71 protein-coding genes (2 of these 71 cut by a window edge) are annotated in these 115343 nt (G+C 37.3%); 45 read left to right on the top strand and 26 right to left on the bottom strand.

The genetic code is table 11. The features are described from left to right. The 4 genes from QM491_RS13985 to QM491_RS14000 form a co-directional block, all read left to right on the top strand. A protein-coding gene (locus tag QM491_RS13985) for a SusC/RagA family TonB-linked outer membrane protein (protein ID WP_283328105.1) crosses the window boundary here: on the top strand, positions 1-1587 show its end. The gene continues 1944 nt to the left of window position 1, outside the view; 1587 of the gene's 3531 nt are visible here — the last part of the coding sequence; the start codon falls outside the window, past its left edge; the stop codon is at positions 1585-1587. Between the two features lie 31 nt (positions 1588-1618). Next, positions 1619-3244 carry a RagB/SusD family nutrient uptake outer membrane protein gene (locus QM491_RS13990; protein ID WP_283328106.1) on the top strand — a complete coding sequence of 542 codons (1626 nt, stop codon included), beginning with the start codon at positions 1619-1621 and terminating at the stop codon, positions 3242-3244. A 112-nt stretch (positions 3245-3356) separates the two neighbouring features. Further along, on the top strand, positions 3357-5279 hold the full coding sequence (locus QM491_RS13995) for a heparinase II/III domain-containing protein (RefSeq protein ID WP_283328107.1): 1923 nt from the start codon (positions 3357-3359) through the stop codon (positions 5277-5279). A gap of 108 nt (positions 5280-5387) precedes the next feature. Next, the gene (locus QM491_RS14000; protein WP_283328108.1) at positions 5388-6557 is read left to right on the top strand and encodes a glycoside hydrolase family 88 protein; all 1170 of its coding nucleotides are present in this window, start codon (positions 5388-5390) and stop codon (positions 6555-6557) included. Positions 6558-7315: 758 nt separating this feature from the next. Here the strand turns inward: QM491_RS14000 and QM491_RS14005 are convergent. Together QM491_RS14005 and QM491_RS14010 are read right to left on the bottom strand one after the other, a co-directional pair. Further along, on the bottom strand, positions 7316-7732 hold the full coding sequence (locus QM491_RS14005) for an OsmC family protein (RefSeq protein ID WP_283328109.1): 417 nt from the start codon (positions 7730-7732) through the stop codon (positions 7316-7318). Between the two features lie 178 nt (positions 7733-7910). Next, complete coding sequence (locus tag QM491_RS14010; protein ID WP_283328110.1) at positions 7911-8309, bottom strand: T9SS type A sorting domain-containing protein; 399 nt, start codon at positions 8307-8309, stop codon at positions 7911-7913. Between the two features lie 281 nt (positions 8310-8590). Between QM491_RS14010 and QM491_RS14015 the strand changes: the two genes are divergently transcribed. Next, positions 8591-9439: a bifunctional transcriptional activator/DNA repair enzyme AdaA gene (locus QM491_RS14015; RefSeq protein ID WP_283328111.1), complete on the top strand. Its 849-nt coding sequence runs from the start codon at positions 8591-8593 to the stop codon at positions 9437-9439. 117 nt (positions 9440-9556) lie between these two features. Here the strand turns inward: QM491_RS14015 and QM491_RS14020 are convergent, their stop codons facing one another. Then, positions 9557-10468, bottom strand: coding sequence for a sugar phosphate isomerase/epimerase family protein (locus tag QM491_RS14020; RefSeq protein WP_283328112.1), 912 nt, complete (start codon positions 10466-10468; stop codon positions 9557-9559). A gap of 161 nt (positions 10469-10629) precedes the next feature. Then, positions 10630-12345, bottom strand: a complete 1716-nt coding sequence (locus QM491_RS14025; RefSeq protein ID WP_283328113.1) for a GMC oxidoreductase — start codon at positions 12343-12345, stop codon at positions 10630-10632. A 230-nt stretch (positions 12346-12575) separates the two neighbouring features. Here QM491_RS14025 and QM491_RS14030 point away from each other — a divergent pair, with 230 nt between their 5' ends. From QM491_RS14030 to QM491_RS14075, 10 genes are all read left to right on the top strand, one after another. Beyond that, positions 12576-13475 (top strand): helix-turn-helix domain-containing protein, encoded by a 900-nt coding sequence (locus QM491_RS14030; RefSeq protein ID WP_283328114.1) that lies wholly within the window; start codon positions 12576-12578, stop codon positions 13473-13475. A gap of 333 nt (positions 13476-13808) precedes the next feature. Beyond that, a complete protein-coding gene (locus QM491_RS14035) occupies positions 13809-19253 on the top strand; it encodes a PKD-like domain-containing protein (RefSeq protein ID WP_283328115.1) in 5445 nt (1814 codons plus the stop codon). 51 nt (positions 19254-19304) lie between these two features. Further along, the gene (locus tag QM491_RS14040; RefSeq protein WP_283328116.1) at positions 19305-21032 is read left to right on the top strand and encodes a hypothetical protein; all 1728 of its coding nucleotides are present in this window, start codon (positions 19305-19307) and stop codon (positions 21030-21032) included. Positions 21033-21051: 19 nt separating this feature from the next. Continuing rightward, positions 21052-29112 carry a hypothetical protein gene (locus tag QM491_RS14045; protein ID WP_283328117.1) on the top strand — a complete coding sequence of 2687 codons (8061 nt, stop codon included), beginning with the start codon at positions 21052-21054 and terminating at the stop codon, positions 29110-29112. Positions 29113-29185: 73 nt separating this feature from the next. Next, complete coding sequence (locus QM491_RS14050; RefSeq protein ID WP_283328118.1) at positions 29186-31369, top strand: fibronectin type III domain-containing protein; 2184 nt, start codon at positions 29186-29188, stop codon at positions 31367-31369. 130 nt (positions 31370-31499) lie between these two features. Next, positions 31500-32555 carry an OmpA family protein gene (locus QM491_RS14055; protein WP_283328119.1) on the top strand — a complete coding sequence of 352 codons (1056 nt, stop codon included), beginning with the start codon at positions 31500-31502 and terminating at the stop codon, positions 32553-32555. A 27-nt stretch (positions 32556-32582) separates the two neighbouring features. Beyond that, positions 32583-35624 carry a ligand-binding sensor domain-containing protein gene (locus QM491_RS14060; RefSeq protein ID WP_283328120.1) on the top strand — a complete coding sequence of 1014 codons (3042 nt, stop codon included), beginning with the start codon at positions 32583-32585 and terminating at the stop codon, positions 35622-35624. Between the two features lie 247 nt (positions 35625-35871). Next, entirely contained in the window at positions 35872-36594 is a 723-nt protein-coding gene (locus QM491_RS14065; protein ID WP_283328121.1) for a LytR/AlgR family response regulator transcription factor, read from the top strand. A gap of 550 nt (positions 36595-37144) precedes the next feature. Beyond that, positions 37145-37702: an RNA polymerase sigma factor gene (locus QM491_RS14070; protein WP_283328122.1), complete on the top strand. Its 558-nt coding sequence runs from the start codon at positions 37145-37147 to the stop codon at positions 37700-37702. Between the two features lie 3 nt (positions 37703-37705). Beyond that, a complete protein-coding gene (locus QM491_RS14075) occupies positions 37706-39103 on the top strand; it encodes a hypothetical protein (RefSeq protein ID WP_283328123.1) in 1398 nt (465 codons plus the stop codon). A gap of 275 nt (positions 39104-39378) precedes the next feature. On the opposite strand, the gene QM491_RS14080 is transcribed toward QM491_RS14075, so the two are convergent. Continuing rightward, on the bottom strand, positions 39379-40653 hold the full coding sequence (locus QM491_RS14080; RefSeq protein ID WP_283328124.1) for a DUF5690 family protein: 1275 nt from the start codon (positions 40651-40653) through the stop codon (positions 39379-39381). A gap of 766 nt (positions 40654-41419) precedes the next feature. On the opposite strand from QM491_RS14080, the gene QM491_RS14085 reads away from it, so the two are divergent. After that, positions 41420-44137: an exo-rhamnogalacturonan lyase family protein gene (locus tag QM491_RS14085; RefSeq protein WP_283328125.1), complete on the top strand. Its 2718-nt coding sequence runs from the start codon at positions 41420-41422 to the stop codon at positions 44135-44137. A gap of 230 nt (positions 44138-44367) precedes the next feature. Here QM491_RS14085 and QM491_RS14090 read toward each other — a convergent pair whose 3' ends face one another. Further along, positions 44368-46002: a carboxylesterase/lipase family protein gene (locus QM491_RS14090; protein ID WP_283328126.1), complete on the bottom strand. Its 1635-nt coding sequence runs from the start codon at positions 46000-46002 to the stop codon at positions 44368-44370. A 226-nt stretch (positions 46003-46228) separates the two neighbouring features. Here QM491_RS14090 and QM491_RS14095 point away from each other — a divergent pair, with 226 nt between their 5' ends. Further along, the gene (locus QM491_RS14095) at positions 46229-47071 is read left to right on the top strand and encodes an aldo/keto reductase (protein WP_283328127.1); all 843 of its coding nucleotides are present in this window, start codon (positions 46229-46231) and stop codon (positions 47069-47071) included. A 236-nt stretch (positions 47072-47307) separates the two neighbouring features. Next, complete coding sequence (locus QM491_RS14100) at positions 47308-48039, top strand: 3-keto-disaccharide hydrolase (protein WP_283328128.1); 732 nt, start codon at positions 47308-47310, stop codon at positions 48037-48039. Between the two features lie 494 nt (positions 48040-48533). Here the strand turns inward: QM491_RS14100 and QM491_RS14105 are convergent, their stop codons facing one another. Beyond that, complete coding sequence (locus tag QM491_RS14105) at positions 48534-49439, bottom strand: NAD(P)/FAD-dependent oxidoreductase (protein WP_283328129.1); 906 nt, start codon at positions 49437-49439, stop codon at positions 48534-48536. Positions 49440-49724: 285 nt separating this feature from the next. On the opposite strand from QM491_RS14105, the gene QM491_RS14110 reads away from it, so the two are divergent. After that, positions 49725-50213, top strand: a complete 489-nt coding sequence (locus tag QM491_RS14110) for a Fur family transcriptional regulator (protein ID WP_283328130.1) — start codon at positions 49725-49727, stop codon at positions 50211-50213. A gap of 19 nt (positions 50214-50232) precedes the next feature. Here the strand turns inward: QM491_RS14110 and QM491_RS14115 are convergent, their stop codons facing one another. The 6 genes from QM491_RS14115 to QM491_RS14140 form a co-directional block, all read right to left on the bottom strand. Then, positions 50233-53577, bottom strand: a complete 3345-nt coding sequence (locus QM491_RS14115; protein WP_283328131.1) for a VCBS repeat-containing protein — start codon at positions 53575-53577, stop codon at positions 50233-50235. Between the two features lie 324 nt (positions 53578-53901). Continuing rightward, positions 53902-55539 carry a RagB/SusD family nutrient uptake outer membrane protein gene (locus QM491_RS14120; protein WP_283328132.1) on the bottom strand — a complete coding sequence of 546 codons (1638 nt, stop codon included), beginning with the start codon at positions 55537-55539 and terminating at the stop codon, positions 53902-53904. Between the two features lie 11 nt (positions 55540-55550). Beyond that, positions 55551-58904: a TonB-dependent receptor gene (locus QM491_RS14125; protein WP_283328133.1), complete on the bottom strand. Its 3354-nt coding sequence runs from the start codon at positions 58902-58904 to the stop codon at positions 55551-55553. Between the two features lie 224 nt (positions 58905-59128). Next, positions 59129-60265: a FecR family protein gene (locus tag QM491_RS14130; RefSeq protein ID WP_283328134.1), complete on the bottom strand. Its 1137-nt coding sequence runs from the start codon at positions 60263-60265 to the stop codon at positions 59129-59131. Positions 60266-60525: 260 nt separating this feature from the next. Next, positions 60526-61113, bottom strand: a complete 588-nt coding sequence (locus QM491_RS14135) for an RNA polymerase sigma factor (RefSeq protein WP_283328135.1) — start codon at positions 61111-61113, stop codon at positions 60526-60528. Between the two features lie 262 nt (positions 61114-61375). Then, positions 61376-61834, bottom strand: coding sequence for a YHS domain-containing (seleno)protein (locus QM491_RS14140; protein WP_283328136.1), 459 nt, complete (start codon positions 61832-61834; stop codon positions 61376-61378). A gap of 211 nt (positions 61835-62045) precedes the next feature. Here QM491_RS14140 and QM491_RS14145 point away from each other — a divergent pair, with 211 nt between their 5' ends. The 6 genes from QM491_RS14145 to QM491_RS14170 all read left to right on the top strand — a co-directional run bounded on the left by QM491_RS14145 (position 62046) and on the right by QM491_RS14170 (position 70083). Next, positions 62046-62609, top strand: a complete 564-nt coding sequence (locus tag QM491_RS14145) for a Crp/Fnr family transcriptional regulator (RefSeq protein ID WP_283328137.1) — start codon at positions 62046-62048, stop codon at positions 62607-62609. 137 nt (positions 62610-62746) lie between these two features. After that, a complete protein-coding gene (locus tag QM491_RS14150) occupies positions 62747-63148 on the top strand; it encodes a hypothetical protein (RefSeq protein ID WP_283328138.1) in 402 nt (133 codons plus the stop codon). A 13-nt stretch (positions 63149-63161) separates the two neighbouring features. Beyond that, positions 63162-64196, top strand: a complete 1035-nt coding sequence (locus QM491_RS14155; RefSeq protein ID WP_283328139.1) for an efflux RND transporter periplasmic adaptor subunit — start codon at positions 63162-63164, stop codon at positions 64194-64196. A gap of 7 nt (positions 64197-64203) precedes the next feature. Then, a complete protein-coding gene (locus QM491_RS14160; RefSeq protein WP_283328140.1) occupies positions 64204-67290 on the top strand; it encodes an efflux RND transporter permease subunit in 3087 nt (1028 codons plus the stop codon). Positions 67291-67297: 7 nt separating this feature from the next. After that, entirely contained in the window at positions 67298-68638 is a 1341-nt protein-coding gene (locus tag QM491_RS14165; protein WP_283328141.1) for a TolC family protein, read from the top strand. Between the two features lie 671 nt (positions 68639-69309). Further along, the gene (locus QM491_RS14170) at positions 69310-70083 is read left to right on the top strand and encodes a hypothetical protein (RefSeq protein WP_283328142.1); all 774 of its coding nucleotides are present in this window, start codon (positions 69310-69312) and stop codon (positions 70081-70083) included. Between the two features lie 371 nt (positions 70084-70454). On the opposite strand, the gene QM491_RS14175 is transcribed toward QM491_RS14170, so the two are convergent. The 7 genes from QM491_RS14175 to QM491_RS14205 form a co-directional block, all read right to left on the bottom strand. After that, on the bottom strand, positions 70455-71378 hold the full coding sequence (locus tag QM491_RS14175; protein WP_283328143.1) for a LysR family transcriptional regulator: 924 nt from the start codon (positions 71376-71378) through the stop codon (positions 70455-70457). A gap of 78 nt (positions 71379-71456) precedes the next feature. After that, on the bottom strand, positions 71457-72095 hold the full coding sequence (locus QM491_RS14180) for a hypothetical protein (RefSeq protein WP_283328144.1): 639 nt from the start codon (positions 72093-72095) through the stop codon (positions 71457-71459). 142 nt (positions 72096-72237) lie between these two features. Next, positions 72238-73011 carry a c-type cytochrome domain-containing protein gene (locus QM491_RS14185; protein ID WP_283328145.1) on the bottom strand — a complete coding sequence of 258 codons (774 nt, stop codon included), beginning with the start codon at positions 73009-73011 and terminating at the stop codon, positions 72238-72240. A 2-nt stretch (positions 73012-73013) separates the two neighbouring features. After that, a complete protein-coding gene (locus QM491_RS14190; RefSeq protein ID WP_283328146.1) occupies positions 73014-73562 on the bottom strand; it encodes a YceI family protein in 549 nt (182 codons plus the stop codon). Then, positions 73559-74473 carry a DUF5777 family beta-barrel protein gene (locus tag QM491_RS14195; protein WP_283328147.1) on the bottom strand — a complete coding sequence of 305 codons (915 nt, stop codon included), beginning with the start codon at positions 74471-74473 and terminating at the stop codon, positions 73559-73561. The genes QM491_RS14190 and QM491_RS14195 overlap by 4 nt, the downstream gene beginning before the upstream one ends. A gap of 237 nt (positions 74474-74710) precedes the next feature. Then, entirely contained in the window at positions 74711-75163 is a 453-nt protein-coding gene (locus tag QM491_RS14200; RefSeq protein WP_283328148.1) for a Rieske 2Fe-2S domain-containing protein, read from the bottom strand. 435 nt (positions 75164-75598) lie between these two features. Continuing rightward, a complete protein-coding gene (locus tag QM491_RS14205) occupies positions 75599-76714 on the bottom strand; it encodes a Fic family protein (protein ID WP_283328149.1) in 1116 nt (371 codons plus the stop codon). A gap of 274 nt (positions 76715-76988) precedes the next feature. On the opposite strand from QM491_RS14205, the gene QM491_RS14210 reads away from it, so the two are divergent. The 8 genes from QM491_RS14210 to QM491_RS14245 all read left to right on the top strand — a co-directional run bounded on the left by QM491_RS14210 (position 76989) and on the right by QM491_RS14245 (position 90003). After that, a complete protein-coding gene (locus QM491_RS14210; protein WP_283328150.1) occupies positions 76989-79466 on the top strand; it encodes a TonB-dependent receptor in 2478 nt (825 codons plus the stop codon). A gap of 55 nt (positions 79467-79521) precedes the next feature. Beyond that, positions 79522-80967: an ABC transporter permease gene (locus QM491_RS14215; RefSeq protein ID WP_283328151.1), complete on the top strand. Its 1446-nt coding sequence runs from the start codon at positions 79522-79524 to the stop codon at positions 80965-80967. A 27-nt stretch (positions 80968-80994) separates the two neighbouring features. Further along, positions 80995-82335 (top strand): DUF3526 domain-containing protein, encoded by a 1341-nt coding sequence (locus QM491_RS14220; RefSeq protein ID WP_283328152.1) that lies wholly within the window; start codon positions 80995-80997, stop codon positions 82333-82335. 18 nt (positions 82336-82353) lie between these two features. Beyond that, on the top strand, positions 82354-83049 hold the full coding sequence (locus tag QM491_RS14225) for an ABC transporter ATP-binding protein (RefSeq protein WP_283328153.1): 696 nt from the start codon (positions 82354-82356) through the stop codon (positions 83047-83049). Between the two features lie 108 nt (positions 83050-83157). Continuing rightward, on the top strand, positions 83158-83805 hold the full coding sequence (locus QM491_RS14230; protein WP_283328154.1) for a M15 family metallopeptidase: 648 nt from the start codon (positions 83158-83160) through the stop codon (positions 83803-83805). A 267-nt stretch (positions 83806-84072) separates the two neighbouring features. Continuing rightward, positions 84073-85467 (top strand): TolC family protein, encoded by a 1395-nt coding sequence (locus QM491_RS14235; RefSeq protein ID WP_283328155.1) that lies wholly within the window; start codon positions 84073-84075, stop codon positions 85465-85467. Positions 85468-85527: 60 nt separating this feature from the next. After that, positions 85528-86661 carry an efflux RND transporter periplasmic adaptor subunit gene (locus QM491_RS14240; protein ID WP_283328156.1) on the top strand — a complete coding sequence of 378 codons (1134 nt, stop codon included), beginning with the start codon at positions 85528-85530 and terminating at the stop codon, positions 86659-86661. Between the two features lie 204 nt (positions 86662-86865). Then, a complete protein-coding gene (locus QM491_RS14245) occupies positions 86866-90003 on the top strand; it encodes an efflux RND transporter permease subunit (RefSeq protein WP_283328157.1) in 3138 nt (1045 codons plus the stop codon). A 267-nt stretch (positions 90004-90270) separates the two neighbouring features. Here QM491_RS14245 and QM491_RS14250 read toward each other — a convergent pair whose 3' ends face one another. Further along, complete coding sequence (locus tag QM491_RS14250) at positions 90271-91422, bottom strand: LacI family DNA-binding transcriptional regulator (protein ID WP_283328158.1); 1152 nt, start codon at positions 91420-91422, stop codon at positions 90271-90273. A 399-nt stretch (positions 91423-91821) separates the two neighbouring features. Between QM491_RS14250 and uxuA the strand changes: the two genes are divergently transcribed. The 9 genes from uxuA (at position 91822) to QM491_RS14295 (ending at position 106194) form a co-directional block, all read left to right on the top strand. Continuing rightward, the gene (uxuA, locus tag QM491_RS14255) at positions 91822-93012 is read left to right on the top strand and encodes a mannonate dehydratase (protein ID WP_283328159.1); all 1191 of its coding nucleotides are present in this window, start codon (positions 91822-91824) and stop codon (positions 93010-93012) included. A gap of 50 nt (positions 93013-93062) precedes the next feature. Continuing rightward, entirely contained in the window at positions 93063-95177 is a 2115-nt protein-coding gene (locus QM491_RS14260; RefSeq protein ID WP_283328160.1) for an alpha-glucuronidase family glycosyl hydrolase, read from the top strand. Between the two features lie 168 nt (positions 95178-95345). Then, positions 95346-96098 carry an SDR family NAD(P)-dependent oxidoreductase gene (locus tag QM491_RS14265; protein ID WP_283328161.1) on the top strand — a complete coding sequence of 251 codons (753 nt, stop codon included), beginning with the start codon at positions 95346-95348 and terminating at the stop codon, positions 96096-96098. Between the two features lie 83 nt (positions 96099-96181). Beyond that, on the top strand, positions 96182-97225 hold the full coding sequence (locus tag QM491_RS14270) for a glycoside hydrolase family 43 protein (protein ID WP_283328162.1): 1044 nt from the start codon (positions 96182-96184) through the stop codon (positions 97223-97225). Positions 97226-97964: 739 nt separating this feature from the next. Further along, on the top strand, positions 97965-100382 hold the full coding sequence (locus QM491_RS14275; protein ID WP_283328163.1) for a TonB-dependent receptor: 2418 nt from the start codon (positions 97965-97967) through the stop codon (positions 100380-100382). A gap of 69 nt (positions 100383-100451) precedes the next feature. Beyond that, positions 100452-101282 (top strand): endonuclease/exonuclease/phosphatase family protein, encoded by an 831-nt coding sequence (locus tag QM491_RS14280; RefSeq protein ID WP_283328164.1) that lies wholly within the window; start codon positions 100452-100454, stop codon positions 101280-101282. Positions 101283-102725: 1443 nt separating this feature from the next. Further along, complete coding sequence (locus tag QM491_RS14285) at positions 102726-104186, top strand: replication initiation protein (RefSeq protein WP_283328165.1); 1461 nt, start codon at positions 102726-102728, stop codon at positions 104184-104186. A gap of 50 nt (positions 104187-104236) precedes the next feature. Next, the gene (locus QM491_RS14290) at positions 104237-105214 is read left to right on the top strand and encodes a ParA family protein (protein ID WP_283328166.1); all 978 of its coding nucleotides are present in this window, start codon (positions 104237-104239) and stop codon (positions 105212-105214) included. An 8-nt stretch (positions 105215-105222) separates the two neighbouring features. Next, positions 105223-106194, top strand: coding sequence for a ParB N-terminal domain-containing protein (locus QM491_RS14295; protein WP_283328167.1), 972 nt, complete (start codon positions 105223-105225; stop codon positions 106192-106194). Between the two features lie 207 nt (positions 106195-106401). Here the strand turns inward: QM491_RS14295 and QM491_RS14300 are convergent, their stop codons facing one another. Further along, a complete protein-coding gene (locus tag QM491_RS14300) occupies positions 106402-108030 on the bottom strand; it encodes a carboxylesterase/lipase family protein (RefSeq protein ID WP_374761260.1) in 1629 nt (542 codons plus the stop codon). A 103-nt stretch (positions 108031-108133) separates the two neighbouring features. Between QM491_RS14300 and QM491_RS14305 the strand changes: the two genes are divergently transcribed. Then, a complete protein-coding gene (locus QM491_RS14305; RefSeq protein ID WP_283328168.1) occupies positions 108134-108865 on the top strand; it encodes an NUDIX hydrolase in 732 nt (243 codons plus the stop codon). Between the two features lie 628 nt (positions 108866-109493). On the opposite strand, the gene QM491_RS14310 is transcribed toward QM491_RS14305, so the two are convergent. The 4 genes from QM491_RS14310 to QM491_RS14325 form a co-directional block, all read right to left on the bottom strand. Beyond that, the gene (locus QM491_RS14310; RefSeq protein WP_283328169.1) at positions 109494-109862 is read right to left on the bottom strand and encodes a hypothetical protein; all 369 of its coding nucleotides are present in this window, start codon (positions 109860-109862) and stop codon (positions 109494-109496) included. 92 nt (positions 109863-109954) lie between these two features. After that, complete coding sequence (locus tag QM491_RS14315; RefSeq protein ID WP_283328170.1) at positions 109955-111328, bottom strand: HAMP domain-containing sensor histidine kinase; 1374 nt, start codon at positions 111326-111328, stop codon at positions 109955-109957. Positions 111329-111330: 2 nt separating this feature from the next. Continuing rightward, entirely contained in the window at positions 111331-112020 is a 690-nt protein-coding gene (locus QM491_RS14320; protein WP_283328171.1) for a response regulator, read from the bottom strand. Between the two features lie 279 nt (positions 112021-112299). After that, complete coding sequence (locus QM491_RS14325) at positions 112300-112920, bottom strand: recombinase family protein (protein WP_283328172.1); 621 nt, start codon at positions 112918-112920, stop codon at positions 112300-112302. Between the two features lie 335 nt (positions 112921-113255). Between QM491_RS14325 and QM491_RS14330 the strand changes: the two genes are divergently transcribed. Then, positions 113256-114506, top strand: a complete 1251-nt coding sequence (locus QM491_RS14330) for an efflux RND transporter periplasmic adaptor subunit (RefSeq protein ID WP_283328173.1) — start codon at positions 113256-113258, stop codon at positions 114504-114506. After that, positions 114503-115343 carry the 5' portion of a TolC family protein gene (locus tag QM491_RS14335; protein ID WP_283328174.1) on the top strand. The gene runs 599 nt beyond the window's last position, so the window shows 841 of its 1440 coding nt (coding positions 1-841); the start codon lies at positions 114503-114505; its stop codon lies beyond the right edge, outside the window. The genes QM491_RS14330 and QM491_RS14335 overlap by 4 nt, the downstream gene beginning before the upstream one ends.

The raw sequence follows: 115343 nt of genomic DNA on the forward strand, positions 1-115343 counted from the left end.
GTAACCAACGAATTTACCAATAATACCAACATTCAATTATTGGCAGATTATGATTTTAGTATCAAGAAAAACAAAATACATGTAATGGGTGGATACCAATGGGAAGATAGCCGTTTTACCTCTACCAGTACAACCTCATTGAGCCTAGTAAGTAATGACCAACCTACACTCAACCTTGGCGATGACAAAACCAAGAGCAACAGCGAAACCATCAACACCTATGCTTTTCAATCTTATTTTGGTCGCTTGAATTATAATTATGATGATAGAATCTTGTTTGAAGCAACTTTCCGTGCTGACGAAAGTTCGAGATTAGCGCCAGGTAAACGCATTAAGTTTTTCCCTTCTACCTCTGTCGGATGGAATCTACACCATGAAAAATGGTTTAGTAATAACATCGGTCTATTCTCTGAATTTAAGGTAAGAGGCTCGTGGGGACAATTAGGAAATGCTTTGGGCATAGGCTTTTATGACTACCTCAATTTGCTAACAAGAGGCTCAAGCTTGGTAATGGGTAGTCCAGAATCCCGTACTTCGTATTTCTATCAAAGCGTAGTACCTTCTTCAGATTTATCATGGGAAACCATCGAAACAAGCAACGGAGGTTTGGATATAGGTTTATTGAAAAACAAACTTCAAATCAGTGGCGATTACTACGTAAAATATAATCGCAATATGCTGACACCTTTGCAGTTACCAAGTACATTCGGCGTAGGAACACCTAAAATCAACAACGGTGAATTGAAGTCGTGGGGATGGGAGCTTGAAGTAAAATTTAGAGATAAAATCGGAGAACATTTTAGCTACAACGTTGGATTTAACCTTTCGGACAACCAAAACAAACTCATGAGCTATGCAGGTCGTAGAGTATTAGGTGCTGGAACAGTTTCATTATTAGAAGGTTATCCTTTAAATACTATTTGGGGATACAAAACCGAAGGGTATTTCCAAACAGACGATGAAGTAAAAACCCATGCCTTCCAAGATAGTCGTACGGGAGCAGGTGATGTCAAATATATAGACCAAAATGGTGACGGAAAAATCACAATTGGAAAAGGTACACCAGAAGACCCAGGCGATTTGGTCATGTTGGGTACAGACCAACCAAGATATGTATTTGGGCTAAATTTCGGATTCCAGTACAAAGCATTTGACTTTACAGCCTTTATTCAAGGCGTTGGTGAGCGCTCTTTTATGCCAAATAGCGAAGCAATTGAGCCACTTGCACAAGCATGGAAACAACCATTGGCTGTACACCGTGACTATTGGACACCCGAAAACCCCAATGCTACTTTCCCTAGACCTTATCTACAAGGTGGGTTTAGATACTTGCCTTCCGATAAATGGATTATGAATGGGCAATATGCTCGTTTGAAAAATATTCAAATTGGTTATACTGTTCCTCCAAATGTATTAAAGAAAATTGGCATCACACGTGCTAGAATATTTGTATCGGGACAAGATGTATATTCATTGACAAGGTTAGGCGTGTTTAATAATTATTTCAACCCAGAACAACGGAACGGTTCACAAAACGATTATCCATTTTTTGGTACCATCACAGGAGGCTTGAACTTATCATTCTAAAACCCCAAAATTCTATATAACATTCTGGATTATGAAAAAGACTTTATTCAAACATATATCTTTGGCACTATTGCTCACGATGGGCTTAGGCTCTTGCGATGTAGACCGCATTCCTGAAACACAACTTAGTGACCCTGCATTCTGGAAAACAGAAAGAGATTTGCAAGGAGCGGCCAATTTTTTATATACTTATTTGCCAGGATTGCCCAATACTGATGATAACTGGTCTGACGATACTTATGCTCGTGCTCCCAATGGAATTAGTGATGGTACACGTATAGCTCCTGCTACTGATGGAACATATAATAATTCGTATCAGCTCATTCGGGCAGCCAATAATATCATCGAAAAAGCGCCTTTGGCACTTAACACAGGTGTAGCACCTGCTACCGTAGATCGTTATATTGCTGAAGCACGATTCTTTAGAGCTTGGGGATATTACACATTATTTCAACGTTATGGGGGTGTTCCGTTGATTTTATCAGTCTTGAAAGAAAATTCTCCTGAGCTATTCGCCCCTGCCAGTACCCGTGAAGAAGTTATTCAAAGTATCTATAAAGATTTGGATTTTGCTGTCGAAAAGTTACCAACGCCAACTCAATTAGGAACTGCAAATTATGGTAGAATCTCTAAAACTGCTGCTTTGGCACTCAAATCTCGTGCAGCATTATTTGAGGGAACACGTTCCAAATTTCATGGCTATGGAGATTACAAAGCACATTTATCGATTTCATTGGCTGCTTCTAAGGCTATTATTGATAGCAAAGAACATGACTTGTTTGCGAGCTACTACAACCTTTTTCAATTGGCAGGTGAGGGTCGTCAAAACCGTGAAAATATCTTGGTAAAACAATATGGTATAAGCACTTCCGAAATTGTCCTCACACATGCTGCGGCTCGAAATTTGGAAAATGGAGCTGCTAGCCCAACACGCAACCTTGTGGATTCTTATTTGATGACAGATGGATTACCTATTGAAAAATCACCTTTGTACAAAAAGCCAACTGTTTCGACAGAGGTATTTAATAATAGAGATGAACGTCTGAGCTCAACTATCATGAAATCAGGTGATTCGTATATTGGGACAAATCCTATTTTCTCGGTGTCTGTTTTGGCGTTTCAATTAACAGGATTTTTATCTAAAAAGTATTTTAATACCGACGATTGGACTTTGCAACGCTCTAATATCGACGGAGTTGTGATTCGTTATGCGGAAGTTTTATTAAATTATGCAGAAGCAAGTTATGAACTCAACGAGTCTATTTCTGATGCTGATTTAGAATTGACTATCAACAAGTTGAGAACAAGAGGCAAAATAGCAAAATTGACTAATGCGTTTGCAAGTGCCAACGGACTTTCGATTCGAAACGAAATCCGTCGCGAGCGCCATGTCGAGCTAGCTGTGGAAGGTTTCCGTTATTGGGATTTGATTCGTTGGAAAACAGCTGAGGTCGAACTAGTAAAACCAATTATTGGCAACTTTTTCTTCAAAAGTGAATTTGGTACTGCTACTTCCGTAAAACTCACTGCTGATAATTATATCTTAGTACAAGAAGCTACATTCCGTCGTTTCGATCCAGCAAAAGATTATTTGTGGCCTATTCCAATTAATGAATTAGCGCTAAATCCTAATCTCAAGCAGAATCCAAATTGGTAGGATAATAGCTTACAGTCATCGGCTATGAGTTTTCAGCCCTTTTGATTACCTCTATTCACAATATCAGAAGCTGAAGGCTCGTGGCTGAAAGCTATTAAACTTTAATGAAAATATGATGTCCATACCTCGAATACTTATTTTTTTATTGTGTTTTGTGGTTAGTACCAAAGCACAAATTACGCCTCGAAATATTTTTGGAAAAGAATATTCATTAGAGGCAGTACAACAAAGCTTGATTCCTCTAAATCAGTGGCATCCGTATCCTCAAAACCCTTCCGAATGGAAAGCTCAAGTGCCTGATTCGGTCTTACAAAAAGTTATTAAAGACGGTGAAAAAGCTCTTAACTATAAATTTGAGCCTATTTCAGCAACGATTTCACTCGATTATGTGCGCTCTGGCGACCGTAATCGTCATGGCAATATTTCGTATGGAAAGAGAAATAATCTCTTCCAATTATTAGTAGCCGAAAGTGTGGAAGACAAAGGACGTTTTATGGAAGCTATCCTCAACGGAATTTGGTCAATTTGTGAAGAAAGTTATTGGGGTGTCCCTGCTCATATTGGCAATACTGGACTTCCCGATGTGACAAACCCTGTGGTTGATTTGTTTTCTGCCGAAACAGCGTCTGTTCTTGCTATTGCAGATTATTGGGTTGGCAAAAAATTAGATAAAATTAATCCATTGATTCGTAAAAGGATTTATCATGAAACCAATGTGCGTATTTTCAATCCTATGCTCAATAATCCAGAAAGATTTGGCTGGATGAGCAAAACCAAGCCTGTCAACAACTGGAATCCCTGGATTATGTCCAATTGGATTATGAGTAATTTGCTTCTAGAAAAAGACGAAAGTCGTCGTGCCAAAATGCTGTATGGTGCCATGACTGGACTGGATTCATATCTCAATAGCTTGGGAGAAGACGGAGGTTGCGACGAAGGTCCTAGTTACTGGTTTGCTGCTGGTGGAAGTGTTTTTGACTGCTTAGAGCTTTTGCAAAATGTTACCAATAATCGAGTAAATATTTACCAAAATGAGCTTATAAAAAAAATGGCTAACTATGTGTACAAAACGCATATCAGTGGTGAATATTTCGTCAATTTTGCCGATGCTGACCCAACACTCCGACCAGATGGTTTGATGTTATATCGTTTTGGAAAAGCTATTCAAGAGCCTCAACTTCAGCATTTTGGAGAATGGGCTTTTGCCAAATATCCGCAGGTCAAAACCGAAGGGTATCAACGAATGCGTAGAGTGCAAAATCTTTTGACAGTTAGCTCAATTAAAGCCAACGAGACGGCATATCAGCCAGTAAATGAGGCTTGGATTAGCGATATTCAGGTAATGACAGCAAGAGATAATACGGGCTTGTTTTTGGCTACACATGGTGGGCACAACGACGAAAGTCACAATCATAATGATGTAGGCGATTTTATCATTTATTACAAAGGTAAGCCAATGGTAATTGATGCTGGTCGTGGTAATTACACCGCCAGAACTTTCTCAAAACAACGATATGAACTTTGGTTTACACAGTCACAGCATCATAATTTACCTATGATTAATGGTATTGGTCAAAAAGAAGGGCGAAGTTTTGAAGCGCACGAAGTAGCATTTCAAAGTAATGAAAAAGAAATAGGTTTGACCATGAACATTGCTGGGGCTTATCCGCAGGAAGCAGGTATTCAAACTTGGAAAAGAAGTGTAAAACTTTTAAAACAGAAACATCAAATTGAAGTAAATGATGACTTTTTGTTGACCCAAAGTCCCCAATCTTTACAGCAAGTATTGATGACAATTTGTGAGGTAGATGCAAGCCAAATAGGGAAAATCACTTTAACCAACGAAAATAGCCAATTAGTATTAACTTATGATGCCAATCTCTTTAGTGTTTCAACAGATATGCCGTCTACCGAGGGAATGGAATATGATAGTTTTAAAACTAAATGGGGCAAAAAACTTGTAACAAGAATATTACTAACACACAAAAAACCAAGCAATAAAGGAAAATATCAGTTGAAATTTGAGGGAAAGTAAAGGCTGGGTGTGAGTGTAGAATTGTAAAAACTAGTTGTGTTTAGCCCATACTTTCGGTTAATAACTAATCCACTCATTATCAAATAGCTCAATAAATCTTTGTAAACTATGAAATTTGTAAAAACACTTCTTCTTCTTGCTTGCACACATTTGGCGATGAGTCAAATCAATGTTAAGAATGAATTCGATTATGCAGCCAAACAATATGAAGGCATGCTAGTATCTCATCCAGATTTGACGAAGTTTCCTCAATCTACGAATCCCGACGGCTCGCCTCGTGACATGAAATCTGATTGGTGGTGCAGTGGCTTCTTTGGTGGCTCACTCTGGTATCTATATGAATACACACATGACCCCAAGTGGAAAGCTGCCGCAGAAAAATGGACGATGGCCGTAGCCAAAGAACAGTACAATACAGGGACTCACGATCTGGGTTTTATGTTGTATTGTCCATTTGGAAATGGGTATCGCCTTACTAAAAATGAAGAGTATAAAAACATCATGTTAACGGGTGCTAAATCTCTTTCTACCCGATTTGACCCTAAAGTTGGCTTAATCAAATCTTGGAATAAGTTTCAAGGAAAATACGAATATCCTGTTATCATCGACAATATGATGAACTTGGAATTTCTATTTTGGGCATCTAAAGTTTCGGGCGATAAATCCTTTTATAATATTAGTACAATACATGCAGACAATACTTTGAAAAACCATTTCAGAGCTGACAATAGTAGCTATCACGTTATTTGTTATGGTCCTAATGGCGAAGTACAAGCAAAAAAAACACATCAAGGAGCAGCAGATGAATCGGCTTGGGCACGTGGACAAGCATGGGGGTTGTATGGATACACTGTGATGTATCGTGAAACAAAAGACCCGAAATACTTAGAGCACGCACACAAAATTGCAGCATATATTCTTCATAATCCAAATTTACCAGCCGACAAAATTCCGTATTGGGATTATAGCAAGCCAGGAGAAGAACGCGACGCTTCAGCAGGTGCAATAGCCTCTTCTGCTTTGTTTGAATTGGCAAAATATTCGAAGGGGAAACAAAAAGAAGAATATTTGAGCAACGCTATCAAAATGTTAGAAACCCTTTCTTCACCTGCATTTAAGGCAAAAATTGGAGACAATAATCACTTCATTTTGATGCATAGCACTGGTCACAAACCCGGTAATTCCGAAGTAGACGTACCATTAGTTTATGCAGACTATTACTATTTAGAAGCACTTTTGAGATATAATCAATTAAAGGCTTCGGGAAAGAAAAAATAGTTTTGGAGTAAAAGAGCCATCCCCAATGTAGTGATTTAGTGGTTGGGTGATTTTTTTACTCTATATTTTATTTTAAGTTAGTAGGTAAAATAAAATTTAAGATTGGGCTTTGGGCTTTCAGGTAATGGCTTTCGGCGGTGGGCTTTGGAAAAAAGCATGGCTGTGGTTATTAAAAAACATTTTAACACTCTTTGCCTTGTGCCTGTTGCCTAGTGCCTAAACACATAACCTAAATCTTATTCTGCACGATTACTTAAGTTAGCGAGTAAAATAAGCTTGAATAAACGAAAAATTTCTTGTTTACCTTTGTAAAAGCGCCGTAGGTGCGACAGAAAACTAAAACCCTGAAGTCTGTCGCACCTACGGCGCTCTTTTAATAGGTCAGGAAATAGATTCACTACTACCAAACTGTCGCTCCTACGGAGCTGATGAAAAGATTGGGTTCTGTAAAAAATCCTAATAGTCAGGCTTATCAATTTTATATAATTGATAAAGTTAATTTTACCCGCTTTAAGCTATAGGCTTTATGCGGTAGGCAAAAAGTTAAATAGTATTTCTCATGAAGTAATAGAAACTTTTTTGCCTAATGCCTACGGCTTACAGCCTAAAGCATATTAAGGCAATTTTATTTTGCGTCTAAATATGTAAAATAAATTCGAGATGACTCGTATTATTTGTAGTATCAAAAAAAGTAATAGCCTAATAAATAGGCTATTAAAATCAACAATAATACTTAATGGTTAGATAATATATTCAGTTTATAGCAATGTCGCTTGAAGCGTAATAGTTGCGTTGAATAATTTAGAAATTGGACAATTTTCTTTTGCATGTTTTACCAATTCTTCAAATTTAGCTTGATCCAAACCTTCAGCTTTTACGCTAGTAGTAAGATTGATCGTAGTAATTGTACCATTTTCTAAAACTACTTCAGAAGTTGTATCAATAATATCTGCGGTAAAACCTGCACCTTGAAGATTAAATGCCAATTGCATCGAGAAACATCCTGCATGAGCAGCACCTACCAATTCTTCAGGGTTAGTTCCAATACCATCTTCAAAACGTGTGTTGAATGAATATTGAGTTGCGTTTAATACACCACTAGGAGAAGTAAGAGTTCCTTTACCTGCTTTGCCCGAGCCAATCCACTGAGCGTTAGCGCTTCTTTTAATTAACATGATCTTTAAGGTTTATTTGTTTTATATCGTTTTGATATGACAAAGTTGCATGAATTATTTTCCTGAAAGAATGTATAAAAATCACTAATGAATGGACAAAAATACCATGCTTGGTTTTTCAACAAAAAGTCCTGCCACCAAAGGTAGCAGGACTTTTGAAGAAAAGTTTATAGATTGTTTATTCTACTGTCATCAAACGATATTCGGTTGTTGACGTTTGGTTTTCAAGAGAGACTGTTTTTGAAATAGTGTCTTTACCATCTGTTACTTCGATGGTGTACTGACCATCTTTTGCTTCGCTAAAGTCAAAACGACCGTGGTAATTGCTTTTATATTTGGCGATATGCTCACGGTTTACGATACGACCTTCTTTGTCTTTTACCAAAATCGTAACGGCTTTTCCTTCCAATTTATCCACTGTTACATGAAGATCCAAAGTACCTGCGCCACGATATGTACCGATGGCAAAAGATTTTTTATTGTTGTTAGTAGTGTTATCGTCACCGCCTGTTGGGTTTGCCAAAATACTACTTGCTGAGATAGCTACTAATGCGAAAATGTTGAATAAAGTTTTCATGATTTTAAGAAGTTTAAAGAGTTAATATTTTAAATATTGTTGTTATTTCGTCTTGTTTGATGATTCAAAGTTAGGCTGAGTTTTTAGGTTTCTTTCCTGAAAAACTATAATCGGGTGAATCAATAGATAAACGGTTGATATAAAAAACGGGGCAAAAGTGGCTTCTGGCGAGCGGTTGAGGGTCGTGATGAATGGTAGTCGAAAAAGCGCAATTTTCGGGTTGGAATAAGGATAAAGGATGTTCTATCTTTGTTGTGTTACTTTATTATACTTCATTTTGTATGACAACGCAAGAACCAACCGCTTATATCCGTATAGCTCAGGCTATCGACTATATCCAACAGCACTACCAACAACAACCTAGCTTAGAAGAGATTGCCGAGCAGGTACACTTGAGCCCATTTCATTTTCAGCGCTTGTTTACAGAATGGGCGGGTGTAAGTCCCAAAAAGTTTCTACAATATATTAGCTTGGGGCACGCCAAATCGGTTTTGCAACAAAATGCGTCTTTGATGGATGCTGTCGAAGCGGCTGGACTATCAGGAAGCGGGCGTTTGCATGATTTGTTTATCAATATAGAAGGTATGACCCCAGGAGAATATAAAAATGGGGGTCAAAATTTAGCGATTCAATATAATATAGAGAATACCCCTTTTGGAGACGTATTTGTGGCGTCAACGCCACAGGGAATTTGTCAAATGACATTTATCGATACCGAACCTAATTCTTTAGAAAGACTAAAAAAGAATTTCCCCAATGCGAGTATTATAGAAGAGAAAAACACAATTCAGGAAAATGCACTAAGGATTTTTACAGAAGATTGGTCAAATATTTCTCAAGTAAAATTACATTTAAAAGGTACTGACTTTCAATTGAAGGTTTGGGAATCCCTTTTGCATATTCCAATGGGGCAACTTTGTACGTATGGGACAATTGCCCAACAAATACAACAGCCGAGTGCCGCTAGAGCCGTTGGGACTGCCATAGGAAGCAATCCGATTGCGTACCTTATTCCATGTCATCGCGTAATACAACAGTCGGGCAAACTAGGAGGATATATGTGGGGCGAAACTCGCAAATCGGCCATAATAGGCTGGGAAGCCTCAAAGCGAGAATTGGGTCACCTCTAATTTAGTTAATGAAGATTTTTCAGCGGTAGAGACGCAATACTTTACTTCTAAAAATGAGTCATCTTGAGTAATATCAAAAAAACTGATGCTAACATTTGGGATGACTCATGCTATCCATTAATCATTCAGCTTCTTTCTTATGGTTTTACTAAAATGAGGAATCGCTATTTCTGGTTCTTGGATTTCAGGATGCCAGCGCTTTTCCCATTCAAAACTGTAATACCCCTGATAATTTCCTTTTTTCAAAAGTTGTAATACCTCTTGTACGGGAGCCGTACCTTCTCCGAACAATACATATTTTTCTTTCCCATTTTGAGTAATGGCATCTTTCAAATGTACGTGCTTGATATATGGTGCTAATTGGGGATATACTTCCGAAGGACTTTCTTTGGTGACTGACCACATATTATAAAAATCCCAAATCAAACCTACTTGTGGATGATTTGCTGTTTGGATTACGTGTAAAATATCAGCAACATATACGAGCTGTCCATGGGTTTCGAGCAATACCTTTACGGAAGTATTCTTGGCATAGTCTCCCAAAGTGACCAAGTTTTCAATCATGGCTTGAAGTGTTTGCTCTCGACTTTGCTCTTTCGGAAAATCATTCGGAAATACTCGAATATAAGGACAGTTTAAAGCTGCCGCCAAGTCGATAAATCTCTTTGCTTCGTCCAAATTGCTTTTTCGTTTTTGTGTATCCACCCAATGTAAATTGGTAGATGAGCCCAAGTCAACAATAGAGATTCCTGCTTTTTTACAAAGATTGAGTGTATTTTGAATATTGCTAGGACTATTGAACAATGGAGAAACTGTTAAATCCATATCCTTTTGAATTCCTCGCAACTCTATGCCTTGATACCCATTTTGTACAGCAATTTCTAGCGTTTTTTCAAAAGACCAATCAGGACAACCTAAGGTCGAAAATGCTAGTTTGGGCACATATTTTTTTTGTGCTACGACTTGCTGAGCCCCTACAATAGTTAAGAGCCCTGCGCTTGTATATTTAATAAAATGACGTCTTTTCATGTATCAAGAAGTAAGTAATGTGCTTGAGGCTATAAGCCGTAGGCATTAAGCAAATATTGCTAAAGAATCACAGTTATATTTTTGCTGAATGCCCATAGCCAAAAGCTGAATGCTAAATTCTATTTTATCCACAAGCTCAGAGCTTACGGTATATTGCCAACTCACAATTTCAAGGCTTTTAACTGTTTTACTGCATAATCTGCGGCTCGTGCCGTAAGTGCCATATAAGTCAAAGATGGGTTTTGTGTAGCTGTAGAAGTCATACAAGCACCATCGGTAACAAATACATTTTTGCAATGATGCAATTGGTTCCAAGCATTGAGCATGGAGGTTTTGGCATCTTTCCCCATACGAATTCCCCCCATTTCATGATTTTCGTTGCCCGGTAGGCGTTGCGTATCGATGAGTTTGATATTGGTAAAACCTGCTTTACGATACATTTCTCCTAATTGCTCATGAAAATCCTTTAACATTTTGTCATCATTATCATCAAAAGGAACAGATGCTCTTAATTGAGGAATTCCATATTTATCCTTTAACGTCGCATCAAGTCTGACGGTACTTTCATGTTTAGGAATGGTTTCGCCCATCATGTGCGAGCCAATCGACCAAGGTCCTAGTTGCTGTTGATTGAGATGCGATTTAAGTGATTCGCCTAGTTCGTTAGGAAAATCCTGCATGGGCGAGCGTGACGCAGTAAAACCAGCCGCATAACCACGAAGAAAATCGGTTTCTTGTTTATAAACATTTCGAAAACGAGGAATATAGCTAATATTTGGACAGCGCCCATCGGTAGTGGAGTCTAGCATACCATCATACTCTGCCGAAATACGTCCGCGACTTGTATGAAAAGCTATATATCGTCCTAAGATATCATTGTCATTACCCAAACCATTTGGAAAGCGGTGTGAGGTAGAATTCAGCAGAATCATATTACTGTTGAGCGTAGAGGCATTCACAAAAATGATTTTGGCATAAAACTCAATCATTTCTTTGGTATTGACATCTACCACTCTTACACCTGTAGCCTTGCCTTTTTGCTCATCATATATAATAGAATGCACTACCGAATGTGGTCTAAGAGTCATTTTACCTGTTTTCTCAGCCCAAGGTAAAGTAGAAGAGTTACTACTAAAATAGCCTCCATAAGGACAGCCTCGTTCGCATATCACACGGTTTTGACATTTGGCTCTACCTTGTTGAAGATGAATAGGTTTTGGCTCAGTAATATGTGCAGCTCGCCCAATAATCACATGGCGATTGGTGTAATTTTGTGACACAACTTGTTTAAAATGTTTCTCGACACAAGACATTTCGTGAGGTGGCAAAAATTCTCCATCGGGCAGATAATCCAGTCCATCTTTATTACCTGTAATACCTGCAAATTTTTCGACATAACTATACCAAGGCGCTAAGTCTTTATAACGAATTGGCCAATCTACAGCAAAACCATCACGAGCGGGGCCTTCAAAGTCAAAATCGCTCCAGCGCTGGGTTTGGCGTGCCCAGAGTAATGAACGTCCGCCAACTTGGTAGCCCCGTATCCAAGAATAAGGTTTGTCTTGAATATAAGGTTGCTCGTCGTCACGAACTAAAAAATGAAGCGTGCTTTCGCTAAAAATATAGTGATTACTGGCAATCTGGTAATCTTTTTTGATGTCTTGCGGAACAGTACCAAGGTGTTCAAACTCCCAAGGGTTTTTGAGTGTAGTAGGATAATCGACTACGTGTTTGACATCACGCCCACGTTCAAGCACAAGCGTTTTTAAGCCTTTTTGGGTTAGTTCTTTGGCTGCCCAACCACCACTTATACCCGAACCAATAACGATGGCATCGAAAGTTCGTTCTTTTATGGAATCAATATTAAAATAGCTCATAAATCAAAGTGTTGCGTTTTTGAGTATAAATTATTGGTCAATGATTTTCTAAATACCAAAAGCCAAAACTTCCTGATTTTTACCGCTCTGTATGTCCTTTGTTGTAGGGTTTCAAAATTAGAGGTCTGTTTTATCTCAAGCTAATTTGGAGACTATGAACTGCATTTCGTAATTTGGCGTTAGAATTTTATCTCAAACCATCCTCAACACTCGATTCGAATTTTTACTATATGAATGCTGAATTTGTCATTACCCGCCCCGATAGTACCGAAAGATTGTTTAGTATTGGAGAGAGTAATCAAGCTCTTTTTTCGACACTTACAAGATTACCCTATTTTACGGTAGTTTGTCTTCAGGAAGGTTCTGTTGAGTTGAAGGCAGACTTGTCTATTTATCACGTATCAGCACCTGCGGTACTCTTCTTTAGTCCTTTTCAGCCTTTTTTGATGAAGAAAAATGAGGAAAGTAGTCCTATGAAAGTATTACATTTTCATCCTGATTTTTTTTGTATTCTCAAACACCAAAAAGAAGTTTCCTGTAATGGTGTTTTATTTAATAACCTTTTTGCTCCACCGTTTGTAGAGCTTACCAATGAGCAAAGTGTAGTATTGGAAAGCGTATTTAAACAAATGAAAGACGAATCAAGCCACGAAGAATTGGCACAAAATGATTTGCTTTTATCGTATTTGAAAATATTCTTGATTCATACTACTCGTTATAAAGCCCAAAATCAAACTCAGGTAGAAGACCAAATAGCTCAGAATAGTAATCCCGACCATTCGATTTTGCAAAAATACAAAACGATGATAGAGGAGTTTTTTGTCAAAGAACACTCTCCAAGTATTTATGCCGACAAGTTGAATGTGAGCTTGAAGACATTGGGAAAACTAACCAAAAAGTATTTTGACCGAACACCATCGGATTTGATTCAGGAGCGTTTGATGATGGAGGCCAAACGTGAATTGTATTTGACGGATAAATCTGTGAAAGAAATAGCCTATTCTTTGGGTTTTGATGATGAGTTTTATTTTTCGAGACTTTTTAAAAAGAATACAGATACCTCGCCGATTAATTATCGTAAATCGGTAGGGGAAGATCAAGCCAAGATAAAACAGATAGAATATCGTTAATCTTGTATAAAAGTGAATAGTTAGATTTAGTCATCATCGGAAGTCATATACTTGGAATAGTTAGCAGAAAGTATGTGACTTTTTGATTTATCATACCTATGTTTATCTCTTCGGGTTACCAATCAAAATAAGTTTTGATTAACGCTTTTGCCAAATTGCTTCATGCAATAAATCTCCCCACCTGTTCAACAAAACTACCCATTCATGCAGAAAGTGTCATTTTATAGATAATAAGTATATTTTATTTACAACTGTAACCAACAAATGAGGAGTTACTATCTCTGCTCTTGCTGTTATGGTTGACCTAAGTAGAACAACTTCTTACAAATAAATATGATTAAACTTCGACAGTTTCAATGTATTGGTGTATTCATTATGGCAATGTTCTGGAACTTACTTATGAGCATTTCATCATTTGCTCAAGTTCCTTGTACACCAGCTTCCATCACAACCGAACCAGTTTTGGCTAACGTTTGTCAAGGGGACATAGTAACCTTTGATATTATGGCTACTGGGAGTATTACTGGATACCAATGGTACCGTAATGGTTCTATGATTAGTGGTGCAACTTCAGATTCTTATACTATTACGGCTCAAACTGCTAATAATGGCGATAAGTTTAAAGTAATCGTCAAAAGCTCTTGTGGCGACGATACTAGTGAAGAAGTAACGCTAACAGTTACCAGTTTACCAGCTATATCTATCAATCCAGTTGGTGCTACCAAATGTGTTGGCGAAACCTATACCTTTAATGTAACTGCTAGCAATGCAGGAGGGTATCAGTGGACATTGGACGATGCAGATATTAGTGGCGCTACCAACTCTACGCACACTATCCCAAGTATTTGTGATATATGTGATGCAGGAAACTACAAAGTAGACGTATTTGGTACTGGCGTTTGCGCAAGTCAGCATGTGACCAGCTCAGGTGCAGATTTGATTGTAAAGATTCCCGTTGACATTACAGGGAATCCTAATAGCCAAACCGTCTGCGAAGGTACTCCAGTAACATTCAGTGCAACAGCTACTGGCAATATTACGGGTTATCAATGGTATAAAAACGGAGCAATTCTAACAGGAGCAACATCATCGACTTATAGCATCACAGCTCAGACCTCGATGAATGGTGATAAATATACCGTAGTAGTAAAAGGTATTTGTGGAGATGAAACCAGTACCGAAGCTACTTTGAATGTAGATGCCAAACCAAGTATTTCTGTTAACCCAGTTGGTGCTACCAAATGCGTTGGCGACACCTATACTTTTAGCGTTACTGCTAGTAATGCAGGTGGATACCAGTGGATATTGAATGATGCAGATATTAGTGGTGCTAACAATGCATCACATACTATTCCAAGTATATGTAATATATGTGATGCAGGAACCTATAAAGTAGAAGTTTTTGGTACAGGAGCCTGCGCTTCCGAAAGTGTAACGAGTTCTCCTACTAGTCTAGTTGTAAAACTTCCCATAGATATTACAAGTGACCCTTCAAGCCAAACTGTATGTGAAGGTAGTTCTGTTACTTTTAGTGTAACAGCTACTGGCGATGTTACGGGTTATCAATGGTATAAAAATGGAGCAATTTTAACAGGAGCAACATCATCGACTTATGGCATCACGGCTCAAACTTCAATGAATGGCGATAAATATACCGTAGTCGTAAAAGGTATTTGTGGAGATGAAACCAGTACCGAAGCTACCTTGAATGTTAGCGCCAAACCAAGTATTTCTGTTAACCCAGTTGGTGCAACCAAATGTGTTGGTGACTCATATACCTTTAATGTTACTGCTAGTAATGCAGGAGGGTACCAGTGGATACGCAATAATGTACCGATTAGTGGGGCAACAAACGCTTCTTATTCGATAGCAAGTCTATGTCTTTCATGCGGAGATGCTGGTAATTACAAAGTAAACGTATATGGAACAGGAGCATGTGCAAGCAACACCATTACGAGTAGCGAAGTTAATCTTGACCTAAAAAGCCCTATATCTTTAGCAGGGACACTTTCATACCCAGAAGTTTGTGAAGGCTCAACTGTTTATTTAGCACTTTCAGCCTCAGGAAGTATTACTGGATTTGAATGGTACAAAAATGGGGTACTTATAGATGGACAAACCTCCGTAATGTTCAATTTTACTGCACAGCTTGCAGATAATGGCAGTAAATATTCAGGAAAAGTAATAGGGTATTGTAACAGTGTCACTACTAATGAGGTAACTCTTTCTATTAAGCCATTACCAGCCATTACCACACAGATTGTAGGCGCTACAAAATGTGAAGGCGAGAGCTATACCTTTAGTGTGAGTGCTACTAATGCAGGTTCGTATCAATGGATAAAAAATGATGTCAATATTAGTGGTGCAACAGGCTCTTCCTATACAATTTCAAATCTTTGTAAATCTTGTAATGAGGGAACATATAAGGTTAAAGTATTTGGTTCAGGTGCATGTGGCGGTCGAGCTGCAAGAAGCATTTTAAGTGACCCTGCTAATTTGGTGGTAAATATACCTGTATCAATTTCATCACAACCAACCGAACAAAATGTATGTAGCGGCAGCACAGCTACTTTTAGAGTAAAGGCAATTGGAGATATTACAGGATTCCAATGGTACAAAAATGGAATCGCTATTACTGGCGCTACTGATAGCACGTATAGTGTGGTAGGGGGTGCCAATGGCGATAAATTTAAGGTCGAAGTAAAAGGCCTTTGTGGAAATGTTATTAGTAATGAAGTTCTCATAAATGTAACCCCTACACCTATTATTACTCAACAGCCATTGACAGCTACCAAGTGCGTAGGTGAGTCAGTAACTTTCAGTGTTACTGCTAGCAACGCTGGAGCTTATCAGTGGCAATTTAAAGGCGTAAATATTGTTGGTGCAACAAACGCAAGCTATACCAAAAATATTGATTGTGCCGACTGCGACGCAGGGGCATATCGTGTTATTGTTTTTGGTCAAGGTGTTTGTACTTCAAGTTCTGTTAATGGTGATGAAGCTTTACTTACTGTTAATAGACCAATGGTGATTACTCAACAGCCACAAGAGGCGAGCGTGTGTGTTAGTACGAATGCGACGTTTTCTGTGAATGCGACAGGTACAATCACTGGATATCAGTGGTATAAAAATGGCGTAAAAATTGATGGTGCTACAGCTAGTACTTATACATTTTCAACACTTTCATTCAATGATGGTGAAAAATATAAAGTCGAGATTACGGGTCCATGTGGTGCATTGATGAGCAATGAAGTAAACCTACAAGTAAAAACCATCGTTGCTCCAACTATTTCTACTAATAAACCTAGTGGTTTATGTGTTGGCGAACAATTTATCTTGTCTGCTACTGGCTGTGATGGGGGTATTGTACACTGGTTTGCCAATAATATTGAAGTAGCTCAAGGTCAAACACATACCTCTTCGAGTACTGCCACTTTTAATGCTCAATGCGAAAACTTAAGTTGTAAATCAGACTTGAGCAACGGTATTACTCATGTCCAATACGGACAAATTAATGTGGCTGCTATAGCAGGAAGAGTAACTTGCTTTGGCGACAAAGATGGTGCTGTTGAAATAAATCCGTCGGGAGGAGCAGGAGCGCCCTTTTCTATTGTATGGACTAACTACAATAATAATAACTTCAGCAGAATTGTTGATTTACCCGCAGGACTTTATAACTATACCATTACAGACCGTATTGGTTGTAAGGTTCAAGGTGCTGTACCTGTAGACAGACCCAGCGAACCAACGGGCACAGCAAGTGCTAGCGATGTGGTCTGTTTCGGGCAAAAAAATGGTAAAATTACTTTGTCTGGAACAAGTGACTATGGTGGTTTTCAATATGTTCTTAATCAGGCTACACCAGTGGCATTTGGAGGTGGAGCTACTACAGTTGAAAATTTAGATAAAGGGTCTTACACAGTAAAAGTAATTGACGCTAAAGGATGTACAGTGTTGCCCAATACCACTTTGCAAATTCAAGAGCCAACACAGCTAAAAGTTACCTTGCAAAAGACCGTTAGACCAAAATCTTTTAGCTCAAATGATGGTGCAATCTCTGTTAAGATTTCGGGAGGCACACAGCCTTATGGAGTTGAATGGTCACTTTTGCCAAGTACTATTTTGAACTCTAACATCCAAACTACTATAGCCGAAGATGGTATTAATTCTCAATTGAGTGCCCTTGGTACAGGAGAATATCAAGTGAAAGCTACAGATAAAAATCTTTGTAATGCCATACTTACACAAAAGATTGTAGCTCCCGATAAAATATCTATTACTTCAAAAATAGATTCTATTACCTGTTTCGGAAAAGCCGATGCAAAAATTACTTTGACTGTTACAGGTGGTGTTCAATTACCAACTACACCTTTTTATCAGGTAAACTGGCAACGTGTGGTAAATGGACAAGCACAAACGATTTCAAGTAATACCTTAGACTTATCTAAACTAGATAAAGGAACTTATCAAGTAACAGTATTAGATAGCAACGGAATTTCTGAAAAACAAACCTTCATATTGGGTGAACCAACACAATTAGTAACGTCTGTACGTCGGACCATTGCCAACTATTGTGCATCGACTCCACTTGGGGAAGTACAGATTTTAGCTACTGGTGGTCGCAGTCCTTACAGTTATACTTGGGACAAAACAAGCCAAACAACAGCCAGTATCAATAAACTTGCTTCAGGCGTATATGTAGCCACTGTAACAGATAAATCGGGCTGTGTAACAACAGTTCAAGCAACGGTTCAAGATAGTATCAGTCGCTACAAAATGACTACTTCTTACCAGCCGTCAACCTGCTTTGGACGTTGCGATGCCCTGCTTAAATCAACGGTAGAAGGCGGTATTGCCCCTTACCAATACACATGGTCAGGTATCAACTCGACAATTGCTAATCCTCTCAATGTTTGTGCAGGAGGAACCACCCAATTGATGATTACTGATGCAAAAGGATGCCAAATCAAAAGTGATAATATTACTATGACTAGTCCAGACCCTCGTGTTATTGGCTTAGCTGTTCAGGTTGAGGTTTGTCCTTCAAAATCATTTGACCTTAGTGCGTCGTCTGTACCTTGGGGTAAAACCTATTTATGGACTTATCCAGATGGAAAAACTCAATCTACAGCATCAATCAAAGCAGATAGCCTTGGTACATATACCATACAAGTTTTGGATGAAAACAGTTGTGGGGGCGTTCAGCAGATCAAAGTTATTCCAATCAAGAATATCAATATTCTTTTTGCCATGCCTAGCTCAGCACCAGTAGACAAGGCAGTTGTAGCCATTGATTTGACTAACCCAACACCAACAACCATTGCTTGGGAATATCCAACTAGTGCAAAGCTTGTTTCTCAAGATGCCTACAGTATCAAACTGACATTCCCTCAGGTAGGCAAATTCAAGGTAAAAGAATTAGCTACGATTAATAACTGTGTGTACACACTTACCAAAGAGATTCAAATTATTGAGAAAGCTAATGATGGAAGCTTCCCTGCTCCAACAGCAACACAACCTGAAATGGATTTTACCATTATGGGAAATCCAACCTCAGGCAACAAAGTTACCTTGAGTATTGAAAATGTAGAAAAGAGAGCTTTCGATGTTAGTGTGCAATCTGCAACGAAGGGTATTTTGTATCAGAAATCTTACAGCGAAAACGATTCGAAATCTCTGGTAGTTGAAATTCCAGAAAACGAAACAGAGCAGGTGTATTTTATCACTCTGACAAGTGGCGATAAGAAAATCACTAAAAAGGTATTGATTTATCGCTAGGACTTCCCAACACAGATTTTATATATCTCTCCATGTAAAGATTTTAATGATATGTCACACTTTTACTATATAACACATTTACAGAGGATTGGCTACATAGTCGTGTTCTTTTGTGCCATACTAAGCCTTCCGATAAGGGCCCAAAATGTTGATATTGAAAACATTGCCAAAGCCAAACCTCTAGTAGTTTCGGGGGGGCTTACTGCCAGTGGAATATTCAGCGCAGGCTTACCTAACAATGATTCTCCGTTTAATTATTTCCTTTCGGGAACTCTAAACTTCAATATTTTAGGTACTGTCAATGTACCCGTAATATTGAATTACTCCAACAGAAATATTAGTCTCTCTCAAGGCTATTCTTTCAATCAATTGAGCTTTAACCCAACTTACAAATGGATAACAGCTCATATTGGCACCAACTATATGACTTTCTCGCCTTACACGCTCAATGGGCATCAGTTTGTAGGCGGTGGCTTGGAGCTTACACCTACCAACTGGAAAATTCAATTGATGGGTGGGCGACTACTCAGAGGGCAGTTCACAGATACCACTACCACAGGGCCAACTTTCGAGCGTATGGGGTATGGTTATAAAGTTGAATATAATCCTGGAAAGTTCACCATCGGAACTACCATGTTCAAGGCTTATGATGTGGCTAATTCGATTCCTGAGGATAAACGCTATTATCAAAACAGTGTGATTAATCCCAAAGATAATTTGGTGATGGGCTTAAACTTCAGCACAACGCTTTTTCATAAACTCCAAATTGTAATGGATTATGCCAATAGTGTTGTGACTAAAGATCAAGGCGGCGAATACGCATCTTATTCTATCAAATCACTGGCAGGCATTTTTCATAAAAACAATGCAACTACTGAGTCGTATCACGCTTTCAAATCAAATCTAAATTATAATATCGCCCAAACTAGCACTATTTTGGGATTAGGATATGAGCGTATAGACCCCAATTATACAACCCTAGGAGGATATTATTTTGTCAATGACCTAGAAAATTATACATTGATGGTCACCCAAAACCTACTTCAAAATAAACTCAATATAAGTGGTAATGTAGGTCTTCAACGTGACGATTTGCAGAATACAAAAGCTAGTAAGCAAAGTAGATTTATTGGCGCTATGAATGCAAATTTTCGCTTAGAAAATGGTTTGTCGATGGGACTTAATTTTTCTAACTTCCAATCTTATCGCTTTGTCAATACCATCTACAATAACATTACCAGAGTACCAGGACAGCCGCTCGACTCGCTTCGGTTTTCATTGATTTCGCAAACGATTGGTTATAACCTAATCAAACAGCTCAAAAAAACCGAAACCAAGGAAACAACCTTGACCTTCAATGCTAGTTATCTCAACTCAAGAAACAAACGAGACAACACCGTAGATTCTACTAGTCAAAGTCACGTAGTCACCAGTACAGCCAGTTATAACATAAATTTTACTAAGCAAAAAGCGGCTATCAACTTAGGTGTCAACTATTTCGGCAACGAGTTTTATAATAGTTCGCTTAGAGGATTTGGACCAACGGTGGCCATACGGAAAACTTTCATCGAAAAAATCAATACCAATTTGAGCTTTTCGGCACTAACCACCCAAAGTAAGACCAACGAGCAAAGTAATTCTTTTAGCGTCATGAATATTATGCTCATGGCTAATTGGTCACCAGCCAAAGGACATAATCTCAATTTGAGTTCGAGTGTAGTCAAAAACCAATCCTCTACATTCCTCAACGGTAACATCGGGTATTCTTATTCTTTTTAACTAACTAATACTGAAAGACATGGCTAAACTAGGCCTACATACATATCAATTCTCGGTACGTTTCAAACAGTTAATCGTACTGATTTTGTTGCTTGTTGCGGGACAGTTACAAGGTGTAGCTCAACAATATTTTCCAGTGGTTGCCAGATTTACTCAGCTCCCACCTTATCCCGTATATCTCTCTGATTTTAGCAACCCTGCACAAACAAACCTGTCTATTCAGGTTCAAATGAACGATAAGAGTATTGCTTCTCGTGCTTTTCGTATTCGAGTTTACATCGAAGGGCAAGGCTTTTTGATTCAAAGTACCGATTTTGTACAAGGTGAACCTTCCATTACACTTGTCGAAGGGCAGGTATATAACATTCCCTCGCCTCAGGTAGCCAATTATTTTAAGCAATACAACCTCAAAATAACACCCGAGCAATACCGCAAGCCGTTCAACGAGGGGGCTTTTCGTTTTGGTGTCGAGATTATTGACTTTCAAACCAATCGTCCTATTTCGGGTATTCAGTGGAGCACACCCGTTTGGTTGGTTGTCAACGAACCTCCTGTTTGGGTAATGCCACAAAATCAGATTAGCATAACGCCAACCAACCCTCAAAATATCAATTTTCAGTGGGCACCACGCCACAACAATGTAAACGACGTAGAATATGAGTTTACTCTTACTGATTTGATGTTGAATAGTGGTTTTCAAGGAAATGTTCAAAACTTATTTTTGTCACAACCTGCTTACTATCAAACTCGCACTCGTAATACTGTTCTAAACTATAATGCGACTATGCCTCCATTGGTAGTAGGGCGCACTTATGCGTACCGTGTGCAGGCTATTGCCAAGCGTGGTAGCGAAGATGTAGGCGTTTTTAGAAACAATGGTTATAGCGAAATTCAATATTTTACTTATGGAGAAGCTGTAAAGCTCAACCCTCCAACCAATTTACAAATAGCTTGGACAGACGATTTTAAAGGGGCTGCTTTCAACTGGAAAGGAGACAATGCCCACAAAAACTTCACAGTTGAATTTCGTGAAAAAAACTCCAAAGATTGGAAAAATGTAGATGTAGCAGCTTCGACAGGTGGGTTATACAATACCTTTTTAATCAACAATATAGCTCCTGAAAAAAGCTATGAAATGCGCGTAACTGGAATTGATAATCAGGGAAATCGTGCTACCTCCGAGCCAATCGATTTGACAAAGTCTCCTGAGGCAATTAAACAAGAAAAACTGATATTAAAAGGGAATATATTGTGGGCTTTTAGAGCTTCTGAGCAAAACCTTAGTACAACAGGCACTGTATTAGAAGCAAATAATGAAGAAAATACTCCCATTAGAAAGTCTCAGCAGGAAACACTTGAATCAACGAGCCCAGCAAGCACAAAGTATCCACTCGAAAAAGCCATTGTTACTCTGTATAACTCTCCTGTAGAGCTAACATTAGCGAATCTTAAAAATGCTAATGCCGAACGTATTGCCACAGCACAAACCAACGCACAAGGACAATATACTTTTGATGCACTTGGTGTAAAATTATTATCTGAGGTAAAAAATCTATATCTCGTTGCCGAATTTCAGGGTGAAAACTTTGCTCCTGCCATTGTTAAGCTCGCCGTAGGTGCTGAGGAGACAGGCACAAAAACTGCTTCTGAAATGGTATTACTTGCCAATTCGGTTCGTTTTATGCCTAAAGTGCTCATCGGCAACAATAGCCTACCCTCAGGCGAAACTATTCAGAATAACACCATTGAAGAAATTGCACTTTATCGCCTAAAATCTGTCGTAGACAAGAACTCATATCTACAGCATGAGGGCAATCTTAAAGGTGAACGTTCTTCTCTGACCTACAACAAAGATACTTATGTAAAAGTAGGCGAGTTTTTGAGTACAACGACCTTGGCACAGATTTTTAACAATAAAGCGTACAACGATAAGTTTGTGCTTCGTGTCAAACATAAGGATAGAAAAGCAGTAGTGTTCCCTGTGAATGATATTACTGATTTTCAAGAAGGAAAGTACTTAGCTGTTACAGACTATTTTGCTTACAAAGTCCCTGCCAACGTCATTAGTGGCTATGTAGAGCGAAAAATAGGAGAAAAACTTGAGCGTATTGCAAATGCCTCAGTACAGTTATTTAATATCTCTGCTCGAACAAATCATGAAGGCTTTTATGAAATAGAGATACCTCAAGTAATAGATTTTTCGATCAAAACTGGCGGGGTTACTCTCAATGTTCCAAAGTTAAATATTGTCAAAGGTGTTTCTTTGTCCGTAAAAGCTATTGATCCTTTATTAACGTTTAATGTAGTTTCCAAATCTTCTATTTATGAGAATAAAGACATACAACAAAACTTAACGCTAGACGGAGACGCACATTATTTAGAAGGACGCGTATTTGGACGTGACAAAAAAATCCTTAGCGGGGCTACTGTTTCCTATAAATCACAATCCGCCAAGACAAACGAAAATGGCTATTTCAGTATAAGTTTTGCAGGTTCTGAAATGACAGATTCCGTAAAAGTTGAGTTTGACGGCTATGATGTGGCTTATGCTAATACTAGTAAGTTCAAGAAATCAAAAATTGAAGGAAAGGATTTAGATGAAGCTAAAAATAACCTTCTAACTAAAATAAAAGCCATTACCGATAAAACACAACGTGAAAACTTTTATACAGATAATTTCTCAAAAGCCAATCTCGTTGGCGTGAATTACTATGAAGTTGACTCTATTAAGCTCGAAAATAAAACTACCTATCGAGTAGTAGCCTATACTAATAAAATAGGGACTTTGGGCTTGCGTTCTCAAAGTGATTCTGCTGTGGCTGTTAGTGCTATTCTTAACATAGAAGATGGTGACCGTGATATTTCTGCAGCCAAGTTTATCAAAAAAGATGGTGATAAAGAAATCTGGTCAGGTGGATATCTAACGACTACTTCTAAAAGTGAGTTAACAATCAAAGTCACCAATAAGAAGGTAATGAACAACGATACCACAGTGGCTTTCAATGGATTTGTTGAAGAAGAAATAAGTCTTCCATTACCCAAAAGATATGTTAAAGGTGATACAGTTTTGGTAAAAGTGCGCCTCAAACCTGCCATCTACTTCAATGGAGCTGTATATGATAGTACATTTTACATTGCGGGAGTCCGTGAAAATGGTCGTAAAGCAGGAGACAAATACAAAGGCCTAGCAGAGGTAGAAGTATCAGTAAATGGAAGTAAAATCAAAACTGATGCCGAGGGTAAATTTAAATTGCGAGTTCCAAAAGGTGAAGACATCGAAATGGAATTTACCAAAACGAACTTCAATACCATAAAACATGCCTTTACGGCTGCAATTGTGAATCAGCACAGCGGCAACAATACAAGGGCATTTTATATGATGGCACAAGATAAAGAATTACCAAAGTTCAAAACCCTCATGAACTTTAGTATCTCTATCGATAATATTGTCAAGCATTCTAATAATACCTATATGATTTCGGGTAATGTATTGCTCGATAAAGGAAAGCTTGAAAAATCAAAGAATGCGTTCAAAGCTGGTGATACAAAAACACTTACTTTCAAAAATATTATCGTTAAAGAAGATACCAATAAAACGAATGCGATTATCACACAAAACAAAATTGACTTTGTAGAAACCGAAGCCAAAATCAAGCTTTTTGGTTATGCGCCAATTTTGTTGACAGGAAATCCTATCGGCGAACCCTACATCCGACTACAACAAGCTGATAATAAGTCTACTAGCTTGAGCAGTAATGGTAAAATTGGAGCATCTACCATGGAGTTTACCCGAACCGAAATGATGGGGGTTACATTCGGAAAGATGGAATTAGAACTCAAAAAAGATGATTCTAAAGATGCTAAATTGGGCAAATTTGATAACAAACTTTCTGATAAAGATGCAGGTAAGCGTGAAAAAGATGCTGCCGAGCGAAAAGACCTTGAAAAGCAAATTAAAAGCAAAGTTGATGATGCCAACAAAGCAGTATTACAAGACGTAATCGCTGCTAAATCGTCTAGTCAAGAAGCGCGCGATAATGCTGCCAAAGAGCTCAAAGGGCTTAATCCAAAAGAAGTAACGGCTGTTCCTGACAAAGAACCATTATTGTTGGCTTTTGCACCTATAGCACTCGACGAACTATCAGAAACTAAGGAATACAAAATTATATTTCCTGAAGCTTCTAAAGTAGGTGAAATCAAAAAAATAGGAGCTAAAAAAGATACTTCGGCCTCAAAAGAAGCCAAAAAGCTCAAACATGACGATTACTTAAAGTTTACTCTTGGTTTAGGAGGTCTTGTTTCGGCTGGTATTGATCCCGAATCAGCCGTACTCAAAAAGTCGGGGGTAAGTATGAAAGGGGTAATTTTATTTCCCGAAATATGGAGATTTACGAATAGCACTCCGCTTACTATTGAAAAACTTGAGATAAGCGATGCCTTCGAGATGAAGTCGATTATGATTGGTAAGTCAGATCCTGATAGGAAAGAATTTGTAAAGTTTGGCGTTGCCGACACTTGGATGTGCTATATCAATACTGTTCAAATTTTTAGTGGTTTCAAAGGCTTTAATTTAGGAGGTACTTTTAATACTGATAAAGAAAACTATGTCAATATCAATGCCTTAGGATTTACCAATATTGGAGGTAAAATATTCCCTAACGTAGATTTAAGTACGCCAAAAGATGGATTCAAATTTAGTAAACTTCGCTTTAAAACAGTCGGAAAAAAGAATATCACCATTAAAGGTAATCCTAAAGACAAGAGCTATGAGATAGATGGTTCGTTGCGTATAGAATGGGATGAATCTGATCTCAAATCGTCTAGCAACGACTCTACTGATAGATTTGGGAAACGCTTGTCTCAAGATCAGATAGACAAAAATGTAGCCCTACGAAAAGCTAATGAAGGTAATGCGGCTTTTGAAGCTGAACAGGCATCGCTCAAAAACAATAAAGAAAATAAAAAATATGACGATGCTAAAAAGAAACTGACTCAGGCCGAAGAGGAACTCAAAACACTTGCCAAGCTCAAAGACGAACTTACAAGCGAATACGACAAATTATCAAAAGAGCAACAAGCTCTTAATGTAAAACGTATTGCACTAACCAGAAAATATACTGGTGCCAGTCGTGACTCTGAACAAGCTAAAGAGGAAGAAAAAGCACAATCCGATGCCGAGACTACTAATAAGAATAAAGAGAAGGATGTAGATGCTCGTTGGAAAAAATGGCAGGATGATAATACTGCCAAAGAAAATGAAATTACCAAGCTCAAAGCAGAGCTTGTACCACTTGAGCAAACACGAGAAAAAGTAGCGCAGGAAAAACGTGAAGCAGACGAAAAACAAAAGGCCGATGATGCCAAAGTTCAGGCTGAAAAAGAACAGAAAAATGCTACAGAGTCACAAAAACGTGAGGCTATCGATGCTGGAAAGTCCTATGTATCAAGCGATACTACTTCTAAGAAGGCCTCTGGCGGTTTTGATTGGAAAAAAAGACTTTTCCCGATTGAAGTACAGGCATTTACATGGTCTACTTCAGGCAAGTTTTTAGTATCAGCGTCGCTTTTACAAGATGCTTTGAAGTTTGAAACATTTGCTATTAAGGTACGCCGAATCGTCTATACTCGTGGTATGAAGACCACTGCGACACAGATGACTGATATGCTCAAAATGAGTGAAAATGAGGTTAATAACATGAATACCTCATCCAAGTTCAATGATGCCAATACTTATGTAAATGACGATGGTAAACGTGTTGGGGCTTTGAGCAAAGATAACCAAGAATCAAAAGCTGATGCTTCTGTCGATGGTCTAGGATTAAAGTTTATCGAAGACAAAGTAGCTGCTGCCAATCCAGACACCCTACAGTGGGCTATGGGTTTTGCAGGAGGAGTTGAGTTAGATTTCAAGTCTATTAACATTGACTCAGATGTATCAATGTACATCGGTGATTTTGGTAAAGGGTTTGAGTTTAGAATGAATGAGTTTGCACTCAAAATAGATGCAACATCATTTAGAGCTTACGCCAAAGTAAAAATTGCAACGAGTGGTAAAAAAGTAGGTTTTGAAGGTGAAGGAGAGTTTGAAGGTGCCGAGCTCAAGGCGGCTATGTCTTTAAAATTTTATAAATTTTCGGATGGCTCTGGTTATGAATTTGGTGCGGCTCTCAAAATGTCTACTGGTGCCACAGGGATAGTTACAGGTCCAATCACTTGGACAGCACTAGGTGGCGGCTTCGATTGGAATACCGCAGAAGGCAAGTTTAGTGTATTCCTACTTGGAGATGCCCGTTCGTCTGGATTACCCGAAAAGGTAGTTTCTTACAAAAAAGTCAGGCTATCACTCGATTTTGTGGGAGGACGATGTGGTGCCAAACCGATACTTCGAGGATATGCCGAACTATGGACTGGCTCAAAAGGAGAAAAGCCTGAGAAAATATGTAACGTGTCGGCCGAGGTCAATTTTTGTGATGCAGTAATTGTTTGTAAAATTGATTGTGAAATTGAAATGTCTGAGAAAAAGGTAAAAGTAGATGCTTTGGCCTTTATTTCTCCAAGTGCAGGTTTTTTTATGGGAGCCAATGTACGTGCAGAGCTTTTTGGAATGAACCTCAATGGTCGAATGTTGTTTGGAATTGTATGCGATACGAAGCATCCTGACGCTCCAAAAGAACTGGGATTATATTTGACAGACATTCCTTCGTATTTGTATCAAAGTGATAATAAAACTATTTCTGCGTTATATTTAGGCGTTGATTTAAGCTACGAAAAACGCGAAAATGGTGGCGCAAGTGCCTTTGGTGTAGATCTAGTAAAATATAGTATCGAGATTTTGGTTAAAGGACGCCTAAAAGCTGGTGTCAACTTCGCGAATGGTAACTTCATGATTAATAGTATGGCCAAACTTGAAGCAGAAGGGAAAGCAGATATTTTAGGCTTTAATCTGGGAGGTAAATTTGAAGGAATGTTTGAGCTAGGCGGTGGTTATACCAATGATATGGGCTGGAATTTCTTGATGGCTGGTCGAGCCAAACTCGAAATAGGCGCAGGAAAATACCAAGATAAACCATGTAACGATTACAGTATTACAGGTATCAAATGGGGCGAAAAGTGTATATCATGCTGTAGCGGTCGCAAATGGTACTGCCCAGTTACCATAAATGTTCCATATCCAGAAGGAGAAATAGACAGATTCTTGAAGTTATGTTTTGAAGGACAGTTTGGGGTGAGTTACCGTGAAAAAGGACCTGACTCCGAAAGAGGCTGGAAAGCATTTGCGGGAGGCACTGGCCCAGGGTCAAATAGTGGCTCATCCAATAACAAGTCTTATTCTTCAGGTGGTAGCATTACTGCCGAAACAGCTATCAAACCTGGTGAATCTCGTACTTCTCCAAATGGTATTTACAAATTGTCGGTAGAATCAGATGGAAATATCGTAATTACTAAAAATGGTGCAAAAATTTGGGAAACCAGAACAGGTGGTAGAAACGTAAGTACACTAAAGATGCAAAAAGATGGCAACTTGGTGGCATATACTGCTAGCGAACAAGCCGTTTGGGCATCAGGGTCACATGGAAAAGGAAACAGCTCTTGTGTACTTGTAATGCAGGACGATGGTAACTTGGTAATTTATAAAGATGGAGACAATGCTATTTGGTCAACAGGTACACGAAATGTATATACAAAAGAAGAGCTCCAAAAAATCACGGTCAAAAATGGCGAAAGTCTTAAACCAAATGACAAGATTACCTCAACAAATGGCAAGTACTATTTAACGTTACAATCAGACGGTAACGTAGTAGTATATAAGGGCGAAAAAGCCTTATGGGCAACAATGACTAATCGCCAAGATGTATATGGTATTTATGTACAAAAAGACGGAAACTTGGTAGCTTATCGCGGTGGCGAAAGAGCTGCATGGGCATCAGGTACTAATGGTAGAGGTGGACGCGACACATTCTTGATTATGCAAGATGATGGTAATCTCGTATTGTATAAACGATTAGGAAGTAGTACGCCAGGCAATATCACCGTGTATTTTGGCGAAGACCCAATATGGTCGTCAGGAACTTTTGAATAACAATTAAAAAATGGGTTACAACACCGTTGGAGCTCGAATCATTTCGACTCCAACGGGTTAATATATTTAAAATATGAAAAAGCTTTATTACTTATACATTCTTTTAGCTTCGTCTTTGTCGCTGATTTCTCAAGCACAATCTCAAGAGGTTGCGATGGCATTGCCATCGCCCAAAGGAGTCTATATTCGTTTGAATACGGATTACATTAGTGGTACTACTTTGGGAAAATCAAAATATATCATCAAACGAAAAAAGATTACAGAATCCACTTCCAAAATTGTTGGTCAAATGCAATTAGCTAGAGATTACAATGACTTTATACGTATGGTCGGAAGAAAATCACTCAAGGATTTTGAGAAAATGAAGAAATTTTATGGAGCATCCGAAACAATGGCCTTTTTGTATAGTAGTCCTTCTTACAAATCTGTTGCTGCTTTTTCTGAACTTAAAATAGAATTTCTACAAGCTTTTGGCTTTGCTTTCTTGGATTCTACAGCCCAAAAAAACGAATTGTATGACTATGAAGTAGCAGAAGTATTGGACAACAAACAAGAAAAACGTATAAGTACTTTGAATGTATTTAACAATCCCAAAAATTTTGCACTCAAACAATACTCACCTCAAATTAATAAAATTATTGGAACAGATTCTTCTGTCATTTTCGAATGGAAAATTACTTCTCCTGCTTATGTCGACAATTCGGCAGCGTCAGTAAAACTTGGCGAACAAATCGAACAGGCCTTTCTTGCAAAATCAAATCAGAGTACTCAACGAATCGACGAAAGTGCTTATGCTAACGTAAAGAAAATATATTTAGAGAATGAGTCCCTTCTCTCTATTTACCCGACCGATGATTTTACTACTCGCTACAGTGTGTATTTTCGCAAAAATGGAAGTAAACAATGGCAATTTTTAGAAAAAAATGTAGCTAACAGCAATTCTACTGGTAGTTATATTCTAACTGCACGAGTGCTCGGAAAACGTGACGATTTAGTCGAAACAATCGTAATTCCAGAAGATTTTGTGTATAATACTGGTGATACCTCAAAAATAACCCGTGGAGTAATTGCACATAATGGTAGCGTAGAATTAATCTATGGTGTTAAATCTACGGACTCGACTAATGCTATTATTTTGCAATGGAAAAAACTCGCTGATAAACCCTATTATGCAGGTATTGAAATTGCTAAATCAGCAGGAAATGAAGAGCCTAAAGTAATTCAGATACTGCCCATAACGGCTTCCAAATTTGTAGATACAGATGTTTTTCCGGCAGGACAAATGTTCAAATATTTTGTTCGTCCTATTTTTATTCCTTTTCAAGAACTAAAACAAGAAATACCTGCTACCACAACTATGACTTGTGGGAAGTTTTCAAAACCAACACCTCCTTTCAATTTGAGCGTGAAGGCAGATGGCTCCAATGCTAAATTAAAATGGGAGGTTGCCGACGAAAAAGCAGGACATAGTTATTTTGTATATCGTGGTACAAGTCCCAAAAATATGATACCGATTCGTTCGGCTGTTAAAGAAAAAACATATCTAGACACCACAAGCTATCTTACTGGGCGTACTACTTATTATTACGCTATCATGGCTGTCAATGTTACACAAGATACCAGCGACTTATCACCTTATGTGATGTACACACCTACCAAACCCGAATCTGTTCAAAGTCCAAGCAATATCGGTTTTGAGGTAATCAATGAAAAAGCACATCTAAGCTGGAATGACGTAAGGCTCAATGACGATTATATCGGCGGATATGTGTTACAACGTAAAAAGAAAGGAGATACAAGTTTTAAAAATATTCATAACTTGATACTCAGTACATCTAATTTTGTGGACGAGTCTTTTGAGCTAGGTGACTCCTATTTGTATCGTGTAGCATCAGTTACTATCAAAGGAGATACTTCCTATTTTTCACCAGAAGTAACTGTTCAAACACCAAAACTGAAAAAACAGATAGAAGGAATTTCGGGTATTGGTTTATCCAATTTATCCGAAAGCATTAAGGTATCTTGGCCAAGTGTAGAGATTGGCACAGTAAAAGGATACAAAGTTTATCGTAAACTTCCAACAGAGGTAAATTTCAAATTGATAGGTTCTGTAGCAAGCGGTAATTTTGAATTTCAGGATAAAAATGTAAAATCTGATATTGTTTACGTGTACACAGTGACAAAAATAGATGAATCTAATACCGAAAGTACAGTACAAGAACGAAAATCGATTTATAGAGAAAAAGTAAGAAAATAAGCTCCGTAAAAGATTGACAGTCAACTTGTTCAAATAACATTCTGACTGTCAATCTTTTGTATTAATATAATAAGTAGTATTACCTAAGAGTAGGCTAAATATGGAAGTGTTATTTACTTTATAAAGAGCCATGTTAATAAGAATCCTTTCATTTGTTTATTTAATATTCATCAGCTTCTATTCTTTTGCCAATTCTAAACAGCTAGAAATAAGGGTAATAGATGAATTTGCTATGCCTGTCGAAAATGCCATTTTTTCTATCTTAGATAAATCACGAAGCCATAAAGTAATTCAGGAACAAAAAACTACAGATGGTACTTTTCATTTAACCATAGACTATGACAAAGAATACTATTTCATGATTCAGAGCCAAGCATTCTTTGTTTCGCATCTATTTTTATCTTTTCATGAAATAAAAAACCAATCACTAGAAGGTGACATTCTCAATACACAAAATACCAATGTCAGAATTCTTTCAAAAAATACGATTGCTGTCACGTTAAAGCGTATTCCTTATTTTCAATTTTTGGCTAAAGACCAACATACTGGAGATTATATAGAGGCAGAATATTCGATACGCCTTAATAAGACAGGTGCTGTAGTAATCCGAAAGGCTCGAAAAGGTGAACCTATCGAGTACCTCCCCGAAATGTTTTGTACCTTTGAGGTATCGGTACGAAAAGATAATTATTTGGCATATACCCAAGAGTTTCTGTATGATAACTCATTCAAAGGGATGGAGCGTATTTTTGAATTAAAAACGGATAGCACAAACATTCGAAAAGATTTACTTGCTCCGACTCTTGTCAAACAAATAGCCAAACCTGTTCCTAAAATAATAACTCCTGCACCCGACTTAATAATTCCATTCGAACAAGGGAGCTATCATCTAACCGCCGAAACGCAAGGACAGTTAAACGACCTGATAAATCAAATACAATCTACTCAAAACGCTACGATACGAATTGTTGGTAGTCACGATGGCATTGGTAGTACAAAGCTAAATAACTATTTGGCATATTTGAGAGCTATTGTCATTCAGATTTATCTTGACAATCACAATCTTAAAGGAGTTAAAACGGTGATTCAAACCATTGTAAGTCCAGCAACAGAAATTTCGTTGGCGGCTCGAAGAGTTGCCAAAATTTATATAGAGAACCCCCAAGATTTTATATCAAGTAAGTAAGCCATTTTTATATGCCCATTAAAAATCATGTACAACAAACGTCTTAGATTGATAAAATATCGCTTTATAACTATACTTTTTTGTGTACTAATAGCCCATCTCCAATCTAGAGGACAGTATTATTTATCTTCTAAGCAGTATGGATTTTCGAGTGGCTTGGGGCATCGACATGTCAATGCCTCTTTTATTGACTCAAAAGGTAAAAAAGTAATTCTCACAGCCAACTCTATGGCTTTTTTTGAAGGAAACAGTTTCACTAGTATTTCGTACCCTGAGGCTTTTTCGTCAAAAGGGTTCAATACGATTTGTGAAGACAATACAGGTAATTATTGGGTATCTGAGGCATTTGAGTGGTTTTATTCATTTAATATCCGCCAAACTTATATTTATAGTCATCAGCACTTTATTCCATCAAAAAATAAATTACCGAACTCAATCCAGATAGAATCTATTCTATCGGACGAAAACAGGCTTCTATTAATTGGGACAAAAACAGGCGAAATTTACTCTTACTCGGCTCATGACAACAAAATTTCTTTACGAAAAAAAGTAGGTAAATTACCAATTAAACTGTTGTATGCTAAACAAAATAAAATTGTTTTTTGTGAAGAAAAAGGAACACTTGAAGACGACAACATTCAACTCATTAATTACGCAGGAAAGGTTTTATTTCAGGAAAAGCTCCTCAACAAATTTGGAGTGTCGGTGGTTTCTGTAGCTGAAGAACTTTATGCCGTATTTGATAGTCGTACACACATAGAAGTGACCAAACTTGGAACAAATGTGAATTTTTCTTTACCCAAAAATCACTCTTACACATATCTGACAGGGTTAGTGTATGAGCCTAAGTTCAAAACACTTATTTTTTATAGTAATGATAAAATCTCTTTTTTGAATCCTAATCTAGAAACGCTATACACACACGATTTTCCTTTTTCTATTCATCATATTGTACCCGACAGTCATGGTAATTTATTTATGAGTACCGACAAAGGGTTTGTGATTTTACGTATTCAAAAAGGTGTCATTAATACTCTTTTGTACAACCCCAACCCTGAAGACAATCAGGGTAATTATTCGTGTCGTGAAATTTATAAATTAGATAAAAATACTCTTATTGTAAATACTAACCAATGTCGTCAGGTAATAGACCTTCGTACTGGAAAATCAGAAAAGTTACCTACCCTAAATGCTAACTTACAAAGCGACTTCATTCTTTCTATTCTTCATGATAAGCAGGGAACTCTTTGGTTTGGAGAACAGCAACTTGTTACAACTGACTTAACTACAAAAGTCAACCGTTCGTACTTTGCCAATTATGGAACTCGGATTTGGTCTATGACAGAATACAAACAGGGGCTCTTACTAGGATTTGAGAAGAAAGGTATTGGCTATTTTGACAAATCTAGGGGTGGTGTCAGTTATTTTGAGGGAAAACAACCTCAGGAGCTTGCTTCTGCTACAGTGTATGATTTTTTTCCACTTAAAGATAACATATTCATAGCTTCGTCTTCTGGTCTTTATGTACTCGATAGCAATGGTGAAATTAGAAATATTCCGTATCCTGTTGGACAAAAAAAAGCCACTTATGACATTAATCTTTTTGACAAAAAACAGGCTAATACGCTGAGTTTATCGACAGAAGAAGGCATTGTGTTATGGGATATTTCGACTTCTAGAGTGCGACAGTTTATTCAAGATAGATATTTTGCCAAGATTAAGTTTTTATCTTGTTACGAAACCCAAAATGGCTATTGGGCTAGTAGCGAGCAGGGTATTTGGCATTTTGATAAAAATGGTAATCTCCTCAAAATTTATACTGAATTAGACGGACTAACTAATAATGAATGTAATACCTTGGCGCACTTTCAGGATAGCGAGGGAACTTTATATTTTGGAGGACTAAATGGTGTTAACGTAATCAAACCTGAAGCTTTTGCTAATCAGCCCAAAGAAGGTACCATCGTAATTCGCAATATTAGAGTTTTTAATAAACAAGAATTAATCAATACTATTCCTGCACTAGAGAGGAACCGCTTAGCCTTATCAACGGGTGAAAATGCGATAGAATTCGAAGCCGAATTTGAGGATTATATGTACGATTGTGAAAAGCAATTTTACTATACTATTGGACAAGAGGAAAAAAACTGGGCACCCTTTGTAGCTAAAAACTTCCGAATAGATAACCTTCCTTTTGGTGAATCGCTGGTTCATATAAAAGTAGTTGCTTGTAATAATTTTGCCAATAGTAATACCATCACACTCAAAGTTTTTAGGGCTTATCCCTTGTACTATCGCTGGTACTTCTGGGTAATGGTAATGGCTGTGCTTGGCTTATTAATTTGGGCTGGTTTTCAACTATATGCGTATAGTTATCGTATGCGTAATCTCAAACTAAAAGCATTGGTAGACAGACAAACGGTAAGTTTGCACGAAAATCTAAAGTTTAGAGACGAACTCCTCAAGCTATTGGTACACGATGTACGTCATCCTATTATTAGTTTTAATAATCTGACAGATAAGCTAAATCTATTGATTCAGAAAAAAGAATATGAGCGACTTTCGTTGTTAGGAACCGAATCTAAGTCTCGTAGTGAGAATCTGTTATGGCTTATCGACAACCTGATTTTATGGATTCAGTCTACCAATAGAAACGAAACGGTTGTGTACCAAAATCATGATTTGATGGGATTGATTCATAAAATCATTCGTTCTTATCAGAATGATATTTCGGTTAGAAACCTTACATTTGTAGTCGAACCTGAAGCATTTATTGCTAAAATAGACGAAAAATTATTTGTAATCACTATGCGCAACATCATATTCAACGCCATAGAATATGCCAAGCGAGATACAACAGTTCAAATAAAAATTAGCCGAAATACTCAGCTTGTAGAGGTTACCTGCTACAATCTTGTTGAGCCATACACCCAACCACGGGCAGAGTCACGAGGATTAAAGATAGGATTAAGTGTTTTGAAAACTATTTTAGAAAAACAATCTATCGAGCTTTTTAATGATAAAGTAGATGATATTTATCTTACAAGATTGATTATACCAGAAAAATAAATCTAAAAAGAGTGTATCAAAAAAGATTGGTACACTTTTTTAATGCCATTAAAAACCAAGAGTTGTGTTTACTCGTAGGTATATACGAACACTCAGGTATGTCTCAGGATGAACGTCTTTAGTTATATTTTGAAAATAGCTTACTTTAGGTAAAAACAACTCTAATTTCAACATCCATATCTCCTTTTTAACACCCATTATTTAAATATTTTGTGATTATTTGCATTAAGAACCCACTAGTCTATTTATGAATTCTATTGCTTGCTTAATACTAGAAGATACTATTAGTGATCAACTAGACATAGAGCTTATACTACAGCACTATCCTATGATAGATGCTACTTATGTAAACACACCCAAATCCTTCTTAGCGGCCATCAAAGAAAATGACTATCAGCTTTATTTCATGGATATTCATGTTTCGTCTGACATCACAGGCGTAGATTTATTAGCATCTGTCCGTAATACGAGTGCTTGGGTGATACTCAATAGCTCCTATTTATCAGATGAATATTATGAAGAGTATAAAAAAATAGATTGTCGAAAATATTGTATTTCAAAACCCCTTAACCAATTTTCTGTAAGAACAATACTTGATGAGTTAGTCACTCAAACTACCAAAAATAATTCATTGGGTAATAGCACAGAATTTATCATGGTGAAACAAGGTGATTATCTACATAAAATAAATATTGATTCTATTTTATATTTCGAGTCGAGTGGTCACTTAGTTTATATCAAAACCAAAGATGCTAAATATGCTACTTATGGTTCACTCAAACATTATGAGTCATTGATACAAGGCAAAACTTTCGAAAAAATCAATCGAAATGTCATTATCAACTTGTTGTTTGTTCAGAAAATTAATATCAAAGAAGATTTTATCGAAATAGATAACTCATGTTTTTCTTTAAGTAGAATCCAGAAAAAAGAATTTATAGAAAAATTTGATAGACTAATACTCAAGTAAATGATGAATTGTGAGTGGCGAATTGTGAATGTATCTTTTGAATACTAGCATTTTACATTCACAATCAGATTGCCTAGTTCAAGACTTAGTCTCGAACTAGGCAATAATACAATCTTATTTTGAAAGTAAAATATTGATAATGAAGCTGTTTAAACTTTCTTAAAATTGCTCGCGTAAGCAATGAATTTATACTGTTTGAGCGAAGCGAGGTGGTACGCCACTCCGATTACAAATTCTTGATTTTTTTGCGGCCGCCGCTGCAGTTACTTTTTGTATCAAGGCGGGAACGCCTAGTTGGGAACGCCTAGTTGGGAACGCCTAGTTAAAAAGTAAGACAAAGAGTTAATCAATAAAATATGTTTTTTGAAAAGTTTAAACAGCTTCAATTAAAAACTTACAACTCATCATTCAACACTAATTTCCCAAATCATTTCTTTTTTTGAAATGATTTTTTATTTTGACCCAACCATTCTTTCTTTACTTTCATCTTGTTAATGTTCTGGTACTCTTATAAGCGTATAGTCTTATAACAACGAAAAATAGCCACATATTGAAGACACAAGAAGAAATCATAAAACGGTGCTTAAAAGGAGATGAAACAGCCTTTAGTACGTTATACCATCAGTTTTCATCTAAAATGATGGTTGTATGTATTCGCTACTCGTCGGACCATGAATCGGCACAAGACTTACTTCAAGAAGGATTTATTCGAGTATTCCAGCATTTACATCAATTCAAAAATGAAGGCTCTTTGGAGGGCTGGATTCGACGAATTATGGTAAACTTAGCATTGGAAACCTATCGAAAAACAATCAATCTTCGTAATCAAACTGAACTTCCGAGCGAATATGAATCAGAACACCCATTATCTGCCGAGGATATTATGAGCCAGCTCAATGCCAATGAATTGCTGTCGTTGGTACAGCAGCTTCCCCCGACTTATCGGCTGGTTTTTAACCTTTATGAGTTTGAAGGAGCCAAACATCACGAAATAGCCCAACAATTAGGAATATCAGAAGGTACCTCAAAATCTAATTTACACGATGCCAAAAAACTTTTACAAAAATGGGTTTCAAAATTGATGTACGATACCAATAACCAGAAATAATCCATGAGCGAGCAAGAATCAAATGATATAGGAAAGGTTTTTCGGTCGGCAATAGATGGCCTATCGATGACACCTCCCAAGGCCGTCTGGGAAAATCTACGGATGATGGCATTGCAAACACAAATAATTCGTTATCAGTCAATTAATCGTTGGCTGACAATATATGCTACTATTGTTACCTTATTACTAGGAGGAGCTATCGTAGAGCATTTTTCACACAGCAACTTAGAATTTTCTATCCCAGAAAAGAACAAATTGGTTTATCAAACTCGACTCGTTCACGATACCATTACCGTTACCAAAGTAATCTATAATAATATCGAAAAATCTAAGGATGAAATTCCCAAAATAGAAACAAATAACGATACTCAGATAAGCCATTTACCCAAGTCCACAAATAGCCTTAACCCATTAGTTTATGATTCAACTTTTACCACCAAATCAATCAATGCTATTACCGATTCTGCTTCTTTTTCTGTTGAACCTTATGATGTAGAGCATACTGAAGTAATATCTCAAAAAGAAATTATAAAGACAATTCATTCAAAACCGTATAGTTTGTTTATTCATCATATACCTTTAGCATCTATTCCTTACTGGCAATATAAACCTAAAAATGCGCCTTCTGAAAAACCGCCAAAATTGAAGATTCCGTTAAAGAATCGACTTGCGGCTTCGGTATTTTATGCGCCTGAATTGGGGGATTTAATTGTATATCGCTCTACTCCTGACGCTTTTAATTATGGCAATGAAACTATCGAAAAGGCTTATACATGGGGATTTAGAGCTAGTATTGACCTTTCGCCTAGAGTTTCGATTGCTACGGGTATCCAGCTAAGTACGATTCAGTTTGCAGGAGCTGTTCGTAAAGCATCTATTCAGCCCGAACTGGTTAATGGTCAATTACAGTATTTATACAAAACCGTGTTTGGAGTCGCTAATATTCCTACTAATGAAATGACCACCGAGCCTGCTGTCAACAACCCTATTTCGGTAGAAATGGAGGATGAACATAGTGTAAGTTTTGTTAATATTCCTTTGTCAGTAAGATATAATGCGTTTTCATTAAAACTCACAAAAGGCACTCGTAATCAGCGCTATATTAGTTTGTATGGTATTGGAGGTGTCAATTATCATATTCCAAGTAGTCAACTCATGAACATTGAAGTATATGAATCCGATGGGCATGATTTTTACACAACTTTGCGTGATTTTAGTAATACCCAATCTTATTGGAGCTATCAGCTGGGTATCGGAGCTGAGCTAGAACTAGGTCGTAGCACCAGTGTATGGGTAGAACCTTACTACAACCGAACTATCAATAGTTTTGTGAAAGATTTACCACTACAATCAAACCTTCAAAATGCAGGAATGAAATTTGGCTTGAAATGGCATTTTTAGTTGGATAATGCTTTCTTCATCTTAGAATTCTGTAAATCAATAGTCAAAATGTAATTAATAATAAAGCAAGAAATATAAGTCATCTCTAATTTAGCGATTTAGTGATTATATAAAAAATTGTATTCCATCAGTCGAGACGCAATGATTACGTCTTAAGCCAAGCCATATCTAGCATAGTAGCATCAAAAAAGCGGTCGAAAAATATTTTTCGACCGCTTTTTTAATAAAAACTTGGAGAATAATCCCAATCCTAAAAATTCGGAATGACTCATGACTTAGAGTCTATTTTGATATTTTTTATGTAAATACCCAATAGATAGCCCTACCAACAAAATATAAATAGCTGAAATAGCGTAGGATAGTGAGATAAAGAAGTCAAGATAATTGATACTTTTCTGAAAAAAGTTTTTGTAAAAAAGCACCAAAATACTTCCCAAATACGCATAATAATCGGCCAATGTGATAAGAAAACCTATGGTTCCTGAGCGCTGAAAAGAAGCAATCATCCTCTCAAAATACAAACTATTACACATCGAGTACGCTACATAAACGCCAAACCCCAAGAGCGTTAACCACACTACAGGCCCAATCAAATGAGCTTGAAATAAAAACGTACTCAAGCCGATGAGTATTCCTCCTAACAGCATCAAAATCTCAATCAAGAAAAAAGCCTGATAATTATTTTTTATCCATCGTATCGATGCCATCAACAACAAAACAGCAATGGCAATAGGTGTTTCAGTTTGAGTAAAAATGGCAGAATTATTGGCGTATCCTAGCAGTTTCCAAATTTCAGGAGTAAAATTATCCCTGAATTCACGGAAGGTTGTGAGCACAATATAAGAAACAACGAAAATGCTGAGGCTGAGAAAGAACTCCTTCACAAAAGCTTTTCTATCCTCTTTTTGCATCGGTTTTCTGATGGTTCGACTAGCAATATCCTCAGTATTAGGAGCAGGTATTTGCCCCATCAAAGTAGCACAAATCACAAAAGGAATAAACATAATCGCACAAGCGACAAAGGGCATCCAAAATTCAGTAACTCCCCACGTATTCATCACCCACTTACCAATACTTTTTGCAAAACCTGAGCCCATAATAAACGAAGCTGTGAGTACTGCCACGAGCAAATCTGTACTGCGACGCCCTTCCAAAAATCCCAATATAGTTCCATAAACCATACCTAGAGGCAAACTTGCTAAAAAGATAAAAATCAAATTATAAGGAGCAGGCGTTAGGGCAAAAAGTAGATAAGCAAACCATGATAGCGCCAGCATCAGAATCAGACTTTTCGAACGATTTTCGGGAAGCATTTCAGAAACATATTTCACTCCCAATCCTTTAGAAACTGCGAAGCCCAATACCTGAGCTGTAATCATCAATATCTTGAATTGAACACCCCAAAAAATCCAGTCTTCATACGTGGCTGCCGTGTAAGCTCGTCGAAAGGGATAAAAGCATAAATAGGTGAAAAATGCCGTCAGGGAAGCAAATACCTGAAATGCCAGCGAATTTCGTTGAAGTGTAATTTGTAGTTTTTGAAGCATCATTAGTTAAGATAAAAATATGAGGTTTGTTGATGGTCAATAACTAAAGATAAGATTTTGCCCCATAACACCAAAATTATCTGTAGGCTTTAGAGGTCTCCAAATACCTGTAAACTGTCCTGAACTATCCTTTCAATAGCCTCATGAAGCAGGACGGCAATATGAAAATATATCTTGAAAATTGTGTTGCAATGCTTTAGGCAAAAGCTATAGGTAGTAGGTAGGTAAAATCGTGTAAATGTTGCTTACTTGCTTAAATAACCATGCAAAATAAGCTTTTAAAAACTAGTATTATATAATTATCATTTTTAAAAGCTCCGTAGGAGCGACAGTTTGGTAGTGTCATTAATGAGAACATATTTTTTGAGCACCGTAGGTGCGACAGAAAGCCAAAATCTTGAAATCTTTCGCACCTACGGCGGCGCTCTTTTAACCGTTTAGAGAAATGATTTTTACTACCAAACTGTCGCTCCTACGGAGCTGATGATAGGATTGGTTTCTGAAAAAGCCCTGTAAACAGACATATTTATGCGGTATCATTGATTAAATATTGAGAATTAGTGCTGTACGAAGGATTAGTGTTGTCTTTAAAATAAAATTGATGTAGTGGCAACTCTTGCAGTTGCCACTACATCAAAAAACACTAATCATAAGAACTCTTTTGAACAAAATAAAATCCTTCGTACAACCCTAATTGATAATTAAAAATTTACATTCAAAATTCACAACTCACAATTCGTAACTAATACTTACCTCTAATAAATAAACTATGCAAAAACAATTTCAAGTTTCAAGAAGAGATTTCGTCAAAAATACCTTATTGGCAAGCACTGCTGGAACACTGGCTTCTCATCAGATTTTAGCATCTGAACGTCTAAATAAAAATCTGGTTCCAGTTACCGAAGGAGCAAATTTACACTGGTTGTCAGGACAAGCTCCAAGCACTTTGCAAGGCACTACGTGGGGTATTCCTTGGCCCAAAGGGTTGGTCAAAAAAGAAACGCCTTTAGCTGTTTTACAAAACGATACTGTTCAGAATAGTCAAACTTGGCCGCTAGCATTTTGGCCAGATGGAAGTGTAAAATGGTCAGCTTTTGCTATTGGAGCACAAGAAAAACTAGCTGAAAATTGGCGTGTTAAAATTGGACAAAAACCACAAACTGGCAAATTACAAGTCAGTGAGAGTCAGGATATCATTGTCGTTGACACGGGAAAACTACGTTGTGAGATTGCCAAGAAGGGTAATGCCATCATTAAATCGCTTTTTCATGCACAACAAAAATTAGTCGCCCAAAACGGAAAACTCGTTTTGCAAGTACAAAACCAAGCTGATGGCGACTGGGCGGAGAATACACAATTACAAGGTTTTGAAAGTACAATTCAAAAGGTTCAAATAGAAAATCAGGGAAGTGTTCGTGCCTTGATAAAAGTCGAGGGAATTCATCAAAATCCTCAAGGCAAACAGTTATTGCCTTTTGTATTACGTCTATATTTTTATGAAAATTCTGATTCCATTCGTGCCATTCATTCATTTGTATATGATGCCGACGAAAATCATGATTTTATCAAAGGAATAGGCTTTAGTTTTGATACTTTACTAAAAGATACGGCTCTTTATAATCGACATATTCGTTTTGTAGGACAAAATGGAGGCGTTTTTGCCGAAGCTATTCAAGGTCTTTCAGGTCTTAGACGTAATCCAGGAAAGGACGTAACTCAATCGCAATTTGAAGGAAAGTCGGTTACTGCTTTGCCTCAAAATATCCAAGATTTGCTTAAATATATTCCTGCTTTTGGCGATTATACACTATTTCAAGGTTCTTGTGATGGGTTTGATATTCAAAAAAGAACCAAATCAGGCTATGGCTGGATACAATCTACTAGTGGTCAGCGGGCTAGTGGTTTGGCTTATTTGGGTACTCCAACGGGTGGACTTTCGTTGGGACTTAGGCATTTTTGGCAAAGCTATCCTGCACAAATCGATATTCGTCAGGCGCAGACAGACATAGCCCAAATGACGCTTTGGTTTTGGGCGCCCAAAGCCTCAGCTATGGATTTGCGTTTTTATCATGATGGTATGGGGCAACTCACTTTTGAAGAACAACGTGAGGGCTTGGATATTACCTACGAAGATTATGAACCCGAATTCGGTCGCCCTTATGGAACAGCCCGCACTAGCGAATTTTTTATTCAAACGTATACCGCAACGCCGACACATGAAACATTGAGTAAACTCTCGGAGGAAATAGAAAATCCGCCTCGATTAATGGTTTTGCCAGAACAATTTATTCAAGCTCGTGTTTTTGGAAATGCTATTAGTTTACCTAATACTAGCACCGAAAAACACAAAGCTATTGAAGAACAATTAGCGTTTTACTTTAACTATTATCAGCGACAAATAGAGGAACGTCGCTGGTATGGTTTCTGGAATTATGGCGACGTTATGCACACCTACGACAATGACCGTCATGTTTGGCGCTACGATGTGGGTGGTTTTGCTTGGGACAACTCCGAACTTTCGACAGACCTTTGGTTGTGGTATTATTTTTTGAGAACAGGTAACAAAGATGTATTTGCGATGGCAGAAGCCATGACTCGTCATACAGGCGAAGTAGACGTTCATCATATTGGAAGATTTAGTCCTTTAGGCTCACGCCACAATGTGCAACATTGGGGATGTAGTGCCAAACAGTTGAGAATCAGTACAGCAGCCAATCGTCGATTTTACTATTATCTTACTGCCGATGAGCGCATTGGCGATTTGATGCGAGAGCAAATCAATGGCGACAAAACTTTGAGAGAAGTAGTGCCAGGTAGAAAAATTGGTCAAAAACCGCCACAAAATGATCCAGACAAAAAGCTTGTATCTATGTCGTTTGGTACAGACTGGGGAGCATTGGCTTCGGCATGGTTAACCGAGTGGGAACGTACTGGAAATGAACAAATTAAGAATAAATTGCTTAATAGTATGCGTACCATAGCTACACAACCCAAAGGTTTTTTTCATGGAGAGGGCATTATGGAGATTGTTACAGGGAAATTTGCACCACAGCCTGTCGACAAAATATCTGTATCCCATTTGAGCGCTGTATTTGGTTTAACAGAAATCTGTTTTGAGTTGATAGACCTTGTAGATATGCCAGAATTCAAGACTGCTTGGCTGAAGTATTGTGAATTATATAACGGCACAGATGAAGAACAAAAAGCTTATTTAGGGAAAAATTTCAAACTAAATCTAGCACAAGGTCACGCCAGACTGACAGCATTTGCAGCCTATCATCTCAAAGATACCAAACTTGCACAAAGAGCATGGAATGAATTTTATAAAGGAGAAGGTGGTTTTAAGAAAACATCAACCAAATTAACTCCAATCAATCCTCCATTAGTATTGCGACCTATCCAAGAAGGCGAAGTATCAACTAATGCCGTAACGCAGTGGGGTTTATCAGCGATGCAATGCTTGGCTTATATCGGAAACCAACTATAGTTTACAGTTAGTATATAAAAAAATATAAGTCATTCCGAATTTTTAGGATTGGGATTATTCTCCAAGTTTTTATTAAAAAAGCGGTCGAAAAATATTTTTCGACCGCTTTTTTGATGCTACTATGCTAGATATGGCTTGGCTTAAGACGTAATCATTGCGTCTCGACTGATGGAATACAAATTTTTACATAATCACTAAATCGCTAAATTCGGGACGACGCATGTTTACTCTTATTTCTTCATATAACTAGTATCCAAGAAATCATATCGAGGTTCGATAGTCGATTTTTCAGCTCTTGAGTTTACATCAATAATCATTACTGGAGGTTGTTTGTCACCTGCTTTGGCTGCTGGCCACTCTGGCAATTTATCTCCGTTTGGATTGCCCGCTTTGATAAAGTTGGCAAAGAAATTACACATGGTATCCGATACCTTATAGTCGTCGGCTGTCCAAGCGTAATCTTTAATCAAATGGAGGTTGCCCATGCAGTATTCGATTTCACAAGCGTGCGGCGCTCCAACTGGTTCTGGAGCTTTGGGTGCACCTTCTTTTTTGACAGTACCACCAGCCAAACCTGAAGCTAAAGATTGATCAACCAATGGCGGACGAACTTTGCTATACAAATAACGATAGACTGGTTGCGAAGAGTTGTTTCTGTGCAAATCAAACCATTTCCAAGTACTATAAGAAATAAAACGGTCAGACGCCAATTGTGTCGCTGATAACTCTACTTCTTTTTCTGTAGCATGAGGATACAAAGCCAATACTTTGTCAGCATCGTTTGGATATTCCTTTTTCACACGTTCGATAAACTTCTCAGTAGTATAAGGCTGTCCCATCATGAATGCCATCCCAGGGATTTCGGCTGAGTTCCAACCCAACAAAAGTGGAACTTGTGCCTGCTGTTTAGCTTCAAAAATTTGTGGTAAAGTTTTTGGTAAAAAATGCCCATCTAACACCACAGGAAATCCAAATCTTTTTGATTCACTATAGATTTCATATAACTCATGTGTACTCATAGCACGCAGTTGTTTCAAACTTGGTACACCTGCATTTTTAGCAAAATCAGCGCCTTGCTTTTCGGCCTCTACCAAAGTTACTGGTGCCATTGTTGGGTTAATTCCAGCACCACTTTCACCGATAGCTCCATGAAATAAACCTTTTGATAAGGGAGAACCCATTTGATAACTCACGGCAATAGAACCTGCTGATTCGCCTGCAATAGTCACTTGGTTAGGATTTCCTCCAAACTTCGCAATATTGCGTTTTACCCATTGCAAAGCCGCTACTTGGTCCAAATAACCATAGTTTCCTGAACCTTTGTATGGAGATTCTGCGCTCAATTCTGGATGGGCAAAATTGCCAAAGATATTCAAACGGTAATTACAAGTAACTACCACAATACCTTTTTTTGCCATCGTACCACCATCGTAGCGAGGCTCTGAACCGTCACCTGCCACATTGCCACCACCATAGAAATACACCAATACAGGCAAATCTTTAGTATTGCGCTTGGCTGGTGTCCAAACATTGAGATATAAACAGTCCTCGCTTAGACCGTTTGAGCGTGAAGCCATATCGCCAAAAACGATAGATTGAACAGGTCTTGGACCAAACTTTTTTGTCTCTTTTACACCTGTCCAATTATCAATGGGTTGCGGAGCTTTCCAACGTAACTGACCTACTGGGGGCTTTGCAAAGGGTACACCAAAGTACGTTTGGATATCCGTTTGAGTATCAAAATTTCCTTCAATAACCCCATTATCGATGGAAGTCTGAACAGGAAAATTGAAATTGGTTTGAGCAATCATCGTGCTTGTTGCTAAGCAAACTACGCTTGCGAGGATGGTAAGATGTTTTTTCATGAATTGGATAAATGTTCTATTGTCTCACTATGTGACAATAATAAAAGCTTTTTTGAAAAAATCCTATTATTTTTCAATTTAATACTAAAATATCTCTGTATTTTATGAAAATATAGGAACTTTGTCAAAGTTTATTTTAAGTCCATGAAACCTTATAGGTTATTCGACAAGTTATAAATTTAGTAGTAGTCGAAACTCAAACTTATGTATTTCCCCATCTCATTTTATGCAAGAACAGTTCATTTTATCTAATCAATTGTCTATCCCAAGTATCGGATTTGGCACTTGGCAAACTCCTAACGGCGACGTAGCAATAAGTTCAGTAAAATACGCTATTGAGTCTGGCTATACCCACATTGACACAGCAGCAATTTATGGTAATGAAAAAAGTATCGGGCAAGCCATCAAAGAAAGTGGTGTAGCTCGCGAAAAGTTGTTCATTACCAGCAAAGTATGGAACTCTGATCGTGGATATGAATCAACCAAAAAGGCTTTTGCCAAAACCTTAAGTGACTTACAGCTCGACTATCTTGATTTGTATTTGATTCACTGGCCAGCTAATAGCAAACAGTTTACAAACTGGCAAAGTATCAATGCCGAAACTTGGCGTGCCTTGGAAGACTTGTACAAAGAAGGATACATTAAAGCAATTGGTGTGAGTAACTTTATGGTAAAGCACTTACAAGCGTTGTTGAAAACAGCCGAAATAACACCAATGGTTAATCAAATTGAGTTTCACCCAGGTCATCTTCAAGCCGAAGTGGTGGAGCTTTGTCAGCAAAACAATATTTTGGTTCAAGCTTGGAGTCCGCTAGGTACAGGCAAAATGTTGACTAACTCAACGTTGGTACAAATTGCCGCAAAATATAACAAATCAGTTGCTCAACTCTGCGTGCGTTGGTGTTTACAAAATGGTACTTTACCATTACCAAAGTCAGTAACTCCAAGTCGTATTGACGAGAATAAACTGGTTTTTGACTTCGAAATCAGTGCTGCCGATATGCAAACCATCAATCAAATGCCATATTGCGGTGGTTCAGGGTTAGAGCCAGACCAAGTTGATTTTTAGTGAATTACATTAATACGCATTAGGCTGTAAGCCATAGGCATTAGGCAAAAAAGCTTAAATTCTTTCATGAAAAAAACATTTAATTTTAGCTTACGACGTATAGCTTAATTAAAATTAAATTAATAGTATATCTGAGGTGTAATTTGGCTATAACCTTTTGATTATGAATATTTTCAAATAACCAATATACTATTAATGTCTTCCAATTTATTGCTATCCAATTATAATTATATACTATGAAAAATCTCATTATCAAGTCAGTAGCTACTTTGGGTATTGCTACTTTGGGGCTTTCTTCTTTTGTGGGAACAAGCAACGAGCCCAATCAACTTTCGGAACAGGAAAAGAAAGAAGGATGGACTTTGCTGTTTGATGGCAAAACCACCAACGGATGGCATTTGTACAACAAAGGCAAAATTCCTACGGCATGGATCATCCAAAACAATGAATTGTACTGTAAGCCAGATACTTTTACGGTAGAACATGGCGATTTGGTAACTGACAAAGAATATCAGAATTTTGATTTACGCTTTGAATGGAAAATTACTGTAGGTGGAAACAGTGGTGTTTTTTTTAATGTAATCGAAAAAGAAAGTAACCCAACGGCATGGTCTACAGGACCAGAATACCAATTGCTCGACACCAAGCATGATGACTATGAAGCTAATGTCAAAAAAAGAGCTGGATGTTTATATGGATTTTTCCCTCAGAAAAATGCCGCAGTAACCAAGCCTGCTGGCGAATGGAACGAGTCTAGAATTAAGCAAGTCAACGGAAAAATTGAGTTTTATCTCAATGGCGTTTTGACTGCCGAACAAGATTTGACTTCTAAAGAATGGAAAGACCTTGTAGCCAAAAGTAATTTTAAATATTTCTCTACTTTCAGCAAAACGGTAAAAGGGCATATTGCTCTTCAAGATTGGTCGAAAGGAATAGCCTTCAAAAATATCAAAATAAAAGAATTGTAAGTTAGCGGGCAAAATTAAAATAATTTTACCCGCTTTAAGCTCTAGGCTTTATGCAGTAGGCAAAAAGTTAAATAGTATTTCTCATGAAATAATAGAAGCTTTTTTGCCTAATGCCTACGGCTTACAACCTAAAGCGTATTAATGCAATTTTATTTTGCATTAATACTTAAGTAATCGTGCAGAATAAGATTTAAGTTATGTGTTTAGGCACTAGGCAACAGGCACAAGGCACAGAGTGTTAAAATGTTTTTTATTACCCACAACCATGCTTTTTCCCAAAAACCACCGCCGAAAGCTGTTAACTGAAAGCCCCAAGCATAATCTTAAATTTTATTTTGCATTAATACTTAAGTAGGAAGACTTTATTAGTTAATAGTATATTGGTTATTTAAAGGCATTTATAATCAAATTACACCTCAGATATACTATTAATTTAATCTTTCCTATTACTTATAGTTTTTTCTAGAGATAAAATGCTAATTGCAAGTTAAAAGCTAAAATTCTTCTTCTATTAATTCTTTATTTAGCATCGCACCTGCTTTTGTACCTGTTGCCACTGCAACCGAAACTGAGCGCATCATACTGGTACTGTCCCCGACTGCATATACCCCTTGAACAGAAGTTCTTTGCATCTCATCTACTTGGACATAACCAGATGGCAAGAAGTTACAACCTAAGTTTTCAGCAAAATTAGTTGATTGTTTGAAAGGTACTCTCGCAAAGACAGCATCAACGAATAACTCCAAATTTTCACTAAGTTTGATTGACTCTATTTGTCCATCAGTGTGTAAAAACTCTCCAATTTTATTTTCGACAATTCTTATCCCCTTTGAAGTCAACTTATCGGCTTGTTCTTTCGACAGCGTGCTTGTTCCGTCAGTTAATAATGAAATATTGTTTGACCATTGATAAATCAGTTTAGCAAAATCATAACCGATATCACCATTTCCTATGACTGCGATTTGTTGATTCCTAACTTCATAACCGTGACAATATGGACAATGTAGAATGCTTTTCCCCCAGCAGTCCTCAAAAGCCTTGATGTCAGGAAAAATATCTTTGATGCCCGTTGCAAGTATAATTTTCTTAGCAAAAAAAGAATCATCTGAGGTTTTGACTTCAAATCCTTCTTCTGTTTTTAATACTGCCAATACCTTAGCTTCTCTAAAACTTACAGTTGGATATGCTAGTACTTGATCTTTTGCCTTTTGGGAAATTTCATAAGGTACTACGCCATCCTGCGTAATAAAATTATGAGAATGAGGCGTATATCTATTACATGGTTTTCCATTATCTAATACCATTACCTTCCGTAAAGCACGTCCCAATGCCATTGCTGACGACAATCCTGAATAACTCCCTCCTATAATAATTACCTCGTAGTTGTTCTGCTTTATCATATTTATTTAGATTTATGTACAATATTGCAACGTTGTTGCAATAGATAAAATTCCAGCAGAGTAAATATTTTATAAATTTTATTTAGATTAATTAAAAATAACAAATTATATTTGTTCAGTAATTACTCATGAACATTACAGGATAGACTCTCACCGAATACGCAGAGAGGTATTTTGCTGAGAGTACAGTTAATCGGTGAATTCAGAAAGCTAGAGCTATAGACAAACCGCTAATAGCTCTAGCATTTTCTTGAAAACCGCATACACTTTGTTGACAAAAAAGGGATGGATTCGATAAGCAGAGAAGAATTTATAAAAGCCAAAAGACATCTAGATGCTGAAGTTATAAGGAAAAAATTTCGGAAATCAACCGAACGATATAAGTTATTGGAAGAGTTATACAAATTCCATGACCATTTTATGGCAGAAGAATTTTATTTACATCTAATCCAAAATAATTTTCAAGTTAGTATGGCTACGGTTTATAACAACTTGGTATTTTTTGAAGAAGTTGGATTGGTGCTCAAGCACCAATTTGGCAAAGGACAAGCAGCACGTTATGAAAGAGCTTTAGGTAGAAAACAACATTGTCATTTGATTTGCCTCAGATGCAATCAAATTTTTGAGTTTTGCGACCCACGCATTCATCATATCCAAACAACCGTTGAAGAGCATTTTGGTGCTACTGTCACAGGGCATTCACTTACACTTTATGGCGAGTGCAATCGTGAAGAATGTAAAAATGCTAACTCAACTTTAGAGTCAGAGTATTAAAGGTTTCGGTTTTGAGCTATTATCTTACTATTCCTAATTTTCCTTCGTTTCTTGTAAACAAATAAGCGGTTGACTTCGCCATTTTGATGGGATAAATCCCACGAACATCGCCGTCTAATAGCAGTTTTGTTTGGGTATAAGACAAAGTCGAAAAGCCTCCATTTCCTTTTCCAAGCAAAATAATGCCTTTGCTAGCGTCGTTTTTGCCTAGCTGAATTTTCCAAGGATAGAAATTCCCTGCTAGTAGCAGGTCTTTTTTGCCATCTTTATTAAAATCTTGAACAACAATTCCAGAAACCCACGAGTTTTGTGCGGTTATTGGAAGACTATTCGCCGTGAATTTTCCTTGATTATTTACAAATAGAGTTGTATTTAATTCTTGTACCTTAAGTTCCTTACTATTTTTTCTTTGCTCATCCGACAGTATTTCATTGAGAGTTGCCTTTGAATAATCTTTATACTTCAAGTATTTCTTTTTAATGCTTGGCATCTGATACGAGAATTCATCTAGGGTTGCCAAAGGATAGCTCTTACCCTGAATAAAATAGCTAATCACTGGTTCTATGACTCCATTTTGATCAAAATCTCCATAGGTGAGCGTCATCGGTTGGCTTTGAGAAGCACGCAATTGCGTATTGAGTCCTAAATTCCCTGCCAGAATATCTATATCTCCATCATTATCGATATCATCCAGCACGATTTTTTGCCACATTCCATGCGAGTTATCAAGTCCATATTGGGCAGTGGCATCCTGTAATTGTCCTTTATGGTTTTCGAAAATGGTAATAGGCATAAATTCACCTGCCGCAACCAAATCAATCCAACCATCTTTGTTCAAATCTATCCAAGCTGCACTATTTACAAGCCCAGGCTGGCGCAAAGCAAGTTCTTTTTGTTCGGAAGCATAAGCAAATTTTATCTGACCATTGGCACTTTGGTTTTTGAGCAAATACGAAAAATCAGCTTCAGGATACCGTCCAGGCATCGAGCGTCCGCCCACAAACAAATCTAAATCGCCATCTTTATCATAATCCGAAGCTGTAACACAACTTCCATTGCTTGCCAAATCGGGCAAGGCATTGGGGACTAAACTAAAATTTCCTTTTCCATCATTGGCAAAAATAACATCCTGATAATCTGTCGAATGTGCTGGCTGATTGGTGTTTCCTCGTGCGATAAACAAATCCAAATCGTTGTCGCCATCAGCATCAAACAAACATAGACCCATATCCGAATATAATCCGATCGTATTCCAAGGCTGAAAATTTGAAGCCTTGAAGGTTTGATTTTGTTGTTGAAAATATAAAACCGCAGGTTTGAGATAATTCCCACCCACTATGGCATCCTCAAGTCCATCGCCGTTGACATCGCCTACGGCCATGAACGGACCAAGTTTTGAAAGTTGATAGGGTAATAATATTTGTTGCTTAAAATCTACTTGCAGAAGATTTTGATGGGTAAAATTCAAACCTGATTTATCCGTAAAATCTTCAAACATAGCAGGATTTTCTGGTAAAGAAAATACGCCTTCAGCAGCATTTTGATTATTTATTTTGAGCAATTGATTTGTCTTAATTGCTGAAAGTTTAGATACTTTTCCATCTGTCCAATATACCTCAAGCGCTGTCACAAGAGAATCTTTTCCTAAACCAAAATGAACGATAGGCTCGGTACAACTTTGAAAACCTTGGGCAGGAAATAACGTTTGAGTTTGCACACCCGAAGTCGTATGTAAGACGATTTTGGCACCAATCCCAAAAGTATTTTTCTGATTTTGAGCTAGTTGTATTCTCAAATAATGACTAGGTGTTTGTTGTTGTTCACGGTTTTCATATACCAAAGCAGGCTGATTGGAATTATTAATAACCAAATCCAAATCGCCGTCATTATCCAAATCGGCATAAGCGGCGCCTGTACTAATCGAAGGAGTAGAAAGTCCCCAAGATTCGGTAACATTTTTGAACGAAATATCTTGTCCATCTCCTTGATTCGAAAACCCATAATTACTTACCAAGGTCTGTGACATTTGTTGAATCAATTGCCAAGTATTCAGTTTCTGACCTGTAGCTTGGGCTTTTTGGTTTTCTTCTTCATAAGTAAATTTCAAAAAGTCAAGATTGGTAAAATCTCGTAAATAGCCATTGGTAATATACAAATCTTTGCGACCGTCGTTATCAAAATCACCTGCCAAAGGACACCAACTCCAGTCGGTATTTGAAACTCCAGCCAATTGACCCACCTCACTAAATACTGGAATACCATTTGCCATATTTCCCTGATTAATATGCAACATATTACGCATATTTTGGTGATAAAAGCCACTTTCCAAAAGTAACTGGTGTCTGTCATATTCGTCAGGGCCTTTGAGCAACTTTTGTCGCTCGTTGGATTCTGGCAACATATCTAGCGTAATTAAATCGCTACGAAGGTCATTGTTTAAATCAACGATATTTGAGCCCATCGAAAATTTAGAAAGATGTCCAAAACTTTCGTTGGTTACTTCTTTAAAATGACCATTTTTTTCGTTGATATATAAAAAATCTTGTTCATCATAATCGTTGGTCACATACAAATCACACCAACCATCATTATTGACATCGCCCATGGCTACACTCAAACCAAAATTCAACCCACTTCCATCAATGCCCGACTCTTTACTTATATCATTAAAATGTCCGTTATCATTACGATAAAGGCGATTTCCGAATTTGTTGTGGCGAGTATTACGTAATTTTTGGGTATTAAAAACCGAGTTAAAAAACATATCGGCATGATTGACCATAAACATATCCAAATCGCCATCGTTGTCCATATCAAAAAAAGCGACTTGGGTTGTATATGTTCCTGGCGCATCTAAGCCATATTCTTTGGCAGATTCTTTAAATACGGGTATTCCGTTTTGATTTCCTTGGTTGATATACAACTCATTACGACGGTCGTCGTCGGTTCCCATTCCTGAATAACATACATAAATATCTAGTTTTCCATCGGCATTGACATCCGCCATTGACACACCTGTTTTCCAGCGTTTACGACCTTTTACACCTGCATTTTCAGTAATATCTTCAAAATGAAAAGAAGCATTTTCGGATTTTCCTTTGTTGAGATACAGTTTGTTTTCAACCATATTTCCTGTAAAATAAATATCTGCCAAACCATCGCCATTGACATCGCCTATGGCAACTCCACCTCCATTATAAAAATATTGGTATTCGAGCACGTTATTTTGGGCATCTTCTACTACTTCATTGACAAAAGAGACTCCTGAGTCTTTGGCGTCGATGGCCTTAAACAAAGTTTCTTTTGTATTAGAAGAACATGCGATAAAAAGTGGTAACAAGAAGAAAGAGAGATATTTGCACATGGCACGTAATAGTGAGGATGAAACAACTTTTGTGTTAAAAGCTAAAGATAAATACTTTACTCAAAAAATTTATCGGGCGAAAATTTCGCCCGATAAACTGAATCCCAATGGTTTTCCTAATCTTAACAATTGTTACGCTTCAGGCTGTAAGCTGTAGGCATTAGGCAAGCACAGCCAACAGCCTTATGCTTATAGCCTCTAGCGAATAAGATATATACTTGAGTAATTGTGCAGAATTAAGTTTAATAAATTAGTGAGATAAGGTATTATTACCCAAATTTTTCATTCACCATTCACCACTCACAATTCAACACTCAAACTCAATTACCAGCCAGCAATTTGTTTTGCTGCTGGGTTTTTATCTACTTCACTTTGTGGTATTGGCAATACATAAAGCTTAGAAGGGAATCCTCTATTCTCGAAAGCATAACGAGTATATGTAATTGTATTCCCTGATTTTGTCATTTTAACACCATACAATGGGCCATTCAACAAGCTTTCTGCCGTTTTCCATCTACGAATATCAAAGAAACGGTGTTCTTCAAAAGCCAATTCAATTCTACGTTCATTTCGGATTTTAGCGCGCATTTGGTCTTTAGACAGTCCTGTTTCCAAATCTGGCATACCTGCTCTTTTTCTGATAGTGTTGATTGCACTATATACCGTCGCATCTGGACCCGAAGCCTCATTTTTGGCTTCAGCATAGTTTAATAAAACTTCTGCATAACGGATAAAAATCCAATCTTGGTCACTACTTTTTGTATAAAGAACATACTGCTCTTCATGAAACTTACGTAAGATATAACCTGTTTTGGTATCCTCAGCTCTGCCTGTTACATCGGCACCACCTGCAAATAATTCAATTACACGTCCACGGAAAGTCGAGCCATTGTGTACGACAGTTGCCTCAAAACGAGGGTCAAGGTTTGCCCATGGCTCAGATGGTTTGTACAATGGCGATGTTGCTTGTGATTTACCATCAATCATATCATACGAATCCACAAAGTTTTGCGTAGGAACGTTACCACCCCAGCCAGCATCACTACCCCCTCTGATTGATGGCGGAGAGTTCACCACGTCAAAGCCATTATTTACGCCAAAATGCACTTTATCAGGTGCTTGGAATTTTTTCGCAAAAATAATTTCGCTATTATTTTTCGTTAAAAACAAAGTTCTATAATCGCTGAACAAAGTATAATCGGTATTGATTACCTTATTGGCGGCATCCGCCGACGCCTGCCAACGGCTAGCATACAATAACACACGGCTTTTAAGGGCATTGGCAGCTCCAGAAGTAGCTCTACCAGCTTCGATGGCTCCTTTTTTGGGTAATAAAGAAGCAGCTTTATCTAAATCAGCAATGATAAAATCCACTACTTCATCGTATTTGGCACGAGGAATTTGGAAGTTATCAGTCAAAGTCAAACTTTTGTTAATCAACGGTACACCCGTAGGCTCGCTTCCTGTTGAAGGCATTCCATACAATCTCAATAATTCATGATAAATAAATCCACGCAAGAAGTAGGCTTCTCCCATCAGGCGATTACGCAATGCTTCGTCTTTGAGGCTACCCAAGTTTTCGAGCGCCATATTTGCCTTACGAACCAAGCTATAATAATCGCCCCAAGTTTCGCCCCAAGGCACATTGGAAGGTAAAAAATTACCTGTTTGTAGTTCATTGGAGTGTGTCCAAGGCATACCTACATCACCGTCGTCGGTTACGCCATCCAATAAATAAAGTCCTTTGGCCCAACCTTGGTAATTACGGTCAAAACCAGAAGGCATTTGGCCATAAATAGCATTGACAAACTGAATAGCTCCTTGTGGGTCAGTCCATACGGTTTCTCCTGTCAATGAGTCTTTAGGTACTTGGTTCAAAATATCCGATTCGCAACCAGAGAATAAGGTAATACTTGTGAGCGTACAAACAAGTTGTAAAATTTTATAGAGTATTTTCTTCATCTTAATGTTTGTTAAAATTTAAAGTTTACACCAGCATTCCAAATTCTAAACTGAGGGTAATCCCAACCTCTACCACTAGCATTTTCAGGGTCATAGTTTTTGATTTTTGACCAAGTAGCAACGTTATTTGCATTGATGTAAACACGAATACCTCTGATAAAGCCGATTTTCAGTTTTTCTAAAGGAACATTATAAGCTAATTCAACATTTTTGAGACGAATGTATGAAGCATCTCTCATCCAGAACGATGAACCCGCGTGATTCAAGTTGGTTGGATCAATCAATACACGTGGCTCTGTCGCATTAGGATTCGATGGTGTCCAGCGGTCAAGGTTTGCTTTCAAAGCACCCGAACCAACAAAGAATGGCCATGCGCCTTCACCTTCGTAGTATTGATTTACGTTGGTAGCCCCTTGGAACAAGAAAGTAAAGTCAAAGTTTTTGTATTGAAAGCCGCCATTGATACCAAAAATAATTTCTGGCGTATTTGACTTTCCGATAGCAACACGATCCAAATCATCAATTTTTCCATCTTTGTTGATATCCTCGTAACGAACATCACCAGGCGCTGTATTTCCCAATTGCTTTGGCGCGGCATCAACTTCGGCTTGCGTTTGGAACAAACCAAGCGCTCTGTAACCAAACTGCGTATTTAATGGCAAACCTGTTCTTCTGATATTAGGGTTCACAGAAGCGGCTTCGTCGATAAACACGATTTCGTTTTTGGCATACGTCATATTTCCTCCAATAGAGTATCCCAACTCATTATTGATTCTATTTCTGTGACTCAAAGTAACTTCGACCCCGCTGTTATTCACTTTTGCTAGGTTTTCTACAGGTAATCCAACACCCAATAAACTAGGAACAGAAAGGTTTCTTGAAGCAAGAATATCACTTCTTTTATCAAAAAAGTAATCAACTACTGCTGTCAGTTTGCCTTTTAACAAAGTTGCATCCAATCCAATGTTTAGTTTCTTAACCGTTTCCCAAGTTACGTTTGGATTCGAAAGTCTTCCTTCTACAATCGTTGGTTGTACATTAGCATCGCCAAAAACTGCTGAGCCATTTACAAAATAAGATTGTAAGTAAAGGAATCGCTCACCTCCCAAACGGTCGTTACCCAAAATACCGTACGATGCACGTAGTTTCAAGAAATCAACTATCGAGGAGTTTTTCATGAATGATTCTTGTGAAATCACATAACCTGCCGAAACAGATGGGAAAAAGCCCCAGCGCTTACCATCAGCAAATTGTTCTGAACCATCTGCTCTAAAGCTTGTTTCAAAGAAATACTTGTCTTCATAAGCCCAGTTAAAACGCCCAACAATCCCTTGACGACCGCTACTTCCTGAATAGCCTCCGTTGTTACGATTAGCAGCTGCACCAAAGTTGATTTCGTCAATCGCCAAAGTATATCCTTCTCGAGATACACTCATGTAGTTCCAAAGTTGTTTGGTTTGAGTGTACAATAACAAACCTGTAAAATTGCTTTTACCTATAGTTTTCTTGTAGTTCAAGTGCGTCTCTAAAGTGACAGATTGCTCATCCAAATGATTTTGAATCAATGAAGTAGGTCCTTTAGCTGCTTCTACAAAAGAGCCATCTGGAAGCCTATTGTAGAATGGAGTTTTGGTAAAAGTCCAGTTTTTGTTATCAGTAAATGTTTTGTCATAGGATGCAATACCTTTAATCGATAGTCCACTCAAAAATGGTAATTGTTGTTCCAATTCCATTCGTCCACGAAATGCCTGAATATTTCTTTTTCTATAACCATTTTCAGGTAAAGTCAAATAAGAGGGGCCATTTGAATAAGTACCATTCGACCAAGTAATAGGCGTTCTATTGGGTGGTGTACCAGACATCCATCTAAATACTTCCTCAGAAGCAACGTTATTTGTTTTCTCATCACGACCCGAAATGTCAAATGAAAGCTTAGTCGTTTTGGTAACGTTTGCATCGATATTCGAACGGAAATTATATCTATTAAAATCGTTAGAAGGAATAATACCATCTTGCTTCAAGTACCCTAAAGAAGTTGCATAACGAATTTTGTCAGTTCCACCCGTTGCCGAGAGACTATAGTTACGAACCATTGCTGATTTTTTCAAGGTCGAAAACCAATCCGAATCAGGGTGAGTATCTGGACTAGAATGTGTACGATATTTTTCTAAATCCGCTGCCGAATAAAGCGCAGGCTTGCCATCGTTTGCCAAAGCTTCATTATATAAAGTAGCATATTCATAAGAATTCAAAAACTCAGGATTGCGAGTACGCTCTTGAACACCGACATTGGCATTGAAGTCAATTTGCATTTTGCCTTCAGCACCTCTTTTGGTTGTTACTAAAATAACTCCATTACCAGCACGGATACCAAATACGGCTGCACTAGCTGCATCTTTCAATACTGAAAATGACTGAATTTCACTTGAGTTCAACTGTGCAAAATCGCTTGATGAACGAACAATCCCGTCAATTACAAAAATAGGCGAAGCGTCTCCTGTAGTACCAATTCCTCTAATCAAGATATTTGAGGCATCTTTGCCAGGCTCACCCGAACGTTGTGTAGCAATAATACCCGTAGCTTGACCTACCAATGAGTTACTTAAGTTGGGCGAAGGGTTGCTTGCAATTGCTTTTTGACTAATATCTGAAACCGAACCCGAAATAGCGCTTTTCTTCTGTGAACCATAACCTACAACCACAACTTCGTCGAGATTACCTACATCAGCTTTCAAGACTACGCTCAAAGATGTTTGCTTTCCAACAAGCATTTCTGCTTTTTGATATCCTACCGACGAAAATACCAAGGTAGTTTGTTCATTAGGAATCGATAGTCTGAACGTACCATCTGGTCCTGTAGTTGTGCCTTTGGTGGTGCCTTTTATTTGAACTGTCACCCCTACCAATGCTTCACCATTTTCATCTTTGATGGAGCCCATTACGACGATGTCGGGCATTTGCCAACTTAGATTTGGTAGAATTTCTTTTGTTGGCAATACGTTTTTTCTTCTTTTCAATAAAATCTGTTTGCCCGTTACCTCAAAACTAATATCCAAAGGGCGAAACAATTCGGTCAGTAGTTCGCCCAATGCTTTGTCGTCGGCATTAATCGAAACACTTCTTTTGGCATCTATAATTTCTGGGCTATAAATAAAGTTTACTTGAGTTTGTTTTTCGATTTTCTCCAGCACATCGACTACCTCATTTTTGTTGAGATGAAGTGTCACTTTTTTGTTTAGCAAATCTTGTGCATTGCTCCTATGTGCCAATGACATGCTCACACACAGGACGGAAAGAGCGATTTGCAACAAACTAATTCTCATAATTTTTCGTAAAGTTTGATACGATGGAAACTTTTTTTTCATACTTTTGGATAATTTGTTAGTTGTGAAAAATTGACAAAAACAATCCCTGAGTCCTAATTTTTAGGACCACGCATAGCAGCATCAAAAAGGGATTTGGTTGAAGATGAGTGATGTTGGCGCATCATTCATCTTTTTTTTGTAATCTGTCGTTGTGACAATTGGGTTTTTGGTTACATAGTTATCAAGTTTTAGTTAATTTTCTTTCATACATCTAGGTCATAGAACTACCTACAAGGCCTGCCCTCTACAAAAATACGTCCTCCAGATACCTGATATTCAGCATCTATTGCCGCACAAATCCATTTCATTTTTTCATCCAACGGCTCTGTTCCAAGAGTAGCCGTAAAAGTGCATTTGCTCATGACTTTTTCATCGAATACTATTTCTATGCCGTAGGCTTGGCTTAATTGTATAAAAACGTCGGAAATTGGAGTAGATTTAAAGGTAAACGATTGATTATTATTGTTTAATGATAAAAACTGAGGATTGTTCAATTCAGCTTTAATTAGCTTATGTTCTTCTCGCTGATACGTTACTTGCTGATTGGCGGTAAGGGATATCCCTCCTATATTAGTCTTTTCTGTAATATCTTTGATGTTTAAGTTCTTTTGCTGAATCACATTTACCTTTCCTGTTTTCACCATCACTTTTACTTCTTTATCGTCATCAAATGCTTTTACAGTAAAACTTGTCCCTAAAACTTTAGTCACGATATCTTTGGTAAAAACCAAAAATGGTTTTTGAGGATTTTTGACTACTTCGAAAAAAGCTTCTCCACTCAAATACACCTCACGGTTCTGGGTATTGTAGGAGTCAAAGTATTTAAGTTTACTCCCTTTTTGTAAAATAACAGTACTGCCATCAGGTAATACCACCATTTTGTTACGCTTATTGGGATTGGTAGTTTCTACAAAAGATTCTTCTTGGTGCGAAAGATTCAGTTTTTGATCAAAACTCACTACAGGCAATGGCTGGTTTTGTTTGGCAGTATAAACCAAATAACCCAACCCCACAAAAACCATTATCGAAGCTGCCACTACCCAATAATCGGAAACAATTCGCCAAAAAGTTTTTGGAGACTCTTCTATTATTTGCGAGTCGTAAAACTTAATGCTTTCTATTTCCTTCGCTTTTTGTAAGGCCGACTGAACACGAGCTTGTATGTAATTTTCATCCAATACAAGAGGTTCGCCTTCAAGTTCAGATAAAAATATACGCAATTGCTGAAGATATACACCTTCTATTCCTTGTACACGCGCCCACTCTTCCCACACGTGTGTGGGCTGATTGCGGTTTTCGTACACCCAATGACGAATAGAGGCATCTTCTAACAGCGCTTCAAATGTTTTCTTTGTGTTCATATCGTTTGACTCTTTAGCTTTTTTAAGAAACTAAAGAGATAAATTGTGTCAATTTGACATTATATATGCTACATCCCAAAATATGTACTCGGATACTCATTAAAACACAATTTTTTTCAAAAAAAATAATAAAACACTGATTTTGAGGAGATTGAAATTGTAATTTTTTGTATAAAAAATTGAAAGGAAAATATAATACTACGATTGGAGATAGAAAGAATATGTAGAAACGCTTTGTGCCTCAGCACTAATTCTTTTGTTTAAAGCAACCAAAGCAAAATAAAAGGAACTAATAATTCCCAATGTTGGCGAAGATTCAGAAGGGCTCTTTGAATGATGTTTGATACAGACTGAGGTTTGATTTGTAATAACTGTGCTATTTCTTCCACTCGCAAGTCTTGATAAAATCGCAAGTAAAGTATTTCTCGCTGGCGGTCAGGGAGTTGTTTTAAAAAATATGAAATCTTAGATTGTTGTTCTTGCTGAGATTCGTTTTCAATAAAAAACATTTCGGATGAGGCTTCAGAAAAATTTTCTTGAAAATTATCTTCAAATGGTACCGTACTAAAAGTGCGTAATGTTTTGAATAACTGGTTTCTAAATGCTTTGAGCAAGTAAAACTTTACGGATTCCACCTCGGTCAATGAGGCTCTTTTTACCCATAAATTTACCAGTAAATCTTGAATGGCATCCTCTATAATTTGGCTATTAGTTGTAAATTTCTCACCATAATGGCGAAACATTCTGTAATAGCGAGTCGACAATTGCGTAAAGGCCATTTCATCGCCAGCTCTGAAATTATTCCAGAGTAATTGCTCCTGAAGCGGTGGTATTTCCTTGATGCGCATGATTGAGGTTATATTAGAAAGCTGTACGAAATAATCAAAAATATCTAAGAATAACAATATAACTGAAAAATCAGCTACTTGTTATAGGATTATATTCTTTAAAAATACTGTACTAGCATAGCAATTGAAGAGGATAAATAGAAGGCTTTTAGCTTTTTGACTATCATGACTTAGCAACAAAAAAGCGGAGAAGTTTCTACCTCACCGCCTTAATAATTTTAAAAACATGGATATTCTGTTTTTGTCAAAATAGGAAACCCTACTATTGCTTAGCCTCTTTTGATTTTAGTACAGGCCAAAGCTCATTCGCTTTTTTGATTCTACCAGAAATATCTTTTTTCCATAACTCCTTTACTTTCAGGTTATAGTTTAAATACAATTTGTCATCCACAATCGTGAAAGCATCTGGTTCGGTGAGCGATTTGTGGTTTTCGCTCAAACCATAAGCACAATATCCTCCAAATTGGGGTGCGAATTTTTCAGGATTTGCCTTAAAATCCTCCTTGTTTTCATCAGAACTAAACAACCATTTTACGCCATTCCAGTCATAGGAAATTGTCTCTTGTCCTTTTACAGGCTTACTTTGCTTGAAATAAGCCACTGGGTCATAACCTCGGATAGCGATTCCGTCTTTCTGGAAAACATCGGTTTCTTGTGCGAGAAGCTGTGCGCTTGTTGACACTAAAAATAAAAGCAATACAAATAATTTGGTCTTCATCATTTTGTGATTTAAAATTTATATCACAAACTTCATAGATATCTACTTGACCAAAAGTCGGCTAACTGACATAAATCTATTTTCTGGGAAAATTGCTTTTTATAGAAGCCCTATCGCTTATTGGAATTTGTTCTTGAATTTTGTTGATTTGCTCATCTTTAGATTTCAATCAATGCCATAGGCCTATGCGCCGCCAAAACTTATCATTTCTCCTATGGATTTTATACAACATATCAGCAGCAAAATTCCTTTGTCTGAAACCGAGCAAGAACGAATCAATAAAGCCTTCAAAACCGAGCGTCATGCCAAGAATACCATTCTGATGATGCCTGGAGCTAATTCGCAAAAGGCAACTTTTGTGGAAAAAGGCTTGCTGCGTACCTATTATACACATAATGACAAAGATATTACACACTTTTTCTTTGAAGAAGGCTTTGTTTCTATGAATATCGACAGCGTATTTTTTAATCAACCAACACCTTATGGCACTGAGGCGTTGGAAGATGTAACATTACGAACTATCCAATACAGAGACTTTATGGCATTAGCTGAAGAAATACCAGCTTTGAAAGATTACGTATTTTTGACTTCTATCCAGATGGTAAAGTTGTTTTCGGATAGACTATATTCGCTACAATTTCATACTGCCCAAGAAAGATATACGACTTTGCTCAACGAGCACCCTTCTATTCTGATGCGCGCGCCACTGGGGCATATTGCTTCGTATCTGGGCATCACTCAGCAAACGTTGAGTGTCATTCGCTCAAAGACGAAATAGAGATTTTTCACTAAACTTAAAAGTTATATACAAGCCTTATCAAAAAAATATCGATAAGGCTTCATTTTTTAATATAGATTAAAAATTTCCATTTTTCTTATGCCCAACTTTGTCACATCAAATTAAACAACAAAACGATGGAGGCAGATTTTGACAATAGTGTCCATTGGGTTTTCATCACCGACGAGTCGGGAATGGCAACCATTTTTCCTCAGGTAAAATCAAAACTTACCACAAAAGGAATACATCACATATCGGTAGTGTACTACTCCCCTGATCAGGTTTTTAGTTTTCGTAGAGAGCTTGACATTTTAGTAAGACATTATCCAACCGTATTATTTACCTATTTTATATCTTCGGAAGTTTCTGATAATTTTTTTCAAGAACATCCCGAACTTGAATCTATTATCAACGCCAATACCATGAGTCAAATGGAATTTATGGTATGTGGCAACGAGGAATTTTGTGATAAAGCCAGTGAGCTTTTATATTTTTTAGATATACCACAAATAACGATACAAAAATCTTTATTCATTTAAAAATCCCCAAACCATGAAGTACGCTAATATTTATCTAGGTGTGCTTACAACTTTGTTATTGGCAAGTTGCAAACACAATGAAACAAAAACTACAGAAAATAAAGCTCAGGCTATTGCTGTAAATGTTACAAAAGTTGAATCATCACAAGCCAACAAAGAGGTTTCGGTAAGTGGAAACGTTGATGGTAGCACCACTGTTCGTTTGGGCTTTTTGGTGGCTGGTCGTATCAATTTTATCTCAAGCCGTGAAGGGCAAAATATTGGAAAAGGACAATTAGTCGCCACCATTGAACCTACTAATTACAAGATTGCAAAGGATTTATCAGACGTTCAAGTCAATCAAGTATCGGATGAATTCAATCGTCTCAAAATCATGCGTGATCGCAATAGTATCTCCGAAAGTGATTTTTCTAAAGTAAATTTCACACTACAACAAGCCAAATTACAGCAACAACTACAACAAAAAAATCTTACCGATACCAAATTGTATTCGCCCATTAGCGGAGTATTGATTAAGAAATTAGGAGAAGCTGGAGAAATCATTGGTACTGGAAACCCACTACTTGTCATATCAGATATTCGTAAAGTAAAAGTACTTGCGTATATACCAGAAGGTGAACTTCATTTAATTAAATTAGGGCAAATGGCAGAGGTAACTATTTCGGCACTTGATAAAACTTTTAAAGGACGAGTAACCGAAGTTGGTTCAGCCGCTGATGCTACTTCAAGAGCTTTTACCATCAAAATAGAAGTAGATAACCCTGGCCTTTTGATTCGTCCTGGTATGATTGCTGAAGCACGTATCAAAACTAACGTAGCTGCACAAAGAATTTTATTGCCTTTAGAAATCATCAATCACGATTTGGATAATCAGGAGTTTGTGTATGTAGTCGACCAATCACAAAACAAAGCATTTAAACGCAAAATCAGTATCGGAAAAGTGGCAGATAATCAAGTAGAGGTAGTTTCGGGACTGAATGTTGGCGAGGTTGTGGTATCGGCAGGTCAAAACAAACTTTCGGATGGTTCTCTAATTACAATTAAATAGTTGCGTCATGAATATTATACAAGCATCACTCAAATATAAGCACGTAACTTTATCGGTATTGTTACTGCTATTTGCGATTGGGGTCAATTCTTTGATGAATATGCCCCGTCGTGAAGACCCCAAAATTACGATTCGTCAAGGCTTGGTTATTGCTTACTTTCCTGGGGCAAACTCAGCACAGGTGGAAGACCAAGTAACTAAAAAGCTTGAACAGTATTTGTTTCAATATGAGGAAGTTAACAAAGCTAAAACCTATTCTACAACCAAAGATGGTATCGTAGTAGTCAATGTAGAGTTAACCGAAAAAGTAAAATTGCCCGATGTGTTTTGGAGTAAACTTCGCCATCAACTGCTAGTATCCAAGCAATTGGATTTACCAGAGGGCGTAAGAGGTCCAATCGTCAACTCAGATTTTGGAGATACAGAAGCTATGGTAATTGCTTTAGAAAGCAATAAAGCCAGCTATGCCGAGCTAAAAACGTATGCCCAAAAGTTGGAGGATTATTTAAGAACGATTCCAGCAGCATCAAAAATCAAACGTGTTGGCGAACAAAAAGAACAGATTGTTGTATCATCTAGCTCTGAAAAACTTTCACAATATGGCGTTAGTTTGCAACAAGTAGTAAAAGTATTACAATCTCAAAATAGCATTAATGCAACGGGTTCTGTCAAAACCGAGCAAAGTAAAACACCGCTTTATACTAATGGTTTTTACAATACCGAAAATGACTTGGCAAATCAAATTGTAGGCGCCTCACAAAGTGGCTCAACGGTAAAAGTAAGCGATGTGGCAAGTCTCAAACGTGATTATGCCGAACCACAAAGTATCATCACTGTAAATGGAAACAAAGCAATTTTGTTATCCATCCAAATGCACGAAGGCAATAACATTGTTCAGTTTGGAGATGAAGTCAACAAAAAGATAGATGCCGTAAAGCAAGTATTTCCTTCTGAAGTAAAGATTACCACTATTGTCAACCAGCCTCATTTGGTAGATGAAAACGTATCACATTTTATTCATGAATTTTTCCTTGCGATTTTGTCTGTGATAGTGGTAGTAGTTTTGCTTTTACCTTTGCGGATTGCTGCCGTGGCTGCTACTGCCATTCCGATGACTGTAGCTGTGACATTTGCTATTATGCACGCTTTGGGCATCGAATTACATCAGGTATCTTTAGCAGCGTTGATTTTGGTACTTGGTATGGTCGTAGATGATGCCATTGTCATTGCCGACAACTACGTAGAGTTACTCGATGAAGGTGTAGAGCGTTGGACAGCCGCATGGCGTAGTGCTAGTGATTTGGTGATTCCAGTGCTGGCTGCTACCATTACGATTATCGCCTCGTTTATGCCGATGATTTTATTAAATGGTTCGGTCGGTGAGTTTATTTTTGCCCTACCGATTACCGTTGCTGTAGCCTTAGCTTCATCGTTTATCGTAGCAATGTTGCTCACGCCTATGTTATGTTATATGTTTATCAAAAAAGGCTTACATCAACATGGTGAAAACGAGAAGAAGAGTAGAAAAAGCTTACTTGACTATATGCAAATTGGCTATAATAATCTGTTGGAATGGTGTGTAAAACATCCTATCGCCACAATTATCAGTAGCATTATTCCGATTCTTTTGGCAGGTTTATTATTCAAAGCAGGCGTAAGACAATTATTCTTCCCATCAGCCGAACGTAACCAATTTGTCATAGAACTGTGGATGCCAACAGGCACCAAGCTCGAAAAAACCAATCAGGCTATTCTCAAAGCTGAGGCATTGATTAAAGGCGACAAACGAGTACTTTCTTATGCAACCTTCACAGGAACAGCCGCTCCGAGATTTTACTATAATTTCTCGCCAGAGTTTCCTACAACGAATTATGCGCAGATTTTGATTAATACTACAACCGACAAAACGGCTGAAGAGTTAGCAGAAGAACTAAGTAATAAAGTGGAAATGGCAATTCCTGAGGGAACAACTTTTGTAAAATTGATGCAACAAGGTTCTCCATTAAAAGCCCCAGTTGAAGTACGCATTATCGGTGACGACATTAACCATTTGAAAGATTTGTCTAATCAAGTTTCAAATATTCTTAAAAAGGCCTCTGGAAGTAAATTTGTAAGAAGTGATTTTGGAGAAGACTATTATGGTTTTGGTATAAAACTCAAAGAAGAAGCCAACCGACTAGGTTTTACCACTACCAGTATTTCCCAAACCGTATATACAGGCTTTAGTGGCGCAGCTATCTCGACCATGTATGAAGGCAACAATGCAGTCGATATTGTGTTGAGATTAGATGAAAATAGTCGCAAAAATACCGACGACTTGGCTAATACCTATATGAAATCGCCTGTAACTGGCGCCAATGTTCCATTGCGTCAAATCGCAGATATTATTCCAGAATGGCAAGCGGGTAAAATCATGCACCGTAATGGAGTAAGAACTTTAACCGTGCAAAGTGAATTGGCAGAAGGCGTACTACCAGCAGAATTAGTCAAAGTAGTTCAGCCCGAAATCAACAAATTGCAGTTACCTAGCGGCTATCGAATTGAATATGGTGGCGAAGATGCCAACAAGAAAGAAACGTTCTCGCAATTAGTGACTGTACTAATGGTAAGCTTGGTATTGATTTTCTTTATTCTATTGTTTCAGTTCCGTAATCTTAAAGAATCGGCTATCGTGATGCTAACCATTCCACTGAGTTTGTTTGGTGCAATTTTAGGCTTATACGCTACAGGTAATAACTTTAGTTTTACGGCTTTCATTGGTCTGATTTCATTATCAGGTATTGTGGTAAGAAATGCCATTATCCTTGTCGACCATACCAACGAGCTTATGAAACATGGTATGGATATTAGAAGTGCCGCTATTGAAAGTGGTAAACGTCGTTTACGTCCGATTTTTCTAACGGCTATGGCAGCCGCCATTGGTGTTGTTCCTATGATTATTTCTCACTCGCCTATGTGGGCACCTTTGGCAAGTGTATTAGCCTTTGGGGTTGTCTGGAGTATGCTCATGGCCTTATTGTCGGTACCAGTATTGTATATAGGTTGGATAAAACCTAAAGACAAAAAAGACATTTTAACACAACAAAACGCATAGAATCGGTATGAAGTCTTTCGTTAAAAATATCACACTTATGGCACTTGCCCTTTCTTTGGAAGGGCAATATGCCACGGCTCAAACACCGACCTATTCGTTGCAACAGCTGAAAGAAACCGCTCTGAAAAGCAATCATATTTTATCGGTAAAACAATGGCAAATAGCCGAACGTGAAGCCAAAATCAAAGAGGACGAAACCAAGCGTTATCCTACAGCTACGGTCAACGGAAATTACCAATACAATTTCAATTTAGCCAACATCACAATTCCTGCGGGTTCTATCGGTGTTTTGCCAGTAAGCACTACTGTACAAGTGCCACTACCCAACGAAGATAAAAATATTCAGATTGGGAATAAAAATCTATACAACTTAGGTGTTACAGCCTATCAGCCTATCAGTCAGCAGATTAAAATCAAGACTGGTTTGGAGGTAAATCGTATGGATGTGGCTATTACAGAAAAAGAAAAACAAAAAATTGCCTTACAAATTACCCAAGGTGTTGAGCAATTGTACTACGGAACACTTATTGCCCAAAAGCAATTAGAAGAAGCTGAAGCGAAATTAGCAGTAGCAAAAGCCAAATTGGGCGATGTCGAAACGGCTATTGCAGCTGGAAAAACCATTGATGTAAACCAAGCAGGCTTATTGGCCAACATTGCCGATGAAGAACAAAATATGTTGAAACTAAGCATTCAAGCACAAAATTATAAATCAGATTTAGTCAAACTAACAGGTATTGCTGATGAAGATTTTAATCTCCAAGAATCCTCTTTTGCCATGGAGCAAATTACTGGTATTGAGAATTTTAAAAGTGCTACTTCTTCAAACCCTGATATCCAAATTGCAAGTTTAACCAAGGAAAAAGCACAGCTAGGTATTAAGGCTGCACAACAAAGTACACTTCCAGATTTTGGATTCGTTACTGGATATACGTATCAATCTGGTAATCCAATTTTACCGAATCATAATCCTTTTGTAGGACTTAATTTAAAGTGGAACGTTCAAGATTTGTTTTCGAATAAACACTTACTCAAACAGCGTGAAGCGCAAGTCAAACAAGCCGAAGAAAACATCTTGAACCTTCAACAACAAGTAACTAGCGATATTGAAAAAGCGTATCGTAAAGTCAACCAAAGCAAATCTTTGATAGCTGTTGCACAACGTGTTTTAGATTATCGTACCAAAGAATTGAAAGTACAAGAAGATAAGCAAGCCGCTGGGTTGAACCTTAAAACGGACATACTCACAACCAAGGCACAAGTGGCCAAGGCCAACGCAGATGTGTACGCTGCACAATTGGCCTATACACTAGCAATATCAGAGCTGAAAAGCTTAATTGGGAACTAGAAAATTACTAACACACATATAAATCCAAGCTAGCCCGTAGATAGAAGTGATGAATCTTGAATGATGAGTTGGGAGTTTATTTTTATAAAACCTCATTTATCCAATATCTCATCTTAACTATTGTGGGCTAGCATTTTTATTTAAGCTGTTTCATTTCAACCTTTCCAATTGTATCGAATCCAACAGTACTCCTCATCTATCAATGGTACTTTCCTATTTTCCCTGCTAGTGCTGGCATCTAATAATAATGAAGATAAGCAATTTTGATAATCGCTCACAATTAGGTGATGACCAACCAGTAAGTCTGTTATGAAAGCTTTCGGTGGTTTGGTCGGAAAAATAGCATTCAAAGAAGAAGATAGCGGGTGAAATAGTTACTGAAGTTCTCTTGATTTTTGTAGAGTTATGTACTACGTGATTAGCTAAAAACTGGCAACCACATTTGAGACATTTATTACCTGTCAATCGTGTATTCTGCATGTATTTTCTTCACAAGAAAATTATTTTTAGACATTATCGCCGTTGGTGCAAAGGTCTTTGGAAGAAATGTTGAATAGAGCTTTTTGAAAAAATACAAAACTTCTTTATTCCTTTCAATGATAAATTTAGATGGAAGTCATTAGGGGCAAAACGTTACTTGGTGGTCTTTAGTAAAATAACCTTTTAACATCATGAAAAAGTCAATCTATTTACTATATAGCATTTCTGTTTTCATACTTGGACTAATAACAGGATGTACCCCTACTAAAGTTTTTAACTTAGAACCTTTTGGAGCTACCAATAGTACTGTTATCAACGGGCGCACTGTTGTGAAGGAATCAAAAGATAGTGTTGATATAGTTGCGTCATTTGTGGGCTTATATCATGATTACGCTGTGTTTGATATAGAAGTATTTAACCGCACAAATCATGATTTACTCGTAGCTCCAAAGGATTTTATGTTGAAGCCTTTTAACGAAGATAAAACACCCTATTTTTATCAAAACCAAGAGTATGTGGGTTATTTGGCCATTGACCCTACCGAAGAAATCATCAAGCTAGATAATAGAATGGTCAAAGAGGAGAAAAGGATTAAAACTGCCAAAACTGTCAATACCATCTTGGCAATTGCAGGGGCTGTGACACTCATAGCAGGTGCAACAAAGTCATCGGGCTATCGAGAAACTGCCTCGGCAAGAAATACAATGGCTTTGGGAGAAACTATGTTGAGGTTTGGACTAACCAAGGGTGCTGTGGATAGAAGTCTTTATTATTCGAGGATGGATCAATATGCTTCAGAGAAAGATGTTTGGCAACATCAAACTTTTCTTAAAAATATAATTTCACCCAACAGCTCGTTAAGAGGTGATGTTTTTATTCGTTATACGGCGGCGGCGCCTCTGATGCAAATATCTTTTCCTACACAAAGTGATGATATTGTAATTTGGTTTGAGAAAGGAAAATAAGTATGAGTGCTGAATTGTGAGTGATGAGTTTTGAGTGTAATTTTATGATTACTAATATTTTATCTCATCAATTTCTTAAATATAATTTTAAATGTAAGATATTGATAATTAAAGTTTTACATTCACAATTCATAACTCATAATTCAGCATTAATACTTAAGTTAGTAGGCAAAATTAAAATACATTTTACCCGCTTTAAGCTCTAGGCTTTATGCTGTAGGTTAAAAGTTAAAAAGTATTTCTCATAAAATAATGGAAGCTTTTTGCCTAATGCCTACGGCTTATAGCCTAAAGTGTATTAATGCAATTTTAAAGCTGTTTTTCAGAAATTTAATCAAAAATATAAATTCCACATTCTACCTTGTACTATACTAATATTGATTACACCAAGCAAACTTTTCGTCTATAATTAGAGCCTTTTCTTGTGTGATAAAATTAAGAAAAGCTTTGGCTACAGGAGAAAAGTTCTTACCCTTCAGCCAGATAATATGCCATGTACTTTGAATAGGGAATCCTTTGACTGGGATTATTTGTAAATCACCATGCGTTAATTCATTTTTGATACCAATCAAGGGCATAATCGAATAGCCCAACCCTGCCAAAACAGCTTGCTTGACAGCCTCATTAGACGTAAGTTCCATTTTTTTATGGATAGGCAACTTATTTTCCTGAACATACGCCTCCATTACATGGCGTGTACCCGAACCATACTCTCGATAAATTAATGGAAGCGAATCTAATAATGAAGTTTCGTAGAAAGAATCATTAAATGTCTCCTCACTATTCCCAATCAAGTAGAGTTTGTTGGACATCAAGTCAATTTTCTCAATTTGGAGATGTACTGGAAGTACAGATACCAATGAAAAGTCCACGTCATTTTGCTCTAAACTTTCAACAACTTTCATTTTGTTGGTCACATCAAGTTTGAGTTCTACGCCTTGATTTACTTTCAAAAAATCATTCAAGAAATAAGGAATAATATATTTTCCTGTAGACACCACTGATATTTTTAGTTTGCCTGCAAGTTGTCCTTTATAGGCTAAAGTTTTGTGATTAATGGCATGCACCTCGTTGAGAATACGCTCAGCAGCAACAGCAATTTCTTTTCCGAAGTCGGTTACAAAAAGTCTTCGCCCTACCACTTCAGTAAGAGAAATGGCGAATTGTTCCTGAAAATTACGTAATTGAATAGACACTGCTGGCTGACTTAGATGCAGTTCTTCGGCGGCTTTTGTAATACTTTGTGTTTGAGTAATTATCAAAAATACTTGAAGTTGATGTAGCGTATAAGGCATGAGGGATTCGGATGTTTTTGACAAATGTACAGTAAAAAGTCCCTTTCGCTACAAATGAATTGAATCTCGGTTGCGAAGTTATTTTATGGAAACTCTTTTTACCACCGTTAATGGCTGACAAATCACGGGGTTACATATAATAGGGTTACAATTGGCATCTGCGCCGTAGTTGCCTTTATAGGCATTTACCATAGCTAAACCAATCGAAGGCATAAACATAGAATTAGCGGAGTTGAGCACCTGTACATCTGCTGGACCTGATGCGTCTGCAACGTTACGGTACAAACGTAATGAGCCAGTACAAGTAGTTAACTGGAATTTGAACATCGGAACATCTACATTGGCAGTGATGTTTTGAACGGTAGGAACACCTAAAGCATACAAATAGATATATTCGTTGGTGGCATTAGTTTTAGACTGCTTACCCCACACCGAAGAACCAACACCGTCCTGCAATGGCAAAGTACCCGTCAGATTTTTGATTTTAGCAAAAGTGCCTATTGGCGCCACAATCGTAAACTGCATCTCAGTAATTTTGTTCAATGTAGTCGTGCTACTATTGTTCAAGTTAGCACTCGATTTCATTGAAGCATAAAACCAACCATCACTCTTGTATTCTATTTTGTAAAAAATTTGAGGAGTAGTTTGCGCTTTTAGCGAAGATACTCCCAAAAGAAGTAATAATATTTGTAATATATATTTAAACCTATTTTTCATACTCATAACCAATGCAAGGATTAACACTTAGGGGTGCTTTTTGAGAAAACCTCAAATATTATGCCACCTCATCAATTGTATGCTAAGTGTTAAAACGTATCCTTGCTTTAGTTAAATATAATATTGCAAACAAAATTGTTGTCTAATCATTTTTGGCACCTGCGTCTATCCATTTTTTTACAACTGTCAATTGACAATCTGTTAGTTTGCCAATGGGAGGCATAGGCGAATAACCTGTTAATGAATTCAGTGAACCCCAGAGGCGTTTATTATCAACATAGCTTTTTACTTGCGTGTAGTTTTCTAAACTCACGCCCCCAGACAAACTCCCTGTTTTGTGGCATCCTACGCAGTTGGTGGTTAGGAGTGGCATAATTGTTTTTGAAAAAGTGACATTTTGCGTGTCAACCACCACCGCACAGTTTACTTCTCTCGCTCCTTGGGTAATCCATTTGGCAATCAAATCTGTTTGTGTTTTTGATAAAGGCTGTGCAGGCGGTGGCGGCATTCGCTCATTATCGGTACGAAGCATAATGGTATATAGCTTGCTTTTTGTAGGACTACCTGGCGTAACTCCTTTCATAATTTTCGAATAAGATGTTAAATCATAGCCGTCAGCATGTGTTTTGGCGTCATGACAACCACTTGTAGCACAATTACTTACAAAAAAAGGCAGTACCTGTGTAGTAAAACAAATAGAATCTCCCTTGGAGGCGTTACTTCCAGTTGTACCACACTGTAAAGTAGAAGCTCCTGTGTTTGGAGCGTTATTTGATGTTCCAGATGTATCTACTGAGGTGGTGCCAGTTGTGTTGTTGGATGAGTCAGTAGGTGATGGATCACCTTTGGTATTTTGACAAGCGATTAATGCCCCAAAAGCTACGACTAAAAGCATACTACTTTTCAAAAATTTCATAGTTATTGAATTTTGGGTAAAAGAATAAAATGATTTTTAATAGAAATAACTTCAGCGATTTTTTCAAAGACTAATTTTGGTATATCTACTTTAAAATCTGCTAGCTTTACATCAAAAGGGGCATCTATGATAATTTTGCCTAACCCAATCTGAAGTTTTGCTTTAACTGTTTTTTCCTGTTTTACTCCATGTATTTCTAATACTCCTTTGATATTTACTTCATAAGTTCCATTTTTCTGAAAATCTATAGCATCTATGATTTTGCCTTTGAAGCTACTCGTTGGAAATTTTGTTGTCTCCATATAATTTTCATTAAAATGCTCTTCCATTAGCTTATTGGGGAATTTGAACCCAATCACCTGAATACGTACCACAACCTCTTTTGTAACTGTATTTAAGGCAGCCGAAACAACCTTATTATCTGCACTAATGTTCTCCATAGGTGTTTCAGAAAAAATCTGAGTCAATCCTGTTGTGGTCATATATACCTGCGCTTGTGCTTTGCTTAACAAGCCAATTAGGCATAAGCTCATAAAAATGATGATTCTCATTGGTGTTGATTTTTTTGTTTATCAAAACTAAATACTCGTGAAATATTGAATCCATAAAAAATATCTCCCATGCTCCATTGACCAGTCGTTTGTCCAATCAAAGCCCTTTCGGTCATACCTTTTGAGTTGGATAAATGCAACTGAAAAACGTGCCCGCCTGTTTCTATGTCAAATCCGATTGAGAGAGGATTCGTAAACTGTGCATCTTGCCCCAAATCAGCCTTACTAAAGGCTGGTAACGTATAGTAATATTCGACATTCAACGAGGTTCGTCGGCTCAACTTAAAGCGTCCGCCCATACCCATACTATAAAGAGTGTTTGCATCGATAGGTGTCTCGGATTTGTTGCGATGCAGCACCGTTGGAGAAACCTGCAAAGAAAGTTTTTCGCCAAACTTCCGAGCTACCAATAGTTGAGCACAGTAACTTTGGCGTTCGAGATTATTGAAATATTGCCTTGTGGGCATCGTTGCCTGTGTAGTAGTATAAGCTGCTATCAATCCTGTGATAGTGACAGGCATATTTTGGCTTCCCGACGATTGACGGAGGAGTTTATACTTTGCGTAATAATCATAAACTTTTTGGTAGCTAGAGCGTCCCAAGCCAACAGTCAATCGGTCGGTAACACCATACTCCAAGCCAAGCCTGATGGTAGACTGGTCGAGACCGAATAGTTCATTAAAACCTGAATTGATAGCTCCGAATCTATGCGAAATCCTAAAATCTAAATGCTTTGCAGCAATGGTTTCGATAGAATGCCCACTTACCAAACGTGTAGATTTGAAAGTAGCAATAGTATAAATGGGTATATCTTTTTGGGCTTTTGCCAGTTCATCTAATAAGTCATCTTGTCCAAAAGACATAGCGATGCCATAGAGCCAAAGCCCCAAAATTAAAAAGCAACGTTTCATATATTTGGTTTTTACGTAGGTAAAAAAGATTTTGGTAGGGTACTAAATAAATATAAGTAAATGGAAATAATCTGTAATAGAATAGGCTTTAAGCCGTAAGCTATACTTCTTGTAAAATCATGAATACATTTTTGCCTAGTGTCTGTAGCATACAACCTAAAGTGTAATAAGGCATTCTTATTTTAGGCAAGGACAATTCTACATTCACAATTCACCCCTCACAATTCAACATTATTCTTAGTTGTTGGTCACTGTAAGAATATTTCCAGAAATACTCACTTGAAAAACCTTAATGCCAGAACGTCCATTGCTATTGAGCCCTGCTCCTGTTTTACTAAAAGCAGCACCGTGGGCAGTACAATAGAATTGGCTGTTCATATATACAATCTCTTGTCTACCTTCATGGCTACAGGTTTGTGTTACAGCCACATATTCGGTGGCGCTTACTTTGGCTAGTACCACATTGTTTTGACGGATATACCCTCCTACATTTTTCAGTGCCGATGCGGCAGTTGTAGTCAAGTCAAGCTTGAGAAGTTCGCCTGTTGGATTAGGGGTAACACTATTTTCATTTTGACACGAACTCAAAGTAGCACCTGTACAATACACAGCAAATAAGGCAGCGCCTTTCAAGCCAAGACTTTTTAAAAATTCATTTCTATCAATCTTTTCAGCGTGACGATTAGTCATAGTTTCTTGCGATTTTGTTTTGTTAAAAGATTTTATAAAGCAGCTTAAACGCCCCTTTATACACAAGATGAGTTTGCTAAAAAAAGGTTGGGTAGACTATCAAAATATTTTATCATGATGTAATTTTTAGGCTATAAGCCGTAAGCATTAGGCAAACACAACTTTTAGCCTACCGCATAAAGCCTAGAGCTTAAAGCGGGTAAAATGAAAGATTGGGCTTTGGGCTTTCAGGTAACGGCTTTCGGCGGTGGGTTTTGGAAAAAGCATGGCTGTGGGTAATAAAAACATTTTAACACTCTGTGCCTTGTGCCTGTTGCCTAGTGCCTAAACACATAACTTAAATCTTATTTTGCACGATTACTTAGCCTTTAATGTAGGTACTGCTAGTCACATATATCACAATACGACTAGCAGTGTTATTGGTAAGTGTTGTTATTAAAAAACAATTTTCCCAAAATCAATTAATTGATAATGTGTACTACGTCCTCCCGCTTCTTCTTTGACCAAAATTTGTTGACTTTCTAAATTTTGAATATCTCTCAATGCCGTATCGTTAGAAACCTTCATCATTTTTGCCCATTTAGATGTATTCAGTTTTCCATCAAAACCATCCATAAGTTTATTCAACATAACATGTTGTCGTTCATTGAGTATCTTAGTTGAAAAGTAAGTCCAATAATGTGCCTTTTTTAATACTGAATCCAGCGTTTGCTCTGCTTCTGTGAGGGCTTTTTCTAAACATGTCAAAAACCAAAATAACCAGTCTGTAATTTCTAAATCTCCCTTTTGGGTTCTTTCGAGCATGGTATAATAAGTTTTTCGTTCTTTTTGTATTTGGGAAGACATACTATAAAAACGCTGTGAACTTTCATCTGAGCGAGCCAATAGTAAATCTGTCAGCGCACGAGCAATTCGACCATTGCCGTCATCAAAAGGGTGAATCGTCACAAACCAAAGATGGGCTATGCCTGCTTTCAAAATCAAATCATAAGGTTGATTTTCATTAAACCACGCCAAAAATGCTTGCATTTCGTCTGGTACTTTTTCGGCTATAGGCGCTTCAAAATGCACAATTTCTCTTCCCATTGCTCCTGATACCACCTGCATTGGACCTTCTTGGGCTGTACGCCAATCGCCCACTGTGATTTTGAACATACCACTTCTGCCTGTTGGGAATAAAGCCGCATGCCAACCAAATAACCGCTCATTGCTCAATGTCTGGGAAAAATGCTTGGTCGCATCCAAGAGCATTTCGACTACCCCATCCACATGGCGGTCGGAAGGCACAGAACTTCCAATGTCCATGCCCAATTTGCGTGCAACTGATGAACGAACTTGTTCAGGATTCAATAATTCACCTTCAATTTCACTTGTTTTAAGGACATCTTCTGTGAGCGTTTTAAGCTCGGCTTCTTCTTGCAAAGAAAAACCCAAACCCATCATTCGCCCTGTTAGTTTGCCCTGCTTATACCGTACCGAAGTCAACAAGGGTGTGATTATTTCGGGGTCCCAAGTAAAATTAGGCCATTTTAGAAGTTGATAGATATACATATTCACCGCATTTTATACTGTGAATATATTCATTATTTACCGCATACGCAATATTCGCTGCATATTTTGCAACGAATATTCAACTTATTTAACGCAAAAAACCTAAATACAGTATAATTTATAGATTTCAAGGTAAAAGTTTCTAGGAAAATCAATTCTTGTTTTATATTTGCAACAGTATTGCAAAAACGATTTTATGTATTGATATAAAACTTTCTATTTTCTCAATTTAAACTTTATACTTTTTTTCATGTACTTACAAAAAATGCTCTCAATGGCAATTTTACTGCTATTGAGCCTGACTACTTTTGCCCAAAATTCGATAAAAGGCAAAGTAGTCGACGAAAATCAACAAGCTATCCCACATGCAAGCGTAAAGCTTAAATCAGCTAAACAAACTAAATCTACTATTACCAACAATGATGGCACTTTTACAATCGAACAACTAGATTTTAGTACAGCACAAATCACCATTAGCTCGATTGGATACAAAACTTTAAGCAAAAAAATTGAGTTTAATACTTCTTCAACACCGCAGATTTTTACTTTAGTTAATGATAATACTGAACTCCAAGCGGTTGAAATTGTGGGTCGTACACAAAAAGATTACAACAGTGAGTACAGTTTTTCGGCTACCAAAATTGCGATCAAAAACAAAGAATTGCCACAAGCGATGAGTACAGTGACTAAGGAGTTAATCGCTGACCGTCAAGCATTTCAGTTAGCCGATGCGGTCAAGATTGCCAGTGGCGTGATTCCTTCTAGTTTTTATAATCAATATAGCATTCGAGGCATTAGTCAAAACGAAGAAGGACAAATCATCAATGGGATGCGTACTCGTCAGTACTATTTTTTACAACCACTCACCACCAACATCGAGCGTGTAGAAGTTCTGAAAGGTCCTGCATCGGTCACTTTTTCGAGTGTTGACCCAGGGGGAAGTATCAATATGGTTACCAAAAAGCCTTTGGCGCAAGAACGCCATGAGGTAAGTTTGAGTGCAGGAAGTTTTAGTACTGTTCGTGGAACTTTCGATTTTACAGGTCCTCTCAATGAGTCAAAAACACTTCTATATCGTCTGAATGGCGCTTATCAAGATGCCAAGTCCTATCGAGATTTGGTCAACAATAACGCTATTTTGATTTCTCCTTCATTTACGTATTTGCCAAGTGACAAAACTGCCATCAATGCTGAATTGATTTATAGCAATCTCAATGGGACACTCGACCGAGGTCAACCGATTTTTGGAGCAGTAGCAGGCGTAACTAATTTGAACAGCACCCCTATTAATACGAGTTTGAGTGCTTCGGGTGATTTTTTTTCGTCAAAAGACCTGATTTTGATGGGAAATCTTTCGCATAAGTTTACGAAGAATTTGATTTTCAATGCGTCCTATATGAAACAAAACTGGTTGGAAGATTTGCAAGAACACCGCACAACCAATGCCTTTGCGACGGATATTACTGGCGCACAGGTAAGTAGCTTGGTCGGAATGCAATTTATCCAACGCAAACAAACATGGAGTACCGATAATATCAACTTGTACCTCAATGCCAATTTTGATTTAGGAAAAACCAGTCATAAACTCTTGGTTGGCTACGATGGACAGTTTTGGCACAAAATCAAAGGAGGTGGGCAAAATGCAGCAAGAGGTTTTTTATTGAAGGATGGAGGTGTCACCAGCAGTTTTTCGGTAGCTAATGCTTCTAATTATCAAACGATTACATACAATGGAAAAACATTACCACGTCCTAATGTGAGTTATTTTGACCTTAACAACCCAAGTTACACAGTCAGAAACCTCAATGATTATACGCTCAATGTTCGCACGGCAATTCCATCGGCGATGACGACAACAGAGGCGATTTATATGCAAGAGCAAATCAAACTGGGAAAATGGTCAGCCTTGTTGAGTTTAAGAAACGAATGGTTTGAGGATATTACCAATTACCATGCTCCCAACGAAGCCTCTTTCAAAAACACTGCACTTATTCCTCGTGTTGGCTTGGCTTACGAAGTAAACAAGACAATTAATGTGTATGGAACTTATCTCAAAGGTTATCAGCCACAATCGAATACGGTTACTTTGATGCCAAGTACAGGTAACTATGTTTGGACTGCCCAATCGGCAGCGATGTTTAAGCCATTGGAAAGTGATTTGAAAGAAGTTGGAGCGAAGGCTACGATTCTTGGAGGACGATTTACCGTAAATTCTGCGATTTATGAAATCAATCAGAAAAATATTCTGATGAATGCCAATGACCCCAGCAATCCAGATTTGTTGGTACAACGTGGAGCCGACAGAAGTAGAGGTTTTGAAGTAGATATAGCAGGTTTCATTTTACCCAATTGGCAATTAAATGCTTCTTACAGCTATATCGATGCTATTGTAGTGATGGACCGTGACGCTAATTTAATTGGTCAACGTAAGGAAAATACACCCAAAAATAGTGCAAACTTATGGACTCGCTACAATTTTGATGCTCAATCGAGTTTGAGTGATTTAGGGATTGGCTTTGGTGTACAATATCAAGGAAGCAAAATTCCTTGGTTTACCCGTGGATTTGAAGTTCCTGCTTTTACCACTTTTGATGCAGCTTTGTATTACACCCCAAGCAAAAGCCATGTTCAAATTGCACTCAATATCAATAACCTTTTTGATACAACATATTGGTTGGGCGCTCAAAACTATACGCGTCTATTCTCAGGTGCTCCTCGTAATTTTATGCTAACGATGACTTACAAATTCTAATTTTCACAGAGACGTTGCCTACAACGTCTCTATTTTCTATAAACCACATAAAAATATGAGATTCTGGATTCTAAAAATTCTAGCAAAACAAGTCTGGCAAAGCACCCTAAAATCTCGAAGTACAAAGGTTTTGATTATATTATTTAACGCTCTGCTCTTGTTTTCGATTTTTACGGGATATTTTACCATGAAAAACCATCACGAAAACACAGAACATTACCATACTAAAGTTCGTGAAGGTTGGGAAAAAAGCCCAGACAAACATCCACACCGCATGGCGCATTACGGCTATGTAGCTTTTCGAGAAAATTACCCTCTAAGTTTTTTTGACTTCGGGATGGACAGTTTTCTAGGGAATGCGGTATTTCTTGAAGCACATCGCCAAAATACAGTGAATTTTTCAGAGGCTAGTTTTTCAAGCGGATTATTACGTTTTGGAGAACTTTCTTGTGCTTTAATTCTCCAACTTTTAATTCCTCTACTACTCATATTTTGGGGTTTTGATTTGATTGCTAAAGAGCGAGAAAATGGAACTCTCAAGATTCTTTTGACACAAGCCATTAGTTGGCAAGAACTTATTTGGGGCAAAACGCTTGGATTGTTTACCCTATCACTTACCGTTTTGTTGCCTGCATTCTTATTGAGTACCCTTTTAATAGGCTTGAATATGGAATCTCACACAGGAGTAGAACCACTTGCAAGATGGGTATTTTTAGCTTTTTTATATCTAATTTACATATTGATTATCAGCTTATTAGTTGTTTTTGTTTCAGCAAAAAGTCAATCTTCTAAGTCGGCACTTACCCAATTGATTGGCTGTTGGCTGATTTTTACCTTGGTTTTACCAAAAATATCTCAAGTTGTTGGACAAAACTTGTATCATTCTCCTTCAAAAATAGAATTTGATACCGCCATCGAAGCCGAATTAATCAAGCTAGGCGATAGTCATAATCCCAACGACCCTCACTTTTCGGCTTTGAAAGACTCCTTGCTCAAAGCTTATGGCGTAGATTCTACTCACAAGTTACCCTTCAATTATGGCGGTGTAGTTATGCAAGAAGGTGAGCGATTGAGTGCCGAAGTGTACAATCGGCATCAAAAGCAACTAGTTCAAACGTACGAATCTCAACAAGATATAGTCAAAAAAACGGCTATTTTGAATCCCTTCATCGCCATCAAAAATATATCGATGGCGCTTTCAGGCACCGATTATGCCAATTATCGAGATTTTCAAAAGCAAACAGAAGCCTATCGCTACCAACTGACACAACACATGAATCAGCTTCAAATCAAGCTAATCAGTAATCAAAAGCGTAAACCTACCGAGAAAAACTACAGTATCAGTCAAAAATACTGGAGTACTTTCCCAGACTTTGAATATCGTTTTTTAGGTCTAGAAACAGTCTTGAAAAGTGAAGTTTATTCATTTTTGACTATGGCAATATGGCTTTGGGGATTGGGCTTTTTGGTAAAAAATCAAGAGAGAAAATTTAAGGCATAAAAGTACCATATAAACGGCAAGGAACTTATGAAAACTTTATTAATCAAGGACTTTATACGCTCAAAAGGCTTAATGTTGGGGCTTTTACTATTGTTGATTTCAGGACTAGTAAGTCTTAACATTGGAAAGCAATTTTTAGAAAAAAACGCTCAAGTAATTGAAAAAACAGCGCATTATCAGCAAGAAAATATTGATAGATATGTACAAAATGTCAATAAAGAAATGGGATTGTTGCTGTACTATCTCCGTTTTGGCTTGGTCAATCATACTCCCAATTTGGCAGGTTTATCGATTGGACAACGAGATATAAACCCTTCAATCATCAGTGTTACGATTCGAAATCTGGAAGAGCAAAAATATACGACTGATCTCATGAATCCCATGTATCAGTTATTAGGAAATCTGGATTTTAGCTTTGTTTTACTCTATTTCTTTCCCCTGATTATCATCGCTTTTTGTTTCAATATTATCTCCGAAGAAAAAGAAGAAGGCACTTGGAGTTTACTTTTGACACAAGCCCAAAACCCTAAAAAAGTATTACTCTGGAAGATTGGTATTCGCTATTTCAGTATTCTATTGGTACTTATTCTCTTATTCATTATTGCCAAATTTTACCTTTCTATTGCTTTCGACCTCACTTTCATAGCATTTTGTTTGGTGGCTATGTTGTATGTAACTTTTTGGTTTTGTATCTCTTGGCTAGTAGTATCTTGGCAAAAGAGCTCAAGTCAAAATGCCCTAATTTTGTTAATCACATGGGTTATGTTGACCATTATTATCCCTGCCAGTGTCAATGCTACCGTGACAGCTATTTATCCCGTGCCCGAAGCTTTCAAAACTACCTTGGATAGTCGTGAGGCATATCACTCCAAATGGGATAAAGCCAAAGAACCTACGATTGAAAAATTTTACCAGCATTATCCTCAGTTCAGAAAATACAAACATCCACAAGGGCATGACTATAGTTGGCTGTGGTATTATGCAGCACAGCAAATGGCAGATGACGAATCGATGGTATCATCTCAGCAACTCAAAGAAAAACTTCAGCAAAGAGAACATCTCGTTCAAATCATTGGTTGGGTGGTTCCGAGTATCAATACTCAATTATCTTTCAACCAATTAAGTCTAACTGATATTCAAAACAATTTGAATTTTTGGAAAGCCTTGGAAAATTTCCATGAGCAAAAGCGCTTGTATTTTTATCCAAAAATATTTGCAGAAATGCCCGTAAACCAAGAAAACTGGACGCAATTCAAATTAGCTTCATTTCATGACAAAGTGATTATTCATTGGTTTACAACGATTTTCCCGATGTTCTTGATTTCACTGCTTTGTTTCTGGAAAGCCATGAAGAATTTAATTTTCTAATATTCAACCCTTTTGACCATGCTTACAGCTCATAATTTAACGAAACAATATGGTGATTATACCGCTCTCAATAAACTCAATTTAACAATTCAAGCAGGAGAAATCTTTGCCTTACTAGGGCAAAATGGCGCAGGAAAAACAACTACTATCAATTGTTTTTTAGGTTTTATCCAACCAAGCGCAGGCGATGCTGTAATTGATGGCATTGTGGTCGCACAAAATCCAACTGAAACTAAAAAGCATCTTGCTTATATTCCCGAAACGGTCATGCTATACCCTAACCTTTCGGGTGTAGAAAACCTTGCTTTTTTCTCTTCATTAGCAGGATTTAACTATTCAGAACAAGAACTAGAATCCCTATTACAGAAGGCTGGTTTACAAGCCATTGCACATCATAATCGTGTGGGAGGTTATTCAAAAGGAATGCGTCAAAAAGTAGGCATAGCTATTGCCATTGCTAAAAAAGCCAAGGTACTTTTGCTCGACGAACCTACCAGCGGACTTGACCCAAAGGCTTCCAATGAATTTTCGGAAATACTTAAAGAACTGTCTCAAAATGGTACCGCTATCTTAATGGCGACGCATGATATTTTTAGAGCGAAAGAAGTAGCACACCGCATTGGTATTATGAAAGAAGGGAACTTAGTATCCGTCATTGATGCTTCTTCTATATCTGCCAATGAACTGGAGCAGTTGTATCTGCAAACAATCTAGGGACAGTCAGCTATCCTTGTGAATTGGTTCAATTCAAATTACACATTATTTTCACTCTCAATTTTCATGAATGTCTTTTTTAAAACTCTTATTATTAGCACTTTACTAGTGTTATCCATTCATTCAATCAAGGCTCAGAATACGAAAAAGCTATTGGTCATATATACCAAAGAAACCTATCTAAAATCGGTTAAAGAGGATAGCAATAAAGCTTTAGTGTTATTGAAAGAATATGTTCCCAGCATCAAGCTGGATATTAAATATGCTACTTCACAGAATATTTTTTATCAAAAACTCTATTCTAAAGCCGTAGCTTATATTCGTCTGCCAGTAGCCAAGGCGCTAGCCAAAGTTCAGGAAGAACTAAAATCAAAGGGCTTATCACTCAAAATTTATGATGCTTACCGTCCGTATTCGGTCACCGTTCAAATGTTTGAAATGCTCCCCGACACCTTATATATGGGTTTGCCTTGGACAGGTAGCAAGCACAATAGAGGTATTGCTTTGGATTTGACTTTGGTAGATTTAAAAACAGGAAAAGAACTCAAAATGCCAACCCCTTTCGATGCGTTGGTATATGCCTCTCATCCTGAATTTTCATTGATTTCGGACGAGGCTAAAGAAAATAGAGAGCTATTAAAAAAGGTGATGAAAAAGTACGATTTTGTCGTTGATCCAATGGAGTGGTGGCATTTTAATTATAAGAGTAGTACAAATTTCGAAATCTTGGATTTACCCTTCAAAACCTTCGAATAATAACATTTGGCTTGATTTTAGCAGGAAGAGTGCATGGCACTCTTCCTTTTTTTTTACAAAAAAGTAATCTCCCATGATTAAACTCAGCTATCAATTATTTATCATACCCTTTCATGTTGTTCATCGGGTATTTTAGCACAATAGTCAACAATATTGACCATTTTATCGAAAACGATTTTAAAATCGGAACGAAACCAACTTGGTCGGCGTTGTCTAAATACGTTGTACCTCAGCAGAACAAATAATCAATTACTAAAACTTAAATTCATGAGTACTAGGCTTCACAACGGAAAAATGTGGACGAAGCTGTTTTTTACAGCACTGAGTTTACTCAGTTTATCGAGCAAAACATTTTCCCAAACCACGCAGACTACCACTGCGATTCAGGGTACTAGTGCAGAGAATCTTGCGGCAGAATCTCCAACTTTGGACAAAGCCACACTTGATAATGTGATTCAATATGCACTAAAACATCAACCTTTAATTCAACAGTCGGTCATAGACCAACGCGTTGTTGAAAATACCATCAAAAGCAAATTGGCAGATTGGTATCCACAAATCAATTTTAATTACAATTTACAACACAACTTTGCTGTTCAGACGAGTATTATCGGAGGTAATCCTGTAAAACTAGGTGTTGACAATACTTCAGCCGCTCAGTTTAGTTTGACACAAAGTATTTTTAACCGTGATTTGTTATTGGCAAATCGTTCACAAAACGATGTTCGACAACAAGCTTCACAAACGATTACCAACAATAAAATTGCTGTTGCAGCCAATGTAGCCAAAGCATTTTATGCGGTACTTTCGACCAAACAACAAATCAGTGTTGCAGAAGGCGATATCATTCGTCTGAAAAAGAGCTTGAAAGATGCCAAAAGCAACTATGATGCTGGTACTGCTGACAAAATCGACTACAAGCGTGTTACCATTACCTTGAATAACACGATGGCAACCAAGGCAAGTAATGAGGAATTGCTGAAAGCAAGATTACAAGCACTCAAATCTTTGATGGGATATCCAGTCGATAAGCCTTTGGAGATTACGTACGAGCCTACTCAAATGGAAAATGAAATTGCCCTTGATACTACACAAAAAGTAGAGGTACAAAGTAGAATCGAGTATCAGCAATTACAAACGCTTAAACGTTTGAGAGAAGCAGATTTGAATTATAGCAAATGGGCATATCTACCAAGTGTATCGTTGAATGGCGCTTATAACCTTAACTTTTTGAATAATAGTTTTGGAGATTTGTACACTAGAAACTATCCAAACTCTTTTGCTAACTTGACTTTGGCTTTGCCTATCCTCCAAGGAGGAAAACGTAAGATTAATACCAATACTGCTGAGTGGCAAATCAAGCGTTTGAACTTGGATATGGTCAATCTTAAAAATTCTGTTAACAATGAGTACCAACAAGCTTTGGCAACTTACAAGAGTAATTTGACCGTTTTTCTTTCTCAAAAAGAAAATATGGAGTTGGCTAAAGAAGTATATGACCTTGTACAAATGCAATATCGCTCAGGTATCAAAACGTATTTGGAAGTCATTACCGCAGAAACAGATTTACGCTCGGCACGCATCAACTACTACAATACTTTGTATTTATTACTTTCAAGCAAAATCGATGTGCAAAAAGCACTTGGTCAATTAAATTACTAGCATTTAAAATATTTGTATCGACTATTATAAAAGTCGGTCACCCAATAAACATTGTTTCCTATGTTCATGTATAAAACTAACTCTTTTGCTACAATCGTGGGTATCGTATTACTCAGTGCATGTGGCGGAAAAAAAACTGATACAGCAGCACTAACTCCCCCTCCAGTGTCGGTCAGTATCGAAGCTGTTGAAAGTACTGATGCTGTCTTTTTTGATGAATATCCTGCAACTGTAAACGCCCTTGACATGGTGGAGCTTCGTCCACAAGTGAGTGGTTATATCTCAGGAGTTCACTTTGCTGATGGTGCTCGTGTAAGAAAAGGACAATTACTTTATACCATTGATACCCAATTATTTGAAGCAAACTACGACCAAGCAGTAGCCAATCTTAAAGTGCAAGAGGCTAATTTAGGAAAAGCGCAAAAAGATGCTAACCGTTATCATGAGTTAGCAAAGAACGATGCCGTAGCCAAACAACTAGTCGATAATGCTGATGCCGCTTTGGAAGCAGCTCAAAGACAAGTAGATGCCTCAAAAGCTAATATCCGTAGTGTTCAAACCAATGTAAGATATACCAAAATTTTTGCGCCATTCGACGGAACAATTGGTATTTCATTGGTCAAAAAAGGTACGGCCGTAACAGCAGGTCAAACTATTTTGAATACTGTATCTACCGACCGTCAGTTAGCTGTTGATTTTAATGTTGACCAAAAAGAGATTTTCAAATTCTCAAAAATGCTTCAACAAAAAACTTCTGCTTCTGACTCAACTTTTACTTTAGCATTTAATGGCGAAAAATATCCTTACAATGGAAAAATCGCTTTACTTGACCGTGCAGTAGACCCACAAACAGGTACTATCAAAACTCGTTTGATTTTTCCAAACCCTCAAAATATCCTACGTGCGGGCATGACAGGAACTGTACGAGTTTTGACCAAAAATAATTCAGCTGTAGTCATTCCTTACAAAGCTATTTCTGAGCAATTAGGAGAGTTTTTTGTATATGTACCAGGAGATAGTAGCAAAGTAACGCAACGTCGTGTTGAACTTGGAACAGCGATTGGCAAAAAAGTCATTGTGAAAAAAGGTTTGACATCAGGCGACAAAATCATCGTAGAGGGCATTCAAAACTTGCGTGAAGGTTCGGTTTATACTACCGAAGCGCCAGCTCCAGCAGCTCCTGCGAAAAAATAGTAATTCTATTGATGAGTAGAGTTTCGACACAACTCATCTAACTTATTCTTAGATATTTATTAAGTATCTTAACTATTGGTCATTTTTTGTAAAATCTTGAAAAGGTATTTTGTAAATACCTCATTATAAGCGTTAAAGACTAGAAAGCAAGACGTTTTATCTTTTCTTGAAATCACCAATAGCTATTCAACAAATCTGTTACTTATGATAGCTGATGTTTTTATAAAACGCCCCATAACTGCCATCGTTACATCCATTGTGATTGTAATTGTGGGAGCTATTGCCATGGCGACACTGCCCGTTTCTCAATATCCTGATATTACCCCTCCTACCGTAACTGTATCGGGTATATTCACGGGGGCAGATGCTCAAACGGTAGAACAAACCACCACTACTCCTATCGAAACCCAAATTAACGGTACTCCTGGCATGAGTTATATGTCGTCCAACAGTACCAGTAGTGGTCAGAGTAGTATCAACGTAACTTTCGATATCGGTACAGACGTTAACATTGCTGCGCTAGACGTACAAAACCGTGTATCGGTAGCTCAACCAACCCTTCCAGATGCGGTAAAACGTTTAGGATTAACGGTTCGTAAACGTAACCCAAGTATCATGATGGCCTTGGCGCTTTATTCTCCTAATGGTACACATGATGCAAAATTCATTGGTAACTATGCCAATATTTATTTGAAAGATGCCCTCCAACGTATCAAAGGTGTAGGTGATATTGTATCCCGTGCCGATGACTTTGGGATGCGTATTTGGTTAGATCCAGAAAAATTAGCGGCTCTTCGCATGACGCCATCAGATGTTTCGGCAGCTTTGGCAGAACAAAACTTACAGGTAGCAGCTGGTGTAATTGGTGGTAACCCACAACCTCAGAATCAAGCATTTGAATATAGTGTATTGACAAACAGCCGTTTGAATACCAAAGAACAATTTGAGGATATCGTTGTAAGAAGCTCTCCAAGTATTGGAAGTATTGTGTATCTCAAAGATGTAGCTCGTGTAGAATTAGGTCGTTTTGACTATGGCGTAAATGCTTTTGTAGGAAAACGTCCTGCGGCATTTGTAATTATTTACTTAGCGCCAGGAGGAAATACTTTGGAAACGTATGAAGGTGTAACTAAGGCTTTAACAGAAATGAAAAAGACTTTCCCTAAAGACCTTGACTATGTGGTTCCATTAGAATCTGCTTCTGTCGTAAAAGTATCTATCGAAGAGGTAGTACATACTTTGGTAGAAGCCTTGATTTTGGTAATTATCGTAGTGTTCTTGTTCTTACAGAGCTGGAGAGCTACGTTGATTCCTATCTTAGCAATTCCTGTATCTTTGATTGGTACATTTATCTTATTTATTCCTTTTGGATTTACCATAAATACCTTGACCTTGTTTGCCTTCGTTTTGGCGATTGGTATTGTTGTGGATGACGCCATTGTGGTAGTAGAAGCCGTTCAGCATAATATGGACGAGCATGGATTGACTCCTAAAGAAGCGACACAAAAAGCTATGAAAGAAATTTCAGGTCCAGTAATCGCTATTGCCTTAATTTTGGCGGCGGTATTCGTTCCTGTAAGTTTTGTGCCAGGTATTGTAGGTCGTTTGTATCAGCAATTTGCCATTACCATTGCGGTGTCAGTAATTCTTTCGGCATTTGTAGCCTTATCATTGACTCCAGCTTTATGTACCATTATGCTCAAACCAACACCTAGCGAAAGTGAACGTAAAAGCTTGCTAGACAGGTTCTTTAAATGGTTTAACAATCGTTTTGAAAAACTCTCTTTTGCTTATACTCGTGGCGTTGCCAAGTGGATTAAAGCAACTCCTTTGGTATTGGTAATGATGGTTTGTTTGTTTGTAGGTCTTTTCTTCTTGTTTAAAAATAAACCAACAGGCTTTATTCCAACAGAAGATGAGGGTCGTATGTATGTAACCTACGAAATGCCAGAAGCAACGTCAACGGCTCGTAACGTAGAGATGTTCCAAAACATCATGAGTCGTTTGGAGCGTATTCCAGAAGTACGTGTTGTGGGTGGTATTGCTGGTTTGAACGTTGTGAGTTTCTCAAACAAATCAAACGTTGGTACTTTCTTCGTAAACCTAAAACCTTGGTCGGATCGTAAAGGAAAAGAACATCATGTGCAAAGTGTAATTGATAATATCAAAAAAATCACTTCTGATATCAAAGAGGCTCGTGTTTTACCTATTGCTCCTCCTGCTATTCCAGGTTTAGGTCAAACGGCTGGTTTTACTTTTGAATTACAACAAACAACTAGTCCAGACAATATTCAGCAGTTTGAAAAAGTAGCTCGTACTTTCTTAGCAGAACTTAACAAACGCCCAGAAATTGGTATGGCATACACTTTCTTTAGTGCCAGAACGCCTGGTTATCAGATAGATGTAAACCGTGACCAAGCCAAAAAGCAAGGTGTCAATATCAACGATATTTTTGGTACACTTTCTACGCTATTGGGTAGTTCGTATGTCAACGATTTTACCTTATATGGTCGTAACTTCCGTGTAATGGTACAAGCAGATAGTAGTTTCCGTTCTTCTTTGGACAAAATCCAGCAGTATTATGTTCGTAACTCGGCTGGAAATATGGTGCCTTTGAAAACTTTGGTCAATGCTAAAGTTATCGAAAATGCCGCATTAATTTCGCACTATAACGTGTATCGTGCTATTGAAATTAATGGTACTCCAAAACCAGGTTTTAGTAGTGGACAAGCCATCAAAGCTTTGGAAGAAGTTGCAGCAAGAACATTGCCAGTAGGCTATTCATATGAATTCTCTGGTATGAGTCGTGAAGAAATTAAGGCGGGAGATAGTACTGTTTTGATTTTTGCGATTTCGATTATCTTCGTATTCCTATTTTTGGCAGCCTTGTATGAAAGTTGGTCTATTCCATTCTCGGTACTTTTTGCTGTACCAGTTGGGGCTTTTGGTTCAATTTTGACATTGACCCTTTTACCAAACCTTTCAAACAATATCTATGCACAAATTGGTTTAATTACCTTGATTGGTCTAGCGGCCAAAAACGCCATTTTGATTGTAGAATTTGCCAAAGAACGTGTAGATCACGGCATGGAGCTCATTTCTGCTACCTTAGAGGCTGTTCAACTACGTTTGCGACCAATTATTATGACGTCGCTAGCCTTTATCCTAGGGGTTTTACCATTAGCATTTGCAAGTGGTGCCGCAGCCGAATCTCGTAAAACCATTGGTTGGACCGTATTTGGAGGTATGTTGTCAGCAACGTCCTTAGCAATCTTCATTGTGCCTGTTTTATTCGTAGTTATCGAAAAAATCGCTAACCGCAAAAAACACACAAAAGCGTAGTTTTTCAATTTGAAGATTTGAAAATGTAGAATCTTCCGATATTTTAGGCTAATAAAAAAGGAATCCCGCGTGTGGGATTCCTTTTTTACTAGCCTAATTATCAATAGTTTATTATAAGCTACATTTTTTAACTAACTTGCTATTTATCTATTTTTGAAAATCTTCAAATCTTCAAATCTTCAAATCTTCAAATCTTCAAATCTTCAAATCTTCAAATCTTCAAATCTTCAAATCTTCAAATCTTCAAATCTTCAAATCTTCAAATCTTCAAATCTTCAACGAAGACTTTCTCACAACCAATTTCCCTTGTACGATAATATCTTCTGGTACAAAATTATCTCCATCAATGATATTATTAATGAGCGTATTGGCCGCTATTTCGCCCACTTGTAAAGGAAATTGATGAAAAACAGTTAAGGCTGGCTCTATTAATTCTGCAATTTGGTCATCACCAAAGCCTGCGATAGCAATTTGTTCAGGAATTTTAATACCTCTCTTTTTCAGTTCCACCATTAGTTCAATAGCATTGCCATGATGAACTGCAAAAATTGCATCTGGTGGCGACTCCAATGATAACCATTGATTTAGCGCATCTACAGCTTCATTTTTTCTAAAACCAATATGGTAAACTAAATTTTGGTCAAAAATAAGTCCATATTCCTTTAAAGCAGCTTGATAACCTTCAAATCTCTCCTGACTAATCAATAAATCTTTGGGACCAGCACAAATTGCTATTTTTTTACATCCTTGCTTTATAAGATGTTCTACCAACAAAAAAGAACCTCTAAAGTTATCCAGAATCACTTTAGCTGTTGGAAGCTCATAAGCAACTCTATCAAAATGAACAATTGGAATACCTCTATTCAAATGTAGTTTGATATGCTCAAAAGAGGTCGTTTCAACAGAATGACTAATCAACAAACCATCCACCTGACTACTCATTAAAGCCTGTACATTAAGTGTTTCGGTCGAATGTGATTCATTTGACTGGCAAATCATCACTCGATAACCCGCATTACTCGCCACTTGTTGAATACCAGACAATACCCCAGCAAAAAAAGGTCTTTGAATATCTGGAATCACCACGCCAATAGTATTTGTAGCTCCCCTATTGAGACTTTGTGCCAGCAAATTAGGGCGATAATCGAGTTCTTGGGCGACTCTTAGTATTTCCTGACGGGTATTTTCATTAATCTCCTTGCTATTATTCAATGCTCTCGAAACTGTGGAAGGGGCAACACCTAAGGCTTTTGCAATATCCACAATCGTAGTTTGATGATTTTTTTTAGCAGGTACAACAGGTGTAGTTTGTACTGTAAAATAACTGTCACACGATTTACACAAAAATCGTTGCTTACCTCGAACAAAACCTGCTTTTACCAAATTTTGTGTATCCTGACAATTTGTACATTGTATCATATAGTTTATGCTTGATTTGTGTCTGAGTAATTATACGAGTTGTTAATGATAAAGAATAACCTAAACTTTTTTTCTTTTTTCTATGTCTACCAACCCATCTTGAATCGAATTGTTGTATTTTTTTTATACATCATTTTTGGTTATTCTATCCTCAAAAATACAAGTAGATTAGCATTTCTAAAAGTAGAACTTTTTGTTGAATATAATGATATATATCGGCGTCGTTTTCGAAAACGTTTGCGATATTTTTATAAAAATATATCAAGAAAAACTTTGTTTAATATAAAAATATAGCCTTACATTTAGTTCAAATCTCCCCCAATTAATATCAAGTATCGGAAATGATTTCCGAAAAACTTGAACTATTTTAAGAAGTACTATTTCCAAAAACTACTGAGTATGATACATACTATGCGTTGGTTTGGCCCTAAAGACCCTGTCTCGCTAATGGATATTCGCCAGGCAGGGTGTACTGGGGTTGTTTCCGCTCTCCATCAAATTCCTGTCGGTGAAATATGGTCTAAAGAGGCCATTCAACAAAGAATTCAAATCATTGAAGCTGATAATCAACAGTATTCACCCTTAAAATGGCTCGTTGTAGAAAGTCTTCCTGTACACGAGGATATCAAAAAAGGACTTCCTTCTCGTGACTTATATATTGAGAACTACAAAGCTTCTCTACGCAATTTGGCAGCCTGCGGGGTTACTATTGTTTGCTACAATTTTATGCCTGTGTTAGATTGGTCGCGCACCAAGCTAAATTATAGCATGCCAGATGGTTCTCAAGCTCTACGTTTTGTTTGGCAGGATTTTGCCTTGTTCGATTTATATATCCTCCAACGTCCCAATGCCAAAAATGATTATACGCAAGAGGTTCAGGAGGCTGCAAAAGCTAAATTCGAGCAAATGACAGAGGATGAACTCAAGGAGTTAACCAATACGGTTTTGCTAGGTTTGCCTGGCTCGGAAGAAGCATTTAGTCTCACTACTTTTCAAGGATTATTAAATAATTACGCTCATATCGGTGATGCCGAACTTCGTGCCAATCTGTATTACTTTATCCAGCAGATTGCGCCGCTAGCCCAAGAACTGGGCGTCAATCTATGTATTCACCCTGATGATCCTCCAAAGTCTCTTTTGGGCTTACCACGTGTCGTGAGTACCGAGTCTGATTTGGTACAACTCATGCAAGCTTACGATGTAACTGCCAATGGCGTTACCTTCTGCACTGGTTCTCTGGGAGTTAGAGATGATAACGATTTAGCTGGAATGATTACTCGTTGGGGACATCGTATTCATTTTTTGCATTTACGAACAACCAAAAGAGAAGAAAATCCTTTGAATTTTCATGAAGCAGCCCATCTCACTGGCGATGTCGATATGTATGAAGTAGTGAAAGCGGTAGTTTTGGAAGAAAACAAAAAAGGAGCCGAACGACAAATCCCAATGCGTCCCGATCATGGTCATTTGATGCTAGATGATTTGACAAATGGGAAAAAAACCTACCCGGGCTATTCTGCCATTGGTCGATTAAAAGGGCTTGCAGAACTTAGAGGACTAGAATTAGGAATCAAAAGGAGCATATTATAGTCCTAGATAATTGGCAACATTAACTTCACAATTTGGCATCAATACTAAATATGAGATATTTTCAAAAATTAATTATCATTCTACTTTTGAGCATCACCCAATTGGCACATGCCGATGATGGTTATAGGCTTTGGTTAAAATTTGACCTTATTACTAATATTCAACAAAGAAATAGCTATGCTCAAAAATGTCAGTTCATTTACTCTGATAATCAAGAAGTTATTACAAAAACAGCTCAAAAAGAACTACAAGCTGGTTTGTCTGGATTATTAGGAAAAAAGATTTTGATTTTAACTAATCCAGCAGGAAAAAAGGGAGGTATAATTCTTCAAGTTATTCAAAATGAACAAACGAATCAACTTGCTGAAGATGGTTTTTCAATCCGTGAAGAAAATCAGAATATCGTCATTCGTTCTCGTACTGCATCTGGCATATTATATGGTTCTTTTGCTTTTTTGAGACAAATACAAAGTGGCAATTCTATTGCACAAATCAATATCACGGATTCACCAAAAATCAAATACCGAATGCTCAACCACTGGGATAATCCCCTTGGTACTATCGAACGTGGTTATGCGGGTTCTTCTCTGTGGAAATGGTATGAATTACCAGAAGTAATAGACCAGCGGTACATCGATTATGCTCGTGCAAATGCCTCTATCGGTATCAATGCGGTTGTTTTGAATAACGTCAATGCCAGTGCTAGATTTTTGACCAAAGAATATATCGTAAAAGTAAAAGCCCTAGCAGATGTTTTTCGTCCTTATGGAATAAAGGTGTTTCTTTCCTTAAATTTTGCTGCGCCAAAACTCTTGGGTGGTGCAAAAAATTCTGACCCGATGGCTCCAGAAGTAAGAAATTGGTGGAAAAATGTCACTAAGGAAATTTATGCTGCTATTCCTGATTTTGGAGGATACTTGGTAAAAGCTAATTCTGAAGGTGAGCCTGGTCCTCAAGACTTTGGCAGAACTCATGCTGATGGTGCTAATATGCTTGCCGAAGCAGTAGCACCTTACAAAGGAATTGTCATTTGGCGTGCTTTTGTTTACGCTGCCGATCCCAAAGGCGACCGTTTCAAAGAAGCTTACAAGGATTTTAAGCCTCTTGATGGCACATTTGCTTCTAATGTTTTAGTACAGGTAAAAAATGGCCCTATAGATTTTCAATCTCGTGAGCCATTTCATCCGCTTTTTGGTGCTATGCCAAAAACGCCACTTGCTATGGAATTCCAACTTACACAAGAATATTTGGGTTTCAGTACCAATCTTGTGTACGAAGCACCACTTTTCAAAGAGTGCCTAGAAAGTGATACTTATTCAAATGGAAAAGGTTCAACAGTTGCAAAAATCGTTGATGGAAGTATTGATAATCATCCACTTACGGCTATAGCTGGTGTAGCTAATACTGGTTCAGATCGTAACTGGACAGGACATTTAATGTCTCAAGCCAATTGGTATGCTTTTGGTAGATTGGCGTGGAATCATAGTTTAAGTTCCGAACAAATTGCTTCGGAATGGATAAAAATGAGTCTAACTCAAGAGCCTAAAGCAGTTGCCACGATTCAAGATTTGATGATGAAATCCCGTGAAATTTATGTGGATTTTACCACTCCTCTTGGTCTGCATCATGTAATGGGACAAAATATTCACTTTGGACCAGAACCTTGGCTAGAAAAAAGTGCCCGCCCCGACTGGACTGCCATTTATTACCATCGCGCCGACTCATTAGGACTTGGTTTTGACAGAACTGCCCAAGGAAGCAACGCCCTTGGATTATATGCTAAAGAGGTTCAAGCTCAGTGGGGAAACCCAGATACTTGTCCTCTCCCCTATTTGCTATGGTTCCACCATGTTTCTTGGAATCAAAAACTTAGTTCTGGCAAAACTCTTTGGAATGAGTTCAGTAGTCGCTATTACGAAGGTGTACAATCTGTAGAGTGGATGCAAAAACAATGGAATTCTGTTCAGTCGTCAATCGACCCTCAAATATTTGCTGATGTGACTGGTCGATTAGCCGCTCAGCATCGTGAGGCGCTGAATTGGCGAGATGCCTGCGTGTTGTACTTTCAACAATATTCAAAACAAGCCATTCCTTCTCCTTATCAAGCACCATCTAGAACGCTTGATGAAATGAAAGAAATTGTCCGAATTTATCAACTTAAGTGATAAGTACTAAGCCTTGAGTAAATAGACGTTCATTTTACCTTTGTGGAAATAGCTCCATCAATGGTAATACGCTTACAGCATAACATTCAATTAAAATTTCGAGCTAAGAACCTGACAGTTAATATTTTAAATCATGACCTTAGCTCGACACCAAAACTTAATTACCTTATGAATTTTAGACTTGATAATAAAATTGCCCTTATTACTGGCGGCGGAAGTGGTATCGGATTTGCCATTGCTCAATGTATGATTGACGCTGGTGCAACGGTTGTCATTACAGGACGTCGTGAACATGCACTTCAAGAAGCCGTTCAGCAATTAGGAGATAAAGCCAAATATGTGGTAAACGATGTAACAGTTCTTGACCAATTAGAAAACCTAGTTGAGCATATCGAAACACACATTGGTGCCATTGATATTTTAGTGAACAATGCTGGTATCAACATGAAAAAACCTGCATTAGAAGTAACTGACGAAGAATTTCAAAGAATTATTCATACAAATCTCAATGCTGTATTTTCTCTTACGAGAGTTGTTGCTCAACGCATGGTGGGTCGTAAATCGGGAAATATTATCATGATTTCTTCTATGGCAGCCTATTATGGAATTGATCGTGTTCCTGCTTATTCTGCTTCAAAACATGGCGTTGAAGGACTCGTAAAAGCCTTATCGATGGATTTGTCTCCGAGCCAAGTTAGGGTCAATGCTGTTGCACCTGGTTTTATCGAAACTGCTATGATGCAAACAGCAATGAATAGCGACCCAGCACGTATGAATAAAGCACTTGACCGCACGCCAATGGGCTTTTTTGGAAAACCAGAAGATATTGGTATGGCAGTAGTATTTTTAGCTTCAGACGCTGCAAAATATATTACTGGTGCATCATTACCTGTAGATGGAGGCAACTCTATTGGTTTCTAAATAATATTGCTTTAAATTTTTATAAATAGTTTATATACAAACATTTAAGTAAATCTCAAATATAATTATTTTGTATTATCAAAATGAAAATAAGAAGTTTAGGTATATATACATCAGCATTTTTTTTGCTATCGCAAATCTCCATTGCTCAGCAGAAAAAACAGCCTATTTCTCAACCACTCGTAAAGCATATCTATACGGCAGATCCTTCTGCGCATGTTTTTGAAGGAAAAATTTATATCTATCCTTCGCATGATATTGAAACGAATGTTAGTAGAGACGCAGATGGAGCCAAGTTTGACATGAAAGATTTTCATATTCTTTCAATGGATAAAATCGGTGGGAAAGTTACTGATCATGGCGTTGCTCTTGACTTAAAGGATATACCTTGGGCTAGCAAGCAATTATGGGCGCCAGATGCGGCCTATAAAAACGGAACATACTATCTATTTTTCCCAGCCAAAGACCAAGAAGGAATTTTTAGAATTGGAGTTGCCACCAGTAAAAAACCTTACGGCCCATTTAAAGCTGAGCCAAAACCCATCGAAGGCAGTTTTAGTATAGACCCAGCAGTTTTTAAAGACTCTGATGGTAGCTATTATATGTATTTTGGCGGTATTTGGGGTGGACAATTGCAACGTTGGAAAACAGGTAAATATGATGCTAATGGCGCTTTGCAAAAAGCGAACGAAAAAGCGCTACTACCCAAGATTGCTAAACTATCCTCTGATCTAAAAAGTTTTTCAGAAAGTCCAAAGGACATTCAAATCTTAGACGAGCAAGGAAATGTATTATTGGAGGGAAACAATGATAAGAGATTTTTTGAGGCTGCTTGGATGCATAAATACAAAGGAAAATACTATTTCTCCTACTCTACTGGTGATACTCATTTTATCAGTTATGCCACAGGAGATTCTCCCTATGGACCATTTACTTACAAGGGAGTTGTACTAAACCCCGTTGAAGGCTGGACAAACCACCATTCTATAGTTGAAGTTAAAGGAAAATGGTATTTGTTTTATCACGATGTGCAGCTATCAGGACAAACACACTTGAGAAATGTAAAAGTAACTGAATTACACCATAACCCAGATGGGACGATTCAGACGATTTCAGCATATAAGTAATTACGTACTCCGTTTTTAGTTTAAAGGGCAAAGTGTCATTATGATACTTTGCCCTTTACTTTTTTCCCATAATCAAGGTGCAAAAGCTCATTATGATACTTTGCCTACTAGCTCGAGACTTTGTCTCGGACTCAATATTGCTTTGGTTTTAAACTGTTTGAAAAAATAAGTCCAAGAATAAGGCTTGAACTAGCAAGAAGATTTTTGCTATGCTAAGCAAAAGCTCATTGTGATACTTTGCTTACTGGATTAGAAGCTTTGTCTCGGACTCGCTATTGTTTCGGTTTTTAAACTGTTTGAAAAAATAAGTCCAAGAATAAATCTTGAACTAGTAAGAGTATTTTTCCAAAACCAAGCAAAAGCTCATTGTGATACTTTGCTCACTAGTTCGAGACTCTGTCTCGGACTCACTATTGCTCCAGTTTTTAAACTGTTTGAAAAAATTAGTCCAAGAATAACTCTTGAACTAGTAAGAGTATTTTTCCAAAACCAAGCAAAAGCTCATTATGATACTTTGCTCGCTAGTTCGAGACTCTGTCTCGGACTCAATATTGCTTCAGTTTTTAAACTGTTTGAAAAAATTAGTCCAAGAGTTATTCTTGGACTAGTAAGAGACTAATAACAAGATTTTTTCAAAAATGAGCAAAAGATCATTGTGATACTTTGCCCTTTATGCAAGGATAGAGTCTAGCATTTTACTTTGTACTTTTGTGTATCCAATTAAAATACTATTTAACTTATGAAATTTACTTTTACCTTTCTTTTTGCTTTCATTTCTATTCTTGTCAGTATTCCGCTTTATTCTCAAAATAAAGCCACCATTAGCGGGAAAGTTATTGATTCAAAGACTTCTGAAATCATGTCTTATGCAAGTATTCGTGTACTTGATGCAAAAACTGATAAACTAATTACAGGAGGAATTACCACCGAAAAAGGCACTTTCTCACTCCAAGTTCCCTATGGAATCTATGTAGTGGCTGCTGAATTTATGGGCTACAAAATTTGGAAATCCGATATTTTAACCCTTGATAAATCAAATGCAGCGATTAATCTTGGTACTATTCTTCTCCAAACACAAAGCCAACAACTTACGGAAGTTGAAGTGCGTGCAGAGAAAAGTACGATGGAAATGGCGCTAGATAAACGTGTATTCAACGTCGGAAAAGATTTAGCCAATGCAGGTGGTACAGCTAGTGACATTCTTACCAATATTCCTTCGGTATCTGTTGAACCTGATGGCGGTATCAAACTTCGTGGAAGTGACAATGTCCGTATCTTGATTGATGGTAAACCTTCTGGATTAGTCAGTTTTAAGGGCGGCGCAGGACTGCAATCATTACAAGCAAGCATGATTGAGCGAGTCGAAGTAATTACCAACCCTTCGGCTAGATACGAGGCAGAAGGTATGGCTGGCATTATTAATATTGTTTTGAAAAAAGATAAAAAACAAGGATTCAATGGTTCTTTTGATGTGATTACGGGCTATCCTGTCAATGAAGGCTTAGGTATAAATATGAACTATCGTCACCAAAAGCTAAACTTTTTTCTCAATTATGGCATTGCTTATCGTATTACGCCCAATATTGCCCATAATTTCCAGCAAGTATTTAACGGTGATACAACCGTTATTTCGGATCAAGATAGAAACGGTAACCTCAAGGGCTTTAATAATAACATTCAAGGGGGTTTGGATTATTTCTTTTCAGAAAAAAGCTTTTTGACTGCATCCTATTTATTTCGTCGCTCGGATGCTCGTAGAATTACAGATTTAGTCTATAAGGATTATGTAAATTCATTGAACAACCTTATTAGAACGACCTATCGCCAACAAGACGAAAAAGAAACCGAACCAAACTCTGAATACGCATTAACCTATCGTCGAGATTTTGATAAGAAAAACCATAGCTTTTCTGCTGAAGTACGCTATATCGATAATTGGGAGCGCTCTGACCAATTATTTACTCAAAATGCGTTTAAACCCAACGGTTCGGTTGATAAAGCCCAAACTTTATTACAAAACTCCTTAAATGACGAATACGAAAAGCAGTGGTTATTTCAAACAGATTACTCAAAACCAATCCACAAGGATGGAAAAGTTGAAGTGGGAGCAAGAGCTAATTTTAGAGATATGGTCAATGATTATGTAGTAAATCAACAAAATGAAAACGGTGTATTTGTACCATTACCAGGGTTGAAAAACTATTTTATTTATACCGAGAACATCAATGCTGTGTATGGAATCGTTGGAGACAAATACAAAAAACTATCGTATCAAATTGGATTGAGAGCTGAATGGACAAATGTGAAAACTACCCTGCGTGAAACCAATGAAGTAAATCCTAGAAATTACTCAAATCTATTCCCAAGTGCCCATATTGCTTGGGAAATACCCAACGAAAACTCCCTACAACTTAGCTTTAGCCGTCGAGTAAGACGACCTTTTTACAATGATTTAAGTCCTTTTGCTACGTTCTCGGATAGTCGCAACTTTTTTGGGGGTAATCCAAATCTTAATCCAGAGTTTACAAATGCTTTTGAAATTGGTCATATCAAATACTTTAAATTTGGGTCTTTAAGTTCCTCTTTGTTTTATAGAGATACCAAAGACAAAATTCAAACGATTAGAAGTGTGAATGATTTGGGATTTGCTACAACAAGACCTGAAAACTTAACAGGAGAAAAATCATTTGGATTAGACATCGCTTCACAAGTCAATTTTTATCAATGGTGGAAAAGTGATTTTAGTTTCAGTATTTTCAATGCAGACATGGATGGAAGTAATATCGACGAGAATTACAAACGAAATACCCAAAGTTGGTTTGCAAGACATACCTCAAAATTCAGTTTGCCCAACCGCCTAGATATTCAAGTAAGAGCCAATTATGAAGCGCCGCAAAAAACGGTACAAGGCAGACGACTTTCCATGTATTATATCGACTTTTCAGTAAGTAAGGAGGTCTTTCAAGGAAAAGGAACACTTAATTTGAATATTATAGACATTTTCAATACCAGAGTTTCTCGTTTTGTGACAGAAGGAGCCAATTTTATTACCGACGGAAGCTCGCAATTTAGAAGACGACAAATTAATCTTACGCTCAATTATAGAATCAAAAATGCTAAAAAAGTAAAGAGTATCATCAGTGACGAAACCAATTAGGCAAAAGCTCATTGTGATACTTTGCCCCAAACACTCAATTTTTATATCAACTCAAACAAATCTCATCTTATGAAAAAAATCCTCGGACTTATTGTAGGCTTGCTTTTACTACAAGAAGCTTCATCTCAAACACTCAATGTTGCCACTTACAATTTAAGACTCAATACAGCTGGTGATGGTATCAATGCTTGGCCTAATCGAAAGGAGGAAGTAAAAAAACTGATTCGCTATCATGAATTCGATATTTTCGGAACTCAAGAAGGGTTTGCGGGTCAATTAAAAGATTTGGTCGAAATGCCAGAATACACCTACACAGGCGTAGGTCGTGACGATGGTAAAGAAGCGGGCGAGCACTCAGCCATTGTTTACCGAAAAGACAAATTCAAGCTGTTGGAACATGGAGATTTTTGGTTGAGTCAAACACCAGATAAACCCTCGAAAGGATGGGATGCTACCTGTTGTAATCGTATTTGTTCTTGGGGAAAATTTAAAGAAGTTAAGTCAGGTAAGACATTCTACTTCTTTAGTGTGCATTTTGACCATCAAGGAGTTGAGGCTCGTCGTCAATCAGGTTTTTTGATGGTTCAGAAAATAAAAGAGATTGCCAAAAACACGCCTGCAATCTGTGTGGGAGACTTCAACTCTACGCCAGATACAGAGCAAATCAAGATCATGCAAGCTTCATTGGGCGATTCATACTTAGTGACAAAAATGCCTCCTTATGGTCCTGTGGGTACGTTTAATGGCTTCAAACATGATGCTCCGCTCAAAGATAGAATCGATTATATTTTTGTAGATAAGCATTTTGAAGTATTAAAATATGCTGTTTTAACAGATGCTTATGACAGCAAATACCCTTCAGATCACCAACCTGTGGTGATAAAAACAGTATTCAAATAATTTAAAAACCCCATCAAAAGTAGGTATTTGATGGTTTTTTTTTATCAAATTATCATCTCAAAATCGTAAATAATTTATTCATTAGTGTTGTCAAAACTAGGGTGAACTTTTCAAATCACACTTCAAAAGTTATATTATCAAGGTTTCTAAATATAACTTTTGAAGTGTTAAAGAGGGGCAAAGTATCACTGTGACACTTTGCATTTCTGCCTAATTTTCGTTAAAAAGCACTTTTAATGAAATACTCAACATTTCTACTTTTTACATTTTCAAAATATATTATCATTAAATTATACTTTATCCAGCAAAGTTTATTTACACTATTCAAAGCATAATTGTTTGAGAACCTATTTGTTAAAAGTAATCACTTCTAGACTCGGCCACCAGTAGAAGATAATCTTACCTTCTAACTCAGTCATTAATCCACACTTCTCACATAAATTTTCAAAGTTTAAACAAACTGCTGTTCAAAACCTAAGCTAAATGTTTACGCACCTGTGCATTTATCCACAACTTAACTTTTAGTCTTTTGCCAACACTCATCTTTTCGCATTCTTCAGGTCTGACTATCTGGGCAAAGTATCACCGTGATATTTTGCCCAGATAGTCGGGGTATTGATATTAAGACTGTCAAAATTCGCGAAATTATGATTCAACGTACTTTCTAGCATTTTTATTCAAGACATCTGAGCAAGACTTCCATAAACCACGTTTTTTAGCGATATTTTAAGTTTAAGTGAGGTACTTGCCCACATCAACTATAAAAGTGTCTTAAATCGAAGATTTTAGGCCAAAATGGCTATGATTATCTAGTGACTCTACAGACTAAACAAAATAGGCTATATTTTAACCATAACTTTTAGAGTGTCGGCGCAAAGAGTTAAATTTCGCCCAGATATTCTAAATATAACTTTTGAAGTGTCGGCGCAAGAATTCTTATTTCACGCAAAGTAAAAGTTTTACAAAAAAAAGTGGATTCAAACTTTAAAAGTTTCCTCTATTTTTATCCAATTTTTTTTCTTCAAAAAACAATCAAAAAATTCTCACTTTTTACATTTGAGAGTATTTCTTTTATATTTCCTTAAGTATTTCCTAATATTTCCTCTCCCATAACTATTTGATTTTCAATATATTATATAGTATTAATATAACTTTTAGAGTGCTTAATATAACTTTTGAAGTGTCAAGTATAACTTTTAGAGTGTGTTAATATAACTTTTAGAGTGTGTTAATATAACTTTTGAAGTGTCAAGTATAACTTTTAGAGTGCCATTTGTTATATCGGAAAAATACAATTTTTAGAAACATTTATACACCCTGTAATGATACAATTTTGAATCTATTTTACTTGCATTAACAAAATATTCTTGTAATTTTGATACAAAATTGAATCACTATTTTTGATATATATAAATCTAGAAAGAATATGATGAGAGATTAACTATGAAGCAAGGCATTAAAAAGAGAACTACCCAAGAAAACAAAGAAATAGAAGCATTGGAGCGAATCTCCAGTAGTTCTTATATGGTGGTGTTAGGAAATCCATTGCTCAATGCAAGATTTGACCTAACAGCCTTTCAAATGAAAATTTTTCACTTTTTGGTTTTGAACACAGACCAGACCTCTTCTGGTTTTAAGGTGACCAAAGTGAAGGTTTCGGAAGTATCTCAGTTTCTAAAAACAAAGACTAGTGATTATCTCTATAACCTGCTAGAAAAGGAGTCACGGAAGTTGATGAAGAAAGAAATTTTCTTGGAAGATGAGCGAGGTTGGAAGGTGGCCAATATTTTAGCACAAATTGAGTATCACAAAAAAGAGGGAGCATTTAGTTTTTTGTTTCCACCAATGTTGGATGCTTATTTGTTGCAACTCAAAAAGAATTTTACCTATATCGACGTGCGCAACATCGTGTCGATGGACAGCGTTTATGCCATTCGGTTTTATGGTTTTTGTAAAGAATTTGAGCGTTTCGGAAAGTTTCAATTTACCGTAGAAGAAATGCGTAGGATGTTTAATCTCGAAAATAAATATGAGTTATACGGTTTGTTCAAGCAAAAAGTAGTTGTTAAAGCGCAAGATGAACTGATCAAAAACTCTGATTTGATTTTTGATTTTAATGAAATCAAAGAAGGTAAAAAAGTTGTAGCCTTACAATTTGTAATTCGGAAAAATCCTAATAAAACGCAAGCTCAGTTAGAAATAGAAACTAATCCAACAAATCAAGAAGCTGAAGATTCAAATTATGAAGTGGTGGAGTCGAATACCCAGCCTAATTTTGAGTCAAGTACATTGTTGAGACTTTCGGAAATTGTGCAGGCTTGGGGAATAGACACACCAACGTTACAAAACTGGCTTGAGCAATATCCTATTGAACAGGTTATTTTGGGTGTAGAGTATGTGCAGACGGAATTGGGAAAAGAACCCAAGAAAATCAAGAATATTCCTGCGTATCTCAAAACCATCGTTAGTTCATCTCAATTGGTAGAGCGCCAAAAGACCATAGAGGAAGAAAAGCGAGTGTTAAAAGCCGTACTGAAAAAGTCTGAAAATGAAAAACTTCAACTTGAACAACTTAAGCAACAGCAAGATGATTTTTTACATGAAGTGTACAAGCAAAAGAAAAAATTAGTGCTAGAATCACTTCAGCACAATCATCAATTGTATCAAAGAGTGTTGAATTCGCTTAATACTTCTGCTTTTTCTGCTATTTACTATGACAGCTATGTGTCGAAGGTAGGTACAGAAATCAGCCTTGATAGCTTTTTGTCCTACTTTAATGAAAACACAGGATTTGAAGCAATAGTCATTACGACGCTCGAACATTACAAAGATTTGAACCTATTTGAGGATGTAGTTAAACAATACGGCGCTCAAGCCAAAGCGCTAGGATTAAATTATTTCTAGAAAATCAACACATTATTTGAACTGAATATCAAGTTTACGAAACAATATTTATGAGAAGCAACCTGACTTTAGAGAAAATAGTCTCTTTTTTTCGCCATAACCCATCCCTTAGTGTCAATGGAGTTAATGACGAAGCAGGATTACCCAAACGCAAATTAGATTTAGTTTTCAATTCGAATGGTTCTCGAAAACTTAGCGAGGACGATTTAGCTAAATTAGAACCTATTTTACGCAAATATGGCTATAACGAATACCTCTATCAAAGTGCACGTGTGATTTCGATTGTGAATCACAAAGGGGGAGTTGGAAAAACCACTACGACAGCCTGTTTGGGTGAAACATTAGTCAGAAAGGGCTTCAGGGTATTATTAATCGATTTTGACCCACAAGGAAACTTGTCTCAAATTTTGGGCATAGAAAACCCTGAGTTGCAAATTGCAGATTGTCTATTTACTGATATCCCGTTACCTACAGTACAGATTTTAGAAAACCTTTGGTTGGCACCATCCGATATTACTTTGGCCGAAATTGAGGTGGATTTATTGTCAAAAGTGGGTGGAGATGTTCGATTAAAACATAAGATAGAGCCTCTACTTGAAGAATACGATTATATTTTGATTGATTGTCCTCCAAGTTTGAGTAAGTTGACAGTATCGGCACTGAATGCCTCCAATTCGACTCTAATCGCTATGCTTCCTGAGTCATCTTCGTTAAAAGGATTAAACTCATTGTTGAACCGTATTAGCGAAGTAAAGACCCATACCAATCGGGATTTGACTTTGGATGGAATTGTGTTTACTATGGTCAAAAAGAACACTGTTCATGATGGTTTCAAAGAAGCATTAAGAGCTAACATGGGGAGTGATTTTAGGGTGTTTAATACCGAAATTAGACACTTGATTGACTTCCAAAAATCTCAGGCGCTACAGGCTACTTTGGGAACATTGAATGCTTCGTCGGAGGCTTATAAATGCTATAAAGATTTTTGTGATGAATACGTTGAATATTTGCAAGTGATTAATAACTAACAAGGGGTATGAAAGGGATAGATTTTAAAAAACAGGTAGCTATTAATACTGCTAATACGCTCAAAAACAATAAGTTAATTTCATCTGAAAATGTAAAGAAAAACCTTTTGGTTTTACCAGAGCTTAAAGAGTTTATTCCGAGTTTAAGCGCCGAAGAGTATAAATCTTTAGAAGATAGTATTATAGCCAATGGTTGCCGAACGCCTCTATTGGTTTGGGATACAACTCAAGCAGTGATTAATCCAAGTCATCCTACGCCTAGCGAGCCTGCTTTTGTGTTGTTTGATGGACATCACCGTTATGATATCTGTCAGAAAAATAGGGTTGATTTTCAAATTGACTTAATGACTTTTCCTTCGATTGACGAAGTAAAAGATTTTATGATTGATTTTCAGGTAGGACGCCGAAATATGACTGTCGAACAGCTTTCTTATTTTAGAGGTCTGAAGTATCAACGTATGAAAAACCGCCAAGGTGGTTTGCGTGGCACCTACACCGATATTGTTGATACAGCATCTGTGTTAGCCGAGGAATTTAAAGTAAGCCCTGCCACCATTAAGCGTGATGCTGTTTTTGCGCAAGGAATTGACAAAATGCAAGGAGCTTTAAAACAGCAGGTTTTAGAAGGAAGCCAAAAAATTGAGAAAAAACTGATTCAACAATTGGCCAAAGCTACTGTAGAAAAACCTGTAGAATCACTAGAAGAACTTCAGGCAGTAGTCTCTAATAAATCCCTAGAAACCACCCAAGTCAGCTCTATTAAGCAAACAGAAGCATTGAAAAAAGTAAGTGCTAGCATGAAAAAAGCAAATGTAGCACACTTGAGTTTGATTGTAAGAGGTAGTTTTATTCTAGAAAATGGACTTGAAGCAGAATGGAGACATTTGAGAGAATTAGGTGAAGGCGTAATTATTGAGCCAGATTTTCAAGATGAAATATCTTTTCCTGAAGCAATAGCATTGGGTTTGATAAAATTGTGACAAAGTGAACAGGGGCAAAGAGATAGAGGTACAAAGTGAGTTTTATTCAATCACTTTGTGCCTCTATTACTTTTTTGGATTACTGGGTAAAATGCCCACTTTAAGCTCTAGGCTTTATGCTGTAGGCTAAAAATTGAAAAGTATTTCTTGTGGAATATGGAAGCTTTTCTGCATAATGCCTACGGCCTAAAGCCTAATAATGAAATATTATTTCTTCATAAAATCTTTATCTAAAAAGAAATATCTCGCCTCATTTTCAGAACGAACCGCCTTCGTATTGGCATTGATGATTAATACTTCGGGCTTTTCTTCGTTTTTGGCTGCTGGCCAGTTAGGTAATTTTTCTCCGTTTGGATTACCTGTTTTGATGAAATTTGCAAAATAGTTCATCATTGTTTCCGATACTTTATAATCGTCTTCTGTCCAAGCATATACTTTGTTGGTCGCTAAATTTCCCATAGCATATTCAATTTCAGCAGAGTGAACAGCACCTTTGGGCTTCGGTGCTTTTGGTGCATTTTTATCTTTTTTGATTACACCACCTGCTAAACCCGCTTCTAAATCGCTTTCGCGCATATCTGGACGAGGTTGCGCATAGTAGTAGCGATAAACAGGTTGTTCGCTATTTTTTCTATGTAAATCAAACCATTTCCAAGTACTAAAACCAATAAAACGGTCGCCAGCCAAATCTGTCGCAGATTGTTCTGTTACTTCTGGAGCTCCTGCTGGATATAGTTTTAAAACTTCATCAGCTTTGGTGCTGTATAATTCTTTTACACGTTGGCTATAGTTTTCATTATTCAGCTCTTTTCCAGCCATAAGAGCACGATAATTCATTTCTTCCGAATTCCAACCTAGCATCAATGGAACCATTGCTTGTTGTTTTGACTCAAAAATTTCGGTAAAAGTTTTTGGGAAAAAATAACCATCTAATGTAGTTCTGAAACCAGCATTTTGTGCTCTGTATTTTTGGTAAAGCTCAAAAGTAGATAGAGCTCTCAAATCTTTTAAGGATTTAGCACCCGCTTTTGTAGCAAAATCAACTCCTAGTTTTTCAGCATCAGCCAAAGGAGTTGCTGTTAATAATGACCCACTTTCGCCAATAGCTCCAGCAATAAGATTTTTGGATAGGGGAGAAGCCATTTGAGCACTTACCGACGCCGAACCAGCTGATTCGCCTGCGATAGTTACTCTTTTGGGATCGCCACCAAATTTGGCAATATTAGCTTGTACCCATTTCAAGGCTGCATTTTGATCTAATAAGCCATAGTTTCCAGAACCTTTGTATGGCGATTCTTTGCTCAGCTCAGGATGTGAGAAAAATCCGAAAATATTCAAACGATAATTAACAGTTACTGTTACAATTCCCTTTTTTGCCATATTTTCGCCATCATATCGATATTCGGAACCATCACCAGCAGCAAAACCACCTCCGTAGAAATATACCAAAACAGGTAATTTTTCGTCATTGGATTTGGCAGGTGACCATACATTTAGGTAAAGGCAGTCTTCGCTCATGCCATCACTGCGGAAACCCATGTCGCCAAATAAGGCAGGTTGCACGGCTCTTGGACCAAATTTCTTGGTTTGACGCACTCCCGACCATTTATCTGGTGCTTGTGGGGCTTTCCAACGAAGTTCGCCAACGGGAGGTTTGGCAAAAGGGATACCTTTGTAACTCTGAATGTTGTTGCGAACATCAAATTCGCCTTCAATGATTCCTTGTTCGACATTTATTTGAACAGGAAAAGCGTAAGCATTTTCGGCATGTTGTGCCATAGAGATACTGGATGCGCATAAGGCAATCACAGCAATGCTAGATTTGAGGATTTTCATTGGATATTGTTCTGAATGTTTTACTATTGTCTCATTCACTGACAATAGTAGTTTGAAAAACTAAATAATACAATTATTTCATAGATTTTTTTTATATTCGAGAATGGATAAAGTAAATATTACACAAGTAATCACAGCAAAGGAAGCAGGATATTTAGCACATATAGCTTATGATTCGGTTATTTTTGGTTTTGATGGAAAACAATTAAGGATTCTTATTTCGGAATACCACAATACCAAATTGTTTGCCCTCCCTGGGGGATTTGTAAAAATCAATGAGAGTCTCGATGACGCCGTTCGTCGTGGACTTCGAGAGCGTACAGGCTTAGACAATATCTATTTAGAGCAATTTCATGTTTTTGGTAGTCTTGAAAGATATATTCCTGAAGCAATGGAAATGATTATGAAAGGTGGGGGAAATAGGCCTGTAGATGATTGCTGGTTACTGGATAGATTTATTTCGGTAGGATATTACGCACTGATTAACTATGAAGGTGTAATTCCACAGCCAGATGAACTATCTGATAGCTGTTGCTGGTATAATATCGAGGAGCTCCCTGTACTTATGCAAGACCATGCTATGATTGTGGAGAAAGCGCTTGAGACTTTACGAGATAACTTGGACAAAAAACTGATTGGTATGAATCTTTTACCAGAAAGATTTACAATGAAAGAATTGCAAACTGTATATGAGTTGATATTGGGGCAAAAAATTAGACGTACTACTTTTCAACGCTCAATGCTAGCAAAAGGAATTTTGAATAGGCATGAAAAACAATTTACAGGTAAATCTCATAAGGCACCATTTCTTTATAGTTTCAAAAAAGATTCTTAAAACCTTAGAATGTAGATAGTTGAAGATGTATAAATTTTATTTATGACTTTGTTATAAAATATAAATAAAAATATATAAAATAGTTTTTCGACTTTTGTTCCGTCAAAGATAGGTTTATTAGGAACATGAAGTTCTCGATGAGAACAAATGCCTTAGAGTAATTCGTTAATATCGGGTTAGTAATTCTAATCTTCAATTGAAGTTAGAGAAAAAGGTGACTTAAGCAATTAGGTCACCTTATTTTTTTGTCAATAAACACCAACAGTGAGCATTTGTTATTTCATATAAGTTGGCATAAAAAAGATGCACTGTTTCGAGCCAAGCGGTCTAACAGTGCTTTTTACCAACAATTTAATATGAATATTTTTAGTTTCTCAATTCAAAATCAATCTAAAGTAACTAGTATTATTCAGTATACTCAATAGCATACGATCGATATAGTTTTTCAGTAAATATTTTGTTTAAAATTGTGTAGAACTACACTGAACAGGTTAATTAGAATCAATCGATAACGATAAAAACGCTATATTGCTAGTAAATTTGTATTAGTAAAATTGAGGAAAAAGGCTTGTCGAAATACTTTTCAGCACCAACAAGCCTTTAAATCAACTAACTCTATACAATGATTTTAATTATTATCTACCCCCTCTGCTTTTACCGCAAGCTCTTTCTCATCCGAAGCAGAGTTGGTAGTGTTTGTATGTGGCATTTTATAATTTTTTACATTTGCTAATTCAGCTGGACTTTTGCCATAATCAAGCAAGAGCTTTTTTTCTGTAGCTTCATTAGCAATTTTCTTGTAGTCTCTGTTTGTTTTTCCAACCATGACAAAAGCCGTATTATGATTTTTTTCAGCTTGCTTTTTTGCTGCCACAGCTTTGTTAGGATGTTTGTAATTGTGAGTACTATAACCAGGGTCGTTGACCCAACTATTTTGTGCTTTTGCCGCTAAGTTGACAGTTAAAACTAAAGCGATTGCATATATCCAAGTTTTCATGACGAGATTGTTTAATGGTTCTTTGTTTTTGTTTCTGTTACAAAGATGCAACCTCGACATTAGGACAACTTCAGACTCAGCTTAGAACGAAATTAGATTTTACTTTTAAACTTATACGGTAGGCATACCGTGAATGTTGTGCCCTGACTTTCAGATGATTCTACTTGAATTTGACCCTGATGCAGTTCAACGATTTTTTTGACTAATGATAAGCCTACACCATGACCAGGAGTGTTTCTGGCATTAGAACCTCGCTTGAATGGCTCAAAAATTTCTTGAATTTCTTTTTCAGAAATAGTTTTACCTGTGTTGTGAACAGAAACCTTTGCACCATTGTCTACACATTCAATTTTGACTGAAACAGTTTTATTATCTGAAAATTTTGCTCCATTTTCAATTAAATTAATGAGAGCTGTATAAAGCAATGCTTCATGAGCGTATAGCTCGGGCATCATATCCCTTTCTTGTTCAAGAAATAACAAAACCTCATATTCTGGTTTTTTTTCGGTTAGTTCTTGACGCACGCTCCATAGTAACTCAGTTAGATTGACTAAGTTATATTTGAGTGGAGTCTGATTAGAATCCATACTAGCAATATCTAAAAGACCGTTTGCCAATTTGTTGAGTTGTTGAACATCCTCCAAAACTGACTGTATCATTGCCTTTAATTCTTCAGGTGAATCATTTGCTAACAGAGATACCTGAATTTGTCCTGTAATAGCTGTTAAAGGCGTTCTTAATTCATGTGAGGCATGAGCCACAAATGATTTTTGTAGACGAAATGCTTTTTGCAAACGTTCCAACATTTGATTGAAACGCAAAGATAATTGAGCAATTTCATCAGTTCTATTTCCTTCATCCAATCGCAAATCCATATTCGAAGCCGTAATGGTATCGAGTTGTTTGATGATACGATTGATAGGTTGTAGCACTCTACCTGCAAAAAACCATCCTGCAAAAAATACCACTAAAGTTGTTAATAGACAGCCCGTGATAAGCATAATGGCAAGGTTTCGTTGCTTACTAAGGCCATAAATATCTACTGCCGACGAAAAAATTAATAGCTCTTTCTTACCAATATTGTATCTAAAACCAAAAATTTCACCTTGACCTACTTGCCAATATATTTCACCGTTTTGAATAACTTCATCTAGGCGTTTGGCAGGAATATCAAAGTAATCCGTACCACTTTCGTAGAGAATTTTTTTATTTTTATCAAAAATGACAACCTCTTCTTTATCGAGAACAGTCATTTGATTTTTGTCCAATAATTTTAATAACTGAGGACTCAATTTTTCATTTCCAAAAAGTGCTTCAGCAGAGGTAAGTCCCTCATGTTTAAGACGATTACTGAATATAGTTTGTCGGTGTAGTTCTTCTTCCCAATACAAAAAAGTAGAAAAAAGAACAAGCAAAGCCACCACAATACTACTAAACATCACGATGAGTCGAGTGCGAATAGTCATAGTTATTTTGCTTTTAGAACATACCCCATACCAACTACTGTGTGAATGAGCTTATTTTCGAAGCCTTTGTCTACTTTATTTCTGAGGTAGTTGATATATACCTCAATAAAATTAGTTCCTGTATCGAAATTGATATCCCAAACATTTTCGGCAATATCTACTTTTGATATTACACGACCACGGTTACGCATTAGGTATTCGAGTAGACTATATTCCTTGGCAGTAAGTTCAATCTGTCTGCCACCTCTAAAGGCTAGTTTTTGAGCAAGATCTAATTCCAAATCTGATACTTTCAGAATTTCGTTGGGAGATGTAGAAGAAGGGGTACTACGTTTGAGAAGTGCTTTTACTCTCACTAATAATTCCATGAAATCGAAAGGCTTTACGAGATAATCATCTGTTCCAACTTCGAATCCACTTAATTTGTCGGCCATACTTCCCAGTGCTGTTAGCATCAAGATGGGTACTTGAGTGTTGCTTTCGCGTATTTTGGCGCAAACCTCCAAACCACTCATACCGGGCAAACCGATGTCTAGAATAACTAAATCAAATGTATGTTTTGAAAAAGTGTTTATGGCTGTTTGACCATCTTCTGCAATTAATGCTTCAAAGGATTGGGTTTCAAGTCCTTTTTTGATGAAATTAGCTACCTTCTGCTCATCCTCTACAATCAAAATGTGCTGTTTCTCCATGATATAATTTTAAGTAGTAATTGGTTTTGTTTCGTCTGTCTGTTTTGATGGTTTGGTAAAAGATAAAAACCTTCAAATTTTCGATGCTAATAAGACTTAAACCTGTATTGTCAAAGAAGTTTAGGAATTAAGCCATGAGTTTTGAGACTATAACTGATGCATGAAAATATACTGATGGCTTAATTTCCTAAATCTTAATCCTAACCCTAATTACTTGATAACAAAATTACGACAGAGGCTTTAATACATTGGTATAAAGTGCATTAGAACGAGATTAGATTATTGGGTATCTTCTTTGCGTCTAGTTCGTTTTTTGGTAAAGCCCTGAACCTTAACACCTGCATGTGCTAAAATTTTGTAAAACGTTCGACGACTTCCAATCTTAAAGAACTTCATAATCTGAGTTGTAGAAAGCTTTTGAGCATCATAAAGCTCTTTTACGGCTGGTGCAATGTCTTGATATTTAGGTAGTAAACCTTTTGGGCGTCCACCCATACGTCCACGAGCACGAGCCGAAGCCAAACCTGCCTTAGTTCTTTGCACAATGATATTCCTTTCGTGTTCTGCTAAAGCACAGAAAATCTGAAAAACCAAAATACCACTTGGAGAGGTAGTATCAATAGGGTCATTGAGCGAAACAAGATTAATCTTACGCCTTTCTAATTCTGCTACTAAATCAATCAGATGTTTGGTTGAGCGACCCAATCGATCGAGTTTCCAGATGACAACAGTGTCACCTTCTCTAACAAATTTCATCATTTCTTCAAACTCAGGTTTATGAGCTTTCAGACCTGATACCTTGTCTGTGAAAATATTTTCACAACCATATTTTTTTAATGCGTCAATTTGCAGGTCGAGTGTTTGTTCTTGTGTACTTACACGTGCATAACCGATTTTCATATTGTATAAAGTATGTCGATAAAGCTCTGATTGAAAGTGTATAATCCTTCAATAGTAATTTATCCAATGAATTTTTGTTTGCTAAAGTTTTACGAAGTCAGATTTTTCTGGCTAAATCAGGCAAATCATTTTGGTAAATATAGTCAATTTCTTTTCTGAATACTCAGCTTTCCTTTTTTTGTCCTGAACATATATACACCTACGTTCATATCCGCACAAGGTGTTCGAAATCGCACAGTTTTTTATACCAAACAATATTTTAAGTGTCTGTTTTTCAATGATTTATGTTTTGGCATTGTGTTTGAAATTACTATATACAAATAATCATTACAATTATGGACAAAGAAATCTCTAAAAACCTAGTCAAGCAGAAGCAATACAAACGCTGGGCTACCGTAGCGCTTGTTGCTGGTGGTTTGGGTATTGCAGTGTACTTTTTAAATAACACCTTGCAGTCATCTATCAAAGCAAATAAAATTCGGATTTCTACCACCGAAATTGGGGATGTAGAAAATACCTTAACAGCTACAGGAGAGGTAATTCCCGCTTTTGAGCAAATAATTACAACGCCTATTAAGGCTAGTGTCAAGCAAGTGTATTTTACTGTTGGTGCCAAAATTCAGAAAGGACAACCCATTGTGGAGCTAGACAAGTCTCTGACGATGATAGAGCTAGAAAAGCTTAAAGACCAATTAGCTCTGAAGCAAAATAGTATTGAAAAATTGAAAATGGATTTGAATAAAAAGATTTTTGATTCTGACATTAACGATAAAGTAAAACAGCTCAATATTAATCGCCTGAAAGCTGAACTTGAAGATACCAAACGATTGCAAAAAGTGGGAGGAAGAACTCAAGAGGATATAACTAAAGCCGAAAACGCGCTGAGAATTGCAGAGCTAGAAAAATCTCAATTAGAAAATGAGTTGAGTTATAACAAAAAATCTGTCGGGGCTAATTTGAAAGATTACACTTTGCAAGCCTCTATTGAAGGAAAAAACTTGAAAGAGTTGAGTCACAAAATCAAGATGGCAGACATTGTTGCCGACCGAGCGGGGGTATTGACTTGGGTAAATGACAAAATTGGTACTGCCGTGAATGAGGGCGAAATGTTAGCAAAACTAGCAGATTTGGGAAGCTTCAGAGTTGAAGGCTCATGCTCGGATGTGTATGCCGAACAACTCAAAATAGGTTTGCCTGTCATCGTAAGAATTAACGACCAAGCTTTGCGTGGTATGGTCGTCCAAATCAAACCTGCGGTGTCAAATGGCGTGATACAGTTTGCCATAAGTCTCGACGACAACCGTAGTACCTTGCTCAGACCGAATATGAAAGTTGAAGTATATGTGATTACGCAAAAAGTTGATAATGTTGTCAGAATAGCGAATGGTCCTGCTTTTAACGGAAAAAGAAAATTGCCTGTTTTTGTTTTAGAAAATGGTAAAACCGCTAGACGTAGAGAAATAGAAACTGGATTAAGCAATTTTGATTTTGTAGAAATCAAGCAAGGGCTGAAACCTGGCGAGAAAGTGATTATTACCGATATGAGTCAATACAAACACCTAGACCAAATTCAGATTGAACCATGAGAAAGATACTTTTTTTATGGCTGATTAGTTGGCATAGTTGGGCTCAACAACCAGCCTTGAGTTTGGATGGCGCAATTTTATTAGCTAGAGAAAAATCCATTTCTGCCACCCAAGCGCATACGCAAAAAGCCACGAATTACTGGCAATACAAAACCTTTTTGGCAGATTATAAGCCACAGTTAAGTCTGGGAGGAACTTTACCTAGTTTTACTCGCTCGTTTATTCAGGTTCAACAGCCCGATGGAGCAATTGCTTTTCAGTCTGTCTCTAACAATAACTCAACGCTGACATTGTCCTTGAGCCAGAGTATTGCCAAAACAGGCGGTGTGATTTATGTTCAAAATCAATTACAGCGATTTGATGATTTTCAAAATAAATTGACACTTTACAATGGTGTTCCTCTGGCATTTGGATTGAATCAGCCACTTTTTAGGTTCAATCTGATGAAATGGGATAAGTTGATAGAACCTCTCAAATATGCTGAAAGCGAACAACAGTTGATTGAAAACATGGAGAAAATCTCCTTGGCTACCGCAGAGTATTATTTTGACTTGCTATTGGCGCAGGTAAATTTGCAGATTGCACACAAAAATCTTGAAAACAATGAAGTCCTGTTAAAAATAGCTGATCAAAGATTGAGTCTAGGAAAAATATCTGAAAACGATTTATTACAAATTAAACTCTCCGTATTGAATGCTCAAAAGGATTTGGCTTCAGCCAAACAACAAGCTGAAGTAGCTCGATTGAAACTTAAAACTTTTATCGGCTACCGCGACGAAGCATCGTTTGATTTGTTGATTCCTGCACAAATCCGTTTGTTTGAAGTTGATGAGAAAA

The sequence above is a fragment of the Flectobacillus longus genome, from assembly GCF_030056705.1.
GTDB lineage: Bacteria > Bacteroidota > Bacteroidia > Cytophagales > Spirosomataceae > Flectobacillus > Flectobacillus longus.

Bases quoted from the DNA above. Each gene is read 5' to 3' on its own strand.
- QM491_RS13990 (WP_283328106.1), top strand. From the start codon at position 1,619: ATGAAAAAGACTTTATTCAAACATATATCTTTGGCACTATTGCTCACG.
- QM491_RS13995 (WP_283328107.1), top strand. From the start codon at position 3,357: ATGATGTCCATACCTCGAATACTTATTTTTTTATTGTGTTTTGTGGTT.
- QM491_RS14000 (WP_283328108.1), top strand. From the start codon at position 5,388: ATGAAATTTGTAAAAACACTTCTTCTTCTTGCTTGCACACATTTGGCG.
- QM491_RS14005 (WP_283328109.1), bottom strand. From the start codon at position 7,732: ATGTTAATTAAAAGAAGCGCTAACGCTCAGTGGATTGGCTCGGGCAAA.
- QM491_RS14010 (WP_283328110.1), bottom strand. From the start codon at position 8,309: ATGAAAACTTTATTCAACATTTTCGCATTAGTAGCTATCTCAGCAAGT.
- QM491_RS14015 (WP_283328111.1), top strand. From the start codon at position 8,591: ATGACAACGCAAGAACCAACCGCTTATATCCGTATAGCTCAGGCTATC.
- QM491_RS14020 (WP_283328112.1), bottom strand. From the start codon at position 10,468: ATGAAAAGACGTCATTTTATTAAATATACAAGCGCAGGGCTCTTAACT.
- QM491_RS14025 (WP_283328113.1), bottom strand. From the start codon at position 12,345: ATGAGCTATTTTAATATTGATTCCATAAAAGAACGAACTTTCGATGCC.
- QM491_RS14030 (WP_283328114.1), top strand. From the start codon at position 12,576: ATGAATGCTGAATTTGTCATTACCCGCCCCGATAGTACCGAAAGATTG.
- QM491_RS14035 (WP_283328115.1), top strand. From the start codon at position 13,809: ATGATTAAACTTCGACAGTTTCAATGTATTGGTGTATTCATTATGGCA.
- QM491_RS14040 (WP_283328116.1), top strand. From the start codon at position 19,305: ATGTCACACTTTTACTATATAACACATTTACAGAGGATTGGCTACATA.
- QM491_RS14045 (WP_283328117.1), top strand. From the start codon at position 21,052: ATGGCTAAACTAGGCCTACATACATATCAATTCTCGGTACGTTTCAAA.
- QM491_RS14050 (WP_283328118.1), top strand. From the start codon at position 29,186: ATGAAAAAGCTTTATTACTTATACATTCTTTTAGCTTCGTCTTTGTCG.
- QM491_RS14055 (WP_283328119.1), top strand. From the start codon at position 31,500: ATGTTAATAAGAATCCTTTCATTTGTTTATTTAATATTCATCAGCTTC.
- QM491_RS14060 (WP_283328120.1), top strand. From the start codon at position 32,583: ATGTACAACAAACGTCTTAGATTGATAAAATATCGCTTTATAACTATA.
- QM491_RS14065 (WP_283328121.1), top strand. From the start codon at position 35,872: ATGAATTCTATTGCTTGCTTAATACTAGAAGATACTATTAGTGATCAA.
- QM491_RS14075 (WP_283328123.1), top strand. From the start codon at position 37,706: ATGAGCGAGCAAGAATCAAATGATATAGGAAAGGTTTTTCGGTCGGCA.
- QM491_RS14080 (WP_283328124.1), bottom strand. From the start codon at position 40,653: ATGATGCTTCAAAAACTACAAATTACACTTCAACGAAATTCGCTGGCA.
- QM491_RS14085 (WP_283328125.1), top strand. From the start codon at position 41,420: ATGCAAAAACAATTTCAAGTTTCAAGAAGAGATTTCGTCAAAAATACC.
- QM491_RS14090 (WP_283328126.1), bottom strand. From the start codon at position 46,002: ATGAAAAAACATCTTACCATCCTCGCAAGCGTAGTTTGCTTAGCAACA.
- QM491_RS14095 (WP_283328127.1), top strand. From the start codon at position 46,229: ATGCAAGAACAGTTCATTTTATCTAATCAATTGTCTATCCCAAGTATC.
- QM491_RS14100 (WP_283328128.1), top strand. From the start codon at position 47,308: ATGAAAAATCTCATTATCAAGTCAGTAGCTACTTTGGGTATTGCTACT.
- QM491_RS14105 (WP_283328129.1), bottom strand. From the start codon at position 49,439: ATGATAAAGCAGAACAACTACGAGGTAATTATTATAGGAGGGAGTTAT.
- QM491_RS14110 (WP_283328130.1), top strand. From the start codon at position 49,725: ATGGATTCGATAAGCAGAGAAGAATTTATAAAAGCCAAAAGACATCTA.
- QM491_RS14115 (WP_283328131.1), bottom strand. From the start codon at position 53,577: ATGTGCAAATATCTCTCTTTCTTCTTGTTACCACTTTTTATCGCATGT.
- QM491_RS14120 (WP_283328132.1), bottom strand. From the start codon at position 55,539: ATGAAGAAAATACTCTATAAAATTTTACAACTTGTTTGTACGCTCACA.
- QM491_RS14125 (WP_283328133.1), bottom strand. From the start codon at position 58,904: ATGAAAAAAAAGTTTCCATCGTATCAAACTTTACGAAAAATTATGAGA.
- QM491_RS14130 (WP_283328134.1), bottom strand. From the start codon at position 60,265: ATGAACACAAAGAAAACATTTGAAGCGCTGTTAGAAGATGCCTCTATT.
- QM491_RS14135 (WP_283328135.1), bottom strand. From the start codon at position 61,113: ATGCGCATCAAGGAAATACCACCGCTTCAGGAGCAATTACTCTGGAAT.
- QM491_RS14140 (WP_283328136.1), bottom strand. From the start codon at position 61,834: ATGATGAAGACCAAATTATTTGTATTGCTTTTATTTTTAGTGTCAACA.
- QM491_RS14145 (WP_283328137.1), top strand. From the start codon at position 62,046: ATGGATTTTATACAACATATCAGCAGCAAAATTCCTTTGTCTGAAACC.
- QM491_RS14150 (WP_283328138.1), top strand. From the start codon at position 62,747: ATGGAGGCAGATTTTGACAATAGTGTCCATTGGGTTTTCATCACCGAC.
- QM491_RS14155 (WP_283328139.1), top strand. From the start codon at position 63,162: ATGAAGTACGCTAATATTTATCTAGGTGTGCTTACAACTTTGTTATTG.
- QM491_RS14160 (WP_283328140.1), top strand. From the start codon at position 64,204: ATGAATATTATACAAGCATCACTCAAATATAAGCACGTAACTTTATCG.
- QM491_RS14165 (WP_283328141.1), top strand. From the start codon at position 67,298: ATGAAGTCTTTCGTTAAAAATATCACACTTATGGCACTTGCCCTTTCT.
- QM491_RS14170 (WP_283328142.1), top strand. From the start codon at position 69,310: ATGAAAAAGTCAATCTATTTACTATATAGCATTTCTGTTTTCATACTT.
- QM491_RS14175 (WP_283328143.1), bottom strand. From the start codon at position 71,378: ATGCCTTATACGCTACATCAACTTCAAGTATTTTTGATAATTACTCAA.
- QM491_RS14180 (WP_283328144.1), bottom strand. From the start codon at position 72,095: ATGAAAAATAGGTTTAAATATATATTACAAATATTATTACTTCTTTTG.
- QM491_RS14185 (WP_283328145.1), bottom strand. From the start codon at position 73,011: ATGAAATTTTTGAAAAGTAGTATGCTTTTAGTCGTAGCTTTTGGGGCA.
- QM491_RS14190 (WP_283328146.1), bottom strand. From the start codon at position 73,562: ATGAGAATCATCATTTTTATGAGCTTATGCCTAATTGGCTTGTTAAGC.
- QM491_RS14195 (WP_283328147.1), bottom strand. From the start codon at position 74,473: ATGAAACGTTGCTTTTTAATTTTGGGGCTTTGGCTCTATGGCATCGCT.
- QM491_RS14200 (WP_283328148.1), bottom strand. From the start codon at position 75,163: ATGACTAATCGTCACGCTGAAAAGATTGATAGAAATGAATTTTTAAAA.
- QM491_RS14205 (WP_283328149.1), bottom strand. From the start codon at position 76,714: ATGTATATCTATCAACTTCTAAAATGGCCTAATTTTACTTGGGACCCC.
- QM491_RS14210 (WP_283328150.1), top strand. From the start codon at position 76,989: ATGGCAATTTTACTGCTATTGAGCCTGACTACTTTTGCCCAAAATTCG.
- QM491_RS14215 (WP_283328151.1), top strand. From the start codon at position 79,522: ATGAGATTCTGGATTCTAAAAATTCTAGCAAAACAAGTCTGGCAAAGC.
- QM491_RS14220 (WP_283328152.1), top strand. From the start codon at position 80,995: ATGAAAACTTTATTAATCAAGGACTTTATACGCTCAAAAGGCTTAATG.
- QM491_RS14225 (WP_283328153.1), top strand. From the start codon at position 82,354: ATGCTTACAGCTCATAATTTAACGAAACAATATGGTGATTATACCGCT.
- QM491_RS14235 (WP_283328155.1), top strand. From the start codon at position 84,073: ATGAGTACTAGGCTTCACAACGGAAAAATGTGGACGAAGCTGTTTTTT.
- QM491_RS14240 (WP_283328156.1), top strand. From the start codon at position 85,528: ATGTTCATGTATAAAACTAACTCTTTTGCTACAATCGTGGGTATCGTA.
- QM491_RS14245 (WP_283328157.1), top strand. From the start codon at position 86,866: ATGATAGCTGATGTTTTTATAAAACGCCCCATAACTGCCATCGTTACA.
- QM491_RS14250 (WP_283328158.1), bottom strand. From the start codon at position 91,422: ATGATACAATGTACAAATTGTCAGGATACACAAAATTTGGTAAAAGCA.
- uxuA (WP_283328159.1), top strand. From the start codon at position 91,822: ATGATACATACTATGCGTTGGTTTGGCCCTAAAGACCCTGTCTCGCTA.
- QM491_RS14260 (WP_283328160.1), top strand. From the start codon at position 93,063: ATGAGATATTTTCAAAAATTAATTATCATTCTACTTTTGAGCATCACC.
- QM491_RS14265 (WP_283328161.1), top strand. From the start codon at position 95,346: ATGAATTTTAGACTTGATAATAAAATTGCCCTTATTACTGGCGGCGGA.
- QM491_RS14270 (WP_283328162.1), top strand. From the start codon at position 96,182: ATGAAAATAAGAAGTTTAGGTATATATACATCAGCATTTTTTTTGCTA.
- QM491_RS14275 (WP_283328163.1), top strand. From the start codon at position 97,965: ATGAAATTTACTTTTACCTTTCTTTTTGCTTTCATTTCTATTCTTGTC.
- QM491_RS14280 (WP_283328164.1), top strand. From the start codon at position 100,452: ATGAAAAAAATCCTCGGACTTATTGTAGGCTTGCTTTTACTACAAGAA.
- QM491_RS14285 (WP_283328165.1), top strand. From the start codon at position 102,726: ATGAAGCAAGGCATTAAAAAGAGAACTACCCAAGAAAACAAAGAAATA.
- QM491_RS14290 (WP_283328166.1), top strand. From the start codon at position 104,237: ATGAGAAGCAACCTGACTTTAGAGAAAATAGTCTCTTTTTTTCGCCAT.
- QM491_RS14295 (WP_283328167.1), top strand. From the start codon at position 105,223: ATGAAAGGGATAGATTTTAAAAAACAGGTAGCTATTAATACTGCTAAT.
- QM491_RS14300 (WP_374761260.1), bottom strand. From the start codon at position 108,030: ATGAAAATCCTCAAATCTAGCATTGCTGTGATTGCCTTATGCGCATCC.
- QM491_RS14305 (WP_283328168.1), top strand. From the start codon at position 108,134: ATGGATAAAGTAAATATTACACAAGTAATCACAGCAAAGGAAGCAGGA.
- QM491_RS14310 (WP_283328169.1), bottom strand. From the start codon at position 109,862: ATGAAAACTTGGATATATGCAATCGCTTTAGTTTTAACTGTCAACTTA.
- QM491_RS14315 (WP_283328170.1), bottom strand. From the start codon at position 111,328: ATGACTATTCGCACTCGACTCATCGTGATGTTTAGTAGTATTGTGGTG.
- QM491_RS14320 (WP_283328171.1), bottom strand. From the start codon at position 112,020: ATGGAGAAACAGCACATTTTGATTGTAGAGGATGAGCAGAAGGTAGCT.
- QM491_RS14325 (WP_283328172.1), bottom strand. From the start codon at position 112,920: ATGAAAATCGGTTATGCACGTGTAAGTACACAAGAACAAACACTCGAC.
- QM491_RS14330 (WP_283328173.1), top strand. From the start codon at position 113,256: ATGGACAAAGAAATCTCTAAAAACCTAGTCAAGCAGAAGCAATACAAA.